Raw genomic sequence first — 113,274 nt, 5'->3', positions numbered from 1 at the left:
CGCAGCTGCGCCGTGTCGTCGAGGCGGCGGGGCTCACGCGCCACGTCGACTTCGACCTGCAGACCTCCATCACGACGGATGCCGGAGCCGGCCGGCCCGACATGGTGATCCGCCTTCCCGGCGACAAGGCGATCGCCGTCGACGCCAAGGTCCCGCTCGACGCGTTCCTCGAGGCGAGCGCCATCCCCGTGACCGCGCAGGGGGCGGAAGCCGCGCGCCGTCAGAGCCTGCTCGACAAGCACGTCAAGGCGGTGCGCGCCCACGTCGACGCGCTCGCGCGCAAGACCTACTGGGCCGGGCTCTCGTCGAGCCCCGAGTTCGTGGTGTGCTTCGTGCCGAGCGAGTCGCTGCTGGCCGCCGCTCTCGGAGAGGACCCCGCCCTGCTCGACTACGCCTTCGGCAGGCGCGTCGCGCTCGCGTCGCCGGTCAACCTGTGGGCGGTGCTCAAGACCGTCGCTTACACGTGGACGCAGCAGGACGTGTCGCAAGAGGCGCGGGCCCTGTTCGACCTCGGCAATCAGCTCTACGAGCGCCTGGGTTCGCTCGCCTCGCACGCCGACGATCTGCGCCGCGCGATCGAGCGCACCGTCGACAGCTACAACCGCTTCGCGGGCTCGCTCGAGACCCGCGTGCTCGTGAGTGCGCGGAAGTTCCCCGGCATCGACGCGACCAAGCTCGACGCCGTGGCCGAACCCGCGACGATCGAGAAGAGTCCCCGACGGCTCACCGCACCCGAGATGCTCGACGAGACGCTGCCAGGGCTCGAGTCGCCGACGACCGCTCCGGATGCGGAGCCGCGGGCCGCGGAGGCCGAACTCGGCGACGTGCGCACGCGCATCGCGTCCTCCCGAGATTGAGCCCCGGGGCGACGACGAGGCTCAGGCGCCGCCGGGAACGAAGCTCAGCAGCAGGATGACGGCCGCCGAGACGCCGACGAACGCGCCGATCATCCACCACGCGCTGATCTCGTGGCCCTCGTCCCGTCGCACGCGTAGCAGGACGTCCGGTCGACGAGCGGGATCGATCGCGTTCGCGACCACGGCATGCGCGCCCGTCTGGGGCTGCGACGAGTCACCGGACTGCGCAGACATCGTCAACTCCTTGCGTCAGGAACACCTTCGTGTCCCCCTCGACACCAGGTCGATTCTGCCAGAGTTCTCTGCCGCTCAGGTCACGAAACAGTCACAGGAGCATCACCGGTCACTTGAGTCACAACGGTCACGCAAGCCGCGTCACAGCCATTTGGAGACGAGGTGCTCCGACGAGATGCGGCGCAGCGTGCCCGAAGCGCCGCGCAGCACGACGCTCTCGGTATAGACGTAGCCGCCTTCGCGACGCACCCCCGCGACGAGCGCGCCGTCCGTCACGCCCGTCGCGACGAAGATCGTGTTGTTGCCCTTGACGAGCTCATCCGCCTCGTACACGTAGCCGTCGAGCTTGAGGCCGGCGTCCCGTCCGCGCTGCTTCTCGTCGTCGTCGCGCGCCCACAGCCGGCCCTGGATGTGTCCGCCGAGCGCCTTGATGGCACATGCGGTCACGATGCCCTCGGGGCTTCCGCCGATGCCGACGCACATGTCGGTGCGGGCGTTGTGCCGAGCGGCGTTGATGCCGCCGGCGACATCGCCGTCGCTCATGAGCCGCGTACCGGCGCCGGCGGCGCGGATCTCGTCGATGAGCTGCTCGTGGCGCGGACGGTGCAGCACCGACACCACGATCTCGTCGACCGGCTTGCCGAGCGCCTTGGCCAGCAGGCGGATGTTCTCTCCGATCGGCAGGCGGATGTCGACGACGCCGACGCCGGCGGGGCCGGTGACCAGCTTGTCCATGTAGAACACGCTCGACGCGTCGAGCATCGTGCCGTGGTCGGAGACGGCGATCACCGACAGCGCGTTGTTGCGCCCGGCCGCAGTCAGCGAGGTGCCGTCGATCGGGTCGACGGCGACGTCTGCCCGGGGCCCGCGGCCGTTGCCGACGCGCTCCCCGTTGTAGAGCATCGGAGCCTCGTCCTTCTCGCCCTCGCCGATGACGATGGTGCCGTCGAAGTTGACGGTCGTGAAGAACGCCCGCATCGCGTCGACGGCGGCGCCGTCCGCCGCCTCCTTGGCACCGCGTCCGATGAACGGCACCGCGCGGATCGCCGCGGCTTCGGTCGCACGCACCAGTTCCAGCGCGAGGTTACGGTCGGGGTGCAGAGGACTCATATCCGCGGTCAGGCTCACCATGCGGTCAGCCTAGCCAGGCTCCCGTGCCTTCTCCTGGACTTTCGGCCGGCTGGACACGAAGGAATCGCTTTTCTTTCACGAGCGTCAGGGACGCGGTTTTCCCGGACGAGCCCGGGCCGCCGGCATCCGACTCACGAAATCCGCCTTCGGTAGGATTCTTCGTGACCCGCATCTACTAAAGGGAGCACTCATGCCCGTCGCCACCCCCGAGCAGTACGCCGACATGCTGGACCGCGCGAAGGCCGGTGGCTTCGCGTATCCCGCCATCAACGCCGCCAGCTCGCAGTCGGTCAACGCCGTCCTGCAGGGCCTCACCGAAGCCGGCTCCGACGGCATCATCCAGGTCACGACGGGCGGCGCCGACTACTTCGCCGGGCACTCCGTCAAGGGCCGTGCGACCGGAGCGCTCGCGTTCGCGGCCTTCGTCCACGAGGTCGCCAAGAACTACCCCATCACGGTCGCGCTGCACACCGACCACTGCCCGAAGCCCGCACTCGAGGACTTCGTGCTGCCGCTCATCAAGGCGTCCGAGCAGGTCGTTGCCGAAGGCGGCAACCCCATCTTCCAGTCCCACATGTGGGACGGCTCGGCGGTGCCGCTCGCTGAGAACATCGAGATCGCCAAGGAGCTGCTCCCCCGCATGAAGGCGATCAACGCGATCCTCGAGGTCGAGATCGGCGTCGTCGGCGGCGAGGAGGACGGCGTCAAGCACGAGGGCACCAACGACGCGCTCTACACCACCACCGGCGACGTCGCGCAGTTCGTCGAGGCGCTGGGCCTGGGCGACCAGGGCCGCTACATCGCCGCCCTCACCTTCGGGAACGTCCACGGCGTCTACAAGCCGGGCAACGTCAAGCTCAAGCCCGAGCTCCTCGGCGAGATCCAGGAGGGCATCGCGTCGCGCTTCGGCACCGGCCCGAAGCCGCTGGACCTCGTGTTCCACGGCGGCAGCGGCTCGACCGACGAAGAGATCGCCCTCGCGGTCGCCAACGGCGTCGTCAAGATGAACATCGACACCGACACGCAGTACGCCTTCACGCGCTCGGTCGCGGGCTTCATGTTCCAGAACTACGACGGCGTGCTGAAGGTCGACGGCGAGGTGGGCAACAAGAAGGCGTACGACCCGCGCGCGTGGGGCAAGCTCGCCGAGTCCGCCATGGCCGCCCGTGTGGTCGAGGCCACGCAGCAGCTCGGTTCCGCGGGCAAGAGCCTCGCCGCGTAACCCGCAAGCGATCGGATGCCCCGGTCCCAGGTCCCTCGTGGGCCCGGGCCGGGGCATCCGTCGTCTCGCCCGGTGCGCCCCTGCGCGGCCGCGGCCCTACTCGGGATCCACGTAGCGATCGAGCAGCCCCGGTGCGTCCGCGGGCCGGTGCACGACGACGATCTCGTCGCCGGCCTGCACCCGCCCGCTCTGCACCACGCGGAGGTAGGGACCGAGCCTGCGCTCGTTCGAGAACCGCTTGACCCACCCTCGAGCATCGTCTCCGCCCACCCAGCGGGCGAAGGTCTGGCACGGCGTGCGCGGCATCGTCACCTCGACCTCGACGCGTTGGCCGATCCGCCACCGCTCCCCGATCCGCGCGGTGTTCACATCCAGCCCCTCGACGCGCAGATTCTCGCCGAACCATCCGGGCGGCAGCTCGCGGCCGAGTTCAGACTCCCAGAAGGCTGCGTCCTCCTCCGCGTACGCGTACAGCGCCTTGTCGAGCCCACCGTGATGCTTGCGATCGGCCTGCACGTCGGCGTACACGCCGTAGGCGCCGACGCGCACAGGTCCGTCGAGCGGACCCTTGTCGATGGCGGTGACGCCGACGGCGCCGGGGTCGGGACGGAGCTGTCTGACGGCGCAGACGGCGACGAGGCGAGGCATCCGCTCAGCCTAGGGCGTGCCTCGCAGCAGCACCTTCCCGTCCGCCATCGCGCGGACCTCGATCGATGCGATCTCGTCCGAGTCCCACGCCGTGCCCGCCTGGAGCCGTGCCGTCGATCCCGGGCCGGCGCGCCACGACGACAGCTCGCTGGTCGTCCCATCCGTCGATGTGACCACCAGCACGTACGGCCACTCCTGCTCGGGCGCGTACGGGTCGCCGCTCGTCCCGTACTCGCACCTCATGTCGATGCGCGTACCCCACGCGACGTCGGTGAGCTGCACCGTCGCGGTGAGCGGGACGTCGGTGACAGGCTGCAGCGCGACGGTCTCGGCCGGACGCACCGCCGGGGCCACGGCGGTCGCGATCCCGAACGCCGCCACGACCGCGACCGCCGCCGCTGCGGCCAGCACGCCCGCCCAGACGGCGACACGCCGACGGCGGCTCACACGTCCCCCGACGGAGACCAGCCGTGCCCGTGCCGCTGGATCCGGTCCGGGCTGTCCGCCGGCGTCCAGCAGCGCCTCCGCCCGGTCGGGCGACACGCGGGCGAGGAGGCCGAGCGTCGGCGCCAGGTCGGCGAGCGCGTCACGGCACAGCCGGCATCCGTCCAGATGCTCCTCATAGAGGCGGCGCTCGGCCGCGCTCAGCGCCCCCATCACATAGGCGGCGTCCCAGTCCGCGAATCGCGAGTGGTCCGGGTTCATCGGGTCACCCCCTTCTCCTGCAGGGCGAGCCGCAGCGCGCGCAGTCCGTAGTGCAGCCGCGACTTGACGGTGCCGGGCGGGATCTCCAGTTCGCCCGCCATCTCGGCCACCGAGAGCCCGCGATAATAGGCACGCACCACGACGGCCCGATGCTCGGCCGACAGGGCTGCCAGCGCCTCCTCGACGATGATCGCCTCGAACAGCGCGTCGGTGCCGTCGCCCGCGACCCGCTCGGGCACCTCGGCCACATCGACCTCGCGCCGCCGGTGCGCGCTGCGGGCCTCGTCGATGACGAGGTGGCGCGCCACCGTGAACATCCACGACCGCGTCGTCGACGGGTCCTCCTCCAGGATCCTCGGCGTGCGCCAGGCACGAAGCAGTGTCTCCTGCACGATGTCGTCCGCGCCGGCCCGGTCGCCGGTCAGGTGCACGACGTAGCGCCACAGCGGCGCCGCATGGGCGTCGTACAGCGCCTCCAGCCGCGCGGCGTCACGTCGCGTCGCCCGGCCGCCGGGGCCTGACCCGTCATCGAGCCTGGTTCGCGGCATCCGTCACCTCCGCTGGGGACACGAGACGCATGCGCCCGAGGTTCAACCGCCGGTCGTGCCGAGCAGCGCCTTCACGACGGCGGGGTCGCTCATCAGCGGAATCGCCATCAGCACTCCCGTCACGAGCGTGAACAGGATGCCCGCGGCCAGCGGGATCCACCACGTGAGCCGCCCGCGGCGCAGGCTCCACAGTGACACGAGCGCCGTGGCGATCCATCCGAGCGCCAGCACCACGGCCGCCGCGATACCCCACGGACGCCCCGCTGCGGGATCCGACAGGGTCACGTCCAGCCCCATCACCGCGAACATCGTCTCGGCGTATGCGCCGTAGTCCAGGAACGACGGGAACGACGTCACGACGTTGAACAGTCCGTACACCAGCAGCGCGATCGTGACGACGCGGTCCACCAGGCGCGGTCGCACGGGAGCGCCCGCCGACAGGGCGTCAGCATCCTGCTGCGCCTGAGGGATGCCGGCGCCCGGAGCCTCGGTCACGACCGGCACGGCCGGCGTCACGGGCTGCTGCCACGCCGGGGCGGGCTGCTGGATGCGGGCGCGCTGCTCCTCGGGGCTGGCGTACTCGCCGTACTGAGGGCGCGGGCGTGCCTCGCCGTCGCTCACGAGCGGCTCCGTCCACCCAGGGCACGGTCGTCGCGCTTGCCGGCGGCATCCTGACGCAGCTCCTTCGGGAGCGAGAACATGAGGTCCTCCTCGGCCGTGCGCACCTGCTCCACATCGCGGTAGCCGGCGGCGGCGAGGTCGTCGAGCACCTCCTGCACGAGCACCTCGGGGACCGAGGCGCCGCTGGTGACGCCGACGGTCTCGACGCCCTCGAGCCACGCCTGCTCGACCTCGTCGGCGTAGTCGACGCGGTACGCCGCCTTCGCTCCGTGCTCGAGCGCGACCTCGACGAGGCGCACGCTGTTGGACGAGTTGGCGGAGCCGACGACGATCACGAGGTCGGCGTCCTTGGCGACCTTCTTGATCGCGACCTGACGGTTCTGGGTGGCGTAGCAGATGTCGTCCGACGGCGGGTCCTGCAGCTGCGGGAACCGCGCCCGCAGGCGGCGCACGGTCTCCATGGTCTCGTCGACCGACAGCGTCGTCTGCGACAGCCACACCACCTTGGACGGGTCGCGCACCTCGATGGTGTCGGCCTCGTCGGGCGAGTTGACGACGGTGACGTGCTCGGGTGCCTCGCCCGCCGTGCCCTCGACCTCTTCGTGACCCTCGTGGCCGATGAGCAGGATCTCGAAGTCGTCGCGCGCGAACCGCACAGCCTCGCGGTGCACCTTGGTCACGAGCGGGCAGGTCGCGTCGATGGCGCGAAGACCCCGATCGGATGCCGCGTTCACGACCGCGGGCGACACCCCGTGCGCGCTGAACACGACGTGGGCACCCTCGGGCACCTCGTCGACCTCGTCGACGAAGATCGCGCCCTGCTTCTCGAGCTCGGTCACGACGTGGATGTTGTGGACGATCTGCTTGCGCACGTACACCGGTGCGCCGAAGCGCTCCAGCGCCTTCTCGACGGCGATCACGGCGCGGTCGACGCCGGCGCAGTAGCCGCGCGGCGACGCCAGCAGCACCCGCTTGCGTCCGGTGCCGGCGATGTCCTGGAGCGGCTCGCGCCGCCGCGGGACGCGCGGGACGGGCATGCTCACGGTGCTGCTGCTCACCCCTCGATTCTAGGGGCGGCTCCTGGACGCGAGCCCGGCGTGCGGCCCTCCCCGCTGTCGACACCGTGGACTATCGTGACCGGGTGGCATCCCCCACCTCCTTCCAGCCCACCGCGGTCCCCGGCGAACCACCCCCGGCTGACTCGGTCCGCCCTCGTGACTCGCGCCCTGACGCCCCGACGTCCGTCGCGCGCCTCAACGAGACGATCCGCGGATTCGTGCAGAACTGGGGCTCGGTCTGGGTCGAGGGCGAGATCACGGCGTTCAACCTCCGCGGCGGCAACGTCTTCGGACGCCTGAAGGACCTCGTCACCGACGCCACCGTCTCATTCCGGATCTGGTCGTCGACGCGGGACCGCCTGCCTGGCGACCTCAAGGTCGGCGACCATGTCGTCGCGTGCGTCAAGGCCGACTACTACGTCAAGAGCGGCGACTTCGGCTTCTCGGTCTCGGCGATGCGGCACATGGGCCTGGGCGATCAGCTCGAGCGCCTCGAACGCCTGCGCGCCCAGTTGCGCGCGGAGGGCCTGTTCGACGCCGCACGCAAGAAGCCGATCCCGTTCCTCCCCCACGTCATCGGCCTCATCACGGGCGAGAACTCGGATGCCGAGAAGGACGTCCACCGCAACGCCGAGCTGCGCTGGCCGCAGGTGCGCTTCCGCACGAAGTACGCCGCCGTGCAGGGCGATCGCTGCGTGCCCGAGACGATCGCCGCGCTGAAGGCGCTCGATGCCGATCCTGACGTCGACGTCATCGTCATCGCCCGCGGCGGCGGAGACCCCCAGACCCTGCTCGGCTTCAGCGACGAGCGGATGCTGCGCGCCGTGGCCGCGGCATCCACTCCTGTCGTGAGCGCGATCGGCCATGAGAACGACCACCCCCTGCTGGACGATGTCGCCGATCTGCGCGCGTCGACGCCGACGGATGCCGCCAAGCGCGTGGTCCCGGACGTCGCCGAGCAGCGCGCCCTGGTCGGGCAGCTGCGCGCGCGCCTGACGATGCGGCTCACGCAACGGGTCGGGCACGACATCGCGCAGCTCGAGCAGCTGCGGTCGCGCCCCGCCCTGCGCACGCCGGAGGCGATGCTCACGACACGCGCCCACGAGGTGGAGCTGCTGGCCGCGCGCGGCCGCGACCGCGTCGACCGCGCCCTGCAGCAGCACGAGCGGCGCACCGCGGAGCTGCGGGCGACGCTCCGCGCGCTCTCGCCCGCATCGACCCTCGCCCGCGGCTACGCCATCGCCCACCTCGGTGACGGGGTCATCGTGCGCGATGCCGCGCAGGCTCCGGCATCCACCCCGTTCGTCGTGACCGTCGGACGGGGGTCGTTCTCCGCCCACTCGGACGGGGAGGTCGCCGAGGCCGTGACACCGGCGAGGACGGAACCGCCCGCCACGTAGGATAGAGAGCATGACCGCGTCGACCGAGGCCCCTTCCGACGTGGCGTCGCTCTCTTTCGAGCAGGCGCGCGACGAGCTCGTCCGCGTCGTCGCCGAGCTCGAACAGGGTGCCCCGACGCTGGAGCACTCGCTGGCGCTGTGGGAGCGCGGCGAGGCACTCGCCGCGCGGTGCGAGGAATGGCTGCTGGGCGCGAAGCGCCGGCTCGACGCCGCACGCGCGAACGCGGACGGCGCCGCACGTGGCGAGGGGAACGGTGCCGGCTGATGGCCCGCGAGCCCCGCATCGTCGCTGAGCTCGGCCGTCCCGAGACACCCGACGAGACCGCCGCACGCAAGGCGGAGTCCTCCCGCGTCTACCGGTCGAGCCAGAACGTCCGCAACCTCGTGGCGGCGCTCCTGGCCACGCTCGCGGTCGTCGTCGTGATCATGTTCGCGGTCCCCCGCGGGTCCGCGCCCGAGCGCGAGCCGATCGATGTCGCGGCCGCCGCGGAACGGGTCGCCACCGCCGAGGGGCGCACGGTGATCGTCCCCGAGATGTCGGACGAGTGGGTCGTGAACCTCGCCGCCGTCGAGGGCGAAGGACGCGTGAAGGCGTTCAACGTCGTCTACGCGCCGGCCGACGAGGACGAGCGCGGGTTCGTCAACGTCTCGCAGGGCTTCGACGCCGACGAGTCGTGGGTCACGCGCGTGCTGTCAGGCTCCGCTCCCGACGGCACCGTGACGATCGACGGCATCACGTGGGACCGCTACGAGCTGGATCCCGAGCGCACCGGCAACATCTCCGTCGCGCTGTCGACCGACGCCGGCCCCGACACCGTGCTCATCTACGGCACGACCGCGGCGCGCCAGCTCGAAGAGACCGCACGGACCGTGACCGACCAGATCACCGCACTTCGCCAGGAGGCCCCGTGACCGACGCCCCGACGCCCGCCGACGTCTGGAACGAGATGCTGCGCGGCAACGCGCGCTTCGTCGCCGGAGAGCCGCAGCATCCGCACCAGGACGTCGATCGACGTCATGAGCTCGCGGACGGCCAGCGACCGCAGGCCGTGCTGTTCGGTTGCTCGGACTCGCGCCTGGCGGCCGAGATCATCTTCGACAACGGGCTGGGCGACCTGTTCGTCGTGCGCAACGCCGGCCAGGTGGTGTCGGAGTCGGTGATCGGCAGCCTCGAGTACGCCGTGGCGGTGCTGAAGGTGCCGCTCATCGTCGTCCTCGCGCACGACGCCTGTGGCGCCGTGCGCGCGGCCATCGACAGCACGGACCCCGAGACCCCGGCGCTGCCCGCCCACATCTGGCGGCTCATCGCGCCGATCGTGCCCGCCGTGCGACGCGTCCAGCGAGGCGCCGGCGCAACGGTGGCGACGTCCGAGATCGACGCGGAGGCGGTCGGCCGCGAGCACCTCAGCACGACGGTCGCCGACATCCTGCAGTCGTCCGAGCTGATCAGCGACGCGGTGGCCTCGGGCGCCCTCGGCATCGTGGGCGCCAACTACCGGCTCGCCGAAGGCACCGCCGTGCCCGTCGTGTCGGTCGGCATCGACGACGCCGCCGCCTGAACCACTCCCCCGAACCCAACACTGCACACACGTGAGGAACGACGACGTGACCGACACCGAGTACCGCATCGAGCACGACACCATGGGCGAGGTGCGCGTGCCCAAGAACGCCCTCTACGCCGCGCAGACCCAGCGCGCCGTCGAGAACTTCCCGATCTCAGGCGATCGCCTCGAGCCCGCCCAGATCGTGGCGCTGGCACGCATCAAGAAGGCCGCGGCGCTGGCCAACAAGGAGCTCGGCACCCTCGACGGAGCCATCGCGGACGCGATCGCAGGCGCCGCCGACCGCATCATCGCCGGCGAGTACGCCGACCAGTTCCCCATCGACGTCTACCAGACCGGCAGCGGGACGTCGTCGAACATGAACATGAACGAGGTGCTCGCCACCCTCGCGACGCAGGCGCTCGGCACGACGGTGCACCCGAACGACCACGTCAACGCCTCGCAGTCCTCGAACGACGTCTTCCCGACGTCGGTCCACATCGCGGCCACTCAGGAGCTCATCGACGACCTCATCCCCGCGCTCGACCACCTGGCGGTGGCGCTCGAGACGAAGGCGGAGGAGTGGAAAGAGGTCGTCAAGTCCGGACGCACGCACCTGATGGATGCGACGCCGGTGACCCTCGGCCAGGAGTTCGGCGGCTACGCCCGCCAGATCCGTCTCGGCATCGAGCGCGTCCAGGCGGTCATCCCCCGCGTCGCGGAGGTCCCGCTCGGCGGCACGGCCGTCGGCACCGGCATCAACACGCCGCTCGGCTTCCCGCAGCGCGTGATCCAGCTCATCGTCGACGACACCGAGCTGCCCATCACCGAGGCGAAGGACCACTTCGAGGCGCAGGCCAACCGTGACGCCCTGGTCGAGGCCTCCGGTGCGCTGCGCACCATCGCGGTCTCGCTCACGAAGATCAACAACGACCTGCGCTGGATGGGCTCGGGCCCGAACACGGGTCTCGGCGAGCTGCACATCCCGGATCTGCAGCCGGGGTCGTCGATCATGCCCGGCAAGGTCAACCCGGTCGTCCCCGAGGCCACGCTCATGGTGTGCGCACGCGTCATCGGCAACGACGCGACGGTCGCGTGGGCGGGCGCGTCGGGCTCGTTCGAGCTCAACGTCGCCATCCCGATCATGGGCAGCGCCGTGCTGGAGTCGATCGAACTGCTCGCCAACGTGTCGCGCGTTCTCGCAGACAAGACGATCGCGGGCCTGGAGGCCAACGTGGAGCGCGCGGCAGCGTACGCCGGCATGTCCCCGTCGATCGTAACGCCCCTCAACAAGCTCATCGGGTACGAGGCAGCCGCCAAGATCGCCAAGCACTCGGTGGCGAAGGGCATCACTGTGCGCGAGGCGGTCATCGACCTCGGCTACGTCGAGCGCGGCGAGCTCACGCTCGAGCAGCTCGACGAGAAGCTCGACCTGCTGTCGATGACGCACCCGGGCTGAAAAGCCCCTGTGCCGCACGTGCCGGGTCGGCGGGATAATCAGGACATGTCCCGCTCGACACGCCCGATCCCCGCGCGCGTCAGGATCCTCTCGGCGATCCTGGCGGTGGCGTGCGTCGGGCTCGCGATCGTCGGCAGCGTGACATTCGTGGTCCAGCGGGAGCAGGCGATCAGCAACGTCAACGAACGGCTCAAGACCCAGGTGGAGTCCCTGCAGGCGGTGGCTCAGGATCCGACTGCGCCCGCGGGGAGCGACGGCGCCTCCGAGGCGACGGACGACCTCGACATCAATCAGTACTCGTCGATCGACGAGTACCTGAAGGCGGTCGTGGCCCGCCTCGTGCCCGCGCGCAACGAGGCGTCGCTCGCACTCGTCGACGGGGTGCCGCGCTGGGTGCCGTCGACGCTGTCGGGATTCAGCATCGCCGACGACCAGCAGCTCATCGACCGTGCCATCGCCGATACCGAGAACGGCGCGACGAAGATGGGCACCGTTGCCACCGACAGCGGCTCGCTGCGGTACATCGCCATCCCGGTGTCGATGCCCGGAGACTCTCACCAGGGTCTCTACATCCGTGCGATCGATCTCGGGGCCGAGCTGCAGCCGGTGACGTTCGCCATGACGACCTACATCATCGCCGCGCTGGCGGTGCTGGCGGCCGTCGGCGTCGTCGGGTGGTTCGTGACCGGCCGGCTGCTGTCGCCGATCCGGCACCTGCGCGAGACGGCGGACTCGATCTCGATCAGCGACCTGTCGGCGCGTCTGGAGCCGCACGGCAACGACGACATCGCCGACCTGTCGCGCACGGTCAACTCGATGCTGGACCGGCTCGAAGGGTCCGTCGACGTGCAGCGTCAGCTCCTCGACGATGTGCGCCACGAACTCAAGACCCCCATCACGATCGTGCGCGGGCACCTCGAGCTCATGAACCCGCGGGACGCCGTCGACGTCGCCTCGGCCCGCGACATCGGGATCTCGGAGCTCGACCGGCTCGCGCGCCTGGTCGAAGACATCGATCTGCTCGCCGCCGCGGAGGCCGACTCGTACACGATGTCGCCGGTCGACCTCGCGGCGCTGACGGCCCGCGTGGGCGAGCTCGTCGCGGTGATCCCCGATCACACGTGGACGGTCGAGGCGCATGCCGACGGCACGGTGGCCGGCGACAGCGACCGCCTGCTGCAGGCATGGCTCCAGCTGGCCGACAACGCCGCCAAGTACACGCCGGCCGGCAGCCCGATCGAGATCGGAAGCTCGACGCAGGTCGACGGCGCGCGACTGTGGGTGCGCGACCACGGTGCCGGCATCCCGCCGGCGGCGCGCGTGCGCATCTTCCGCCGGTTCGACCGCGCCCACGTGCACCGCACGGTCGGCGGCTCAGGACTGGGTCTCGCGATCGTCGACGCGATCGCGAAGGGACATGGCGGGCACTGCGCGGTGACCGACACGCCGGGCGGGGGCGCGACCTTCACCATTCACCTGCCTCTGGTCGAGGCTGAACTGCCGGCTCCCGTGCGCGCGGGCGATGTCGTGCTGCAACGGGAGGCGTCGGGATGACGAGGATCCTCATCGTCGAGGACGAGCCGCGGATCGCCGCGTTCGTCAGCCGCGGGCTCGAATCCGCCGGATACGACACCATGATCGTCGACGACGGTCCCGAGGCGCTGGAGGCGGCGCTGCGCGGCGACGCCGACCTCGTGCTGCTCGACGTGGGCCTGCCCACCATGGACGGGTTCGAGGTGCTGCGCGAGCTGCGCTCCCGGGGTTCGGCGGTGCCGGTGATCATGCTGACGGCGCGTTCCAGCACGCGCGACACCGTCGCCGGATTGGATGCCGGAGCCAACGACTACGTCCCCAAACCGTTCACCTTCGAAGAGCTGCTCGCGCGCGTGCGCTCGCGGCTGCGGGAGAGCGTGCCGCAGCAGGGCGTGTCGGTCTCGCACGGCGACGTGGTGCTCGACATCCTGGCCCGGCGCGCGACCGTCGGCGGCCGCGAGGTCGACCTGTCGGCCCGCGAGTTCGCACTGGCCGAGCAGTTCCTGCGCAACCCTGGACGCGTGCTCAGCCGGGAACAGCTGCTCAGCCGCGTGTGGGGCCTCGACTTCGACCCCGGTTCGAACGTGGTGGACGTCTATGTCCGCTATCTGCGTGGCAAGCTCGGGACGGACCACATCGTGACGGTGCGGGGAGCCGGATACCGCTGGGAGTGACGGTGGCCTTCCCGCAGGATCGCAAGGACGAAGAAGCCCCCGGCGCTGGGGGACGCCGGGGGCTGTGAAGGGCCGGACTGGGGGATCCGACCGCCGTCAGTCGCGCTTGTCTGGGGAATTGCGCGACTGGTCTTTCTTCGCGTGGGGTCCGGCTCCGTTGCCGTTCCCGTTCGAACCCGCGTTCGCGGGGTGCTCTGGATGGGGCTTCTTCGGGCTGACCTCGGACGTCGACGGTCCGAACTGCGTCTGCAGGGAACCGCTGCGGTCAGCCGTGCCCGCTTGCTTGTCGGAGGTGCCACCGGCGCCCGGGCCCACAAGGTCGGCGCTGCCGGTCTGACGATCGTCCGCGGCCGCGCGGCTCAGGCGCTCGATGAGGGCATCGATGCGGCCCGTCGACCACCCGTGATCCTGCGCCCACACGCGAAGCGAGTCCCACGTCCCGGTGGCCCGCGCCGCTTCGATCGCCGCATCGACGTCGGCGGCCGCCTCGCTCGCGTCGGAGGCCGAGGGCGCCGCCGCTGTCCGCGGAGCGGACGCGGTGGGGGCCGTCGGCTCGACGGCGGTCGGATCGGGCGCCTCGACGACCTCGGCCTCGTTCGGCGCCACGACCGGCGTCGTGGCCACAGGAGCCGGCGACGGCGTCGCGGAGGGCGACGACGCGGCCGGGACGAGGACCCTCGACGCGGCGACCGTCGTCGCCGGCGAGTCCTTGAGGGCGGCGGTGTTCGTCATCGCCACGATGCAGACGACGGCGACGCTCGCCGCGACAGCGGTCATGCCGCCCATCACGAGCCCTGTGCGTGCGTCCACAGTCCGTTCCCCACTCCCCTTGCTGTGCGCAGTTCCTCCCTTCAATGGTGACAGACGCCGAGGGGCGGACGCACCCGATGGCGATGAGACTCTTCTCATCCGGTGGGACGACGGCGCGGGCCGGGACCAGTCGTCCCGACCCGCGCCGTCCCGGTCCGCCCGGACGGTTCTCAAGCGAGTTCGCCGGCCTCCAGCAGGTCGGTGACCAGGGCCGCGATCGCCGAGCGCTCGGAGCGCACGAGCGTGACATGGCCGAAGAGACCATGGCCCTTGAGCGTCTCGATGACCGAGGCGACGCCGTCGTGGCGCCCGACGCGCAGGTTGTCGCGCTGGCCCACGTCGTGCGTCAGCACGACGCGCGAATTCTGGCCGATGCGGCTCAGCACCGTCAGCAGCACGTTGCGCTCCAGCGACTGGGCCTCGTCGACGATCACGAAGGCGTCATGCAGCGATCGACCGCGGATGTGGGTGAGCGGCAGGACTTCGAGCATGCCCCGCTCGACGACCTCGTCGAGGACGTTGCCCGACACGACGGACCCGAGGGTGTCGTAGACCGCCTGCCCCCACGGGTTCATCTTCTCCTGCTGGTCGCCGGGCAGGTAGCCGAGCTCCTGGCCGCCGACGGCGAACAGCGGACGGAACACGATGATCTTGCGCTGCTGCTGCCGCTCGAGCACGGCTTCGAGGCCCGCACACAGCGCGAGGGCCGACTTGCCGGTGCCCGCCCGGCCTCCGAGCGAGACGATGCCGACCTCGGGGTCGAGCAGCAGGTCGATCGCGATCCGCTGCTCGGCCGAGCGGCCGTGGAGCCCGAACACCTCCCGGTCGCCGCGCACGAGCCGGTACTCGCCGTCGCCGACGACCCGACCGAGCGCCGAGCCGCGCTCGGAGTGGATGATCAGCCCGGTGTTGACGGGCAGTCCCTTGACGTCGTCGCTGGCGGCGACCTCGCTCTCGTACAGGTCGCTGATGTCGTCGCCCGACACGTCGATCTCAGAGATGCCGGTCCAGCCGGAGTCGACCGCCTGCTCGGCGAGGTACTCCTCCGCGCTCACGCCCAGCGACGCGGCCTTCACGCGCATGGGCAGGTCCTTCGAGACGACCGTGACCTCCTGTCCGTCCTGCGCGAGGTGCATCGCGACCGCCAGGATGCGGCTGTCATTGTCGCCCAGGCGCATGCCCGAGGGCAGGACACCGGCGTCCGTGTTGTTCAGCTCGACCCGCAGCGTGCCGCCGCGACCCACCGGGACGGGGAAGTCCAGCCGCCCGTGCTCGACGCGCAGCTCGTCGAGGTGGCGCAGCGCCTGCCGGGCGAAGTAGCCGATCTCGGGGTCATGCCGCTTGCCTTCGAGCTCGGTGATCACCACGACCGGGATCACGACGTTGTGCTCGGCGAAGCGGAAGAACGCCCGCGGATCGCTCAGCAGCACCGACGTGTCGAGGACGTAGGTGCGCAGGTCCTGATCGGGCAGCTCCCGATCCGACACCGCGACCTGCTCGAGATCCTGACTGCGCTGCTCGTGTGGTGCTCGTGTGGTCACAACCCACTCCCGCCCCGGGTGGTTCACCCGGCAGTCACGAGTCGACCGGTGAGTCACGAGTCGCGATCCTGAGGCCGACTCGACCGGGCTCCTTGCCCGATGCGATCAACGTACGACTCCCCTGCGACATCGGGCGCGCCCGACACGCAGATTGCCGGTGAACTTTTCGTGACGTCGGCGGCCGGCCGCCGGCATCCCTCACCACACGCGGGTCGAGGCGAACGCGGCCAGCGCATCGCCGAACAGCCGCAGCGTGTCGGCGCCGGTGCCGACATGCGGGGCGACGCGGATGCGGCCGGTCCGCGTCGTGACCGTGAGGCCGTGGTTCGCGAGGGATGCCGCCAGCGGGGCCGCGTCCTGCGCGGCAGGCTCGAGCGTCACGATGCCGGCGCGTCGCTCGGGCTCGCGCGGCGTGACGACGGGGATCTCGTAGCGGTCGGCGAAGAACATGACGTCCGAGGCGCGCGCCGCGAGCTCGGCCTCGATGGTCGGCACGCCCACGTCCGCCACCTCGCGCAGCGCCGTCGCGAGCCGGGCCGCGGCCAAGGTGTCGTCGCCGGCCACCGAGAACGCCTGCGCCGAGGCCGCGGGGCCCGGCACGTCGTCGACCGGGAGGTCGCCCTCGACGCCGCGGAACCCCGACAGGACGGGGGCGATGCGCTCGAGCGCCCGGTCGCCGAACCACGCGAAGCCGGTGCCGCGGCCGGCCCGCAGCCACTTGTAGCCGTGACCGCACACGACGTCGGCGGCGAGGTAGTCGGCGTCGACCACGCCGAAGCCCTGCGTCGCGTCGACGATCAGGAGGCGATCGCCGATGACCTCGCGCAGCGCCGGGAGGTCGGCGCGGTAGCCCGTGCGGAAGTCGACGAGGCTGACGGCGACCGCCCGCGTCTCGTCGGTGAGCGCGTCGCGCACGACGTCGGGCGTGATCATGCCGTCGTGGGGCTCGAGCCACTGCGGCTGCAGCGTGCCGAGCGCCTCGGACGCGCGCGTGGCGGCGACCGTGAGGCTCGGGAATTCGCCGCGCCCCAGCATCAGCCCGCCGGCCAGGCCGTAGATCGCGTGCATCAGGCCGTACGTCGTCGAGGGCTGCAGCACGACCTGTTCGGCATCCGCTCCGATCAGCTCGGCGACGAGGTCGCGGGCCTCGCGCACGTGGTCGGCGACGAGCTGGATGCTCGTGCGGCGGCCTGAGCCGAGAAGCTCGGTGTCGCCCTGCGCCTCGCTGCGCACCGCGGGAGAGAGGGGGCCGAACGCGGCCCAGTCGAGGTAGCCCGGCTCGCCGTCGAACGAGGCCAGATACGCGTCCAGATCGGTCACGCCGATCATTCTGGCAGAGCGCGGCACCCCGTGCTGTCCGGGCGGCGGCGGGCGGCGATCCGCGGCCTCAGCCGCCGTAGCGGCGGTCGCGCGACGTGAAGTCCCGGATGGCGCGGAGGAAGTCGACCTCGCGCAGATCGGGTCCGAGCGCCTCCACGAAGTAGAACTCGCTGTGCGCGGACTGCCACAGCAGGAAGTCGCTGAGCCGCTGCTCGCCCGAGGTACGGATCACCAGGTCGGGATCGGGCTGACCGCCCGTGTACAGGTGCTCGCCGATCTGCTCGGGCGTGAGGCTCGCGGCGAGCTCCTCGAGCGAGCCGCCCTCCTGCTGGTGCTGCGCGATGATGCTGCGCACCGCGTCGACGATCTCGCCACGGCCGCCGTAGCCCACCGCGAGGTTGACGTGCATGCCGGGGTTGCCCTTGGTGCGCTGCTCCACGTCCGAGAGCACGCGCGCCAGGTCCGCCGGCAGCGCATCGGCGCGGCCCACGTGCTTGACCCGCCAGTCGCGCTCGCGCGACAGCTCGTCGGCGAGCTGGGCGATGATCTCGATGAGGTCCGACAGCTCGCGCGAATCGCGCTTGCGCAGGTTGTCGTTCGACAGCAGATACAGCGACACGACGCGGATCCCGACGTCGTCGCACCAGCGCAGGAACTCCTTCATCTTCGCGGCGCCGGCACGATGGCCGTGCGCGGCCGAGTCGTACCCCAGCTGCTTCGCCCAGCGGCGGTTGCCGTCGATCATCATCGCGACATGACGGGGAGCGGATGCCGGATCCAGGCGCCGCCGCAGACGGTTGATGTAGAGCCGGTAGAGGGGGCCCCTGCCCTCGTTCGTCTCGCCGCGCACCACACGCCTACGCTACCCCGCTGAGGCCGGTGCCCCTAGCGTGGCACCGAGTCCCGGCATCCCTGAGACGGAGTATGTTCCGCACGCGGCATGCACCGGGATCTACGCTGGGAGCATGAGCCGCCGTCGCCGCCTGCCCCAGGCACCCGAGGTCCCCGTACTGCCGCTCATGGACGCGGCCGCCGTCGATGCGGCGGCGCCCGACATCAAGCCCAGCTGGCGGGGCTGGATCCACGCGGCCACGTTCCCCGTCGCGATCGCCGCGGGCATCGTGCTCATCGTGCTCGCGCAGGGCGCTCCGGCGAAGTGGGCGTCCGCGGTGTTCATGGCGACGTCCCTGCTGCTGTTCGGCAACTCGGCGCTGTACCACCGGTTCAACTGGAAGCCCCGGACCAAGTCGATCCTCAAGCGGATCGACCACGCCAACATCCTGCTGCTCATCGCGGGGACATACACGCCGATCGCGGTGCTCGCACTGCCTCCGCAGAAGGGGATGCTGCTGCTCGTCCTGGTGTGGACCGGGGCGATCCTCGGCATCCTCTTCCGCGTCTTCTGGATCAACGCGCCGCGCTGGCTGTACGTCGCGCTGTATCTCGTGCTCGGGTGGGCCGCGGTCATGTACATCGTCGACCTGTTCCAGGCGAATGCGGCGATGATGGTGCTCGTCATCGTCGGCGGCCTGCTCTACACCGGCGGCGCCGTCGTGTACGCGCTGAAGCGCCCCAATCCGTGGCCGGGCCACTTCGGCTTCCACGAGATCTTCCACGTGTGCACGGTGCTGGCGTTCCTGTGCCACTGGACGGCGTGCCTGCTCATCGCACTGCGCCCGCTGTCGCCGTCGCTGGGCCTTCCCGGCTGAGACGCCGGAGCGGGGGATGCCGCGGCCCTCAGCCTCGCGGCCGCTGCGGCTCATCGCCCCCGTCGCCGGCCGCGTCGACCTCGTCGTCGTCGGTCTCGGTGGCCTCCATCGCACGGGCGGCCTGCTCCTCGGCATCCAGCTCTTCCCGGATGTCGGCCCGCACGCGACCCCGGCGGATGCGGCGCATCATGTCCCACACCAGCAGGATGACCGCGATGGCGACGAACGCGGTCGCGAGGAATCCGACGACGCCGGGCGTCACGAGATCGGGGTCGACCGCCGGCGTGGGAGTGGGCGTCGGTGTCGGCGATCCGGCGGCACCGACGATCCCGGTGCTGACGAAAGCGGCGATCACGTGAAGCATGGGGGTCCTCGCTCTGCCCGCTCGCACGGGCGCGGTCGTCGGCGATGCCCGGAAGCGCATAGCCTGGAGTTCCAGCCTAATCTTCCGGCCGATCCGCCACGGACGGCCGCAGCCCCGAGAGGAGCGGCGTGACCACGCAGGACATGCTCGACGACCGATACGGCCGTCGCCGCTCCCCCGCGCGGCGCTGGCTCATCGGCGGCGGCATCGTGCTCGCCGTCGCGGTCGTCGCCCTGTTCGGCTGGTTCACCGTGAGCGGCGCCCTCGACGACGTGGATGCCGACACGACGGCGTTCGAGGTCGTGGACGCGCATTCGGTGTCGCTCGGCTTCCAGATCACCGCTCCCCCCGGATCGGCGGTGGCGTGCGCCATCGAGGCGCAGGACCAGGAGCACGGCGTCGTCGGCTGGCGGGTCGTCGAGCTGCCGGCGACGGAGGAGCACGCACGGGCGTTCCGCGAGGTCATCCCCACCACGGCGCTCGCGACGACCGGCTTCGTCAACTCGTGCTGGGTTTTGCCCAACCCGGCGGACTGACGTAGTCTGGCTCAAGATCACCACGAATCGCGCCCTGGCCGAGAGCCGGGGCGTTCGGTTTATCCCCCGGACCCCAAGGAGTCAGCCGTGTCCAACGATGCACCCGTGACGTTCCTCACGCAGGACGCATACGACCGTCTGGCCGCCGAGCTCGAGCACCTCTCGACGACCGGTCGTGAAGAGATCGCCAAGCGCATCGAGGCCGCGCGCGAAGAGGGCGACCTCAAAGAGAACGGCGGCTACCACGCCGCCAAGGACGAGCAGGGCAAGCAGGAGGCGCGCATCCGCACGCTGCAGCAGCTCCTGAAGACCGCCACCGTCAGCGAGGCGCCCGAGAGCAACGGCGTCGTCGAGCCCGGCACCGTCATCACCGCGATCGTGGCCGGCGGCGAAGAGGTCTTCCTCCTCGGCAACCGCGAGATCGCAGTGGGCAGCGAGCTCGACGTCTACAGCGAGGCGTCGCCGCTCGGCACCGCGATCCTCGGCCGCAAGGAGGGCGAGAAGACCTCTTACACGGCCCCCAACGGGCGTGAGATCACCGTCGAGATCGTCAAGGTCGAGACGTACAACGGCCAGTGACCGACCGGGCCGCTAGTCCACGACGACGGTCGGGGCGAAGCCGGCCTCCTCGAGCACCGAGATGACGTGCGCGCGGTGCTCCTCGCCGCGCGTCTCGACACTCAGCTGCAGGATGACCTCGCTGATCTGCAGTCCCTGCCCGTGCCGCGTGTGCAGCACTTCGATGACATTCGCGCCGGCGATCGCGAGAAGGTCCGACACCCGCGCCAGCTGGCCGGGACGGTCGGGCAGCGGGATGCGCAGGGTCATGTACCGACCGGATGCCGCCAGCCCGTGCGCGACGACGCGCTGCAGCAGCAGCGGGTCGATGTTGCCGCCCGAGAGCACCGTCACCGTGGGGCCGGTCGCCGCGACCTTGCCGGCGAGGATGGCGGCGACGCCGACGGCGCCCGCCGGCTCGACGACCTGCTTCGCGCGCTCCAGCAGCACGAGGAGCGCGCGGGCGATGTCGTCCTCCGTCACCGTCACGACCTCGTCGACGAGGTCGCGGATGATCTCGAACGGGAGGTCGCCGGGGCGTGCGACCGCGATGCCGTCGGCGATCGTCGGCAGCGTCGCGACATCGAGCGGGTGGCCGGCCGTCAGCGACGGCGGGTAGGCGGCGGAGTTCTCGGCCTGGACGCCGATGATCCGGATGCTGCGCCCCTCTGCGGCCGCGCGTGCCTTCGCGGCGGCGGCGACGCCGGCGATCAGCCCGCCGCCGCCGATGCCGAGCACGATCGTGTCGAGTCCCGGCACCTCGTCCATGAGCTCCAGGCCGAGGGTCCCCTGGCCCGCGATCACGTCGGGGTGGTCGAACGGGTGGATGAACACCGCTCCTGTGCGCTCGGCGAACTCGGCCGCCAGACGCAGCGGCGTTTCGACGGTGGCTCCCTCGAGCACGACGTCGGCTCCGTAGCCGCGCGTCGCGAGCAGCTTGGGCACCGGCACGCCGAGCGGCATGAAGATCGTCGCCGGGATGCCCAGCGCCTTCGCCGCCAGCGCGACGCCCTGGGCGTGGTTGCCCGCCGAGGCCGCCACGACGCCGCGGTCGCGCTCCTCGGGCGTGAGCCGCGAGAGCCGGTACGTCGCCCCCCGGATCTTGAACGACCCCGTGCGCTGGAGGTTCTCGAGCTTCAGATGAACGGGAACGCCCAGCAGGTCGGACAGATGCTGCGACTCGTCCACGGGCGTGTGCGAGATCACGCCTTCGAGGGTGGCGGCGGCATCCTCGAAGTCCGCCAGGGTCGGGCGATGCAGGGCGGACGAGGGGGTCGTGCTCACGAACGGGTTCTCCTGGTTCGGGGGACGGTGCTCCAGATCAGCTCGCCGGTGGGTCTCGCGCCGGTCTGCCACGACCGTTCGCCGATGTACACCGCGACGACGTTGACGAACGCGGCGAGCGGGACGGCGAACAGCGCGCCCGGGATGCCGGCGACCATCGCTCCTCCGGCCACCACGAGCACGACGGCCAGCGGGTGGACCTTGACGGCCGAGCCCATCAGGAGCGGCTGCAGGACGTGTCCTTCGAGCTGCTGCACGCCGAGCACGACGACGAGCATCCACAGCGCGATCCAGGGGCCGTTGTAGACGAGGGCGAGGAAGACCGCGACCGCACCGGTGACGACGGCGCCGACGATGGGGACGAAGGCGCCGAGGAACACCAGCACGGCGACCGGGATCGCGAGGGGCACGCCCAGGAGCGCCGCACCGAGGCCGATGCCGATGGCGTCGATGGTCGCCACCAGCAGCTGCGTGCGGGCGTAGTTGACGACGGTGATCCAGCCGGCGCGCCCGGCCCCGTCGGCGGCGGGTCGCGCCTTCTTCGGGAAGAGGCGCAGCGTCCAGCGCCAGATCCCGGCGCCGTCGGCCAGGAGGCACAGAAGGATGAAGAACGCCAGCACGCCGCCGGTGGCGACATGGCCGAGCGTCGAGCCGATGGCGAGCGCTCCGCTCCACAGCAGCTCGGCCTGCTCCTGCAGGAAGCCGCCGGCCGTCGCCAGCCAGCCGTCGATGTCGCTTTCGGAGATGTCGAAGGGACTGTTCAGCAGGTACTGCCGGAACTGCTCGATCGCGGCTTCGGTGCTCGCCTGCACCGAGGCCCACTGCTGCATGATCTGCCACACGACGAGCCACAGGAGTCCCGTCACGATGGCGAGCGTGCCGACGACCGAGATGACGATCGCCAGCCATCGGGGGACGCGGTGCCGCAGCATCCATGCGAACGCGGGCCACAGCAGCGCCGTGATGAGGATGGCGATCAGGAGCGGGATGACCAGCAGCTTGAGCTGGATGACGAGCCACACCGCGACGCCGATGGCCGCCGCCACCACCAGGAAGCGCCAGGAGTAGGCCGTCGCGAGCTTGAGTCCGCGCGGGACGGACGCGGAGGTCTCGGTGGAGACGACCCTGCTTCGATCGCGGATCGCGTCGAACAGCGAGCCTCGGGACTTGTCATCGGAGCCGGTCATCGCGCCATCTCCTCGTTCCCCCGTTCCGCACCATTGACACAGTCTAGGCGCGTCGCATTCCGCGGCGGTCATGAACCGTTGCGGGTCGGGTGTCGGAGGCCGCGACTACTGTGGCCCGGGTGAAGTCCACGCTCAGCGCCGCCGAGGCGCGGCGAGTCGCCCTCGCCGCTCAGGGGTTCGCGCGTGCGCGGCCCGAGACCGCCGGGACGCGGCAGCTCAACGCCGCGCTCGCGCGCATGGCGACGCTGCAGATCGACTCCGTGAATGTGTTCGCCCGCTCCCACTACATGCCGCTGTTCGCGCGCGTCGGCGCGTACGACACGGCGGCGCTCGACCGTCTGCTGTTCGCCCGGCGGGCGCCGTACGTGGAGTACTGGGCGCACGTCGCGGCGTTCATCCCCGCCTCCGACTGGGGGCTCTTCCGCTTCCGCATGCACGATCTGCGCGCCAAGTACGGCGGCTGGCTCGACACGAACCGCGACATCGCGAGCTGGGTGCTCAGCGAGCTCGCCGATCGCGGACCCCTGCGTCCCGCGCAGATCGAGCACGACGCGAAGAGGGGCGCGCGCGGCCCCTGGTGGGACTGGGACGTCGTCAAGCGAGCGCTCGAGCACTTGTGGCTGTTCGGCGACGTGGCCATCGCCGGGCGCCGGGGCTTCGAGCGGCGGTACGCGCTGGCCGCGGATGTGCTCCCCCGCGAGGCGCGGGAGGCCGAGGTCCCGCGCCAGGACGCCGTGCGCGAGCTCGTGTCACGCGCGGCGCGAGCGTACGGCGTCGCGACGGCGGCCGACCTCGCCGACTACTGGCGCATCGCCGACCGCAAGGCGGTGCTGGCGGCCGTGGCCGATCTCGTCGACGCGGGCGAGCTACAGCCCGTCACGGTGGAGGGGTGGACGAGTGCGGGGCGGCCCGCCCCGGCCTGGGTCCATCGCGATGCCACGGTGCCGCGGCGCATCGAGGCGGCGGCGATCCTGACCCCGTTCGACCCCGTCGTGTGGTTCCGCGACCGCGCCGAGCGCATGTTCGGCTTCGAGTACCGCATCGAGATCTACACCCCGGCCCCCAAGCGCCGGTACGGGTACTACTCGCTGCCCGTCCTCATCGACGACGATCTCGTCGGTCGTGTCGACCTCAAGGCGGACCGCGCCGCGTCGACCCTGCGCGTGCAGTCGGCGTGGTGGGAGCATGCGAGACCAGTGGATGCCGCACCGCGCCTCGCCGAGCAGCTCCGGCTCGCGGCAGCCTGGCAGGGTCTCGAGCGCATCTCGGTGTCGCGCTGGGGTGACGCCACCGAGGATCTCGCCCACGTCCTGCCGGAGGCGTCCCGCCACGACGCCGGACCTTCGGCGCCGGTCGCTCTGGCCGAGGACGAGCCGGAGGTCGACGAACTCGCCGATGAGGAGCTGGCGGGTTAGCGTGGGACGGTGGAACGCAGGGCGGTCATCGGGCTCGTCGTAGCCGGGGCGGCGCTGCTGGTCGCCGGCGCCGGCATCGCGTGGTGGTTGTCGGCCGGCGCGGGGCCCGCCGACGTCGAGCGCACGCCGTCGGCGTCCGTATCGGCATCCTCGACGCCGCAGCCCGACCCCACCGTCGCGATGCAGGAGCAGCTCGAGGCGTACGCGGATGCGTGCGCCACGCCGGCCGCGACGATACCGGAGCACTGCGGCATCGTCGTGCCGTGGGCGGCCGACCTCGCGACGCTGACCGGCATCGCGTTCCGCATCGAGCGGTATCCCGTGATCGCCGTGTCGCCGGACCGGCAGTCGTTCGACGCGACCGGTGGCATCCTGGTGGCGACCGTCACGGGCACCACGCGCGACGGCGCCCCGGGCACCTTCACCTATCGGACCGACGAGTGGGCGCTGCGAGGCGATGTCGCGGTCGAGGATGACCGGACGGTGCTGTCGGTGCGCTGACGCGTCAGCCGAAGCCGGCGCCGACGGGAGTGAGGCCGAGCCAGCGCGCGAGATCGCGGATCTCGGCGTCGACGGCTGCTCGGATCTCGTCGTCGAACGGTTCGTCCTCGTGCAGGGCGTGGATGCGCAGCGCCCCTGCCTTGCGATCCGCCTTGGCGTCGAGCTTGCCGACGAATCGGTCGCCGTGCAGCACCGGCAGCGCGAAGTACCCCCACCGCCGCTTCGCCGCCGGCTTGTACATCTCCAGCACGTACTCGTAGCCGAAGAGCTCGTCCAGGCGGCGGCGGTCGAACACCGCCCGGTCCAGCGGCGAGAGCAGCGCCGTCCGTGGCGTGAAGGCGTCCGCGGCCGCCAGCACCTCCGGATCGACCCGCCACACGCCGTCGACACCGTCGACGACGGCCTCCTCGCCCAGCTCCCCCACCGCGATCGGCTCGATCGGCTGTGCGAGACCCTTGGCACGCGCGATCCCGAACGACGCCAGGCGCCGCTCCGCCCGCTCTCGGGCGGCATCCTCGTCCGACAGCTCGGGCACGTCCGCGGGGTAGACCCTGTCGGCGACGTCGAACAGCCGACCGCCGGCATCCCGCGACGCCACTGCCACGTCGCCGCAGAGCACCAGCATCTCCAGCAGCTGCTGGCTGTTGCGGTTGTTCGTCCATCCCGACGAACGCCACGACACCTGCGCCGTGTCGGGCACCTCGCTCGCGTGCAGCGGGCCTTCGGCGCGCAGGCGCGCCAGGGTCTCGCGCCGGAATGCCTTGTTGGCCGACAGCCACTCGCGCGCCTGCGCCGACTCGGGTCGGCGCCGCATCTCGGGCAGCAGCAGCGGCAGGTCCGTCATGGCGCGGTAGAACCCGCCCCACTCGAACACCGCGCGGTCCTCTTCGAACAGCCGTACGAGATCGGCCGGCTGATACGGCCAGCCGAGCCGGCTCCACAGGATGAGGTCGACGCTCGGCGCGATGGCCGAGGTCGGATCGATCGGCAGGATGGTCAGCGCGTCGATGGTCTCCACGACCCCCGCCGGGCGTTCGGCCGTGAGCAGCTGGCCGTGCAGGGCGATGCGACGGGCCTGGTCACGCGTCAGCCGGTGGACCATGCCGCGACGTCAGAACTGCACGCGCGGGGGCTCCGAGATGGCGGCGCCGTCGATGACCTCGAAGAACTCGCGCTCGTGGAAGCCCAGGTTGCGGGCGAACATGTTGTTCGGGAACACCTTGATCTTGGTGTTCAGCTCGCGCACGCCGCCGTTGTAGAAACGGCGCGAGGCCTGGATCTTGTCTTCGGTGTCGACGATCGACTGCTGCAGCTGCAGGAAGTTCTGACTCGCCTGCAGCTGCGGGTAGGCCTCGGCGACGGCGAACAGCGACTTGAGTGCCTGCTGCATGTGACCCTCGGCGACTCCCGCGTCCGCGGGGCCCGACGCCGACAGCGTCTCGGCGCGTGCGCGGGTCACGTTCTCGAACACGGCCTTCTCGTGGGCCGCGTAGCCCTTGACGGCCTCGATCAGGTTCGGCAGGAGGTCGGCACGGCGCTTCAGCTGCACGGTGATGTCGCTCCATGCCTCATCGACGCGCACGTTCAGCTGGACGAGGGAGTTGTACGTCGCCCAGAGGTAGATGCCGGCGATGACGATCAGCGCCACCACGATGAGGACTGGAATCAGCCATTCCATTGCCGAGTCTCCGTTCGATAGTGCCCTCATCCTATCGACGCACGCCGATGCCGCATGAGCGCCGGGTGCGGACTCTCAGGCGTTACCCACCGAGCACGCGGTCGAGGTACGCGTTGCGGAACAGCCGCTCGGGGTCGAGCCGGTCGCGCAGCGCGACGAAGTCGTGGAAGCGGGGATACCGCTCACGCAGCGCCTCGGCGCCGAGGGTGTGCATCTTGCCCCAGTGCGGTCGCCCGCCGTAGCCCAGCATGATCTGCTCGACGGCCTCGAAGTACTCGGTCGGGTCGTCGCGCCAGTACCGGTGCACCGCGATGTACCCGGAGGCACGGCCGTGCGCGGTCGACAGCCAGCGGTCGTCGGCCGCGGCGAACCGCACCTCGACCGGGAAGCCGATGCGCCAGCCGCGCTCCGCGATGAGGGCGCGCACGGCCTCGAACGCCGGACGCACGTTCTCGACGGGCAGCGCGTACTCCATCTCGCGGAAGCGCACCGACCTGCTGGTCGCGAAGACGCGGGCCGAGGCATCCGTGAACTCCCGATCGCCCCACACCTTCGCCGACAGGCGGTTGATCGGCGGCACGAGGGCGGGAATCGCCTTGCCCGTCGTGCACGCGACCTGGTGCAGGCCGCTGCCGACCAGGGTGTCGTCGACCCACTTGCCGACACGTGACAGGGGGTGCCGCGGTGCGGACTCGGGCAGCCGCGTGTTGGTCTTCGTCATCGCGCGGTCGGTGTGCGGGAACCAGTAGAACTCGAAGTGATCCGCGGCGGCGACACGGTCGTCGAGACCCTCGAGCACCGCGTCGAGCGCCTCGGGCTGCTCCACGGCGTGCAGCACGAAGGCCGGCACGCACTGCAGCGTCACCTCGACGAGAATGCCCAGAGCACCGAGCCCGAGGGCGACGGCGGGAAGCAGTTCGCTATTCTCGGTCTCGTCGATGCGCAGAAGATCCCCGGATGCCGTGACGAGCGTGGCACCGACGACCTGGGTCGCGAGGCCGCCGAACCGCGAGCCGGTGCCGTGCGTGCCCGTCGAGACGGCGCCCGCGACGGACTGCCGGTCGATGTCGCCGAGGTTCTCCATCGCGAGGCCGTACGGCGCCAGCAGCGGCGGAACCTGATGCAGCCGGGTGCCCGCGAGCAGCGTCACCCGCTTGCGCTCCCGATCGACCGCGACCAGCCCCGTCAGATCGCGCAGCTCCAGCAGCACGCCGGGCGCGACCGCGATGCCGGTGAAGCTGTGGCCCGCCCCCACGGCCTTGATCGGAAGGTTCCGCGACGCCGCCGCGACGACGGCCCGCTGCACCGCCTCGACCGTGCGCGGGAATTCGATCCGCTGCGGCCTGACAGACTCCGAGCGCCCCCAGTTGCGCCACACTCCGCCTGGACGGGTCACAGGAACGCCTTCCCCTCACCGCGATACGTCGGCATCGTCGTGACGACGCTGCCGCCGTCGACGACGTGGTACCGGTCCACGCGTTCGGCGAGCTCACCGCTCTTCGAGTGGCGGAACCACACGCGGTCGCCGACCCGCAACCGTCGTGCGGCATCGCCGCGCAGCGGCGTCTGCACCTCACCCGCGCCCTCGCGCGGCACCGTGCGCAGGCCTTCGGGCCACACGGCGCGCGGCTGCCGCGATTCGAGCGCCGGACCCGACGCGATCCACCCGCCGCCGAGGACCGTGGCGATGTCGGGCGCGGGCTTGCGGACCACCTCCAGGGCGAACGCCGCCGCGGGCGCCGGGTCGAACGCGCGGTAGCCGTCGAACAGGTGCCCGGCCAGCAGCCCGCTGCCGGCCGTGACCTCGGTGACGGCCTGATCGGATCCCGTCAGCTCGAGCGACCCCGTGCCGCCGCCGTTGACGAACTCGAGCGGTGCGATGTCGCGCAGCGCCGCGACGATAGCGGCACGGCGCTCGAGCAGCTCGGACCCGGAGCGCCGCTGCATCCACCGGATGACGGCATCCCCCGATCCGGTCGCGTCGCCCTGCCCCGCGATCTGCGCCTCGTACATCATGAGGCCGACCAGCCGGAAGCCCTCGCGCGCAGCGATCGAGCGGGCGAGCGCGGCGACCTCAGCGGCATCGTGCACCGGCGAGCGGAACACGCCGATGTGGCCGAGCGCCGGCGCCCGCCACGACGCGTCCGCGTCGATGGCCACGCGGATCTCGGGGCGCGTGCCGGGCGCCGCGATCGCATCGACGAGATCGAGCTGGGCGAGGTCGTCGACCATCAGGGTGATGCGGGATGCCGCCACCTCATCGGCCGCGAGCGCGGCGAGGGCCGCACGATCCACCGTCGGATAGCCCAGCACGATGTCGTCGTGCCCGGGCGCACCGTCGCGGTCCTGCGCCAGCCACAGCGCCTCGGGAAGCGTGAACGCCAGGATGCCCTGGTAGCCCGGCAGGGCGAGGACGGCGTCGATGACCTCACGCACGCGGACGGACTTGCTCGCGACGCGGATCGGCACGCCGCCGGCGCGCACGACCAGATCGAGGGCGTTGTAACGGAGTGCCTCGGCGTTGATCGCGGCGACAGGGCCGCTCACATCGGCGAGAGCATGACTCATGGCGCCCCAGTAGGACGCGGAGTGGCTCCACGGCTTCGTCGCCGTGGGGGTGGACAGCAGATCGAGACTCATACGGCTCGCTTCGGGTGCGCGCGCATCGCTCCAGCCTAGAGCCCCGGCCCGCCTGCCGATGACGGACGCGCCCGATGATCCCGGGCGCTCCGCGTGCGATTCCGGTTCAGCCGGCGCGGCGGTCGGCGCGCTCCTGCTCGACCTCTTCTTCGGCCCCGTACACGGCGATCGGCGGCGCCCCCGAGATCAGGGCGACGAACTTCCACAGCCAGCCGCTCCTGGGAGCCTCCTGCGGAGCGCTCTTCTGCTCGTCCATCCCCGCCTCCTCGCGCTTTCCCCCAGGTTAGCGCGGGTAATCGGTGAGCGCGAGTGGTCTCGACGGTACCCCCGGTGGGACTCGAACCCACACTGAAGCGATTTTAAGTCGCCTGCCTCTGCCATTGGGCTACGGGGGCGCACTGTCCGCGGATGCGCGAATGCCGCAGGCTCATCTTCTCAGACGAGACTGCGGCATTCGCGGACGCTCAGTTGGCGGCGACCTTCTCGGCGTCGGCGGCCTTCTTCGCGGGAGCCTTGCGCACGGGAGCCTTCTTGGCCGGCGCGGCCGGCTCGGCGGGCGCCTCGACCGGCTGCGGCGGACGCGGCCGGGCGGCGAACTCTTCGAAGACGTAGCGCGGGTTCTGCACCGTCGACAGGTTGACGAGGTCGCGACCGAGCCAGAAGTTGTTCCACCAGCCCCACAGCACGCGCCACTTGCGCTCCCACGACGGCATCGCCAGGCCGTGGTAGCCGCGGTGCGCGAGCCACGCGATCCAGCCCTTCAGGGCGAGGTTGCCCGACTGGAACACGCCGACCCACAGACCCAGGCCCGCCACCGCGCCGAGGTTCTTGTGGAAGTACTGACGGGGAAGCTCGCCGCGCAGCACGGCGACCAGGTTCTTCGCGAGGAGCTTCGCCTGGCGCACCGCGTGCTGCGCGTTGGGCACGCAGTAGCCGCCCACGCCGCCGCCCGACAGGTCGGGGACAGCAGACACGTCACCAGCGGCCCAGGCGCCCTCGACGAACTCATCCTCGGTGCCCACGCGCAGGTCGGCGCGCGTGCGGATGCGGCCGCGCTCCTCGACGGGGAGGTCGCCGCCGCGGACGACAGTGGGGTTCGCCATGACGCCGGCCGTCCATATGATCAGGTCGGTCGGGATGACCTCGCCGGTCGACAGCTGGACGTTGCCGTCCACCGCACCCTGCACCTGCGTGTCGAGGTGCACGGACGCGCCGCGCTTGGCGAGGTTCTTCAGCACCCACTCGCTCGTCTTGAGCGACACCTCGGGCATGATGCGCCCCATCGCCTCGATGAGGTGGAAGTGCGTGTCGTCGAACGTCAGCTGCGGGTAGCTCTTGACGAGCGACGACGCCAGCGAGCGGAGCTCGGCGAAGACCTCGATGCCCGCGAACCCGCCGCCCACGACGACGACCGTCAGCAGGCGGTCGCGCTCGGGTCCGGGGGGAAGCGTCGACGCCTTGTCGAAGTTCGACATCAGCCGGTCGCGGATCGCGACGGCCTCTTCGATCGTCTTGAGGCCGATCGCGTTGTCGGCGATGCCGGGGATCGGGAACGTACGCGAGACGGCACCGGCCGTCACGACGATCTGGTCGTACTCGAACTCGTAGGGCTCGCCGGCGATGGGCGTGATGGTCGCCGTCTTGTGCGCGTGATCGATGCCGGTCACCTTGGCGGCCACGACGTTCGTGCGCTTGAGGTGGCGACGCAGCGCCACGACCGCGTGGCGCGCCTCGATCGAACCGGCGGCCACCTCGGGGAGGAACGGCTGGTAGGTCATGTAGGGCAGGGGGTCGACGATCGTGACCTCTGCCTCACCCTTGCGAAGATGCTTCTCGAGCTTCCACGCAGTGTAGAAGCCTGCGTATCCGCCGCCGACGATAAGGATCTTTGGCACGGTGTTGCTCACGGTGGGGACTACTCCTGGATGTCAGCGGCTCGGCGTGGGGGACGCCAATCGGATGCGTCGGACAGCAGCGGTGACGCCGAGCGCCACCAGTATAGCGGCCGCTGTGAGCAACGTGAGCGGCAGGGTCCCGTACAGGACGGTGTCGCGGTCGGGCAGCAGCGGCGAGGACGCGCGCGTCACCGTGTCGGCCTTGGGCAGCGGCGGCACTTCGGCGACGGGCTCAGGCTCCGTCGGAAGAGGCTCCGACTGCGCCCGCCGGTACAGCCGGACCCAGTCCTTGAGGCTGCCCATGGGGTTGGCGTCGACGCTCGGGACCTCCGCCGACACGGCGGCCGCGGCATCCACGAGTCCATAGCCGTACAGCAGCTTGTCGGCGGGGTCGGCGCCCACCGCGTGGGCGGTCTTGACGATGCGGTTGATGACGTTGTCGGCGTCGAGCTCGGGATGCGCGGCCCGCACCAGCGCGGCGATGCCCGCCACGATCGGCGCCGCGCCGCTCGTGCCGTCCCACGAGACCACGGTCCCGTCGGCCGAGACGCCGACGAGCTCTTCGCTGGGCGCCGAGACGCCGATCGTGATGCCCTGTGTCGACGCGTCGACGCTCGCCTTGCCGGAGCGGTCCACACCGCCGACGGTGAGCACGCCGGGGATCGTGGCCGGGGCGCCCACCTTCGTGGTGCCGCTCCCCCGGTTGCCGGCCGCCACGACGATCACGACGTCGTTGTCGAACGCGTACTGGAACGCCTCGTCCCAGCTCTCGGGCCAGTCGGGCACGTTCGTGGTCAGCGACATGTTGATGACGTCGGCGCCGTTGTCGACAGACCAGTGGATCGCGTCGACGATCTGGTCGGCGAACGACCGCGTCGCCGACGACCCGAATCCGACCGAGACCGACAGCAGCTGCGCCTCGGGCGCGACGCCGATCACCCCGGTGTCGGGGCCCGTGCCGCGACCCGCGGCCAGCGACGCGACCCAGCTGCCGTGGTCGGCGTCGACCGCCCCGACCGGGGTGCGGCCGTCGGACGAGCCGGCGCCCGACACGTCGGTGCCGGCGCTCACCGCGCCGTCGAACTCGGTCGACCCCCGGCCGATGCCGGTGTCGACGATCGCGATCTTGACGCCGGCGCCGCGCGTGGTCTGCCACGCCTCGGCGATGCCGTAGTCGTTCAGCCAGTACTGCGCCGCGCGCACCGGGTCCTCACCCGCAGCTGCCGGCGGGGAGCCTCCGGGCGTCGCCGCCTGCGCCGTCGCCGGCGCGCCCGCGACGAGCGTCACGGCGATGGCAGCGGCGGCGAGACCGCCCCGGAGGCGACGGATCATCCGGCCGCGCCCGGCTCGGCGCACACGCAGCGATCGGGCGACCACGACGACAGCTGCAGCGCGCGGTCCCCGATCGGATTCACGCCCGGCCCCGCGGCGAGCGCGTGACCGGCGAGGGCGTGCAGGCACTTGACGCGCGTGGGCATGCCGCCCGCCGAGATCCCGGCGATCTCTTCGGGCTCGCCGAACGCGGCGCGGTCGCGCAGGTACGCCTCGTGCGCCCGCCGGTACGCCTGGGCCACCTCGTCGTCGGCGAGCTCCTCCGACAGCTCGCGCATGACGTGGTCGGCTTCGAGGGTCGACATCGCCGCGGTCGCGGCGGGGTGCGTCAGGTAGTAGAACGTCGGGAACGGCGAGCCGTCGGGCAGCCGGGGCGAGGTGGCCACGACGGTCGGGTTGCCGCACACGCAGCGCGCAGCGATGGCGACGACCCCACGAGCGGGACGCCCCAGCTGCTCGCGAAGCACGGCGAGGTCGGCGTCGCTGACAGGGGGGAACGGCGGAGTCGTCACGATTCCAGGCTACCGAAGGCGCCTGGGACGCGGCTGGACCGTGACCGCCTGCGACGACTCACGGGGTGGGCGTGCCACCCGTGGGTGCGGGGTCGGTGGAGGTGTCGTCGGGCACGCCGAACGTGATCGGCGCGACCGTCTGGGCGAGCCCTGCCTCGGTGACCGAGCGCACGAGCTGCGACATCCAGTCGGTCTCGGCGGCCTCGACCTGGTCGCTCACGGGCGCCTGTTCCTGCGGCGCCAGCTCGGGCGGCAGGTCGTTGTCGACGAGGTAGACCACCTCGCCCGGCTTGACGTAGTACAGCCGCTCGCGCGCCTGCGTCGTGATGTAGGCGGGATCCTGCCACCGCTCGCGCTGCGCCTTCAGGTCGGCGACCTCTTCGCGGCTGAGCTTCACCGCGGCCTCGAGCGCGGCGATCTGCTGGCGCTGGTCGACGTACGTGCCGATCGTCGGCACCAGGACGAACGCGGCGAGGACCACGAGTCCCAGCATGATCGCCATGAAGCCCGACAGGCGGATGCCGCCGAGCCAGCCCCGGACGTCGACGGGGCGCCGGCCCGGCACCGGGCGCCGGCGGATGGGACGGGAAGGGGGAGCCGTCGTCCTGGCCACGGCTCCCCCTCTCGTCAGCAGACTCTGTGCGCGTCAGCCCTTGAACCGGGGGAACGCTCCGCGACCCGCGAAGACCGCGGCGTCGCCGAGCTCTTCCTCGATGCGCAGAAGCTGATTGTATTTCGCGACGCGCTCACTGCGAGCGGGCGCGCCGGTCTTGATCTGACCGCAGTTCACGGCGACCGCGAGGTCGGCGATCGTGGTGTCCTCGGTCTCGCCCGAACGGTGCGACAGCATCGAGCGGTACCCGTTCTGGGTGGCCAGGGCCACCGCGTCGAGCGTCTCGGTCAGCGTTCCGATCTGGTTGACCTTGACGAGCAGCGCGTTCGCGACGCCCAGGTCGATGCCGCGCTGCAGGCGCTCGGGGTTCGTGACGAACAGGTCGTCGCCGACGAGCTGCACCTTGGTGCCGAGCTCGTCGGTGAGGGCCTTCCACGCGTCCCAGTCGTCCTCGGCGAGGGCGTCCTCGATCGTGACGATCGGGTAGTTCTCGACCAGGTCGGCGAAGTAGCCGGTGAGCTTCTCGGCCGACCACGCCTGGCCCTCGACGGTGTACACGCCGTCCTTGAAGAACTCGGTGGCGGCGACGTCGAGACCGACGGCGACGTCCTTGCCGGGCGTGAAGCCCGCCTTCTCGATCGCCTTGATGAGGAAGTCGAGGCCCTCGCGGTTGCTGGGCAGGTCGGGGGCGAAGCCGCCCTCGTCGCCGAGGCCGGTGGCGTAGCCCGCGGCCTTCAGCTCGCCCTTGAGGACGTGGTAGACCTCGGTGCCCCAGCGCAGCGACTCGCGGTAGGTCTCGGCGCCGATCGGAGCCAGGAAGAACTCCTGGAAGTCGATGCCGTTGTCGGCGTGCTCGCCGCCGTTGATGACATTGAACAGCGGCACGGGCAGGACGTGCGCGTTCGGGCCGCCGAGGTAGCGGAACAGCGGCAGGTCGGCCGAGTCGGCAGCGGCCTTGGCGACCGCGAGCGAGATGCCGAGGATCGCGTTGGCGCCGGTGCGCTCCTTGTTGGAGGTGCCGTCGGTCTCGTTGAGGATCTCGTCGATGACGCGCTGCTCGCTCGCCTCGACGCCCTCGATGGCCGGTCCGAGCTCGTCGATGACGGCGTCGATGGCCTTCAGGACGCCCTTGCCGCCGTAGCGGCCCTTGTCGCCGTCGCGCAGCTCGTACGCCTCGAAAGCGCCGGTCGACGCGCCGGAGGGGACGGCCGCACGCTGGACGATCCCGTCGTCGAGCAGCACCTCCACCTCGACGGTCGGGTTTCCGCGCGAGTCGAGGATCTCGCGCGCGCCTACAGCCTCGATCTGTGCCACAGGGGTTCTCCTAATTCGTGGAGGTGGGTGGTTCTCGGAGCGTCGTCGGTCCGTGATGAGTCTAGTGAACCGGCTCGTCGCGTGACGGGGATGCCGGCGGCCGCGGCATCCCCGTCACGTGAGGCGTCAGACGACCAGGGCCAGGGCGATCCCGTCGTAGCCCTTCGCGTCGAGGGTCTGCAGCGCCGTGGCGTCGAAGCGCGGGTCGCGGCCGAGCATCTCGAGTCCCCGCTGCACGCCGATGATCTGGGGGTTCTCGGTGGCGGGGTTGGCGACCTCGCCACCGCGCACCGCGTTGTCGACCATGACGATGGTGCCGGGGTGCCCGAGCCGGGCCGCCCAGTCGAGGTAGATCGTGTTGGACTCCTTGTCGGCGTCGATGAAGACGAGGTCGAAGCTCTCGCCGCCCTCCAGCGTCGGCAGCACGTCGGCGCCGCGCCCGAGCAGGATGTCGACGCGGTCGCCGACGCCCGCGCGGTCGAGGTTGGCACGCGCGATGTCGGCGTTGCGGGGCTCGGCCTCGATCGTCACGACGCGGCCGTCCTCGGGCAGCGCGCGTGCGAGCCAGATCGTGGAGTACGCGCCCAGCGTGCCGATCTCGAGCACGCGTCGTGCACCCGACATGCGCGCGACGAGGTGCAGCAGCTTGCCGTTGACGGGTGCGACCTCGATCGCCGGCAGCCCGGCCTGGTTCTGGTCTTCGACGGCCTGGTCGAGCGCCGGATCGTGACCGACCAGCAGCTCGGTCAGGTAGGCGTCGACGCGGCGCCAGGTGTCGGGGGTGGGGTCAGCCATGCCCCCAGCAAATCCGGCGCCGCGCCGGCCGTCAAGGCCTCGCCGCCGCCCGCTGCGCGAGGGCCTCCAGCAGCGCAGCGCCCGTCTCGGCGTCGTCCACCGTCACCACGAAGCGGCGCCCGCTGCGGCGGGTGACCTCGAGCGCTTCGCCGGTGCGCAGCACGATCCCGAAGCGGCGGCCGTGGGGCGCGATGCGCAGCCCCCATCCGCCGAACTCCCCCATCGGCGTCACGCGCACGCGGGCGGCGGACTGGACGTCGGCGAGCGCCACGCGGAAGCGAGGGATGCCGAGCACCGAGTCGACCGCGAGCCCGCCGTCGTCCACGCGGACGTGGAACGCCAGCGTGGTGGCGGCGAAGAACAGCAGGACGAGCGCGACGCCGGTGAGCAGCCACGCGGTCACGGGCTCGGCCCCGCCGACCCACGCAGCGACGGCACCGGCCGCGACGAGCAGCACCGCCGCGACCACGGCCACGGCGGCGCCGGTCGTCATCGAGGTCGTCCGCATCCACAGTGCCCGCTCGTTCGGGCCGAGCGCGAGCGGCGTCGCGGGCCGGGTCGCGGCATCCGGAGCCGCAGTGCCCGGCTGGAGGAACCAGGCGCCGACGCCGACGATCGCGGCCGCGACGAGCGAGACGACGAGCGGGATCCACACCGTCGGCGCCTGCGAGGCCGCATCGAGGCCGATCTGCATCGCGAGGGTCGCGGTCAGGGCGACGGTGACGAGCGCAGAGACGGCGGCGGCGCTCGCCCCCATCAGGCGGTAGGTCGGTCCACGATCGCCGCGGCGCAGTCCGCCGAGCGAGGTGAGAGCCATCAACAGGGGCAGGCCGAGGCCCAGCAGCACCGTCACGAGCGGCTGCGTCCAGGCGGGCGCGAAGCCATCCGCCTGGCCCGACGCGTTCCAGTGCACGGCGATGGTCGGCGGCAGGTGCGGCAGGGCGATCATCTGGACGGCGACGCCCACGACGACGATCGCGAGGGGCAGCCAGATCGCGACGAGCACGAAGCGGCGCACGGCGGGGTCGGGGCGGGTCATCGGGTCTCTCCTTCGGCGATCGTGGCGGCAGGCTCGGGTGCGAGGGTCGCCCTCGGCGCCGCCAGGGTGCCGGGGCGGAACTGCCGCAGGAGCACGATCACGCCGATCACGACGGCCAGCACACCCCACGACACGACGCCGAGGGGCCCGACCAGGCCGAGGTCGGGGGTCTCGCCGGCCGCGGCGAGCACGAGGACGATCCCGGCGAGCGCGTTGAGCGAGCCGTGCGCGAGCACCGCGGGCCACAGCGACGCGCTGCGCAGGCGCAGCCATCCGAAGAGCACACCCCACGCGACGCAGCCGCCGACCATCAGCAGCACGCCGGCGATGTCTGGACGCGCGAAGTTGTAGCCCCGCAGGATCACCGGCGCGTGCCACAGTCCCCACACGGCGCCGGTGATGAGCAGCGCCGGCCATGTGCCCAGCGGCAGCAGCGCCGTCTGCAGCCAGCCGCGCCAGCCGAGCTCCTCACCGAAGGCGAGGAGGCTGTTCACGAGAGCCCCGAACGGCAGAGCCGCGAACTGCAGCGCTACGAGCACCGCCACCGGCGGGAGCGGGGTGCCCGCCGGCGCGTTCGCGGACACCTGCGCGGCGAAGGCCGAGAAGCCGACCAGGTCGAGACGGACCAGTCCGAGCGCGCCCGCCACCAGCGCCGTCGCGACCACGACGACGACCGGCAGCACGAGCGCGAGCGCGAGGAACAGCACGAGACGCCCCGCGGGCCGCAGCGGCCACAGTCCGAGGAATCGCGCGCGCCCGCCCCGCGGGACCCGGAAGGCGAAGACCACGACGACCGTCGCGATCGCGGGCGTCAGCATCATGAGCGGCAGCAGCAGGCCGGCCAGCGGCGACGCCAGCCCCTCGCCGAGCCACAGCGGGGCGGCCACGCCCCACGCGAGCCCGCAGGCCAGCGCCGCGTATGCGGCGACCGCGCCCCACGGCACGCGGGCCGGCCTCTCGGAGTCGGGGTGGCGGACCGGGTGACGGGAGTCGTCGTGGCGGGTCATCGCTGCTCCTTCGGTTCGGCACGGGCCGCCTCTCTCACGAGGGCGGCGAGTGCGTCGGACGGAAGACCCGCCGCGCGCGCCCGCGCGACGAGGTCCTGGATGTCGTGGTGGAGGGATTGCAGCGCCTCGGCCTGGCCGGTCACGACGGCGCCGCGACCGCGGCGGAGCTCGACCAGTCCCTCGTCGCGGAGGTCCTGGTAGGCGTGCAGCACGGTGTGCACGTTCACCCCCAGCGCCGAGGCGATGTCGCGGGCGGCGGGAAGACGGTCGCCCGCCCGCAGGCGGCCGGCCGCGGCATCCGCGCGCACGGACGCGGCGATCTGCGCGAACAGCGGCGCATCGCTCTCGGGGTCGATCCTCACCAACACACGTTTATTCTATGACAACTAGAACAATTGTCGATACGTGCCAACCGAATGGGTCCGTCGTGGGCGGCTCGGCCATGCTGGGCGCATGCGCGTGACCCCTCGCCGCCTCGCTGTCGGCATGAGCCTGTGGATCCCCAACCTCTTCAGCGGAATCCGCGTCCGCCGCTTCTCGGACGACTGGACGAGCGCCGTCGTCGAGCTGCACGTCAACGTCTTCACCCGCAATTACGTCAAGACGGCGTTCGGCGGGTCGATGTCGGCCATGACGGACCCGTACTACTTCATGCTCGTGATGCACCAGCTCGGACGCGACTATGTGGTGTGGGACACGCGCGGCGAGATCGAGTTCCTGAAGCCCGGCCGCGGCGTGCTCACCGCGCGCTTCGAGGTTCCGCGCGAGAAGGCGGAGGAGCTGCGCGAGCGCGCCCGCGGCGGTGCGAAGGTGCTCGAGTGGTTCGAGACCGACATCACCGATGCGGCGGGCGACGTCGTGGCGCGCGTGCGCCGTGAGGTGTACGTGCGCGAGAAGCGGCGCGTGACGCAGGCCGCCGCCGGCTGAAGCGTCAGCCGGCGCCGCGATAGTCCGACGCGGTGAACCCCAGCACCGTGCGGAAGTCGTTCGCGAGATGCGCCTGATCGGCGTAACCGAGCTCTGCGGCGATGTCGGCGAGCGATGTGCGGGGCTCGTCCCGAACGCGCTGCGCCGCCTCCTGCAGGCGTCGGCGGCGGATCATCGCTGCAGGCGGCAGGCCGACCGTGCGATGCGCGAGGCGCTGCAGCGTGCGCGCCGACACCCGCAGGCGCTCGGCCGCGTCGTCCAGGCGCAGGATCGCCGGATCGGTCATCAGCAGCTCTGTCATCGCGTTCGCCAGTCGCGCCTCGGGGGTGAGGGCGCGCACGCGCCCCACGAGCCACGACTCGACGACCTCGGCGGCCGCTCGCGCGTCGGGCATCGCCGCCACCACCGCAGCGTGGAGAGCCGGCTCATCGAGCACGACATGCGCGTCGGCCAGACCGGCCGGCGCGGCGGACAGCTGCGCCAGAGCGGCTGGTCGCAGCAGGACGCCCACCGCCCATCCGCGCCCGCGCAGCACGCGCTCCCCCGCCCGGGTCGTGACGCCCCACAGCGTCACGCCGTCGGGTTCGACCGCGAGATTGGCTGCCGGGTACGGCAGCAGCGCCTGGCGCGACTCCACACCGTCGGGCAGGTCCCACTGCGGGATCCAGTACCACTCGACGAGCTCGGATGCCGCCTCCCCCGGTGGCAGCCGCGTGAAGCGCGGCAGTCGCTCGGGGAACAGCACGCCGCGGTTCGGGTCGGTCACCCCGCCACGGTAGCGGCGACGGCCGACACCGACGCCGGAGGGCCGGCGCACGTTGTCGCGAATCTTCAAGCCGCGGCATCCGCTTCTGCGCGACCGTCGGGGCATGACCACAGAGAACACCATCGGCGTGACCGGCGCGCACACCACCGCCGGACGCCCGAACTCGGCGACGAGCCTCACCCCCTTCCTCGCGATCCGCGGCGCGAAGGAGGCGATCGAGTTCTACCGCGACGTGTTCGGCGCGCGCGTGACCGACGTCACCGAGTTCGGCGGGCTCGTCGTGCACGCCGGCCTGGACTTCGGGCTCGGCCTGCTGCAGCTCGGCGAGCCGTCGCCCGAATACGGGCTCGTGCCCGCTCCGGAGGGCGACGCGGACTGCTACTCCCTGGGCATCTACGTGCCGGACATCGACGCCGTGACCGCTCGGGCGGTCGCCGCCGGCGCGACCGTGCGCGAGGAGCCGTCGACGTTCGTGTCGGGCGACCGCTTCTCGAGCGTGAGAGACCCGTTCGGCGTGCGCTGGTCGATCATGACCCGCGTCGAGGACCTGTCAGAGGAAGAGAGCGCCGCGCGCGTGGCGGAGTGGGCCGCGTCATACAGCGGGTGACGCCCGGCGACGGCGGCGCATCAGCCGTCGCCGTCGCCGAGCGCTGCGATCAGGGCGGGCAGCAGCGCCTCCGCTGTACGCCGGTAGCCCAGTGCGCTGGGGTGGAAGCGGTCCAGGCTGAACATCTCGTCGGGCTGCGTCACGAAGAACGGCCCGACGGCGCGGCGCAGCGACACCGCCCGCGCGTCGTGGCGCGCCGCCGCCTCGGCCTGGGCGTCCGCGAGCTGCCGCGACAGCCGCGATCCCAGTGCGCGCAACGGCTGCGGCACCGGCCGCAGCGCACCGAGGTCGGGACACGTCCCCACGACCACCGCTGCGCCGCGCGCCTGCAGCCGAACGATCGCCTCCTCGAGCTGTGCGACCGACGCCGAGACGGGGACCCGGTGCGTGACGTCGTTGCCGCCGACGACGATCACCGCGGCGTCGGGCCGGTAGTCGGCGGGCAGCGCGTCGATCTGCGACGCGAGCATCGAGGTCTCAGCACCCACGACCGCGGCCGTCCGCAGACGCACCGGCCGCCTCTCGGCGCGGGCCAGCCCCTTCGCCAGGCGCGCGCCGAGCGTCTCCTTGCGACGCTCGGCGCCGAGTCCCGCGGCGATCGAGTCACCCAGCACCACGAGCTCGTGCGGCGGCCCGTCGAAGCGCCGCCCCCACACGCGGTCGGCGTCGAGCGCGTCCTCCCCGAGCGGCTTGCCGATGCGCCGCCGCGCGAGGGCGGCCTGGCGCGTCAGCACCGCGCGCCCGCCGAGCGCCACGAGCCCCGCGCCCACCGCGATCCCGGCGACGCCGAGCACGACCGGCCAGGGAACGGCGTCACGCGAACCGGTCATGACGCCATGCCACCTCACGCGGATGAACGGATGCCGTCACGCCGGTGACGGTCCGATGGCCGGGGCGACGGCATCCCCTTCCGCCGCGTCAGGCGGAGGTGACCTCCTCGACCACCGCGGCGACGCGGCGCTCGCGGGTATCGGGGCGCTTGGCCTCGGCGACGCCGCGCGCCAGCTCCTTGCGGCGGGAGTGCGACAGCGCGTCGAACGCGGCCCGCACGCCGGCGGCGGCGAGCGCCGTCGCGAGATCATCGGGCACCTCGACCTCGCGCTCTGCGGTGTCGAGCGCGATCGTCGCGTCGACCTCGTCGCCGATCTCGACGCCGAGCTGCGCCCGCACGGCCTTCGACAGGCCGATGACGTTCTTGCCGTCCATGACCGCCAGTCGCACGCGCGCGCTCCTGCCTCCGATGCCGACGACCACGGCCGCCCGCTTGCCACCCCCGAGCGCGTCGACCTGGGCGTCTGTCAGCTCGATGGCGGTCGCCGGTCCGAACGGCACGAGCACGGTGTGCAGCTGCAGCGTCATGAACCCATCCTGGCGAAGCCCGGGCCGCAAGGCGAGAGGCGTTATCCCGTGACCGCTAGAGTTCCGCCCGTGACAACCCCCTCGCTCCAGCGCCGTCTCGGCCTCGGCGACGCCGTGTTCATCGGCCTCGGGTCGATGGTCGGCGCCGGGGTGTTCGCCGTATGGGCGCCGGCGGCGGATGCCGCGGGCGCGGGCCTGCTCGTCGGACTGGCGATCGCCGCCGTCGTCGCGTTCGGCAATGCGACCTCGTCGGCGCAGCTGGCCGCGGCCCACCCGACCTCCGGCGGGACGTACGCCTACGGTCGCGCGGAACTGGGGCCCTGGTGGGGCTTCGTCGCGGGCTGGGGGTTCGTCGTGGGCAAGACGGCCAGCTGCGCCGCGATGGCCCTCACCTTCGCCGCGTACGCGGCGCCCGCGGGGTGGGAGCGGCCGGTCGCGATCGCCGCCGTCGTCGCGCTGACGGCCGTGAACTGGTTCGGAGTGACCCGTACGGCGGGGGCCGCCCGCGTGATCGTCGTGATCACGCTCGGGGCGCTGGCCGCGGCCGTGACCGCCGCGTTCTCGGGCGGCGCGTCGCCGGGGTGGCTCACCTCCGACACGCTGTGGAGCGCCGGCCCCTACGGCATCCTGCAATCCGCGGGCCTGCTCTTCTTCGCGTTCGCCGGGTACGCCCGCATCGCCACGATGGGCGAGGAGGTGCGGGATCCCCGCCGGATCATCCCCCGGGCGATCGTCGTCGCCTTCGTGATCGCGCTCGCCGTCTACGGCGTCGTCGCGGTCGCGGTGCTCGGGGCGCTCGGTCCGGCCGGGGTGGCGGCATCCACCGAACCGGTCGCCGAGGCGGCCGCCCGCTCGGGGTGGGCATGGATCGGCGTCGTCGTACGCGTCGGCGCCGCCGCGGGGTCGCTCGGCGCGCTGCTGGCCCTCATCGCCGGCGTGAGCCGCACCGCGTTCGCGATGTCTCGCGAGCGCGACCTGCCCGGCGTCCTCGACCGGGTGCACCCCCGCTGGCACGTGCCGCATCGCGCCGAGCTCACCGTGGGCGCCCTCGTGGTCGTGCTCGTCGCGCTCGTCGACCTGCGCGGCGCGATCGGCTTCTCGTCGTTCGGCGTGCTGCTGTACTACTTCGTCGCGAACGTCGCGGCGCTGCGGCAGCGCGGCCCGGCGCGCCGGTACCCGCAGGCGCTGCAGATCGTCGGGGCGATCGGATGCCTCGTCCTGGCCGTCACCCTGCCCTGGCCGTCGGTCGTGGCAGGCGTCGTCGTGGTCGCGGTCGGCGTCGCCTACCGCGCGATCAGGGTCAGGCGAGCGGCTTGACCTCGAGCGTGTCCGCCGACGCCCCCGGCGCCACGGTCGCGAAGGCCGTGTAGCCGTCGGCTGACGCCCGCTCCAGCAGCGCCTTGAGGTTCTTGGTGCGGTGCTCCAGGCGCACGCGCGACCCCTGACGCACCAGCGACGCCTTGAGCGCAAGCAGCTCGGACTCGGGCACGTCGCGATCGTGGACCAGCACGACCGCGTCGGCCGCGGCATCCGCCCGGTCCGCGACGAGGTCGACGATGCGCTCGAAGCCGATCGAGAATCCCACGGCCGGGACGTCCTGGCCGAGGAAGCGCCCGATCATGCCGTCGTACCGGCCGCCGCCGCCCAGCGAATAGTCGACCGACGGGTGCGCGAGCTCGAAGATGGTGCCGGTGTAGTAGCCCATGCCCCGCACCAGGAAGGGATCGAACACGAGGGGGATGTCGCCGAGCGGGCCGTCGGTGCCGCGCGCCGCGGCGACCGCGGCGCCGATGCCGATGAGGTGCGCGACGACGTCGTCGGGCGCGCCCGCGGGCAGGGCCTTGCGGATCTGGCGCTCGCCGTACGGGTTGTACTCCATCGTCACCGCGCGGCGCAGGAAGGCGTCGAACGCGTCGACGGCAGCGCTCGTCGCGCCGCGCTCGCGCAGCTCGGCGATGATGCCGTCCGGGCCGATCTTGTCGAGCTTGTCGATCGTGATGAGCACACCGGGACGCTCGTCGGCGCCGAACCCGAAGCTGTCGAGCATCCACTCCAGCACACGGCGGTCGTTGATGCGGATGCGTCCGCCCTCGAGCCCGAGGGCGTCGAGCGTGTCGAGCGTGGCGACGGCGAGCTCGGCCTCGGCGCGCGCCGAGGCGTCGCCGATGATGTCGATGTCGCACTGCACGAACTGGCGGTAGCGCCCCTTCTGCGGCCGCTCGGCCCGCCACACCGGCGCGATCTGGATCGAGCGGAACACCGACGGCAGCTGGCCGCGATTCGTGGCGTAGAAGCGTGCCAGCGGCACCGTGAGGTCGTAGCGCAGTCCCAGGTCGGTGAGCTGCGCCTGGTCGTCGGCGGCGGCCCGGATCGCGTCGGCGTCGAGGCCCCGTTTGAGCACGTTGTACGCGAGCTTCTCGTTGTCGCCGCCGATGCCGGCGTGCAGCCGCGAGTACTCCTCCATGACAGGGGTCTCGATCTCGTCGAAGCCGTGCGCGCGGTAGCGCTCGCGGATGACGGCGAGGACGCCCTCGCGGCGGGCCTTGTCAGCGGGGAGGAAGTCGCGCATGCCGCGCGGCGGGTTCACGGATGCCACAGCACTATCTTTCCAGAGCGTCCGGTGTCCCCTCGGCCGCACGGATCTCGCCCTCCAGGCGCCGCAACCTCTCTCGCAGCGCACGCTCGGCATCCCAGCCGTTCGCACGGGCGGTGGCCACCAGCGCGAGCAGCGCGTCGCCGAGCTCGGACTCGCTCGTCGCATCGGGGCGTTTCGTCTCGCTCGTTCCTCGCTCGCTCAACGGCCGCGGTTCAGTGAGCCCCACGCTGGACGCCTTCGACAGGAGCTTCTGGGCGAGCGCCAGGCTCGGCATCCGCTCGCTCACGCCGTCGAGCACGCTGGTGCGCGCGCTCTTCTCTGCGGCCTTGGCGGCGTTCCAGTGCACGAGCACCTCTTCGGGCGTCGTCGCGACGGCGTCGCCGAAGACGTGCGGATGCCGCCGCACCATCTTGTCGGTCAGCCCGCGTGCGACGTCGTCGATGTCGAAGGGGGCGTCCGGGTCGCGCGAGGCGATCTCGGCGTGGAACAGCACCTGCCACAGCAGGTCGCCGAGCTCTTCGCGCAGCTCGTCGCGCGAACCCTCCTCGACGGCGTCGATGAGCTCGGCGCTCTCTTCCACGAGGTACGGGACGAGGGCGCGGTGGTCGATCTGCTGCGTCCACACGCACCGGTCGCGCACCGCGTGCATGACGAGCGCCGCCTCGCGCAGCGCGTCGGGATCGGTCGGGACTACGCGGTCTTCGGGGCGCTCGCCGTCAGGCGTCGATGGTGCCATGCCCGCCACGATACGAGCACCGCGGCCAGGATGAGCGACACGACCGACCCGGCGAGCACGCCGAGCGTCGCCTGATCGCGCAGCGCAGGCGCGTCGTCGAACGCCAGCTCCGACAGCAGCAGCGACACCGTGAACCCGATGCCGCCGAGCGCTCCGGCCGCAAGGAGGTCGGCGAAGGCGAGCGGCGGCGGTCCCCCGCGGTGCGCGACGCGCAGCGACACCCAGCCGAAGACCGTGATGCCGACGATCTTGCCGACGGGCAGCGCCACGAGCACTCCCCAGAAGGCGGGCGACAGCTGCGACGCCGGGACGGCGGGGATCGCCACCAGCGCCGCCGAGAACGCGAACAGCGGCAGCACGATGACGTTCACCCACGGCTCCAGCTCGTGCCGCACGCGCAGCGCCGGGCGCTGCGCCATCGCGAGCCCGAGCACGACGCCCGCGATCGTCGCGTGCACGCCCGACAGCAGCACGAGCACCCACGTCGCGATCGCCAGCAGCACGAGCACGACGGCGACCGGCACGCGGGCGCGGGTGTCGAGCTGCCGGCTCAGGATCGCGAACGTCACGACGGCGACGGCGGCACCGGCGAGCGCGCCGACGTTCACGTCCGAGGTGAACAGCACCGCGATGAAGACGATGCCGACGATGTCGTCGAGGATCGCCAGTGCCAGCAGGAACACGCGCAGCCCCGACGGCAGGCCCTTGCCGAAGACCGCGAGCACCCCGAGTGCGAAGGCGATGTCGGTGGCCGTCGGAATGGGCCAGCCCGCTGCGGCGTCCGAGCCCCACGCGATGGCGGCGTAGAGGACGATCGGCAGCACGACGCCGCCCGCGGCGGCGATGGCCGGCTGCAGCGCCTTACGGGCGGAGTTGAGCTGTCCGGCGGTCAGCTCGTACTGCAGCTCGACGGCGACCACGAAGAAGAAGACCGCGAGCAGCCCGTCCTTGATCCAGTGCGAGATGCTGAGCTCCAACAGCCCGGGGATGCCGAGCTCGGCGTGCATGACGGCATCCACCGGTCCAGCGGCCGGCGAATTGGCCACGACCAGCCCGAGGGCGGCGGCGGCCAGCAGCACGATGGCGGGGAAGCGGGCGGAGCGAAGAAGCGACATCGGGCCTCCGGAAGGCGTTCGCAGGGTCGGCAAGGACGTGCCGACCAGGCTTCCCGGCTCACCGTCGGCCAGTCTAGCGACGACCGTCCGACGGCCGCCGTCACACAGCGCCTCGCGTGACATCCGCGAATCCGGACGCGGTTAGCCTGGAGGAATGCGCGAACTCACCAACACCGAAGCGATCGACCTCGTCGGGCGATTCGAGGCGGAACAGGGCATTCCCGAGACGATGCGCGGCGACGTGCGGCTGCTCGGCACGCTCCTCGGCCAGGTGCTGCGCGAGAGCGGCTCGGCGGGACTCTACGAGGACGTCGAGCGCCTGCGCACCGCGACGATCCAGGCCTACACCGACGAGACGCCCGAGGCGTTCGCGCGCGCCGCGGCCATCGCGGACTCGTTCACCATCGCCCGGGCAGATGAGGTCGCGCGCGCCTTCACCGCCTACTTCCACCTCGTGAACCTCGCCGAAGAGCACCAGCGCGTTCGGGTGCTGCGCGAGCGCAACGGACGCCCCGAGTCCGGCGGTCAGGCCGACACCGTGGCGTCGGCGTACGCGAGCCTCGCCGCAGAGGTCGGCGAAGAGACCGCGCTGCAGCGTCTGCAGAGCATGAGGTTCCACCCGGTCTTCACCGCGCACCCCACCGAGGCGCGCCGCCGCGCCGTCTCGACCAGCATCCGTCGGCTCGCCGCGCTCCTCGGCGAGCACGACCTCGCGCAGGCCGGCGGCGCCGACGAGCGCCGCGCCCGCCGGCGCATGCTCGAAGAGATCGACACGCTGTGGCGCACCGCGCCGCTGCGTCCCGAGAAGCCGTCGCCCACCGACGAGGTGCGCGCGGTCATGGCCGTCTTCGACGACACGCTCTACACCGCCGTCCCGCACGTCTACCGCCGCATCGACGACGCGCTGCAGGGGCTGGATGCCGGCGGCAAGGCGCCCGTCGTGCGCCCGTTCGTGCGCGTCGGATCGTGGGTCGGCGGCGACCGCGACGGCAACCCGTTCGTGACGGCATCCGTCACCCGCAAGGCATCCGCGATCGCGAGCGAGCACGTCCTGCTGGGCCTGGAGCACACGGCCAGCCGGATCGGCCGCACGCTCACGCTCGACGCGGCGACGACGCCGCCCAGCGACGCCGTGATCGCACTGTGGCAGCGCCTGCGCGCGGCCGACGAAGACGCGGCGAAAGACATCGCCAAGCGCTCGCCCGACGAGCCGCACCGCCGCATCATGCTGCTCATCGCGCGAAAGATCGACGCCACCCGCCGCCGCAACGCCGACCTCGCGTACCGCGACCCCGAGCATCTGCTCGCCGACCTGCGCACGGTGCAGGACTCCCTCGTGCAGGCCGGCGCCCCGCGTCAGGCCTACGGACACCTGCAGCAGCTGCTGTGGCAGGTCGAGACCTACGGGTTCCACCTCACCGAGCTGGAGGTGCGTCAGCACTCCGCCGTGCACGCGAAGGTGCTGGCCGAGCTCGAGTCCGGCGCGCCGCGCAGCGAGCTCGCCGAAGAGGTGCTCGACGTCATCCGCACCATCGCCTTCCTGCAGGAGCGGTACGGCCCGCGCGCCGCAGGGCGCTACATCGTGTCGTTCACGCAGTCGGCGGACGACCTGGCGAACGTCCACAAGCTCGCCCGCTACGCCGTGGGCCCGGACGGCACTCCCCCGGTGCTCGACGTCATCCCGCTCTTCGAGACCTTCGCCGACCTGCAGGCGGCGCCGCGGATCCTCGCCGAGATCGTCGACCACCCCGAGTTCGCCGCGCGCCTGGAGGCCACCGGGCGCCGGCTGGAGGTCATGCTCGGCTACTCCGACTCGTCGAAGGACGTCGGGCCGGTGGCCGCGAACCTCGCCCTCTACCAGGCGCAGGCCGAGATCGCCGCGTGGGCCGACGAGAACCACATCGAGCTGACGCTGTTCCACGGTCGCGGCGGCGCCCTCGGGCGCGGCGGCGGCCCCGCCAACTCGGCGATCCTCGCGCAGCCGCCGCACTCGGTGGACGGCCGTTTCAAGCTCACCGAGCAGGGCGAGGTCATCTTCGCGCGCTACGGCGACCCCGCCATCGCGATCCGCCACATCGACCAGGTCGCCGCCGCGATCCTGCTCGCGTCGGCGCCCTCGAACGAGGAGCGCAACCGCACCGCCGCCGAGCGGTACGCCGACGTGGCCGCGACGATGGACGCCGCATCCCGCGAGCGCTTCTTCTCGCTCGTCAAGGCGCCCGGCTTCGCGCCGTGGTTCGCCCGCGTCACGCCCATGGAAGAGATCGGCCTGCTCGCGCTCGGCTCGCGCCCGGCCCGCCGCGGGCTGTCGGTGGAGTCCCTGGAAGACCTGCGGGCCATCCCGTGGGTGTTCGCGTGGACGCAGGCGCGCATCAACCTCGCCGGCTGGTTCGGCCTCGGAACGGCTCTGCAGACCGTCGGCGACGAGGCGCTGCTGCAGCGGGCGTATCAGGAGTGGCCGCTCTTCCGGACGCTGATCGACAACGTGGCGATGAGCCTCGCCAAGACCGACGACCGCATCGCCCGCCACTACCTAGAGCTCGGCGACCGCGACGACCTCGCGGCGCTCGTGCGCGACGAGATGCACCTCACCCGCGACTGGGTCATCCGCGTCACCGGCGGCACCGAGCTGCTCGGCAACAAGCCGGTGCTGCAGCGTGCGGTCAAGATGCGCAGCCCCTACGTCGACGCGCTGTCGCTGCTGCAGCTGCGGGCGCTGCGCGCACTGCGCGAGGCGCCGCAGGATGCGCCGGTCGATCCCGAGCTGCAGCGCCTGCTGCTGCTGTCGGTCTCGGGCGTCGCGGCCGGGCTGCAGAACACGGGGTGAGCTCAGTCCACGCGGCGGTCGTCGGCGTGGCGGGCGAGGCTGCGGCCGTAGCGCTCGGTGAGCTGCACCATGAGGTCGGGCGTCTCGCGGTCGAGCCCGAACACGTAGCCCGGGAAGTCGAGCTCCCGCTGCGCCGCCCAGATCTCCTCGTGGCGGTCGGGCGGCAGCACCTGCAACGGGTCGCCGACGGCGACCCAGCCGATCGGGACCGTCGTCTCGGCGGGGAGCGTCGTGCGCAGGTGCACGACCGCGTTGATGCGCACCTCGCTGCGCGCGCCGATGCGGGCGCCGTTGAACACGCGCGTTCCCGTGGCGAGGAACACCTCCTCCTCGATCACCGCGCCCGACACGCTCGCCATCGGGCCGACGAGCACGTGGTCGGCCAGGTGCACCGGGTTGGTCGAGGTCGCCCGCACCAGGGCGTTCTCCATCACGATCACGTTCGAGGCAAGGGTGATCGGGCCGCCCTCGGCCGTGATCACGGCGCCGTGGAGGATCTGGCAGTCGGGCCCGATCTCGACGTCGCCGCTGATGACGGCGGTCGCCGCCACCACCGCGGTCGGATGGATGCGGGGCTGTGCCCCGAGGTGCTCGAAACGCATCGTCGCCGTCTCCCGCTCTCTGGATCGGATGCCGCCCAGCGTAGCCGTCGCGCAGATCGTCACACGGTCAACCGCGTCCCGCACGGTATGTAGGGTGAAAAGGCGCCGACGACGTCGCCCTTTCTGCTGGCCTTCCGAAAGCACCACCCCCATGTCCTCAGCGACCACTCTGACCTCCAACGACACCGTCCGGCTCGTCCTGGACACGGTCGAAGCCCGCAACCCTCACGAGCCGGAATTCCTCCAGGCCGTCCACGAGGTGCTCGAGTCGATCGCGCCGGTCCTCGACACGCACCCCGAGTTCGTCGACGGCGGCATCCTCGAGCGCATCGTCGAGCCCGAGCGTCAGATCATGTTCCGCGTGCCGTGGGTCGACGACGCCGGCCGGCTGCAGGTCAACCGCGGCTACCGCATCCAGTTCTCGTCCGTCCTCGGTCCGTACAAGGGCGGCCTGCGCTTCCACCCGTCGGTGAACCTGTCGATCATCAAGTTCCTCGGCTTCGAGCAGATCTTCAAGAACGCGCTCACCGGCCAGGGCATCGGCGGCGCCAAGGGCGGCAGCGACTTCGACCCGCACGGCCGCTCGGACGCCGAGATCATGCGCTTCTGCCAGTCGTTCATGAGCGAGCTCTACCGCCACCTCGGCGAGCACACCGACGTGCCCGCGGGCGACATCGGCGTCGGCGCACGCGAGATCGGCTACCTGTTCGGCCAGTACCGCAAGATCACCAACCGCCACGAGTCGGGCATGTTCACCGGCAAGGGCGTGCAGTGGGGCGGCGCGGAGGTGCGCACCGAGGCCACCGGCTACGGTGCGGTGTTCTTCGTCGAAGAGATGCTCGCGGTGCACGGTGAGACGCTGCACGGCAAGCGCGTCGGCGTGTCGGGCTCGGGCAACGTCGCGATCTACGCGATCGAGAAGGCCCACCAGCTCGGCGCCACCGCCGTCACCGCGTCGGACTCGTCCGGCTACGTCCTGGACGAGGCCGGGATCGACGTCGACCTGCTGCGCCAGATCAAAGAGGTGGAGCGCGGCCGCATCTCGGACTACGCGGCCCGTCGCCCCGGCGCCGTCTACGTCGAGGGCGAGCGTCCGTGGCGCGTGCCGGTCGACGTCGCGATCCCCTCGGCCACGCAGAACGAGCTCGACGGCGACGACGCACGCGCCCTCGTCGCCAACGGCGTCCGCGCGGTCGCCGAGGGCGCCAACATGCCCTCGACCCCCGAGGCCGTCGAGGTGCTGCAGGCCGCCGGGGTCCTGTTCGCGCCCGGCAAGGCGGCCAACGCCGGCGGCGTCGCGACCTCGGCGCTCGAGATGAGCCAGAACGCCGCCCGCCAGCGCTGGAACTTCGACGACAGCGAGGCGAAGCTGCGCGCCATCATGGGCAACGTGCACCACGCCGCGTTCACGGCGGCCGAGAAGTACGGGCGCCCGGGCGACTACGTCGCGGGCGCCAACTGCGCAGGCTTCGAGCGCGTCGCGCACGCGATGCTCGCTCAGGGCGTCATCTGACGCCCTGAGCTGCTGTCAGACGGAGAACCGGATGCCGCGGCATCCGGTTCTCCGTCTTCTCGCGGTCCGTCAGGCCTCGGCCGCCGGCGCCGTCTCGGGCTTGTTCTCGGGCCACAGCTGGTCGAGCAGCTGTGCCACCCACGCGATCAGCTCGGCATCGCCGAGCGGCTCGCCCCCGGCGCTGGGCAGCGGCACGACCATCGCCTCGCCGTTCGCGACGAGCTTCGCCTTCGGGTGCAGGCGCTGCAGGCGCACGCGCATCGAGTCGGGGAGGTTCGCGGGCGCGATGCGCAGGTTCGGCCCCATCGCGACGACGTCGGCGAGGCCGGCCTGCGCCGCTCGGCGTCGCAGGCGCGCGATCGCGAGCAGTCCTTCGACCTCGGCCGGCGGCTCGCCGTAGCGGTCGGTGAGCTCTTCGACCACGAGGTCGATGGCGTCGGCGCCGTCGGTGGTGGGGGCGGTGGCGGATGCCGCCGCAGAGAGCTTCTGGTACGCCTCCAGCCGCAGCCGTTCGCTGTCGATGTACGACTCGGGGATGCGGGCCTGCACCGGCAGCTCGAGGCGCAGCTCGGTCGGGCCCTCGGTCTCTTCGCCGCGGAAGGTGGCGACGGCCTCGCCGATCATGCGCAGGTACAGGTCGAAGCCGACCCCCGCGATGTGACCGGCCTGCTCCGCCCCGAGGAGGTTGCCGGCACCGCGGATCTCGAGGTCCTTGAGGGCCACCTGCATGCCCGAGCCGAGGTCGTTGTTGACGGCGATCGTCTCCAGGCGGTCGGCCGCGGTCTCGCTGAGCGGCTTCAGGTCGTCGTACAGGAAGTACGCGTACGCCCGCTCGCGCGCGCGCCCGACGCGCCCGCGCAGCTGGTGCAACTGGCTGAGGCCGTACTTGTCGGCACGGTCGATGATGATCGTGTTCGCGTTGGAGATGTCGAGGCCGGTCTCGATGATGGTCGTCGAGACGAGCACGTCGGCCTTGCGCTCCCAGAAGTCGTCGACGACCTGCTCGAGCTGGTGCTCGCCCATCTGTCCGTGGGCGACGGCGATGCGCGCCTCGGGCACGAGCTCCGCCAGCTCCGAGGCGACGCGCTGGATGGACTGCACGCGGTTGTGGACGTAGAACACCTGTCCCTCGCGCAGCAGCTCGCGGCGGATCGCAGCGGCGATCTGCTTGTCGTTGCGGGGACCCACGTACGACAGGATCGGATGCCGGTCCTCGGGCGGGGTCTGCAGCGTCGACATCTCGCGGATGCCGGTGACCGCCATCTCGAGCGTGCGCGGGATCGGGGTCGCGCTCATCGCGAGGATGTCGACGTTGGTCTTGAGCTTCTTGAGCTGGTCCTTGTGCTCGACGCCGAAGCGCTGCTCCTCGTCGATGATCATGAGGCCCAGATCCTTGAAGGCGACCTTCTCGGTGAGGATGCGGTGCGTGCCGATCACCATGTCGACCGTGCCGTCGGCAAGGCCGGCGAGCGTCTCGCGCGCCTCTTTGTCGGTCTGGAAGCGCGAGAGCGGCCGTACCTTGACGGGGAACCCGGCGAATCGCTCGGCGAACGTCTCGAGGTGCTGCTTGACGAGCAGCGTCGTCGGCACGAGCATCGCCACCTGCTTGCCGTCCTGGATGGCCTTGAACGCGGCGCGCACCGCGACCTCGGTCTTGCCGAACCCGACATCGCCCGACAGCAGCCGGTCCATCGGGATCGGCTTCTCCATGTCGGCCTTGATCTCGTCGATGGTCTGTAGCTGATCGGGCGTCTCGGCGAACGGGAACGCCTCTTCGAGCTCGCGCTGCCAGGGCGTGTCGGGCCCGAACGCGTGCCCCTTCGAGGCCATGCGCGCCGAGTAGAGCTTCACGAGCTCGACGGCGATGTCGCGCACCGCCTTGCGCGCCTTGCTCTTGGCCTGCGCCCAGTCGCTGCCGCCCATCTTCGACAGCGTCGGCGCCTCGCCGCCCACGTATCTCGACAGCAGGTCGAGCTGGTCGGTCGGGACGAACAGCTTGTCGCCCGGGTACCCGCGCTTGGAGGGCGCGTACTCGAGCACGAGGTACTCGCGCACGCTCTTGACGGCGTTGCGGCCGCCGCTGGAGACCTCGCGCTGCGTCAGCTCGACGAACTTGCCGATGCCGTGCGTGGCGTGCACGACGAAGTCGCCGGCCTTCAGCTGCAGCGGGTCGACGACGGCCTTGCGGCGCGACGCGAGCTTCTTGACCACCCGCGTGTCGCCGCCGATCGTGCGGCCGTAGAACTCGGACTCCGTGATGACGGCGAGCTTCGCGTCGGGCGCCTCGAATCCGCGCTCGAGGGTGCTCACCACGACATGGGCCACTCCGGGCTCCGGCGCGTGCAGCACCTCGTCGACCTTGCGCGCGGCGATCCCGCGCTCGGCGAGCACGTCCCGCGCGCGCTCGACCAGCCCGGTGCCGGATGCGGCGATCACGACCCGCCAGCCGTCCGACAGCAGGGCGCCGACGTGGTCGGTGGCGCCCTCGACGTTGCCCTGGAACGACGGCACCGCCGTGCCCGGCACGCGGATGGCGGCCGCCTGCTCCAGCGCCACGTCGATGTCGCTGTCGATGAGCCCCTCGGCCGCGGCGTCCGCCGCACCGGAGTCGAAGGCGCTGAGGGTCCACCACACGCCGCCGCGTGCGTGGGCCGCCTCGCGCAGCTCGGGCAGCGACAGGAAGTCGCCGGCTCCGAGGTCGACGGGAGTGGAGGCGCCGGCGGTGGCCGCGCTCCACGCGGCGTCGAGGAACTCGCGGTTCGTCTCTCCCAGCGTGATCGCGCGCGTGACGGCCCGCTCGGGGTCGACGAGCGCGATCGACGCCCCCTCGGGCACGTAGTCCACGAGGGTCACGAGCTGATCCACCACCGCGGGCAGCAGCGACTCCATCCCCTCGACGGGGATGCCCTCGGCCATCTTCTCGAGCATGGCGACGAGCCCGGGGAACTCGTCCTTCAGCTGCCGTGCGCGGCCGCGCACGGCTTCGGTCAGCAGCAGCTCGCGGCTGGGCATGAGCGTGACCTCGCGCACCTCGCCCGGCAGCGAGCGCTGGTCGGCCACCGAGAAGGCGCGCATCTCGTCGACCTCGTCGCCGAAGAACTCGACGCGGTACGGGTGTGGCGCTGTCGGCGGGAACACGTCGAGGATGCCGCCGCGGACGGCGAACTCGCCGCGGCGCGACACCATGTCGACGCGGTGGTAGGCGAGCTCGACGAGCCGCGCCACGATGTCGCCGAGCTCCTGCCCGCGGCCGCCCCGGACGAGTTCGACGGGAGCGACGTCGGCGAGCCCGGCTGCGAGCGGCTGCAGCGCGCCGCGCACCGACGCGGTGACCACGAGCGGCGTCGCAGCGTCCCAGCGGGCGATGCGCGCGATGATGTCGAGGCGCGCCCCCACCGTCTCGGTGCTGGGGCTCAGGCGCTCGTGGGGCAGCGTCTCCCACGCGGGGAAGTGCAGCACCTCCGCGCCCGGGAGCAGCGCGCCGAGCGCGGGACCGAGGGACTCGGCGCGCCGGCCGGTCGGTGCGATGAGCAGGACGATGGGCGGCTTGCCCGCGGCGCGGCGCTTCTCGAGCAGCGCCGCCAGCAGCGGGGCGTCGAGTCCTTCGACGAGCGAGAAGTCGGCATCGACGGATGCCGCGGCCACCGCGTCCCGGAAGGCCTCCGCCTGTTCGAGGGCGCGCACGATCCCGGGAACTGTCACCGCACGAGTCTACGGCGCCGCGCCGACATCGCGGCCCGCCGGGGCGGTGCACGGTGTCACGCGGCGGGCCCGCTCCTAGGATGAGGGGCGTGACGACGCCTGACGCCCCGCAGAACCCGCCCGCTGCTCCGGGCGGGTGGGCTCCCCCCGCCGCACCGCCGTTCGGCGTGCCGCAGAGCACGCCTCCCGTGCCCCCGGCGACAGGCGCCTACGCGCCGCCCCAGGGCTATGCGCCGCCGCAGGGGTACGCGCCGCCTCAGGGATACGGGATGCCGGCGGCTCCGGCATCCACACCGCCCAGCGGTCGTGCGACGCAGGTGGGCCGCAGCGGCACGCTCGGCGTCGTCGCTCTCGCGCTGTCCCTCGTGGCCACCGTCGGCGCCGGCCTGCTCGGCGCGATCGCAAGCTTCAACATCGGTCTCGGGGCGGGCAAGGGCCTCGCGGATCTTCCCGTCGACGGCACGTGGGACTGGTCGATCCTCACGCCGGTGCGCGACTGGGTGCTGCTGGGCGAGGTGTCGTTCTGGATCGGAACCGTCGTCGGCGTCGCGGCGCTCGTGCAGGGCATCGTCGCCACCGTGACGAGGCGCGGACGCGGCCCCGGCATCGCCGCGATCGTGGTCGCGGCCCTGGGTCCGATCGTGTTCGGCGGCCTCGTGCAGGGGTTCGTCACCGCCGGACTCGCCGCAGGCACCGGCATCGGCGGCTGACGCGCCGCGGGCGGACGGGCCGCGCGTCAGGCCCGCGGAGCGTGGTGCTTCTGCTGCGCGGCGAGGAGTCCCTCGTCGACGAGCTGCTCGACGGCGTCGGCCGCGTCGCCGACGAGGATCGGCAGGTTCTTGCGCTCGGTCGCGCCGAACGGGTCCAGCACCCAGTCTGCCGGGTCCTGGCGTCCTGACGGGCGACCGATGCCCACGCGCACGCGCGGGAACTCCGGGGTGTCGAGGGCCTTGGCGATGTCGCGGACGCCGTTGTGCCCGCCGTGACCGCCGCCGACCTTCAGCTTGATGGTGTCGAACGGGATGTCGAGCTCGTCGTGCACGACGACGACGTGCGAGGGGTCGATGCCGTAGAACTTGGCGAGCCCCGCCACGGGACCGCCCGAGACGTTCATGAAGGTGTTGGCCTTCGCGAGGATGAGCTTCGGGCCGCCGGGCCGCAGCCACGTCTCGACCACGCGGGCGTTCGCCTTGTGCGCCTTGAACTGCTCGCCGCGCCGGCCGGCGAGTTCGTCGACGACGAGCTGCCCGACGTTGTGACGCGTCAGCTCGTAGCGGGGTCCCGGGTTGCCGAGCCCGACGACGAGCCAGGTGTTCTCGGCCATCCCGACGTCCTCTCCGGCGCGCGCCGGAGTGGCCGCGAGCCCCCACGAGCGTACCCGCTCAGAACGTGGCCTGATGCGAGTCGTCGTATGCGATGCCGTCGGCGAGCATGCCGCGCAGCGGCAGCGTCAGGCGGGTCAGGCCCGCGAGGTCTTCGGCGGTGGGCGTGGTCAGCGTGTCGATGAGGCGCTCCGTGCCGTCCGCGAGGATGCCGCGGATGGACGGCGTGTACACGACCACGTGTCCCTCGACCGTGAGGGTGGTCGCCGTGTTGCGCAGGCCGCCCTCGCCCGAGGGCACGTCGAGGCGGAAGCCCTGCACCACGATGCGATCGGCGCTCAGGCGGATCGCCCGCTCCATCGTCCCGTCCGCCAGCCGGACGCTCACGATCGCGATGCCGCTCAGCCCCTCGATCGACAGCCCGTCGCCCGAGAGGGTTGCGGGATCGCCCGTGAACACCGGCGCGCCCTCGTCGAGCGGCGCGAGCGGCAGCCCCTCCGCCTGGTCGGGCGTCCCCTCGTCCTGCGGAGGGGTGGATGCCTCTCCCCCGGGTTCTTCGCCGGGCGGTGTCGTGGCACCGGGCGTCGGGGTCGCCGTCGGGGTGGGCGTGGGAGCCACGCCGGGGTCCGCATCGGATGCCTCAAGGGCGCAGTCGCTCAGCCCGAACAGGGGTCCGAGCGGGTTCGGGATGAGGCATCCCTCCGACGCCGCAGCGCCGGTGATCGGGAGCGCCGACGCCGCCTGGCCCGTTCCCGTGACGAGCAGCAGTGCGAGGACCGCGGCGGCCGCGGAGCGGACTGGGCTGACGCGCCTCATGCGTGCCCCTCCGCGGCGCCGGGTGCGGCATCCGCGTCTTCCACCGGCGCGACGCGACGCGGTGCCCACGAGACGACCATGACACCGCCCACGCATCCGAGCAGGAAGCCGACGAAGAAGCCGCCGAGGTTGACCGCGACGAGCGAGTAGACGGAGCCGACCAGGACGATCACGCCGTAGAAGATGCGATGGGCGGGCATCGCCACGGCGAGGATGCCGGCCAGCGCGATGATGATCGGCAGGATGGTTGCCTGCATGCCCTCGATCCCGACGTGCACGCGGATGTTGCCGAGGTCGAGCTGGGTCGACAGCAGCATCGCGACAGCGCCGAGCACGGCGACGGCACCGCCGATGACAGGTCGAGAGCGGAACCAGGCCGGCGCGCGGCCCGGGGCCGGTTCGTCGCCGTCGAGGCTGTCGGGGGTGTGCGGATCCGTGGGGTGCATCCGAGACTCCTTCGTCGTCGTGCGGGGTGCGGGGCGGGCCGGTGCCCGCCCCGCGGGGTCAGCTCCCGAGGGGGCGCCGGCTCAGAAGCACTCCTGGCCGTTGGTGAGCTGCAGGTGCAGGCCGTTGAGCGTGAAGACACCCGCCTGCGTGCTCCAGGCCGTCTGCTTGAGGCCCGTGATCTTGATCGTGTCGGCGTCCTGGGCGAAGCCGCCGGCCTCGCCCTTGGCCGGCGTGTTGACGGTGGAGGCGTCCACGCCGATGCGGATCTTGCCGAAGGTGGCGTCGCCCTGCAGGTCGGTGAGACCGATCTGCAGGTCGGTGGCCGTGGCCGGGTTGCCGCCGCCGCCCGCCGAGATGAGCAGGCCCACCTTTCCGAGCGGGGTGTCGGTGACGACCGACTGGCAGAGGTCCGACAGCGAAGCGGTGCCGATGTTCGAGATGGCGACGGGATGCGGCGTGCCGTTCTTCTCGGCCGCGACGCCGGCGTACTGCGAGAACGCGGTGCCGTCGAGCGACGCCGCCGCGATCTTGAACTGGCTGCCCGAGACGGCGAACGAGACCGGCACCGCGCCGTTGGCGACACCGGTCATGACCAGACTCGCGGCGATGCCGACCGGTACCGCCGCGATGACGACCCGGCCGAGGCGGGTGCCCTTGAGCGCAGGGAACTTCATAGATCCTCCTTGATGCAGTGAAGTCGGCGGCGATGCGCCGCCACGGAGACGATACGGACCTTGTTGACTGTCCGTCAATAGTTGTTCACTCGGAGTCAATAACGATCGCGTCTCCGCGTGGACCGGCGTCCGCGGCGGCGGCGCCGATAGTCTCGGACCATGGCCGCGAGCGTCGACGAGTCCCCGGCCGTGCGACGCGCGCGGCTCTCGCCCGACGAGCGCCGCGCGCAGCTCATCGCGCTCGGCGTCGCCGCGCTCGCCGAGCACCCCCTCGGCGAGCTGAACATCGAGGCCCTCGCGGCGCAGGCCGGCGTGTCGCGTGCACTGCTGTTCCACTACTTCGGCTCGCGCCAGGGCTTCCAGCGCGATATCGTCCGCACCGCCGGCGACAGCATGCTGCAGGCGACCGAGCCCGACCCGGCTCTCGCCCCTCTCCCCCGGCTGACCGACACGCTGCGCCGCACGGTCGGGTTCGTGCGTGCCCACGTGGGCACGTTCTCGTCGCTCGTGCGCGGCCCCGCCAGCGGCGACCCGCAGATCCGCGCGGTCGTCGAGCACGCGCGTGTGCTGCAGACCGAGCGCGTCGTCGCGCTGTTCCGCGAGCTCGGCGCCGAGCCGTCGCAGCGCCTGCTCATCGGCCTTCGCGGATGGCTGGCGTTCACCGAACAAGCGCTCGTCGACACCGCGGTCGGCGAGCAGCTCACCGACGACGAGCTCGTCCAGCTGCTCCAGGAGTCGCTGCACGGCATCGCCGAGCGACTGGAGCCCGCGGCGTCCCGCGTCCTGTTCGGCGCGTAGTCCCCGCTCCCCCGGATACGACGAAGGCCCGCCACACCTGAAGGTGGTGGCGGGCCTTCGTGAAGGGGATTACTCCGCGGCGGGCTCCTCGGCCGCCTCGGACTGCTCGGCAGCAGCCTCGGCGTCGGCCTCGGCGATCTCGTCCTCGGCGGCGATGGTCGCAGCGGGGACCGAGATCGCGACGATCAGCAGCTCGGGGTCGGCCACCAGGACGGCGCCCTTCGGCAGCTTCAGGTCGCCGGCGGTGATGTGCGCGCCCTCCTCGAGGCCCTCCACGTCGACCTCGATGTGCTCGGGGATGTGGGTGGCCTCGGCCTGGATCGTGACGGTGGCGCTGTCGAGGTTCGCGATGGTGCCGGCGAACGGCTCGCCGACGACGACGATCGGAACCTCGATCTCGACCTTCTCACCCTTCTTCACGACGAGGAGGTCGATGTGCTCGACGATCTGGTGCACCGGGTCCTTCTGGACGTCCTTGACCAGCGTGAGCTGCGAGGTGCCGTCGAGGTCGAGCTCGAGCACCGCGTTGGCACGACGGATGAGCAGCGACACCTGGTGGCCGGGAAGGGCGACGTGCACCGGGTCGGTGCCGTGGCCGTAGATGACCGCGGGGATCTTGCCCGCGGCGCGAAGGCGGCGGGCGAAGCCCTTGCCGAAGTTCTCGCGGAACTCGGCCGCGACCTTGTTGTCGGTCTCAGTCGACATGTCTTCTCCTTGCGGGGCGCATGGCCCCTTTCTGCTGGCCTGCGCGGAGCGGGCCCGGGTATGAGGGCGGCAGTTCTGCCTTTTCGACTCGAACGCGCGCGCGTGAGGAAAGCCCCAGGGGCCGGCTCCACCGCGTCGATCACGGATGCCGCATCCCGCCGCGAACGGCAGGCGCGAGGCACCCCTCGCCGAAGTTCGACACGAGTCTACCAGCGCCCCCGCTACGATGAGGAACGCACCATCCGCGCCGCTCTCACGGAGGACCCATGGATTACGGCTTCTGGTCTCACGCCCTGCTCTGGCTGATCGGCGCGATCACCCTGGTCGGCGGCGTCGGGATGGTCCTCGCGTTCTGGGGCCTCGGCCGCGACGCCTACCGCAAGGACTGAGGTCCGACGAGGGCCGCACGGATCCTCTCGACCACGACTGCCGGCTCGCCGTCGTTGACGACGGCGGCACCCGCCTCGTCCGCTCCCAGATGCTCCAGCGCGTCGAGCTGCGAATCCAGCAGCGTCGACGGCATGAAATGGTCGCGCGTCGTCATGCGGCGCGCGAGCTCTCCCCGGTCGACCCGGAGCTCCACGAACCAGGCGTCCGGCGCGATCGCGCGGATGCGATCCCGGTAACGGCGCGCGAGCGCGGAGCACGCGACGACCGCACCGTCGGCATGGTCGCGCAGCACGGCGCCGACGACATCGAGCCACGGCATCCGATCGTCGTCGTCCAGCGGCGTGCCGGCGGCCATCTTGGCGACGTTCGCGGCGGGATGCAGGTCGTCGGCGTCGACGAAGGGCAGACCGAGCCGCGCCGCCAGCTCGGCGCCGATGAGCGATTTGCCGGAGCCCGCGGGGCCCATCACCACGATTCGGGATGCCGTCGTCACGCGCCCACGCTATCCGACGGCCGGCTCACGACGAGGCCCGTCGCGGTGTGACCAGCCGGCCACACGGTGTAACACGCATCGGCAAGACTCTAGGCTGGATGAAGTCCCACGATCTCAGGAGCAAGCGTGTCCTCGAACGACTCCTCGCCCGCCGGCGAGCAGGCCCAGACGAACATCTCGACCGACCAGGACCAGGCGCCGGACGAGGCGACGACGGCGCACGAGGGGGCGCCGGCACCGGAGGACGTCCCCCGTCCCGCGCCGGCGGCCGAGGGTCCCGACGGCGAGGCCGCGGCGGCCGCCGCGAACATCGGCGTGGTGGGTCTCGCGGTGATGGGATCCAACCTCGCCCGCAACCTCGCCTCCCGTGAGGGCAACACGGTCGCGGTCTACAACCGCAGCCGCGCCAAGACGGACGAGCTGGTCGCCGAGCACCCGGAGGCCGGCTTCGTCCCGGCGTTCTCGTACGAGGAGTTCGCCGCGTCGCTGCAGAAGCCGCGCACCGCGATCATCATGGTCAAGGCCGGCGGCCCGACGGACGCGGTCATCGACTCGCTGCTGGAGGTCTTCGAGCCGGGCGACATCATCGTCGACGGCGGCAACGCGCTGTTCACCGACACGATCCGTCGTGAGAAGGCCGTCCGCGAGACCGGCGTCAACTTCGTCGGCATGGGCGTCTCGGGCGGTGAGGAGGGTGCGCTGCTCGGCCCGTCGCTCATGCCCGGCGGCTCGGACGAGTCGTGGGTGACGCTCGGCCCGATCCTGCGCTCCATCGCCGCGATCGCCGAGGGCGAGCCGTGCGTCACGCACGTCGGCCACGACGGCGCCGGCCACTTCGTCAAGATGGTGCACAACGGCATCGAGTACGCCGACATGCAGCTCATCGCCGAGGCCTACGACCTCATCCGCCGCGGCACGGGCAAGTCGCCCGCCGAGATCGCCGAGGTCTTCGCCGAGTGGAACCGCGGCGAACTGGAGTCGTACCTCATCGAGATCACGGCCGAGGTGCTGCGCCAGGTCGACGCCGAGACGGGCAAGCCGCTCGTCGACGTGATCCTCGACCAGGCCGGCGCCAAGGGCACGGGCGCCTGGACCGTGCAGACCGCGCTGTCGCTCGGTGTGCCGGTGTCGGGCATCGCCGAGGCGACCTTCGCCCGCTCGCTGTCGTCGCACCCAGAGCAGCGCGAGATCTCGCGCGATCTGCCGGGCCCCGACGAAGGCTTCACGGCCGAGGATGCCGACGCTTTCATCGAGCAGGTGCGCCTCGCGCTCTACGCGTCGAAGATCGTCGCCTACTCGCAGGGCTTCGACGAGATCCGCGCCGGAGCCGCCGAGTACGGCTGGAACATCGACCTGGGCAAGATCGCGTCGATCTGGCGCGGCGGCTGCATCATCCGCGCCCGCTTCCTCAACCGCATCACCGACGCCTACGCCGAGACCCCCGACCTGCCGGTCCTGCTCACGGCGCCGTTCTTCGTCGACGTGTTCGCCCGCGCGCAGGACGCCTGGCGTGAGGTCGTCGCGACCTCGGCGAAGGTCGGCATCCCGTCGCCCGCGTTCTCGTCGTCGCTCGCCTACTACGACGGCCTGCGCGCCGAGCGCCTGCCCGCCGCCCTCATCCAGGGCCAGCGCGACTTCTTCGGTGCGCACACCTACAAGCGCATCGACAAGGAAGGCACCTTCCACACGCTGTGGTCGGCCGACCGCACCGAGGTCGAGGCCGAAGACACGCACTGACGCGCGCCGAGCCGCAACCACCACGTGCAGCCCTGTTCAGGGCTGCACGTTGTGGTTGCGGCAGAAGATGTTGCCCGGGTCCCACTCCCGCTTGACAGCGGCCAGTCGCGCCATCGTCGCGGGCGGGTACATGCGTGCGGCGACGCTGGGATCGGCCGAAGCGATGAAGTTGCCGTAGACGCCGGCGCCCTTCGCCTCGATGGCGGCCCACGCCTGCACCGCGGCCTCGCGCGCGTCGTCGTCGAGCATGCCCGGCACGTCGAAGGCTCCCGCCATCGCGAACCACGTCGCGTCGCGGGCCGGGAACGGCGTCGCGTCTTGAGCCACATCGCCGAACGCGCCGCCGAGCGAACGCAGCAGCACGACCGACGCGGGGTTCTGCGCGCGGAAGCCGACGAGCCGCTCGATCGCTTCGTCGTCGAGCACGTGCAGCAGCGTGTTGCCGCCCACGAAGCCCGGCATCGGTCGTTCCGGGTCGAACTCCGGCGCCTCCATCAGCACGTCCGGGTAGTCCTGAGGCCCGAACTCGCGCTCGGTCACCCCGGGAGCGCCGGCCAGCGGCGCGAGCGCCGCACGAGCGGCGTCCTCGTCGGTGCCGGCCCAGACCGCCGTGATCGATGCGCCGGCAGGCGCGTTGGGGTCCATCGGCGGCACGTCCATGTAGGTCACCGTCAGCTCGCGGGGCGCGTCGGCGAGCACGTCGCGCAAGACCCCGAGGATCGGCCGTGCATCCCCCTCGATGCCGTATACGCCGACCACGACGCCCGCCAGCGGGTGCGCCTCGAAGTCGAAGCGCGTCACCACGCCGAAGTTGCCGCCGCCGCCGCGCAGCGCCCACATCAACTCGGGATGCGACGCGTCGGTGACCTCGACGACGTCGCCGGTCGCGGTCACGAGCTGGGCGCCCACGAGCTGGTCGGCCGCCAGACCCCACGCGCGCACCATCCAGCCGATGCCGCCGCCCAGGGTGAGGCCGCCGACACCGACCGACGCGGTGTCTCCCGAGCTCAGCCCGAGACCGTGTGCGGCGAGTTCGTGGGCCACGGCGCCCCACTGCGCGCCGCCGCCGACGCGGACGCGGGTGCCGTCGACCGAGATGTCGTCGAGGGCGGAGAGGTCGAGCGTGAGACCGCCGGGCACGCCTCCCCAGGCGCTGTGACCGCCGCCGCGGATCATGACCTCGAGCCGCTCGGCGGCGGCGTAGCGCAGGGCGCCGCGCACGTCGTCGACGGTGGCGGCGCGGATGACGGCGGCGGGCTCCCCGATGCCGGAGTGGAATCTGCGGGCGGACTCCCAGTCGGGATCGCCCGGACGGATGACGGCAGTGCTGACGTTCGACTCGTCGATGCTCATGGGGGCCACAGTAGGACCGGGCGCCGACATCGCTCCACCGTGTTCGCTCACCGCGAGCCGCGGAAGGCCCGGATCGCCCCGGCGCCGCCCGCGACGGCTAGGCTCGCCAGCGTGACGAGCATCCTCTACATCGGCGGCACCGGCACCATCAGCGCAGCCTGCGTGCGCCGCTCCGTCGCCCTCGGGCACGACGTGACCGTCCTCAATCGCGGCAGCGCGGGGCGGCCGCTGCCGCCCGAGGTGCGGGTCGTGCAGGCCGACATCCGCGACGCCTCGGCGGTGCGGGCGGCCCTGGGCGACGCCCGCTTCGACGTCGTGGCCGAGTTCCTGGCGTTCACGCCCGAGCACATCGCGACCGACCTCGAGCTGTTCGAGGGCCGCACCGGGCAATACGTGTTCATCAGCTCCGCCTCGGCCTACGAGAAGCCGCCGCGACGCCTGCCCGTGACCGAGTCGACGCCGCTGCGCAACCCGTTCTGGCAGTACTCGCGCGACAAGATCGCGTGCGAGGACGTCCTCGTGGCTGCTCACCGCGAACGCGGTCTGCCCGTGACGATCATCCGGCCGTCCCACACGTACGACGAGCGGCTGCTGCCGACGATGGGCCACTGGACCGACATCGCCCGCATGCGCGAGGGCCGCCCGGTCATCGTCCACGGCGACGGCACGAGCCTGTGGACGATCACGCACTGCGACGACTTCGCCGTCGCCTTCACGGGCCTGCTCGGCAACCCGGCGGCGATCGGCGAGGCGTTCACGATCACCGGCACGCACGCCCCGACCTGGAATCAGATCTACGGGTGGCTGGCCGACGCGGCGGGTGTGGCATCCCCCGATCTCGTCCACGTCGCCTCCGACACGATCGCCGCATTCGCACCCGACCTCGGTCCGACGCTCATCGGCGACAAGGCCCACTCGATGGTGTTCGACGTGTCGAAGGTGCAGCAGCTGGTGCCGGAGTTCCGCACCACCATCACGTTCGACGAGGGCGCGCGCCGCATCCTCGCGTACTACGACTCACATCCCGAGGCGCAGCAGATCGACGAAGACCGCGATGCGCTGTTCGATCGCATCGCGGCCTTCGCGCGGTCGGCCGGCTGACCGGCGGCCCGGACTCCGGCTCAGCGCGTGATGTCGCGCACCGTGCCCTTGTCGAGCCGCAGGCGACGACGGGCGCGGCGGGCGACCGCCGAGTCGTGCGTCACGACGATGAGCGTGAGCCCCTCGTCGTTGAGCTTCTGTAGCACCGCGAGGATCTCGTCGCGCATGCTCTCGTCGAGGTTGCCGGTCGGCTCGTCGGCCAGCAGCACGCGGGGCCGCTTCACGATCGCCCGCGCGATCGCGACGCGCTGCTGCTGACCGCCCGACAGCTCGCCGGGTCGGTGGTCACCGCGCTCGGCGAGTCCGACGTGCGCGAGCGCCTCGGTCACGCGGGTCGTCCGCTCGGCCTTCGCGAGACCGAGCGGCTCGAGCGCCATGTCGACGTTCTCGTGCGCGGTCAGGGTGGGGATGAGGTTGAACCCCTGGAACACGAAGCCGATCTCGTGCGCGCGGATGCGGCCGAGCTTCCGGTTGTTCGCCGTCGCGATGTCGAGGTCACCGAGGTGCACGGCACCGGTCGTGGGCCGGTCGAGCGCGCCGAGCAGCTGGAGCAGTGTCGACTTGCCGCCGCCGGTGGGCCCTTGGATCGTGACGAAGTCGCCCGCCTCGATCTCGAGATCGACCCCGGCGAGCGCCTTCACGATGCGGCCCTTCTGGGTGTACGTGCGGGTGACGCCTTCGAGGCGGTACAGCGCGCCGGGCGCGGCTTCGGGAGCCGGAACCGGCTCGATGTCGGTCATGGTCATGGCGTTCTCTCCCGGTTCTGGAGTGGGTGAAGTGGATGCCGCATCGCGGCGCGTCAGGTCGGTCATCGCTGCTCAGCCGACCGATCGGAGCGCTTCGGCGGGGCTGAGCCGCGCGGCGCGCCAGCCGCCGAAGGCGCCGGCGACGAGTCCGCCGAGGACCGCGATGCCGACAGCGGCGACGACGACCCACACCGTCACCGGCGCGTTCAGCACGATGTCGGTCGTGGTCTGCTGGACGGCGCCCATGAAGCCGCCTCCCCCGCCGGGGCCGCCCATCTGCGGACCGCCGTCGCCGAACGACTCGGACGAGGGCGCCGCCGAGATCGTCGGCGAGATGAGGTTGATCGCGAGGATGCCGGCGAAGCCGATCACGAGGCCGAAGACGCCGCCGATGAGACCCTGTACGACGGACTCTCCCGCGACCTGCCCGACGACGCGGCCGTTGGACCATCCGATCGCCTTGAGCGTGCCGAACTCCCGGGTGCGTCGCGACACGCCCGAGATCGTGAAGAGCACCGCCAGCACGAGGGCGACCGCCAGCACGATGAGCGACAGCCATGTCCCGAGGTTCGTGATGAGCGAGGTCGCACTGGAGAGCGAGCCCGACACGGTCGACGCGAGGTCGGACTGCGAGCTGACGGTGGCGTCGGGCAGCTCGGACTCGAGCGCGGCCTGCACCGACGAGATCGCGTCGGCGGAGTCCGCCTGCACATACACGGTCGAGATCACCTCGCCCGCGCCCGAGAGGTCCTGGGCGACATCGAGCGGGATGTACGCGTTCGACGCGGTGTCGGCCTCATCCGAGGTCGACCCGACGAGTCCGACGACGGTGAAGGCCTGCCCGCCGATGTCGATGCTGTCACCCACGGCGAGCTCCGCCGTGGTCGCGTACGTGGCGTCGAGCACGGCGTTGTACGTGCCGGCGTCGTCGGCGTCGAGGCCGCGTCCATCGGTGACCTCGACGGCCGACAGCGGACCGACGGCGTCCGCGGACGGGTCGATGCCGAGCACCGTGAAGGAGTCGACGCCGAACGAGCCGCCGCCGAACGTCGCGCCGCCCCCGTCCTGGTCCTGGGTGGGCGGCTGCACGTTGTCGGTCGCCCCGCTTCCTCCGTCGGTCGGGCGCTGCGGCAGCTCGCCCGAGAACGTCATGTTGGTCAGGCTGAGAGCCGCGGATGCCGCGTCCACGCCGTCCACCCCGGTCACGGTGTCGAGCACCGACGCGTCGAGGGTCGAGCGCATCGGCTCGGTCACCAGACGGGACTGGCTGAGCTCGGTGGTGCCGTCGTCGGAGGTCTCGCCGCCGTCCTGGCCGAACTCGAAGCGCGGTCCTCCGCCCTGGCCGGGCTCGGCCTGCGCGCCCGACACCGTCAGATCGGTGCCGACGCCGTAGACGGATTCGAGCGCCTTGGCCTGGGCGTCACTCACGCCCGCGGCGAGGGAGTTCACGATCATGACGAGCGCGATCGCGATCGCGAGTCCCGCGGCCACGATGATCGTCTGCTTCTTGCGGCCGGCAAGCTCCCGCCGCAGGTAGGTCATATACATTGCTGTCTTCGGGTCTCCTCCCGGCAGGCAGGATGCCGGCCGTCGTCAGGACGCTACGAAGACGACTCATGTGTGCCGCCAGCGCGAGCTATGAGGAACGTATGAACGCCGGCATCCCTCGTTCTCGCGCCGTCCGTCTTTCACAGCGGGCCCATAGCCGGCTCCATAGCAACCGCATAGGAAGCCGTTCACAATGGACGCATGACGAACCCCGCCCCCGCCCTCCTGCGTCCCGACGGCTCCAACCTCCGCGTGCTCGTGGTGGACGACGAGCAGATGCTCACCGACCTGCTGTCGATGGCGCTGCGCATGGAGGGCTGGGACGTGAAGACGGCCGGCTCGGGATTCGAGGCGCTGCAGACCGCCCGCGAGTTCGCACCCGACGCCATGGTGCTGGACATCATGATGCCCGACCTCGACGGGATGGCCGTGCTGCAGCGGCTGCGTCAGTCGGGCGACGACGTGCCGGTGCTGTTCCTCACCGCGAAGGATGCCGTGACCGACCGCGTCGCGGGGCTCACCGCGGGCGGCGACGACTACGTGACGAAGCCGTTCAGCCTCGAAGAGGTCGTGGCGCGGCTGCGCGGCCTCATGCGCCGGGCGGGAACCGCGCACGCCGCGGGCGCCGAGCCGATCCTGCGCGTCGCCGACCTCAGCCTCAACGAGGACAGCCATGAGGTGGAGCGCGCCGGAACCGAGATCGAGCTGACCGCCACCGAGTTCGAGCTGCTGCGCTACCTCATGCGCAACCAGCGCCGCGTCGTCTCGAAGGCGCAGATCCTCGATCGCGTGTGGAACTACGACTTCGGCGGTCGCTCCAGCGTGGTCGAGCTGTACATCTCGTACCTGCGCAAGAAGATCGACGCCGGCCACGAGCCGCTCATCCACACCGTCCGCGGCGTCGGATACATGATCAAGGCGCCGCAGTGACGGAGGATGCGACGAAGGTCGCGACGAAGCCGCGGCGGGCGGCGCGGCGACCGTGGACGCTGCAGCGCAAGCTGATCGCGACGGTCGTTTCCATCACGTCGTTCATCCTCGTGCTCGTCGCGGTGGCGACCAGCGCGATCCTCGCCGGCGTTCTCGAGCAGCAGCTGAACGAGAATGTCCAGTCCGCCGCGCGTCGCGCCGCCGTGATGCTCTCGGCGCCCGGGGTCAGCGGCATGACCGCCGAGCAGGTGCTGACAGAGCAGCCCCAGCTTCCGGGGTTCTTCCTCGCGATCGACGTGGCGCCGAACGACGCCAACGCGGCGGTCATGACCTCCGACGGTGTCGTCGCGCTGGACGACGCGCAGATGGAGCAGATCAGCAGCAGCCTGCGCGGACAGCACGGGCAGCTCGTCGTCACGATCGACGGCCTCGGCACGTACCGCGTCGAACCGCTGTCGTCGGGCGGGTCGGTGGTGGCTCTCGTCGGCCTCTCGCGCGACGACGTCGCCGCGACCATGACCCGCATGCTCACCACGATCGTGCTGCTCACGGTCGGCGGACTGATCCTCCTCTCCGTCGCGACCGCGTGGACAATCCGTGCCGGGCTCGCACCGCTGCGCGCCGTCGCCGACACTGCCGCCCGCGTGTCGAACCTCAAGCTCGACCAGGGCGACGTGACGATCGCGGAGCGCGTCCCCGGTACCGAAGCCGATCCGCGCACCGAGGTCGGCCGCGTCGGCGCCGCCCTCAACAGCCTGCTCGACCACGTCGACGAATCCCTCGCCGCCCGGCAGCGCAACGAGGAGCGCATGCGGGCCTTCGTGGCCGATGCGAGTCACGAGCTGCGCACGCCGCTCGCCTCGATCCGCGGGTACTCCGAGCTGTCGCTCAAGGCGCTCGGCCGCGACCACGCCTCTGCGACGATCGACACCACCGAGGCGTCGCTGGAGCGCATCCAGGCCCAGTCGCTGAGGATGACCTCGCTCGTGGAGGATCTGCTGCTGCTCGCACGCCTCGACGAGGGCCAGGAGCTCGTGTACGGCAGCGTCGACCTCACCCGCCTCGCGATCGACGCCGTCGGCGACGTGCGCACGACCGGCCCCGACCACGAGTGGGTGCTCGACCTCGGCGACGAGCCGGTGACGATCGCCGGCGATGCCGGGCGCATGCAGCAGGTCATCACGAACCTGCTCGCGAACGCGCGCACGCACACGCCGGCCGGCACGGTCGTGACCGTGCGCGTCGGACGTGACGGCGACGACGCGGTGCTCACCGTCCACGACGACGGGCCCGGGGTGGATCCGGCCATCAAGGACGAGCTGTTCGAGCGCTTCGCCCGCGGCGACCGGTCGCGTGCGCGTCAGACCGGAGGCACCGGCCTCGGGCTCTCGATCGCACGGGCCATCGTCGACGCGCACGGCGGCAGCATCCAGGTCCGCAGCACGCCCGGCGACACGACGTTCGAAGTCCGTCTGCCCGCGAAGCCGGCCGACCCGAGGGCCGACGAGGTCAGTAGCCGCTGAAGGCGTCGGTCGTGATCGACCGTGCACGCTCCAGGGCGGGTGCGAGGTCGGCGATCAGCGCCGCGGGGCCTGAGATGTAGGCGTGCCGCGATCCGATGTCGGGCACGACGCGCAGCAGACCGTCGGCGTCGAGCCGTACGCCCTGCGCCCACTCCCAGTGCGGCGGCAGGTCGGCCGGCCGATCGCGCGTGAACACGACGACCCGAGCCCCCGAGGCCTCGATCTCGTCGCGATAGGCCAGCTCCGAGGCATCCGACGCGACGTACACCAGCACGATGTCGCGATCGGCGGCCGACGCGGTCGCCTGGCGCAGCTGCGACACGAAGGGTGTCACGCCGATGCCCGCCGCGACCATGAGGATCGGCGCCGCGTCGCGCTTGGGCAGCAGGAAGTCGCCCCACACGCCGGTGATCGCGAGCGCATCGCCGGGCTGCACCTGTGCGAGCGCCTGCTTGTAGGAGCTGAGCGCCTTCGCGCTCTTGCCCTCTTTGAACGCGACCTTGAGGAGCGGAAGATCAGCGGGCGCAGAGGCGATGCTGAACTCCCGGCGCGTGCCGCGCGCGTCGGGGTGGCGGTGCGGCACCTCCAGCTCGAGGTACTGGCCGGGCAGGAAGACGAGCCGGTCGTGCACGCGGAACGTGAGCTCTTGCACCGTCGGAGTCGGCTGGGCACGCGACACGAGGGTGAGGCGCACGGCGGTGCGCACGGCGAACGCGAAGGCGACGAGGTTGCCGATAAGGAGCGCGCGCTCCTGGCCGAGCGTGACCTCTCCGAGCGGGATGGGCCAGCCGACCAGCACGCCGACGACCGCGGCCACGGTGAACTGCTGCCACCGGCGCGGCGGCAGCGTCAGCGGCTCCGACAGCATGAAGGCGCCGAGGAACAGGAACGGCGAGCTGAACAGGGCGATCGACAGCAGCTGCCACGCGTCGACCGTCGCGCCTGCCGCCGAGAGCAGCGCGGCCGTGCGCAGCACGAACACGGCGACGGCGATCACGAGGAACACCGCGATCACGCGTACCTTCTCGGTGCGCACGAGCACGGCGAGCCCGAGGAGGATCACCGGCGCCGCGAGCGCGGGCGTGCCGACCCACCACGACGACGCTCCCAGCTCAGGCCACGCCAGGCTCAGCAGCGTCAGCGCGGTGGCGCCCACGGCGGCGGGGTTGAAGATGTGCCGCCCGCGCCACGCCAGCACGTACTTCGAGAGCGACGCGACGGCCGCGGCGATCGCGATGCCGGCAAGGCCCGCGAGCTCGAGCGTGGGACCCAGCACGAACAGCAGGATGTGCGCCGTGATGAGCGAGGACTCCAGGCGCCAGGGGAGGCTCAGCACACGCTGGGCGGCGGCATCCACTCCCACGCACACGGCCGCCAGCACCGCGAGCGTCACGACGAGCTGCAGGGGGTCGGGGGCGACGAGGTCGAAGAACGACAGCAGCAGCGCCACGACGGCGAGCGCCGCGAGCGCGAAGTACACGAGGCGGTACATCGACAGGCGGCCGAGCACCGCGTAGACGCGGTTCCAGACGGCGGTGAGGTTTCCCATGGGCGTCACACCGGCTGCAGGGGCTGGTGGTCGCCGGCCGGCGGGATGACGCGGATGCCGTCGCCTGCGCGCACCGTGCCGCCGGCGAGGACCACCGACATGACGCCCGCGAGGCGCACGGTCTGGCCGGTGTCGTCCACGAACACGAGTTCCTTCATGAGCCCCTCCGAAACCCCGTTGATCTGTGCGCACGGGTTGCGCAGGCCGGTGATCTCGATGACCGCATCGCCGCCGATCTCCAGCCGCGTGCCGCGGGCGAGGCCCAGCAGGTCGACACCGGCGGTCGTGATGTTCTCGCCGAGCGCGCCGGGCGTGACGACGTGGCCGCGTTCGGCCATCTGGTCGAAGAGCTCGGCGTGGATCAGGTGCACCTGGCGCAGGTTCGGCGCCTCGGGGTCGCGCTTCACACGCGACAGGTGCTGGACGGTGACGCCGGCGTGGGCATCGCCTTCGACGCCGATCCCGGCGATGAGGGTGATGCTGTCGCGCGTGGGCTTGGTGAAGCGATGCGCGTCGTCGCTCGAGACCGCGACGACGTGTCCGGGGAGAGACTCGGTCACGGTTCCACGCTATCTGCTCGGAGGAACAGGTCGGCGCGGCATCCCGGCGACCACTCCACGGTGCCGTCTGTCGTCATGCGCACCCACTCGACGCCCCACTCGTGCGCGAGACGGGGTCCGCCGTCGAAGAACAGCGCCGTGGCGACCGCGTCCGCGGTCATCGCGTCGGCGGCGACCGCCCATGTCGCCGCGACCGTGCGCACCGGCTCCCCGGTCCGGGCGTCGAGCACGTGGTGCAGCGCGGTGCCGGTCGCCGACGGCCACGCACGCCGGTTGACCGCGGACGCGCACAGTGCGGCATCCCCCACCTCCCACACGCCGATCGCGCGACGCGGGTCGAACGGATGCTCCAGCCCGATGCGCTGGGGTCGCCCGCGCGCCGCCAGGTCGCCGCTCGCGTCGACGACGACGTCACCCGGCATCGCCGCCGTCACGACCGCCAGAACGAGGTCGACCAGGCGCCCCTTGCCGAGCGCCCCGACATCGATCGTCGCGGGCTCGGCGAGCGAGAGGACGCCGTCCTGCCATGTCAGCAGCTCGCGCCAGTGGGCCGGCGCCGGCTGCGCCCCGCGATCACGGAGCGAGTACGCCGCGTCGTAGCCGAGGGAATCGAGGGATGCCCCGACCAGCGGGTTCACGGCTCCCCCGGTCGCCGCCGCCAGCGCAGACAGCGCATCGAGCATCGCGGCCGCATCGGGCGGCGCGGGCATCGAGCCGCCGTCGCGGCCGAGCACGCTGACGGCCGAGTCGGGCCGGAACCGCGACCAGGTGCGGTCGAACGCGTCGACGGTCGCGCACACCGCCTCGCGGGCGTCGGGTGGGAGCGGCGCGTCGGTGACGATCTCCCACGTCGTGCCGATGGCCTCGAAGCGCCACGACACGGACGCCGCGGTCATCGTCAGGCCGCCGCCTCGGACTTGATCTTCTCGATGGCGTCGTTGAAGCCGCCGCTCGTGAGCGACGATCCGGCGACGCGGCTCACCTGGATCTCGTCGATGTCCTGCCCCACGACCACCGCGGCGATGCCGCCGATGAACTTGCCCTGGTACTCCTCGGACTCCCGCTTCTGCGGGTCGCCGGTGACCTCGACGTCGGTGATCACGTCGTCCTCCAGCGTGACGGTGACCGAGATCGTCTCGACCGACTCGGGCGTCGTGTACGTGCCGTCGGCGGTGTACGTGCCGTCGGCGTACGAGCCGGTGCTCGTCGTGCCGTCGGTCGGCGGGCTGTCGGTCGACGTGGAGCCGGTCGAGGGCTCCTCCGCCTCGGACGCGGCCGGCGCGCAGCCTGCCAGCAGGGCGATGCCGGCCGCGGCGGTGAGCGCGGCGCCGGCGCGGACGGGACGTGGAGCGAGTGCGGTGCGGATCATGACGGTCCTCCTGGCTCGTGAGCTGAGGGCGGGATGTATGCGCCCGCAAGCATCCTCGCAACCGGTCCTATGAACGGCCTTTGAGAGTCGCCGGGTTACGCGATGAGCGCGCACGCACCGCCTTCAGGGCCTCGACCGCGAGGAAGATCGCGATCGAGACGGCGATGGGGAGGATCCAGGATGCCGCCGGCAGAGGTCGCGAGTCGAACAGAAGGTTCATGAACGGCACGTACGTGTAGATCACCTGCAGGACGATCAGCGCGAGCGCCGACCACCACACCGCCCGATTGCCGCGCAGCACGTCGAGCGTGAGGCTGGACCGCGAGAGGAACCGGCAGTTGAACAGGTACGCGAGCTGCCCGAACGCGAGCATCAGCACCGCCTCGGTGCGCGCGACCGCCACGTCCGCGCCGGTCGCCGCGACGCCGTAGAAGACGCCCATCGTCGCGCCGCCGATGAGAAGCGACACGACGATCACGAACCCCAGCTCGCCCCGGTCGATGATCGGGCCGCCGCTCGCGCGCGGCGGGCGCCGCATGATGCCGCGCTCGGCGGGTTCGTAGGCGAGCGCGAGCGACAGCGTCACCGCCGTCACCATGTTCACCCACAGCACCTGCACGCTCGTCACCGGAAGGGCGAGACCGAACACGACCGCCACCAGGATCACGAGCGACTGCGCCCCGTTGGTCGGCAGCAGGAACACGATCGACTTGCGCAGGTTGTCGTAAATGCGGCGCCCCTCGGCGATCGCGCTGCGGATCGTCGCGAAGTTGTCGTCGGCCAGCACGAACTCGGCGGCCTCCTTGGTCGCCTCGGTGCCCTTGATGCCCATCGCGATGCCGACGTCCGCACGGGTGAGCGCGGGGGCGTCGTTGACGCCGTCGCCGGTCATGGCGACGACCTCGCCGTGCGACTGCAGCGCGCGCACGATGCGGATCTTGTGCTCGGGGCTCGTGCGCGCGTACACGTCGACCTCGCGCACCACCTCGCGCAGCTGCTCCTGGCTGAGCGCCTCGAGCTCGACGCCGGTCAGCACGTCGGCGTCAGGACCGGCGAGGCCCATCTCGTGCGCGATCGCGAGCGCCGTGCCGGCGTGATCGCCCGTGATCATCTTGACGCTGATGCCGGCCGCATGGCAGTCGGCGATGGCCTCGATCGCCTCGGGGCGCGGCGGGTCGACGATGCCCCACAGTCCCAGGAACTCCAGGTCCACGAGGTCGTCGAGCGCGAACTCGTCGATCGTCGCGCGCACCGGCTTGCGGGCGGCGGCCAGCACGCGCAGGCCCTGCGAGCTTAGCTCGTCGAGCGCGCGCTCCCAGAACACGAGGTCGAGAGTCTCGGAGCCGTGCGCGCCGCGCTGCGTGAGAGAGCGCTCCAGCAGCCGATCAGGTGCCCCCTTCACGAGGATCGCGCGCGACACCTCGCCCTCGCCGCCCCCGGTCCTGGCCGCCTCGTTGAGCGTGGCCATGAGCTTGTGCGCCGAGTCGAAGGGGATCACCGCGACGCGCCGCCCGCCGGCGGATCCCACGCCGCCCTTCATCGCGGCGACCTTGAGCGCGCCCTCGGTCGGCTCACCGACGAGCGACCACCTGCCGTCGTCGCCCTGCACGATGTGCGCGTCGTTGCACAGCGTGGCCACCGACAGGATCGCGGCGAGGTCCCCGGATCCGGCAGCCTCGTCCGCGGCGCCGGCGGGGCTGATGGAGCCCTCGGGCGAGTAGCCGAGGCCCGACACCTCGTACTCGCGGAGGGGCGTGACGATCCGCCGCACCGTCATCTCGTTCTTGGTCAGGGTGCCCGTCTTGTCGGAGCACACCGTCGTCACCGACCCGAGCGCTTCGACCGCCGGCAGCTTGCGGGTGATGGCGTTGTGGCGGGCCATCTGCTGAACGCCGATCGCCAGCGTGATGGTCACGAGTGCCGGCAGGCCCTCGGGGATCGCCGCCACGGCGAAGCCGATGGTCGCCGAGATCAGCTCGTCGAACGGCATCCCATGCAGGAAGCGCCCGATCATGAGCATGACTGCGGCCATGCCGAGGATGACGACCGTCAGGACACGCCCGAAGCCGTCGAGCTGACGCGTCAGCGGCGTCGCGAGCGACCCGGCCTCATCAGAGAGCGCCTGGATGCGGCCGATCTCGGTCGCGACGCCGGTCGCGGTGACGACACCCTGCCCCTGCCCCGCACTCACGATGGTGCCCGAGAACGCCATGGAGCCGCGGTCGCCCACGCCCGCGTCAGGCGGGACGGGCTCGGTGGTCTTCGACGACGGCACCGACTCCCCCGTCAGCGCCGCCTCGTCGATGCGCAGCCGGAACGCCTGCAGCAGCCGCAGGTCGGCGGGCACCTTGTCGCCCGGCATGAGACGCACGACGTCACCGGGCACGAGTTCGGCCGCCGCGACCGTGACCCACCGGCCGTCCCGCCGGGCCGCGGCGTCCGACGACAGCATCCCGCGGATCCCGGCGAGGGCCTTCTCAGCGCGTCCCTCCTGGATGAACCCGATCACGGCGTTGATGACGGCGACCGCCATGATGACCCAGAAGTCGAGCCAGTCGCCCATGACCGCCTTGATGACGGCGGCGCCGAGCAGGATGTAGATCAGCGTGTCGTTGAAGTGCGCGAGGAACCGCACGACGGCGGGCTTGCGCGGGGGCTCCGGCAGCCGGTTCGGCCCCGAGATCTGCAGACGTTGTGCGGCCGCGCCGGCCTCGAGGCCCCCGCCGCCCGTCTGCAGGTGGGTCAGGACGTCGTCCGTGGACAGCGCCCACGGACGCGGCACGGTCAGGCGCGCCTCGGTGAGCGGTGCGGGGGTCTGCGGCTGCGACATCGATGCTCCGTCCGTCTGTCGCCGCGCCGTGCGCTCGATCCCGCTCGGTGCGTCAGGCGGCCCCGTCGAACATACTGGTGACGGAGCCGTCCTCGAACACCTCGTGGATCGCACGTGCGAGCAAGGGGGCGATAGGCAGAATCGTAAGCGTCGAGAAGCGCTTCTCGTCGGGGATCGGGACCGTGTCGGTCACCACGACCTCGTCGATCGCCGGGCTCTGCAGGCGGGTCGCCGCCGGGTCGCTGAAGATCGCGTGCGTGGCGGCGACGATGACCTTGACCGCGCCGTTCGCCTTGAGCGCCTCGGCGGCTTTCACGATCGTTCCGCCGGTGTCGATCATGTCGTCGACGAGCAGGCAGACGCGGCCGTCCACCGCACCGACGATCTCGTTGACGGTGACCTGGTTCGCGACGTTCGGGTCGCGGCGCTTGTGGATGATCGCCAGCGGGGCTCCGAGGCTGTCGGACCACTGGTCGGCGACGCGCACGCGGCCGGTGTCGGGCGACACGACGGTGAGGCGCTCGCGGTCTTCGGCGCTGAGGGTGTTCTCGAAGTACTCCAGCAGCACGGGCTTGGCGAACAGGTGGTCGACCGGTCCGTCGAAGAAGCCCTGGATCTGCGCGGCGTGCAGGTCGACGCTCATGACGCGGTCGGCGCCCGCGGTCTTGAAGAGGTCGGCGACGAGGCGGGCACTGATCGGCTCGCGGCCCCGGCCCTTCTTGTCCTGGCGGGAGTACGGGAAGTACGGGGCGACGACGGTGATGCGCTTGGCCGACGCGCGCTTGGCGGCGTCGAGCATGATGAGCGTCTCCATCATCCACTCGTTGACGGGGGGCCCGAAGCTCTGGATGAGGAACAGGTCGCAGCCTCGGATCGAGACCTCGAAGCGGGTCAGGATCTCGCCCGAGGCGAAGGTGCGGTACTCGGTGGGGACGAGCTCGGTGCTCAGCTGCTCGGCGACCTGCGCCGCGAGCTCGGGGTGGGAGCTGCCGCGTGCGACGACGAGGCGCTTCTTGGTCTTGGCGACCAACCCGGGGGCGATGTCATTCGCCCGGTCGAGCTCAACGGTCTTCTTCTTGCGCGCCATCGTCCGCCTTCTGTGCGCTGCGGGCCTGGGCTGCGACATCCGCCGCCCCGGTACCCGGTCTGTTCTTCTCGACCCACCCCTCGACGTTGCGCTGAGGGGCGACGCTCAGAGCGAGGGCACCGGCGGGCACATCCTTGCGGATGACCGCCCCGGCCCCGGTCTTCGCGCCGTCTCCGATCCTAACGGGCGCCACGAAGACGTTGTGCGAGCCGGAGTGCACCTCGTCGCCGATCTCGGTGCGGTGCTTGGTCAGGTCGTCGTAGTTGGCGGTGATCGCGCCGGCGCCGAGGTTCACGTGACGGCCGATCGTGGTGTCGCCGATGTACGAAAGGTGGGGCACCTTGCTGCCCTCGCCGATCGTCGAGTTCTTGACCTCGACGAAGGTGCCGATCTTGCCCTTGTCGCCGAGCTCGGTGCCCGGTCGCACGTACGCGAACGGGCCGACCGTCGCCTTCGCACCGAACACCGCGAAGGTCGCGTCGCTGCGCGTGATGGTCGCGCCCTCGCCGACCTCGCAGCCGACGAGGCTCGTGTCGGGACCGATGATCGCGCCGCCGGCGACCTTCGTCGCCCGCAGGAGGTGGGTGTTCGGCAGCACCGTGACATCGGGGGCGAGCGTCACGTCGACGTCGATCCACGTCGTGGCCGGGTCGATGACCGTGACGCCCTCGAGCTGCCAGCGGCGCACCGTACGTGCATTGAGCAGGCGACCCACCTCCGACAGCTGCACGCGGTCGTTGACGCCGAAGGTGACGGTGACGTCGTCGACGACGGATGCCGCCACCCGGCCGCCCTCCTGCCGCACGAGTCCCGCGACATCGGTGAGGTACTTCTCGGCCTGGGCGTTGTCGGTGCCGATCGCGGGCAGGTGGGTGCGCAGCGTCTCGGCACGGAACACGTACATGCCGGCGTTGATCTCGCGGATGGCGCGCTCGTCGTCGTCGGCGTCCTTCTGCTCGACGATGCGGGCGACGTCGCCGCCGGCATCCCGGACGATGCGGCCGTACCCGTTCGCGTCGTCGACGACCGCCGTCATGAGCGTGACGGCGGCATCCGCGGCGCGGTGGGCGGCGACGAACGACGCCAGCGTGTCGGCATCCACGAGGGGGCAGTCGCCCGACAGCACCAGGACGTCGCCGTCGAATCCGGCGAGCTGGTCGAGGGCGAGCTCGACGGCGCGGCCGGTGCCGGGGATCTCGTCCTGGTCGACGACGGACGCCTCGGGCGCGAGGTCGGCGATCGCGGCCGCCACGACGTCGCGCTCGTGGCGGACCACGACGAGCGTGCGCTCGGGGCTCAGCACCGCGGCCGCGCTCAGCACGTGCCCGACCAGCGGCTGCCCGCCGATGCGGTGCAGCACCTTCGGCAGCGACGACTTCATGCGCGTGCCCTGGCCGGCGGCGAGGACGATGACGGCGAGTGCGTTGTCGGTCATGCTCCGCCGCCAGGATTCGAACCTGAACCTCACAGCTCCAAAGGCTGTCGTGCTGCCGTTACACCACGGCGGAACGCGGCACGTCCGGTCGCCCGGAGCCCGCCCGTCAAGTCTGCCAGACGCGGCACGGGGCCCTCCCTCGCGATAATGGACGGATGACGGCGCAGAGTGACGAGGTCGATCGCATCGTCGAGGCGTGGATCACCCAGCGCCCCGACCTCGACTTCTCGCCGCTCGGCGTGCTGTCGCGCGTCGACCGACTGTCGCGTCACCTCGATCGGGCACGACGCGACGCCTTCCGCCGCAGTGACCTCGAGCCGTGGGAGTGGGATGTGCTCTCGGCTCTGCGGCGCGCCGGCGACCCCTTCCAGCTCAGCCCCAAGCAGCTGCTGCAGCAGACGCTCGTCTCCAGCGGCACGATGACGAACCGCATCGACCGTCTCGTCGGACGCCGGCTGGTGCGGCGCGAGGCGGACCCGGCCGACGGTCGCAGCGTGCTCGTGACGCTCACCGACGAGGGCCGGATCCGGGTGGATGCCGCGATCACTCGTCTCGTGGACGCCGAGGCCCTGCTGCTCGAGTCGCTCTCGCGCGCCGATCGCGACCGGCTCGCCGCGCTGCTGCGCAAACTGAGCCTGGGATTCGACGCCGTCGGCGCCTGACGCGCGCTCTGGCGTCGTCAGGAGGGCGGGGCGGGTTCTCGTGCTGTCGCGGTGAAGACCGGGACGCGGCGTTCGGGCTTCACGAGGTACCGGCGCCCGGTGGGTGAGGTCCACTCGATCACGCCACCCGAGTAGGGCACCTGCCTGACCTGCCAGGCGGTGTTGTCTTTGACCAGGTGGTGGCCCTTGCAGAACGGGGCGTGGTTCTCCAGGCTCGTGTGCCCGCCGTCGGTCCACCTGATCTGGTGGTCGATCTCGCACCGGGATGCGGGCATCACACACCCCGGCGCCATGCACCGGTCGGCCCGCCACTTCACCAGCCGCCGCAGCGCCGCGGGCGGTTCATACCGGTCTCTTCCGACGGAGAGGACCATTCCGGTCTCGGGATGGGTGAGCACCCGCATCCACTTGCCGTCCCCACCGCACAACTCCCGCGCCCGCGACACCGGAACCGGGCCCACACCCTCCACCACCGGCAGTTCCGCGGCGGAACCACCCTCCCCCAGCAGGCTCAGCGCCGGGACGGTGACCACGACCTGCGCCCGGATCCCCGAGGCCGCCGCCGGAACATGCTGCGTGGTCCCGTCGATGAGCAGATCGCACACCACATCGGCGCGGATCTGATCCAACGTGCGCTCATCACCGGCCGCCTTGATGGCCTTGGCCATCGCGGTCGCGCGCGTGAAGATCGCCTGCAGCTCCACCTCGGGCGCGTACGCGAGCAGCACGCCGAGCCCATCGGCCACCGGCTCCACGACCACCCGCCGCGTCTGCATCGCCGCTCGGTACCGGTCCTCCAGACTCTCCACCCGCGCGCGGGCGATTCGGTCCCGCAACTTGCGCCGGAACGTGCCCACCGGCTCCGCCTCCGCCAGCAACACGACATCGCCCACCAGCCCCGCCTGCTCCTCCGGAGCCAGCTCCCCCAGCAGGTCGACCAGCACCTCAGCGTGCTTCTCGGTGATCCGGCCACCAGCCAACGACTCCCACGCCACCCGACACGAACCCCGCAACGCCTCCGCCACCACGATCAACCGGCCCGCAGCGTACTCCGTCACCCGCATCGCCGCCGCCAGCTCCAATCGGATCGACCGCTCCACGAGCTCCACCTCACCAGCCCCGAACCGGCGAGCCGCAGCCAACGCCTCCTGCCGCATCGCGTCGATCCGCGCATACCGCTCGGCCGCGAACACCGACATCATCGTCGCCGTCTCCACCACCAGATCCACCGCATCCGGCACCGGCCCGAACCACTCTTCATCACGCTCGGACGGGGGCGGAAGCAAGGTTTCGGTCATGCACCGAGTTTAGAACATATGTTCGCCGCACGCAAGAGCCAAAAGAGCTCTCTACCAGCTGTTTTCGCCCTCTCGCACCCGTATCACCCACCACCGACACTCGAGTGATCGTGCCCACCGAAGGCGCGCTGCCGGTAGACCCCGTCAGACCCCGCGGACCAACGGGAACCAGTGCCTCTCGGCCAGCGGTGACCCATCACACAACGGCAGCCACACGCCGTCCACGACCGGAACCCCCTCGACCCGCCACACACCGAAGTACGCCAGCGGGGTCGGCCACGGATAGTCGGGCGCTGCGCTCACCACGGTGTTCCGGACTGCACCGACGAACCGCGCCCGGCCATCGGGGCCGATGACTTCCGCCATCAGCTCTCCGATCGCGCGATGCCCGAAGGGATCGTCGGCGTCGACAAGCCGCGTCAGGAGGTCCAGCTTTCCCACGCCGTCCCGCCGCACGCAGAACGCGTGCCCGCCGCTCACGATGAGGACGCGGACCAGGCACATCGGCGTCGGCGGCGTCGTCCCACGGATGACGTCCGCCCGGCCGCCGCGCGGAAGCCACGGCGCCTCCGGGTAGGTGTGGAGCACCACCTCCCCGTCGGCCGACCTAGTCATCCAGAACCCGCTCCAGCTCCCCCAGCGCGCGGATGCTCACGACGTCCCCCTCGCCGGAGAGCACCTGATGCCCTCCCTCGAAGTGCACGAACCGCGTCCCGAGCTCGTGAGCGATCTCGAGATCATGGTTGGTGTCGCCGATGAGCAGCACGTCGGCCGGCTCGAAGCCCGTTGCCCACAGCCATGCCTCGATCACATCCTGCTTCGAAGCGCGATGGGCGTCGGTGATGCTGAGGATCTCGTCGAACGAGCCGGTGAGTCGGTGCGGACCGAGCTGTGCATCCAGCAGCGGCGCCAGGGTCGCCGATGCCAGGACCTGCGCGATCCCTCGCGCATGCACCCGCTCGAGCGCCTCCCGTGCGCCCGCGTGCAGCGCCACCTCGGTCCTGTCTGCCGCCAGGAGCGCCAGGTACCGGTCGACGGCGGCCCGGTAGTCCGCGGACTCGATGCCGACATCCGCATGGAACCGGTCCAGCGGAAAGCGGAACACCGCGCGATATGCGACGGCATCCGCGATCTCGGGCCTGCCGAACTCGGCGAGCACCAGATTCATCACTCGCAGGCATCGCGCCACATCATCGAGCAGGGTGCCGTTCCAGTCCCAGCACACCGCCTTCACCCTCATCGCGCCAGCGTACCGAGGGTCACCGACGCGCCTCCCGCCGGAGGAAGTTGCCCAGTGCGTGGTCACGCAGCGAACCGTCCGCGGCGAGTTCCGCGGCGGCTGCGACCTGCAGAGGAAGCACGCGCTTGATCTCCGCTGCGCGGCGCATCCGCGCAGCCGAGAAGTCGCGCGCGATGTCATCCTGCGCGTAGAAGCCCAGAAGAGGTGCGAGATCGGTCTCGGGCTCTCCGACACCGGCATTGTCGGGATCGATGAGCGCGGTTCCCGCCGGACCGAGCAGGACGTTGTGTGGGCCGAAGTCACCGTGCACGGCGACCGCCACCTCGGGCGCTTCCTGCAGCACGACCTCCATCGCCGCGAGAGCAGCGCGTCTCGACGACCTGGTCCACGCCGCGGTGATCTCGTCGACGATCGTTGGCCACCTCTCCCCGCCGCACCACGCCCGCAACCCGTCCGACGCCGGCAGCGGCGGCGGGACGACCGATGCGAGATCCTCCAGCAGGGGCAGCAGCACACCCCGGTCGTCCTGCCAGTCGGCGGGTCGCATGGGTTCGCCCGGCATCAGATCGCACGAGAACGCCGACCATCCGCCGCCGTCGACCGGACCGCGCTGGACGCCCGGCGTGCGAGCCGCCAGCGGGAGCCGCGAGAACCATCGCATAGCGTCGACCTCTCGAGTCACCGCGGCATGGTGATCGCCGCCCACTCGCACCCGCACCACGACCGATGCATCGCACAGCGCGACGAAATGGAAGGCGCCGTTCTGCCAGCGCGCCCGTCGGAGATCGGCGTCAGGAAAGGCCGTCGACAGCTCCTCGAACACCGCGCCGGGCAGTCCGGCGAGCGTGCGGCCCACGTCAGCCGATCTGCTCGGTGAGCTCGAACCAGCGTTCCTCGACGCCGTCGCGCTCCTTCTCCAGGTCGGCGATGCGCGCCATCTCCACCCCGAGGCCGACGTAGTCGGACTGGTCGTGGTCGGCCAGCGCGGTGCGCGCGGCGTCGATCTGCGACTCGAGCTTCTCCAGGCGCCGCTCCAGCGCGGCCACCTCTTTCTGTGCGGCGCGCAGCTCTGCTCCCGACAGCGAGGGGGACGTGGATGCGGGGGCCGCGGCATCCACCTTCGCCTCGGCCTGCTCGCTCAACGAACGGGCCCGCAGTCGCAGGTACTCGTCGACGCCACCGGGGAGGTGACGGAGGTGTCCGTCGAGGATCGCGTACTGCTGGTCGGTCACCCGCTCGATGAAGTAGCGGTCGTGCGAGACGACGAGGAGCGTGCCGGGCCACGAGTCCAGCAGGTCTTCGATGGCCGCGAGCATGTCGGTGTCGAGGTCGTTCGTCGGCTCGTCGAGGATCAGCACGTTCGGCTGCTCGAGGAGGATCAGCAGCAGCTGCAGGCGACGCTTCTGGCCGCCCGAGAGATCCTTGACGGGGGTCGAGAGCTGCGCGCTCTGGAACCCCATGCTCTCCAGGAGCTGTCCGGGCGTGAGCTCCTGCGCCTTCGAGCCGCTGCCGAAGGTGTACGTCGTGCGCAGCCGCGAGATGACGACGCGCACGGGATCGTCCAGGTGCTCCTCGAGCTCATCGAGGCGCTGCGTGAGCGTCGCGACCTTGACGGTCTTGCCGCGCTTGACCCGCCCGGAGGTGGGCTCGACGTCGCCCGCTACGAGTCCGAGCAGCGTCGACTTGCCGGCGCCGTTGACGCCGAGGATGCCGGTGCGCTCCCCCGGCGCGATGCGCCACTCGACGGGATGCAGCACTTCGCGGCCGCCGTAGGACACTGCCGCGTCGAGCAGGTCGACCACGTCCTTGCCGAGCCGCGACACCGCGAGCGAGCGCAGTTCGGTCGCATTCCGGATTTCGGGCACGTCGGCGATCAGCACGTTCGCGGCGTCGATGCGGAACTTGGGCTTCGACGTCCGCGCGGGCGCGCCGCGTCGCAGCCACGCGAGCTCCTTGCGGGCGAGGTTCTGCCGGCGCTGCTCGATGACCGCGGCCTGGCGATCGCGCTCGACGCGCTGAAGGATGTACGCCGCATAGCCGCCCTCGAACGGCTCGACGATGCGGTCGTGCACCTCCCACGTCGTGTTGCACACCTCGTCGAGGAACCACCGGTCGTGCGTCACCACGAGCAGGCCGCCCTGGTTCGCGGGCCACCGGCGCTTGATGTGATCGGCCAGCCACGCGATCGCCTCGACGTCGAGATGGTTCGTCGGCTCGTCGAGGAACAGCACATCGTGATCGCCGACCAGCAGCGCGGCCAGCGCCACGCGGCGTCGCTGGCCGCCGGAGAGGCCCGCCACCGGGCCGTCCCAGTCGAGGTCCCCGAGCAGACCGGCGATGACGTCGCGCGCACGGGCATCGCCCGCCCACTCGTGGTCGGGGCGGTCCCCCACGACGGCCTCGCGGATCGTCAGCGCATCGTCGAGCGTGTCGGCCTGGTCGAGCACGCCGACGCGGACGCCGCCGCGCACCGTCACGCGACCGCCGTCCGGCGAGAGCCTGCCCGCCAGCATCGCCAGCAGCGAGCTCTTGCCGTCACCGTTGCGGCCGACGACGCCGATGCGATCGCCTTCGTCGATGCCGAGCGACACGCGGTCGAAGACGACCTTGGTCGGGAACTCCAGGTGCAGGGCCTCGGCCCCCAGAAGATGTGCCATGTCGCCTTCCAGGCTAGGCGACGCGGCATCCCGTCACGGTCAGTACCAGATGCTGAGGCGCGGCGCCGTGTGCCACCCGAGCACGCGGCTCGCCGTCGCGACGGCCTCGGACGACGTGGATGCCGCACCCCCGGCGGTATCGTGCACGGTGACGCGGCCCGCCGCGGCCAGGGTCGCGACCGACACGCCGCCGAGGTAGGTCGCCGACAGCTCCGCGATGCCGAGCGTCAGGAGGACGGCATCCACCTGCTCGCCGTCGTCGACGCGCCGGACGCGACCGGTCCCGTCCGCGGCGGTCTCGAGAAGGTAGCGACCCGCGGCGATGCCGAGCGGATCCGAGACGTCGAGCACGAGCCGGTCCGAGGCGCCGAAACGGCGCGTCTCTAGCGCAGCGACCACGTCGAGGATCCGGACGTACTGGTGATCGCGCACGGTGATCTTCGCCGCGCGCTGGTCGGCGATCATCCACAGGAGCCGCTCGTCCACCGCCAGGTTCTCGGCGTCGACCTCGGCGACGAGGTCGAGCTCGAGCAGGAAGCGCCACAGCGCCGCGTACGCGTCGTCGGTCTCTGCCACGAGGTAGTGCACGCTCACGGTGCCCTTCGTGAAGTCGGCCTCGTTCTCACGCACGGCGTAGACGGCGGCGCCCCGGACCTCACCGGAAGCGTCGGTGTACTGGATCGCGCGCTTCTCGCCCGTGCGCTCGGCGGCGGGGTTGGTGCCGGCGAAGAGGTCCCAGAAGCTCGCCGCGATGTCGATCTCGCCCGCGGTGCGGTGCCGGATGCGCTCGTGCAGCACCGGCATGAGCTGCCGCACACGATCGCGCGGGATGAAGTCGACGCGGCCGTCCGGCCGGGGGCCGATCCACGCGGCGCGCTTCGTCTCGATCTTCCACGCGGCCGCGGCGGCCGCGGGAGCGAAGCCGTAGCGCCCGTACAGCGGCGACTCGCTGACCGTCAGCATCGCCACGGGCACACCCGCGTCGCGCGTCGCGCGCAGCTCGCCCTCGAGCATCGCCCGGGCGACGCCGCGGCGGCGATGCGTGGGCGCGACCGTGACGGACGAGATCGCGCACGACGGGATCACGGCGCCGCCGGGAACGCTGAGCTCGGCGATCCACGACGCGATCGTCGCGACGGGGGCCTCTGCCATGGGCGCCTGCGGGTCGTACACGCCGGTCACGCGCCGGTAGCCGCTGCGCTCGCGGGAGGCGGCGACCTGCTCGGGCGACCGCTCACCGTCCTGGAACCCTCGCGCCGCGGACTGCAGCCAGGCCGCGTAGTCGTCGCCGTCGACGGCGACGCGGCGGTAGTCGAGACCGCCATCGGCCAGCCGCAGGCGCGACTCCTCGTCGACGGGGCCGGCACGGAACGCCGCGCGGTCGGACTCCGACGCGCCCTGCGAGGCGATCTCGGACGTGCTCATAGGTGTTCCTCTCGAAGACGTGGACAGGGATGCCGGCGGCTCAGGCCGGCACCACACGTGCGCCCGCGACGGGTCCGTGCACGTGAAGCGCCTCGTACCCCGCCGCAGACAGCGTGATCTGCAGCTCCAGCGCCGACTCGGGGTCGACGGTCAGGAACGCCAGTGTAGGGCCCGACCCCGACACCATGCCCGCGAGCGCGCCGGACTCCTCGCCCAGCTCCAGCGCTTCGCGCAGCTCGGGCCGCAGCGACAGCGCCGCGAGCTGCAGGTCGTTGCGCGTGTGCTCGGCGAGCGCGATCGGATCGCCGGCACGCAGCGCGTGCAGCACGCCGGCGGCCACCTCGGGCACCGCGTTCGAGGTGCCGATGTCGGGGCGCCGTCGCAGCTCGTCGAGGTGCGTGTAGACCTCGGGCGTCGACAGCCCGGCGTCCGAGGGCACCACGACCCAGTCGAAGCGCCCCTTCGCCAAGGCAGGGCTCAGCTGATCCCCGCGACCGGTGCCGATCGCCGTGCCGCCCATGAGCGCGAAGGGCACGTCCGCTCCGAGCCGCGCCGCGAGCTTGTGCAGCTCGGCGGTGCCCAGCTCGGCCCCCCACAGGGCATCGCACGCGACGAGGGCGGCGGCGGCATCCGCGGATCCTCCGCCCATGCCGCCCGCCACCGGGACATGCTTGACGATGTCGAGGTGCACTCCGCCGGCGTGACCGATGCGCTGGGCGACCAGCCGGGCGGCGCGCACCGCGAGGTTGCGGTCGTCGGCGGGCACCCCCGAGACGTCGACCGTGCCCGAGATCGACACCGTGAACTCGTCGGACGGCGAGGCCCAGACGTCCTCGAACAGCGACACCGCCTGGTACGCGGACGCGACGTCGTGGTACCCGTCGTCCTGCACGCCGCCGACCTCGAAGAAGAGGTTGAGCTTGCCGGGCGCCCGCACGCGGACGCCCTCGGCGGCGAGAGCCTGACTCACCGGTTCGCCGATTCCGCCCAGAGGTCCACGTCGATGCCGTCCGACAGGGCGTCGATGCGCTCCTGCTCCTCCGTCGTGAAGGCGGGGCCGTCCAGCGCCTTGAGGTTCTCGTCCAGCTGGGCCGGACGCGACGCGCCGATGAGCGCCGAGGCCACCACCGGGTCGCGCAGCACCCACTGGATCGCCATCTGGGCCAGCGACTGCCCTCGCTCCTTCGCGATCACGTCGAGGGCGCGGAGCGTGGCGAGCCCCTTCTCGCTGAGCGGGCCCTTCGGCAGCGATCCGCGCTGCTGCGCGCGCTCGGCGGTCCCGCCGCCGAGGTACTTGTCGGTGAGCAGGCCCTGCGCGAGCGGGGTGAACGCGATGGCCCCCATGCCCTCCTGCTTCAGCACACCCGTGAGGCCGTCCTCGACCCAGCGGTTGAGGATCGAGTACGCCGGCTGGTGGATGACCAGCGGCGTGCCCAGCGAGCGGGCGACGGCGGCGGCTTCGGCGGTGCGCTCCGCGCTGTAGGACGAGATGCCGACGTAGAGCGCCTTGCCCTGGCGGACGAGGGTGTCGAGGGCGCCGACCGTCTCTTCGACGGGGACGTCGGGGTCGACGCGGTGCGAGTAGAAGATGTCGACGTAGTCGATGCTCATGCGCGTGAGCGACTGCTCGGCGCTGGCGATGAGGTACTTGCGCGACCCGCCGTTGCCGTAGGGGCCGTGCCACATGTCGTACCCGGCCTTCGACGAGATGATGAGCTCGTCGCGGTACGGCGCGAAGTCCTCGCGCATCATGCGGCCGAAGTTGGTCTCGGCGGTGCCGTAGGGGGGACCGTAGTTGTTCGCCAGGTCGAAGTGCGTGATGCCGCGGTCGAACGCGTGACGCAGAAGGGCGCGCTGGTTGTCGAAGGGGATGTTGTCGCCGAAGTTCCACCACAGGCCGAGCGACACGGGCGGGAGCGTGAGACCCGAGGTGCCGACGCGGCGGAAGTCGGAGCCGACATAGCGGTCGTCGGCGGCGGTGTAGGGGCGGTGGAGGTCTCCGCCGCGGGACAGGTAGCGGTCGTCTTCGGTCACCGGTCCAGGCTATCGGCGTCGGCCGCCGTTCGCAGTGACACGACCGCGGGCGCCGGATGCACATCGTGAACGTCGTTGTCAATGGGGACCTCCGGAAACGTCGTCGTAACGGAGCCTCTCTATCGTGTCCTCACCGGCGCATCGTCGCCGCCCCGGCCGGACCGCCAGAAGGAGGTACGCATGACGCTCTTGTCTGCGCTGTCGCACACCGCCGCACCCTCGAGCGTGCTCCTCGACCGCGGCGACATCGTGATCGACCGCGGCATCCTGCACCTCGTGCACGACGACATCGCGCCGCATGAGGCGCGCGAGGCCGATCTGCTGCTGGTGGCCGAGACCCTCGAGGCGGCGGGCATCGACCTGCTGCTGATCCGTCACGGCCGGTCGCAGCCCGCACTCGTCGTCGACGCGCGCCGGCGGAAGGCCGCCCTGGCGGCCCTCGCAGCCGTGTGCACGCGCGAGCCGCTCCACCTCAAGGCGAAGGGGCGAGCGCCCGTGCTCGTGTGCGATGCCGAGCCGGTGAGCGCGGGCCCCTCCTTCGTCCGCCTCTACCGCCCGCGCATCACCGCGTCCGGCTCGCTCCGCTACGGGCCCTCGCTCGGCGTCGCGCTGGAGTTCTGGCGCTTCGGGTCCGACATGGTCCGCGCCCCGCGCGACAACGCTCTCATGCGACGGCAGACGCCCGTCGAGGACGTGGAGTTCGCCGATGTCGAGCGGTACGGGAGGACATGGCGAACGATCGCCGGCATGTTCGACCCGCACCCGCTGGAGTTCACCGAGGACGTCGACATCGTCTTCTCGTGGGTCGACGGATCGTCCAGCGAGTTCCAGCGGCAGCGCGCCGCACAGCTGGCGGCCTATCGCGTCGGAGACGGCGACGACGGCCCCGCGCGCTACCGGCAGGTCGACGAGCTGCGCTACGCACTGCGCAGCGTGCACATGCACGCGCCATGGATCCGGCGCATCTTCATCGCCACCGATTCCCCGACGCCGGCGTGGCTGCTCGACCACCCGAAGGTCACGATCGTTCGCAGCGAGGAGTTCTTCGCCGACCCGTCCGTGCTGCCGACGCACAACTCGCACGCCGTCGAGGCGCAGCTGCACCGCATCCCGGGCCTCGCCGAGCACTTCCTGTACTCCAACGACGACATGTTCTTCGGCCGGGCGGTCGAGCCCGAGATGTTCTTCACGCCCGGCGGGGTGACGAAGTTCGTCGAGTGCGAGGTCCGCATCGGCACCGGCGAGCCGGCGCTGCACCGCAGCGGCCACGACAACGGACTGCGCGTGAACCGCGCCCTCCTGCGCGAGCGCTTCGGGCGCACCATCGTGCGAGACCTCGAGCACTGCGCGGCGCCGCTGCGCAAGAGCGTCATGACCGAGCTCGAAGAGACCTTCCCCGACGAGTTCGCGCGGACCGCGGCATCCCGTTTCCGCTCCGCGACCGACATCTCGGTGACCAACAGCCTGTATCACTACTACGCGCTCCTGACGGGACGCGCCGTGGCGACCAGGGCCCCCCGCGTTCGGTACGCGCAGACGACCATGGCGTCGGGGGTGCGACTGATGGAGCGGCTCGCCGAACGTCGTGACGCCGACATGTTCTGCCTCAACGACGGCGGAGAGTCCGAGGTGCCCGAAGAGATCCGGGTGCAGGCGATCCGCGCAGCGCTGGAGCGCATGTTCCCGGTGCGGGCGCCGTGGGAGCGCGACGAGCTCAGCGAAGCACGGGAATCGGCGCGGTCGGCGCATCCCTCCGTCCGGCGATCGGCGCCCCCGCACCCGCCGGCATGACGCCGGCCGCCCGCAGGCGGCGCCGCGACTCGTCGGCGTCGATGTGCTCCAGCGTGCGGGGGACGTCGATGGGCACGACGGAGTGGACCACCGTCCGGTCGTAGACGTGCACGAGGTTGAACGCCCGCGCGCCGTCCTGGGGCCGCGTGCCGCCGACCGGGACGGTGAGATCCTGCGCGTAGCACGTCGAGGACGCGACCGACACGGGGATCCCCGCGAACGTCGCGAACGTCGAGTAGTGCAGGTGCCCCGCGATGATGCCGCGCACGTCGGTGCCGTGCAGCACGTCGGCCAGTCGGGCCTGGTCGCGCAGCTCGACGCTCGCCGCGAGCGGCAGCACGCTCGGCACCGGCGGGTGGTGCATCGCGAGGATCGTGCCGAGCGGCGCCGGCGTGGCGAGCACGTCGGCGAGCCAGGCGAGCTGCTCGTCGCGCAGCTCGCCGTGGTGATGACCGGGGACGGTCGTGTCGAGCGTGACGACGCGCAGCCCGTCCAGTTCGTCGACGCGGTCGACGGGGCGCAGGTCGGCGGCCTCGTGCAGCAGGGCCGGGCGGAAGGCGGCGCGGTCGTCGTGGTTGCCCATGACCCACAGGACGCGCGCGCCGATCCGCTCGGCGAAGGGCTCGACGAGGGCCCGCAGGCGCTCATACGCGAGGGGCTCGCCGAGGTCGACGAGGTCGCCGGTGAAGACGACGGCATGCGGCCGCACGCCGCTGGACTCGATGACGCGCAGGGCCGAGGCCAGGTGCTCCTCGCCGTCGACCGTGCCGAACAGCTGGGGCGTCGACGGGGCGCGCAGATGGGTGTCGCTCAGGTGGAGCAGGACGCGTTCGGGGGCCGGGTACTCGGCGGTGCGCATGGCTGATGACTCCGGTCCGCCGGGTGGCGAGCTGCCTGTGTAACCGGACCGGCGAACGGTGGCAGGTTACCCGACGTACCCGAGCAGAAGCCGACGACGCGGTGGAGATCTGCGGAACGCCGGGTGACGGGTCACTCCGGCGCGTCCGCCTCCGCCGCCCGCGCGATGCGGACGTAGTCGTCGACCGTGAGCTCCTCGCCGCGCGCGGTCGGGGCGACGCCGGCCCGTTCCAGGACGAGGGATGCCTCGGCCGCCGTCCCGCCGAGCACGCCGGCGAGCGCCTGCCGCAGCATCTTGCGACGCTGCTGGAACGCCGCGTCGACGATGCGGAAGGTCTGCACGCGCAGCGCCTCATCGCCGCGCGGCTCGGCATCCCGGTGGAAGCCGACGAGCACGCTGTCGACGTTGGGCACAGGCCAGAACACCTGGCGCGACACGGTGCCGGCCAGGCGCCACGGCCCGTACCACGCGGCCTTGACGCTGGGCGCGCCGTACGTCTTCGACCCGGGCGCGGCGGCCAGCCGCTCGCCGACCTCCGCCTGCACCATGACCACGCCGCGCTGCAGGCTTGGGAAGTGCTCGAGGAAGTGCAGCAGCACGGGCACGCTGACGTTGTAGGGCAGGTTGGCGACGAGGACGGCCGGGTCGCCCGGCAGCTCGGTCACGCGCAGCGCATCCGCGTCCACGACCGTGAGCGCCCCGTCGGCGACGCCGTGCGACGCGGCGGTCGCCGGCAGCCGCTCGGCGAGGCGGTGGTCGATCTCGACGGCGGTGACCGACGCCCCGGCCTCCAGGATCGCAAGGGTCAGCGACCCGAGCCCCGGGCCCACCTCGACCACGCGGTCGCCCGGCTGCACCTCGGCGACGTGCACGATCTTGCGGACCGTGTTGGCGTCCACGACGAAGTTCTGCCCGAGCTTCTTGGTCGGGGTGACGTCGAGGTCGGCGGCGAGCGCGCGGATCTCGGCCGCGCCGAGCAGTGTCACGGGCATGCCTCCACAGTACCGACGGGATGCCGGCGGCCGCGGCATCCCCGCGCCGCTCGCACTGACACATGAGGGCGCGCGCACGCAAGTCGCCCCGACGACTGCGGCAGAGCGCTAGCGTGACCACCATGAACAGGACCGGCACGATCCCCGCGGACGCCTTCTCGCTCCGCAGCCCGTACGGCCGCCGCGCGATCGGACTCTCGGTCGCCGCAGCGGTGGGCGGCTTCCTCTTCGGCTTCGACTCGTCGGTGATCAACGGCGCCGTCGACTCGATCTCGCAGGACTTCGCCCTCAACGAGGTCATCACCGGCTTCGTGGTCGCGATCGCGCTGCTGGGGTGCGCGGTGGGCGCGGTCATCGCGGGCAACCTGTCGGATCGGTGGGGGCGCCTGCGCGTGATGTTCCTCGGCGCGATCATGTTCTTCGTCTCGTCGATCGGCGCCGGCCTCGCCTTCTCGCCGTGGGACCTCGCGCTGTGGCGCGTGATCGGCGGTCTCGGCATCGGCATCGCCTCGGTCGTCGCACCCGCGTACATCGCCGAGATCGCGCCGCGCCAGATCCGCGGCGGTCTCGCGTCGCTGCAGCAGCTGGCGATCACCATCGGCATCTTCGCGGCGCTGCTGTCGGACGCGCTGCTGGCCAACAGCGCGGGCGGCGCCGACAACGTCCTGTGGCTCGGCCTGGAGGCGTGGCGGTGGATGTTCCTCGTCGGCGTCATCCCGTCGGCCGTGTACGGCATCCTCTCGTTCACGCTCCCCGAGTCGCCCCGCTACCTGCTGGCGAAGGGGCGCAGCGACGAGGCGCGCGCGATCTTCGCCCGACTCGTGCCGTCGGCCGACCTCGAGCAGACGATCCGCGAGCTGCAGAACGCCATCGAGGCCGACCGCAAGAACGCCGGCGTCTCGATCCGCGGGCCGGTGCTGGGGCTTCAGCGCATCGTGTGGGTCGGCATCATCCTGTCGGTGTTCCAGCAGTTCGTCGGCATCAACGTGATCTTCTACTACTCGACGAGCCTGTGGCAGTCGGTCGGATTCGACGAGAGCGACTCGTTCACGATCAGCGTCGTCACGTCGATCACGAACGTGCTGGTCACGCTCATCGCGATCTTCCTCGTCGACCGCGTGGGCCGGAAGCCGATCCTCCTCACCGGCTCCGTGATGATGACGCTCTCGCTCGGGCTCATGGCGCTGTGCTTCGTGTTCTCTGAGACCGACGCCGACGGCGCCGTCACGCTGCCCGCGCCGTGGGGCCCGATCGCGCTCGTCGCGGCGAACGTCTTCGTCGTCGGCTTCGGCGCGTCGTGGGGACCGCTCGTGTGGGTGCTCCTGGGCGAGATCTTCCCGAGCCGCATCCGCGGCAAGGCGCTCGGCGTGGCCGCCGGGGCGCAGTGGATCGCCAACTTCCTCATCACGATCTCGTTCCCGGCCATGTCGTCGTGGTCCCTGCCGCTCACCTACGGCATGTACGCGCTGTTCGCGGCGCTGTCGTTCGTGTACGTCGCGTGGCGCGTGCCCGAGACGAAGGGCATGGACATCGAGCAGACCGAGACGCTGTTCGTCCACCGCAAGGACGCGCCCGCCGCGAGCTGACGGAAGGGCCGGGGCGGCGGCATCCGTTCGCTCCCCTAGGATGCTGGGATGCCCTCGCTCGGCGAACTCATCGCACCACGCCGCCTGGGCAGGGACTTCCGGTGGCTGCTGGCGTCGTCGTGGACCAGCAATCTCGGCGACGGCATCGCGCTGTCGGCGGCGCCCCTGCTGATCGCCTCGATGACGTCATCGCCGGTGCTCGTCGCATCGGGCGCCATGATGCAGTTCCTGCCGTGGCTGCTGTTCGGCCTGCTCGCCGGGTCCGTCGCCGACCACCACGACCGGCGCCGGCTCGTGATGCTCGCCAACGGCATCCGCGCCGTCATCGTCGGGGCGCTCGTGGTGTTCCTCGTCACCGGGCACGCCACGGTGTGGATCGTGCTGGCCACGGCGTTCCTCTACGGCATCGCGGAGGTGTTCGCGGATTCGGCGGGCAGCACGCTGCTGCCCATGATGGTGCGCCCCGCCGACCTCGGCATCGGCAACGCCCGCATGCAGGCCGGCTACCTCGTCGCCAACCAGCTCGCGGGCCCGCCCCTGGGCGCGTTCCTGTTCGCGGTCGGCTCGTTCTGGCCCTTCCTGCTGCAGATCCTGTGCGTCGCGCTCGCGGTGCTGCTGATCTCGCGGATCTCGCACACGCCGATTCCCGAGAAGGATGCCGCGGCCCCGGGCGCGGCGCCACTGACGGCCGACGGCGCGCCGGCGAAGCCGCATCCGATCCGCGAGGGACTCCGCTGGCTGCGGCACAACCCGCCGGTGCGCACGCTCGTGCTGATCATCCTGGTGTTCAACGTGACGTGGGCCGCTCCCTGGAGCGTCCTCGTGCTGTACGCGACGGAGCACCTGAACATGGGCGCCATCGGCTACGGGGCACTCACGACGGCGTCTGCCCTCGGCGGCATGGTGGCGGTGTTCTCATTCGGCTGGCTTGAGAAGCACGTCTCGTTCTCGACCCTCATGCGCGTGTGCCTGTCGCTCGAGGTGCTCATGCACCTGTCGTTCGCGCTGACCACGAACGGGGTCGTGGCCCTGATCATCATGTTCGGCTTCGGCCTGTACGCGTTCGTGTGGGGCACGATCTCGACCACGGTCCGCCAGCGCCTCGTGCCGCTGTCGCTGCAGGGCCGCATCGCGTCGGTCAACATGGTCGGCGTGTTCGGCGGCCTCGTGATCGGTCAGCTGCTGGGCGGCCTCATCGCCCAGACGTGGGGACTGACGGCGCCGTGGTGGTTCGCGTTCGCGGGTTCGTTCGTCACACTGCTGCTGGTGTGGCGGCCCATCCGCAACATCGCTGCGGCCAAGCCCGTGCTGGACGAGGCGGCGGCAGACGACGTCGCCGACCGCGACGAGCCCGGGGCGGGCGGGCGCCCGCTCATCGACTGAGCGCAGCACCGTCAGCGGCTGCCGCGCACCGCCGCGACCAGCTCCGCCCACATCGCGTCGAGGCGCGCGACCCACGGCCCCGCGAAGTCCGAGCGGTAGCGCGCCTGCACCTCGTCGAGCGTCACCCACTCCGAGGCGGCGACCTCCTCCGGATCGAGAGCCAGGGTGGCGGGGTCCACGTCGTGGGCCACGTACAGGTCGAAGAGCGCCGACGCTTCGATGACTCTCCCGACGAAGACGAGCGCATCCGGCGCCGCCCGCAGCCCGGTCTCCTCGCGCAGCTCACGCGACGCCGCCTGGCGGCTCGTCTCGCCTGCCAGGGCGCTGCCCGCGGCGAACTCCCAGTCCAGCGCCCAGTCCTTCACGGCCGCGCGCTGCGAGATCAGCACCCGTCCGTCGGCACGCACCGCGCATACCGACGACACGACGTGGAACGCCTCGGCCGGAAGACCCGGGTCGCCGCGGCGATGGGTGATGCCGAGTGGTCGACCGGCGGCATCCACCAGATCCCACAGCTCGTCGTCCACGGACCGAACCTAGTCCTCGAACGCGCCGTACACCTCGAGCGTGTTCGCCGCGACCTGCGCGCACAGCTCGTCGACGTCGACGCCCAGCTCGGCGGCCATGAACCGCACCGTGACCGGAACGAGGTACGGGGCGTTCGGGCGGCCTCGATGCGGCGTCGGAGTGAGGAACGGCGCATCCGTCTCGACGAGGATGCGCTCGCGCGGGATCACCGCGAGCGCGTCGCGCAGGTTCTGCGCGTTCTTGAACGTCACGTTGCCCGCGAACGACAGCCAGTGTCCGCGCTCCGCCGCGATGCGCGCCATGTCGGCGTCGCCCGAGAAGCAGTGGAACACGGTCCGCTCGGGGGCGCCGACGCGCTGAAGGGTCTCGAGCACGGCGTCATGCGCGTCGCGGTCGTGGATCTGCATCGCGATCCCGTGCTTCTTCGCGAGCGCGATGTGCGCCTCGAAGCTCTCGAACTGCGCGGGCCGGCCCTCGTCCTCCGTGCGGAAGAAGTCCAGCCCCGTCTCGCCGATCGCCCGCACGCGCGGCTGCGCAGCGAGCTCGTCTATGACGCCGATCGCCTCGTCGAGGCGCCCGGCGGCGGCGTACGCCGGTGCCTCGTTCGGATGGATCGCGACCGCCGCGAGGACGCGGGGATGGGATGCCGCCGCCCACGCGGACCACCGGCTCGACTCGATGTCGCCACCGGCCTGGACGACGCCGATCACGCCGACCTCGCCCGCACGTGCGAGCTGCTCGTCCAGCGACAGGCCGACGCCGTCCTCGATCTCCAGGTGCGCGTGGTTGTCGTACACGGGCACCGCGAGCGGCTCGGGCGCGTCGGGGTAGCTCACATCGCGCGACCCCTTCTCACGCACGCGGACATACTGCGAGGGGTCGGCCGACTCTGCCGGATACGGCACCGCGGGCTCAGACATGACCGACTCCGTCCGTCGAGCGAGCGCAGCGAGACGAAACGCGCTGAGCCTTGCGGGACGTCCGAGGCGTTTCGTCTCGCTCGTGCCTCGCTCGCTCAACGACCGGCGCGACCGTCACGGTCAGACCGTCTGCTCGACGCGCGGGAACAGCGGCGCCAGCCCGTTGACCGACGTGCCGGGCTTCAGGACGCCCCACGCGCCGGCCTCGCGCAGCGGCTGGTCCTGCAGGCGGCCGAGCGACTCGGCGGCGCCGAGGGCGACCCACAGCTTCTCGGTCGACTCCGGCATCACCGGCGACAGCAGCACGGCGAGCGCGCGCAGCCCCTCGGCGGCCGTGTACAGCACGGTGCCCAGACGCTCCCGCTGCGCCTCGTCCTTCGCGAGAGCCCACGGCTCGTTCTCGGTGATATAGAGGTTCAGCGCGTCGACGATGGTCCAGATCGCCGAGATCGCCTCGTCGATGCGGAAGCGCTCGATGGCCGCATCGGCGGCGGTGGCGGCATCCTGAACCGTCCGCTGGATGGCGAGGTCGCGCTCGTCGTACGACGCCGGCGGCGGAACCACGCCCTCGAAGTACTTCTCGATCATGGCGGTCGTGCGCGAGGCGAGGTTGCCGAAGCCGTTGGCGAGCTCGGCCTGGTAGCGGGCCGACAGGTCCTCCCACGAGAACGAGCCGTCCTGGCCGAACGCGATCGCCGACAGGAAGTAGAACCGGTAGGCGTCCGACCCGAACACATCGGTGATCTCGGTGGGCGCGATGCCGGTGAGCTTCGACTTCGACATCTTCTCGCCCCCGACGAGGAGCCAGCCGTGGGCGAAGACCCCACGCGGCACGTCGAGGCCCGCAGCCATCAGCATCGCGGGCCAGATGACGGCGTGGAAGCGCAGGATGTCCTTGCCGACCACGTGGTACGCGGGCCAGCGGCGCGCGAACTCCTCGGGGTCGGTGCCGTACCCCACCGCGGTGGCGTAGTTCAGCAGCGCGTCGACCCACACGTAGATGACGTGCGACTCGTCCCACGGCAGCGGGATGCCCCAGTCGAACGCGGAGCGCGAGATCGACAGGTCCTTCAGGCCGTTCTTCACGAACGAGACGACCTCGTTGCGAGCGGAGTCGGGGCGCACGAAGTCGGGCACCGTCGAGTAGAGCTCGAGCAGCTTGTCCTGGAACTCCGAGAGCTTGAAGAAGTAGTTCTTCTCCTGCAGCAGCTCCAGCGGCTTGGAGTGGATCGCGCAGACCTTGAGGCCCTCGAACGCGCCGGTGCCGTCGACGATCTCGGACTCGGGCTTGAACTCCTCGCAGCCGACGCAGTAGAGCGCCTCATACTCGCCCGCGTAGATGTAGCCGCGGTCGTAAATGGCCTGCACGAACTGCTGCACGCGCTCCTCGTGGCGGGGCTGCGTCGTGCGGATGAAGTCGTCGTTGGCGACGTCGAGGGTCTTCAGCAGCGGGAACCATGACTCGGTGACGAGCTTGTCGACCCACTCCTGCGGCGTCACGCCGTTGGCCGCCGCCGCGCGCATCATCTTCTGGCCGTGCTCGTCGGTGCCCGTGAGCATCCAGGTGTCGTCGCCGGACTGGCGGTGCCAGCGCGCGAGGGTGTCGACCGCCACGGTCGTGTAGCCGTGGCCGATGTGCGGCACGTCGCTCGGGTAGTAGATCGGCGTCGTGATGTAGAAGGACTGGCGGCCGGAAGTCACCAGGAGAGTCTAGTTCGAGTGGATGCCGCACCCGGCGCTGTGACCGCGACCGTCGATCCGCGGCCGTCCAGGCGGCGGAACGTAACAGTCCGGGCGCACGGCGAGAGCCGTGCGCGTCAGGCGCTGTCCCGCACCACCAGTGTCGTGGGCAGCGTGATCGGCTGCGGCTGCGCGCCGGCGATGACCTCCAGCAGCAGCGACACCATCTCGTCGCTGATGCGCTCCCACGGCTGGCGCATCGTCGTGAGCGGCGGCTCGTGGGTGGCCGCGAGCCCGGAGTCGTCGAAGCCGGCGACCGCGATGTCGTCGGGCACCCGCAGACCGGCCTTGCGCAGCGTGGCGATCGCACCGGCCGCCATGAGGTCGCTCGCCGCGAACACGGCGTCGATGTCGTCGGCGTGCTCGAGCAGCTTCGCCATGGCCACCGCCCCGGACTCCTGGCTGTAGTCGCCCTCTTCGACGAGGGCGGGGTCGAAGTCCTCGCCCATCTCCTCTTCGAAGCCGACGAGCCGGAAGCGCCCGCCAGGGGTGTCGTGGGGTCCCGCGATCATCGCGATGCGACGGTGCCCGCGCGAGCGGAGGTACCGGGTCATCTCGCGCGCCGAGCCGATCTCGTCGACCGACACGGTGGGGACCTTCGCCTGGTGTCCGAGCGGGATCCCGCAGCAGACCGTGGGGACGCCGGCTTCGAGCAGCTGCTCGAGCAGCGGGTCGGCCTCGTGCGACGAGATGAGCAGCACGCCGTCGACGTGCCCCGCACTGACGAACGTCGCGACGCCTGCGCGTTCGGCGGGTGTGCCGGCGACCAGCAGCACGAGCGTCATCGAGCGCTGCGCGAGCGCCTCCGCCGCGCCGCGCAGCAGCAGGGCGAACGTCGGATCCTGGAAGAGCAGGTGCTGCGGCTCGGTGAGCAGGAAGGCGAGGGAGCCCGCCCGGCCGGTCGCGAGGCTGCGTGCCGCGTGGTTGGCGGTGTAGCCGGTGCGGCGGATCGCATCCTCGACGGCCGAGCGCGCGTCCGGCGACACCCAGTGCCCGCCGTTGATGACGCGCGACACCGTGCCGCGCGACACGCCGGCTGCTGCCGCGACGTCGCGGATCGTCGGCTTGCGCCGCACGGTCGTCTCGTCCACGACGAGTGACTCTACCCCCGGATCGGACGGATGCCGCCGCCGACACGACAGAACCTGTGACCGGTCACAGTTGGGTAACGGTTGCCCGCGGGGTCGTGCGGTGCGGCATCCGCTCGAGCAACACTGTGACCGGTCACAGTCGCTGTGACCGCCGCCCCGGCCGCCGGGGCACGAGCCCTGCACCCGACCCGATGGAGCGTCCATATGACCTCGCCCGACCGCTGGCCCGAGATCCGGGGAATCGCCTACGGCGGCGACTACACCCCCGAGCAATGGCCGAAAGAGGTGTGGCGCGAGGACGTCGCCCTCATGCGGGAGGCGGGGGTCAACCTCGTCAGCGTGGGCATCTTCGCGTGGGCCCTCATCGAGACCTCCGAGGGCGTCTTCGACTTCGCGTGGCTCGACGAGCTGCTCGACCTGCTGCACGAGAACGGCATCTCGGTCGACCTCGGCACGCCGACCGCCTCACCGCCGGCATGGTTCTTCGCGCAGCATCCCGATGCCCGCGTCGTCACGCGCGACGGCGTCACACTGGGCTTCGGCGCGCGCGGCATGGCCTCGCACGCCTCGCCCGCGTACCGCGAGGCCATCGTGCGCATCGCGTCCGCGCTCGCCGAGCGCTACGGCGACCACCCGGCCGTCGTGCTGTGGCACGTGCACAACGAGTACGGCGTGCCCGTCGGCGAGGACTACTCCGAGCAGTCGGTGCGGGCGTTCCGCGGCTGGCTGCAGGAGAAGTACGGCACGCTCGACGGGCTCAACGCTGCGTGGGGCACCGCGTTCTGGGGCCAGCACTACACCGCGTGGGACCACGTCGGCGCGCCCGCAGCCGCGCCGTCGGTGGTGAACCCCGCGCAGCGCCTCGACTTCGCGCGCTTCACCGACCACCAGCTCCGTCAGTGCTTCATCGCCGAGCGCGACGCCATCCGCGCACACGCCTCGCAGCCCATCACGACGAACTTCATGGCCAACCAGAGCTGGACGACCGACCTGTGGGCGTGGGCGCGCGAGGTCGACATCGTCTCGGACGACCACTATCTCGTCGCCGCCGACCCCGAGGGCGAGATCGGCCTCGCGATCGCCGCGGACCTGTCGCGCTCGGTCGGCGGGGGCAAGCCGTGGATCCTCATGGAGCACTCGACGTCGGCGGTCAACTGGCAGCCGCGCAACGTGGCGAAGCGCCCCGGCGAGCTCGCCCGCAACTCGCTCACGCACCTCGCACGCGGGGCGGACGCGATCCTCTTCTTCCAGTGGCGCGCCTCGCGCTCGGGCGCCGAGAAGTTCCACTCGGCGATGATCCCGCACGCCGGGACGTCCTCGCGCGTGTGGCGCGAGGTCGTCGAGCTCGGCGACGTCCTCGGGCGGCTCGAAGAGGTGCGCGGCTCGCGCGTCGCCGCCGACGTCGCCGTGCTGTGGGACTTCGAGTCGTTCTGGGCCCAGGATCTCGAGTGGCGTCCGTCGGTGGACGTGTCGCACGCCGAGCGCATCCGATCGTTCTACGAGCGCCTGTGGCGCGACGGCATCACGGTCGACTTCGCCCTGCCCGGTCAGGACCTCTCGGGCTACAAGCTCGTCGTGGCACCCGCGCAGTACATGCTGAGCGCCGCGGATGCCGCCAACCTCACGCGCTACGTCGCGTCGGGCGGCACGCTCGTCGTCTCGTTCTTCTCCGCCGTCGTCGACGAGAACGACGCGGTGCCGGCGGGCGGCTTCGTGGCGCCGCTGCGAGAGGCGCTCGGCGTCGTCGTCGAGGAGTTCCTGCCGCTGCGCGAGGGGGCCCGGCACGCCGTCCAGTGGCGCTGTGCGGCATCCCTCCTCGCCGACGCGTGGCAGGAGGACGTCGTGCTCGAAGGCGCCGAGGCGCGGGGCACGTACCTCGACGGCCCAGGGGCCGGCGGCGCGGCGATCACACGGCACGAGCACGGCGCGGGGGTCGGCTGGTACATCAGCACCCGATTGGATGCCGCGGCCCTGCGCACCGTCATGGCCGAGGTCTACGCCGACTCCGGCATCGCGCCGGCCGCGCACCCCGAAGGCCTCGAAGTCGTGGTGCGCCGCGGCGACGACGCCGACTACGCCGTCGCGGTCAACCACCGCGACGATCCCGCCGCGTTCGCCGCGACGGGCGTGGAGCTCCTCACCGGCACGGCGGTGGACGGCACCTGCACGGTTCCCGGCGGCGGTGTCGCCGTCGTGCGGCTCGACCGCACCCTCTGACCCACACCTCCTGCATCACCAACCGAAAGGAACATCATGCGCAAGCAGATCGCATTGGGAGCGCTGGCGCTCACGGCGGCGGTCGTCCTCGCCGGCTGCGCCGGCGGATCGGCCGACGACGGCGGCGACGGCAACGCCGACGGGACGGGCGCCGAGCTCGTCATCTGGACCGACGAGGAGCGCCAGGCCGCCGTCAAGGACGCCGCGAAGGCCTTCGAAGAAGAGACCGGCGCGAGCGTCAAGATCGTCAAGAAGAACTTCGAGGATCTCCGCAACGACTTCATCGCCCAGGTGCCCACGGGCAAGGGTCCCGACATCACGGTCGGCGCGCACGACTGGCTCGGCGCGCTGGTCGCTGCGGGCGTCGTCGACACGATCGACCTCGGCGACAAGGCGTCGGAGTTCGAGCAGGTCGCGCTCGAGGCGATGACCTACGACGGACAGCTGTACGCCCTCCCCTACTCGCTCGAGACCATCGCGCTCGTGCAGAACGCCGACCTCGTCGGCACCGACGCCCCCGCGACGTGGGACGACATGATCCAGAAAGGTCTCGCGGCCGGCACCGAGCGCCCGTTCGTCATCAACACCAACGGCGAGACCGGTGACGGCTACACGATGTACGGCTTCCAGACGTCGTTCGGCGCTCCGGTGTTCGTGCAGGACGCGTCGGGCTCGTACACGACCGAGGTCGGAATGGGCGGCCCCGCCGGCGAGGCGTTCGCGCAGTGGCTGGGCGCGAACGGCAAGAACGGCACCGGGTACATCTCCACGACCGTCGACTACGACATCAACAACGAGCTGTTCAACTCGGGCAAGGCCCCGTACACGATCCAGGGACCGTGGGCGATCAGCGCGTACCCCGACGTGAAGAACATCGTCGTGAGCCCCATCCCGTCCGCGGGCGGCCAGCCCGCGGCGCCGTTCGTGGGCGTGCAGGGCTTCTACCTGAGCTCGCAGTCCAAGAACAAGCTGCTCGCGCAGTCGTTCCTCGTCGACTACCTCGGCACCGAGGAGGCGCAGCGCGCCCTCTACGAGGCCGACCCGCGCATCCCGGCGTGGTCGACGCTGGCCACCGAGGTCGCGTCCGACCCGATCATCGCGGGCTTCCTCGCCTCGGCGCAGAACGGCGTGCCGATGCCGAGCATCCCCGAGATGGGGTCGGTGTGGGACCTGTGGAACGCCGCCCAGTCGCAGATCATCAACGGCGCCGACCCCGTGTCGACGTGGAACCAGATGGTCACCGACGTCGAGACCGCGGTCAAGGGCTGAGCCCGCTGACCCGCAAGACCGCCGGCTGACCCGAGCAGCCGGCCCCGACTCCGGGAGGCGGGCGAGTGCCTCTCCCCGCCTCCCGGACTCCACCTCTCTTCCCTCGCCAGACTTCCCTCGACAGGAGCACCCCCATGACGGTGGACGCACCTCCGGCACCGCCGGCGACCACGGACGCACCGCCCCGCGAATCGCACGCGCGCCGCTGGCGCGGCCCCGGCTGGGGCTTCCTCGTCAAGCTCGCCCTCATGGCCCTCGTGAACGCCTTCGGCGTCATGACGCTGCTGAGCGCCTTCCGCGCCGAGTCCTGGGTGGTCTTCGGGGGGATGCTGGTGCTGCTGCTCGCCGCCGACATCGTCTACTTCACGCGGCGGGCGCTGCCTCTGAAGTACCTCGTGCCGGGACTGGTGTTCCTCCTGGTCTTCCAGGTGTTCATCTTCGGCTACACCGCATACATCGCGTTCACGAACTACGGCACCGGCCATGCCGGCACGCAGGAGCAGGCCGTCGAGGCGGCGCTCATCCAGGGCGAGCGCCGTGTGGAGGACTCCCCCACGTACCCGCTCTCGGTGCTGCAGCGCGGCGACCAGCTGGGCTTCGCGATCGTCGACGACGGCGATGTGCTCGCCGGCACGGTCGACGAACCCCTCGACGAGGTGCGCGGCGCCGAGATCGGGCAGGCGGGCACACCCACCGAGGTGCCCGGCTGGACGGTCGTGCCGAAGGCGACGGTCATCACCGACGCCGACCTGCAGGCGCAGATCGCGGCGCTGCGCGTGCCGGTCTCGGACGACCCGAACGACGGGTCCATCCGCACACGCGACGGCTCCACCGGAGCCGTCTACGAATCGACGCTGGTGTGGGATGCCGCCGCCCAGACGATCACCGACACCGCCACGGGCACCGTGTACACCGCGAGCGACAGCGGCTCGTTCGTCGCCGAGGACGGATCGACGCTGCCGGCCGGGTGGTACGTCAACGTCGGGTTCGACAACTTCCTGCGCATCTTCACCGACCCGGCGCTCGCGGGCACGCTGCTCTCGGTCACCGTCTGGACCTTCGTGTTCGCGACGCTGTCGGTGCTGCTGCCCTTCGCGCTCGGCCTGCTGCTCGCCCTCATCTACAACGACGCGCGCATCAAGGGCCGGCGGTTCCTGCGGACGCTGTACATCCTCCCGTACGCGTTCCCGGCGTTCATGTCGGCGCTGCTGTTCCGCGGCATGTTCAACGCCGAGTTCGGCGTCATCAACGACCTCTTCTTCTTCGGCGCCAACATCAACTGGCTCGGCGACCCGTGGCTCGCCCGCGCCGCCGTCATCTGGGTGAACCTGTGGCTCACCTACCCGTACTACTTCCTGGTGTGCACGGGCGCGCTGCAGGCGCTGCCGCAGGACACGCTCGAGGCGGCATCCCTCGACGGCGCCGGCCGGGCGCGGCAGCTGCGGTCGATCATCCTGCCGCTCGTGCTGGTGGCGACCGCGCCGCTGCTGATCTCGTCGTTCGCGTTCAGCTTCAACAACTTCACGGTCATCTACATGTTCAACAACGGCGGGCCGTCGATCCCCGGCGCGCCGTACGCCCTCGGCGCGACCGACATCCTGATCTCGGCGATCTACGACATCTCGGGGGTGTCGGGCGGCGCGGCCGACTACGGCCTGGCCAGCGCCCTGTCGATCCTCGTGTTCGCGGTGGTCGGCGGCATCTCGGCGATCGCGTTCCGTCAGACCCGCAAGCTCGAGGAGTTCCAGTGATGTCCCTCACCACCGATGTCGCCGCTCCCCCCGCCGCGACGGGCCGTCCGGACCGTCGTGCGGCCCGCCGCCGCAGGTGGCTGCTGGAGGTCGGCTGGAAGTACCTGCTCGCCGTCGTCGTCATCTTCTACGCGGTGTTCCCGCTGGTGTACGTCCTTTCGGCCTCGCTCAACCCCCACGGCACGCTGGCCGCGAGCAACGCCCTGTTCAGCGTCGTCGACCTGTCGAACTTCTTCGCGCTCGGTCAGACGCAGTTCTGGACGTGGGCCGGCAACACGCTGCTGATCGGCGGCATCTCGTCCGTCGGCGCCGTGCTCATGGGCGCGGCGGCGGCCTACGCGTTCTCGCGCTTCCGCTTCTCGGGACGCCGGGCGGGGCTCACCGGCCTTCTGATCATCCAGATGTTCCCCCAGGCCCTCGCCTTCGTGGCGATCTTCCTGATGCTGCTGACGCTCGGCGAAGTGGTGCCGGCGCTCGGCCTCAACTCGAAGATCGCGCTCATCTGCGTGTACCTGGGCGGCGCGCTGGGCGTCAACACGTTCCTCATGTACGGCTTCTTCAACACCGTGCCGATCGAGATCGACGAGTCCGCCAAGATCGACGGGGCGACGCACGCGCAGATCTTCTGGCGGCTCATCATGCCGCTGGTGACCCCGATCCTCGCCGTCGTCGCCCTGCTCGCCTTCATCGCCGCGTTCGGCGACTACATCATCGCGAAGATCGTCCTCGTCTCGGAGGAGAACTGGACGCTCGCCGTCGGCATGTACCAGTGGGTCTCGAACCAGCTCGCGTCGAACTGGGGTCTGTTCGCCGCCGGCGCGGTGATCGCCGCCATCCCGGTCCTCGTCCTGTTCCTGTCGCTGCAGCGCTACATCGTCGGCGGCCTCACGGCGGGTTCGGTCAAGGGCTGACCCGCAGCCGGTGCGCCCGGCATCCATCCAGTCATTCAGAGAGGAATGCGAACGTGCAGCGTTGGACTTCGAGAACCCGCAAGACGGTGCTGGCCGCTGGCCTGGCCGCGGCACTGGTCGCCGGTGTCGCGGCGCCGGCGGCATCGGCCGACACCGGTACCGGACCCGTGGACGCCGGCATCTTCGTCGACAAGGTCGACGGCCTCGCCGACGACTTCGCGATGGGGGTCGACGTGTCGACGGTCCTGTCGCTGGAAGAGAGCGGGGTGGTGTTCCGGGATGCCGCAGGCCGGCCCGCCGACATCTTCGAGGTGCTCGCGGGCAACGGCGCGAACTCCGTGCGCATCCGGGTCTGGAACGACCCGTACGACGCCTCGGGTCGCGGCTACGGCGGCGGGACCGTCGATGTCGGCCGCGCCGTCGAGATCGGGAAGCGCGCGACCGCCGCCGGACTGGATGTGCTCGTCGACTTCCACTACTCCGACTTCTGGGCCGACCCGGCGCGCCAGCTGGTCCCGAAGGCGTGGGCCGGCCTCGACGACGCGGCCACGGCGACCGCGCTGCACGACTTCACGGCGGATGCGCTGCAGCGCTTCGAGGATGCCGGTGTGGACGTGCGCATGGTGCAGATCGGCAACGAGACCAACAACGCCATCGCCGGGCACACGCGCGCAGGGCGCGCGATCGACGCGCAGTTCGCGGCGCTCGTCTCGGCCGGCAGCTCCGCGGTGCGCGACGTGCTGCCGGACGCCCTCGTCGCCGTGCACTTCACGAACCCCGAGACCCCGGGCCGTTACGCCGAGTACGCGGCGGGACTCGCCCAGTTCGGCGTCGACTACGACGTCTTCGCGAGCTCGTACTACCCGTACTGGCACGGCACGCTCGACAACCTCACGGCCGTCCTGTCGCAGGTCGCGACGACGTACGACAAGAAGGTCATGGTCGCCGAGACCAGCTGGGCCCGCACCCTCGAGGACGGCGACGGCTACCCGAACGTGATCGGTGCGAGCGGCACCACCAGCCAGTACCCCGTCAGCGTGCAGGGACAGGCGTGGGAGCTGCGCGACGTGATCGCGGCGGTCGCCGCCGTCGGCGCCGCGGGCGTCGGCGTGTACTACTGGGAGCCGGCATGGCTGCCGGTCGGCCCGGCCGACCAGGTCGAGGCGAACCGCGTGCTGTGGGAGCAGTTCGGCTCGGGCTGGGCCTCCAGCGCCGCGAGCGCCTACGACCCGCTGCACGTCGGAGACTCGTACGGCGGCTCCGCGTGGGACAACCAGTCGCTCTTCGCGTGGGACGGGACACCGCTCGAGTCGCTGCGCACGTTCGCGTACGTCCGCACCGGTGCTGTCGCGCCGCGCGAAGTGGTGTCGGTCGAGGAGGTCGCCCTCACGGTCGTCGACGGCTCGCCCGTCGAGCTCCCGGCGACCGTCGAGATCACGTACAACGACCGCACGACCGAGCAGCAGAGCGTGACCTGGAGCGCCGCGGTCGACTGGATCCGCGGGCCCGGGCACTACGAGATCCCGGGCCGGACGGCATCCGGTCTCGCCATCGTCGCGGACGTCACGGTCGAGGCGGCCAACCACGTGGTCAACGGCGGATTCGAAGCGGCCGACATGAGCGCGTGGCGGCTCACCGATCCCGCCGCGCGGCAGGAGACCGCCGACGCGGCGGTCGGCGACCACGCCGTGACCTTCTGGAGCGGATGGGCCTACCAGACCTCGGCGGCGCAGACGGTGACGGGCGTGCCGGCGGGCACCTACGTGCTGCAGGCCACGACGCAGGGCACGAACAGCCCCGCCACCGACACGCGCACGCTCACCGCCCGCACGTCGGAGGGCACGTGGAGCGCACCGCTCGAGTTCACGGTGTGGAACGACTTCCACACCGCGACCGTGCCCGGCATCGTCGTCGGCGCCGACGGCGTGGTCGAGATCTCGGCGGACTTCTCGCTCACGGCGGGGGCCTGGGGCGTGCTCGACGAGGTGCGCCTCATCGACGCGGCATCCGCCGGCGGCGGAGAGCCGGTGGACAAGACCGCCCTCGAGCAGGCTCTCACGACCGCGGCCGCCGTCGACCGCACGCGGTACACCGACGCGTCGCTCACGCAGCTGGACGAGGCCACGGCGGTGGGCGAGGTCGTCCTCGCGGCTTCGCGGGCGACGGCTCGCGACGTGAAGGACGCCGCCAAGCTCGTGACCAAGGCGGTCCGCCAGCTGAAGGTCGAGAAGAAGCGGTAGCGCCCGGCCTGCCTGTGCCTAGCCGCGCACGGCGAGCGCGGCCTGGTACAGCTCGCGGCTGGAGTGTCCGGTCTGACCGGACACTTCGGCCGCGGCATCCTTCAGCCGCATGCCGTCGCGCACGAGCTCGAGCACCTGGGTGACCGCGTCGGGGAACGCGACCCCGCGCGCGGGCGCACCCGCCACGACGATGACGAGCTCACCGCGGACGCCGCCTTCGGCCCACTCCGTCAGCTCCGCCAGCGTGCCGCGGGCGACCTCCTCGTGCAGCTTCGTCAGCTCACGGCACACGGCCGCCCGCCGGTCGGCGCCGAACTCGGCGGCCATGTCGGAGAGGGTGGATGCCACCCGCGACGGCGCCTCGAAGAACACCATCGTGCGCGGCTCGGCCGCAAGGGCCCGCAGCGTCGACGTGCGCTCCCCCGCCTTGCGCGGCAGGAAGCCCTCGAAGCTGAAGCGGTCGGTCGGCAGGCCCGACACGGCAAGCGCGGTCACGACGGCGCTCGGGCCGGGGATGGCGGTCACGACGACGCCCGCCTCGGCCGCCGCGGCGACGACGCCGTAACCGGGATCGCTCACGGTCGGCATGCCGGCGTCGCTCAGCACCAGCACGTCCTGATCGCGCGCGAGCTCGACGAGCTCGGGCGCGCGATCCTTCTCGTTGTGGTCGTGCAGCGCGATGAGCCGCGGCCGGTTGGCCACCCCGAGGGCGGCCAGCAGCCGCTGCGTCGTGCGCGTGTCTTCGGCGGCGATCACCGTCGCCTCCTCCAGCGCCTCGACGAGCCGGCGGGACGCGTCCCCGAGGTTGCCGATGGGGGTCGCGGCGAGGATGATCACCCCCTCAGCCTAGACTCGGCTCTCAGGTTGGCCACGGGCCGCCGCCTAGACTTGGCGGCGTGACGGACGCCCCGCTGCCCGCTGTCGATCAGCACAGTGCCGACCAGCACAGTGCCGACCAGCACAGTGCCGACCAGCAGGCCGCGCCCCTGCTGCCCCCATCGCGACCGAGCCTGTACGACCGGTTCGCGGCCCGCGTGACGATGGATCCGCGGGCGCAGCGCCTCTACCGCTGGCTGGGCCTCGCCCTGGTCGTCGTGCTGGCCGGCGTGCTGCGGCTGTGGAACCTCGCCGCCGCGCACGACCTGATGAACCAGTTCGACGAGACGTACTACGTCAAGGACGCCTGGTCGATGCTGCATCTCGGCTACGAGGGGTCGTGGCCCTCGGACGGCAATGCGAGCTTCCTGTCGGGCCATCCCGACGTGTTCACGTCGAACCCGTCCTTCGTGGTGCACCCGCCGCTCGGCAAGTGGATCATCACGCTCGGCATGCTCGTTCTCGGCCCGGAGTCGGGCTGGGGGTGGCGCATCACGACGGCCCTGCTCGGCACGGCGTCGGTGCTCGTGCTGATGCTCATCGCCAAGCGCCTCACGCGCTCGACGACGTTCGCCGTCGTCGCCGGCCTTCTCATGGCCGTCGACGGCCTCGCGATCTCGATGAGCCGCGTCGCCCTGCTCGACACGTCGCTCACGTTCTTCGTGCTGCTGGCGTTCTTGTTCGTGCTGCGCGACCGCGAACGCACCATGACGCGCATCGCCACGACCGTCGCCGCCCGCTACGACGGCGACCAGCCCCCGTCGTGGGGGCCCGTCCTGTGGAACCGGCCGTGGATCATCGCCGCCGGAGCCGCACTGGGCGCCGCGAGCGCCGTCAAGTGGTCCGGCGCCTGGGTGCTGGCGGGCCTCGGGATCTATCTCGTCGTGACGGACGCGCTCGCACGCCGCCGCGCCGGCGTGCAGTTCTGGCCGACGGATGCCGTGCGCCAGGGCCTTGCGACCTTCGTGCTGTTCGTGCCCGTCGCCGTCGTCGTCTATGTGGCCTCCTGGACGGGGTGGCTCGTCACCGACGGCGGGTACGACCGCCACGCGGGCGGCAACGCCCTGCAGAGCCTGTGGCTCTATCACGAGGCGATGTACCGCTCGTCGGCGGGGATCACCGGCGGCCACGCGTATGCGAGCCCGGCGTGGCAGTGGCCGCTGCTGCTGCGCCCGACGGGCGTGTACTGGCACCTCGACGCGCTCGGCGCGAACGGCTGTGCCGCCGACAACGGATGCGCGCAGGTCATCTCGACCATCCCGAACCCGCTCGTCTGGTACGCCGGCGTCGCGGCCGTGCTGTACCTCGCGTACCGGTTCGTCGTCGCGCGGGACTGGCGGTACGCGCTCGTGCTCACCGGCGTCGCCGTGACCTACGTGCCCTGGCTCTTCCTGCCGACGCGCACGGTGTTCCAGTTCTACACGGTGCTGATCCTGCCGTTCATGCTGCTGGCCCTGACCTTCGCACTGCGCGACATCGCCGGCCGGCCGGACGCGCCGTCGTACCGGCGCCTGACCGGCCAGCGGCTCGTGATCGTCTTCCTTGCCGTGGCCCTCGCCCTGGCGGCGTTCTGGTACCCGGTGATCTCGGCGATGGACGTCACGTACGACTTCTGGCACCTGCACGCGTGGATGACGGGCTGGATCTGACGCCCGCCCTCAGGGAACGAGGTCGGCCGGGTCGGTGACCGGCAGCCGGCACGCGAAGTCCCGGCAGTCGTACGCCGTCGGACGTCCTTCGCGCAGGCCCTTGTCGGCGAACAGCCCGAAGCCCGCCGTGACCCACGCGTGGGCCTGCTCCGGCGTCACGACGGCCACGACGTCGGCGGGGATGCCGCGCGCCGCGGTCGCGATGTCGGCTTCGGTGTCGGGCGTCACGACGACGATCTGCCGCGGCGCGACGGCCAGCGCCGCGGCGACGCGCAGCAGCGCGCCGTACGCGATCGGCTGAGCCAGCGCGGCCGGTGCGTGGCGGGCGACGAGCGCCTCCGCCCGTTCGCGGTACGCCCCGTCGGCGCCGTCGTCCGCCCCCAGCAGCCACAGCGCCGCCGCCGCAGCGGCGAGGGCCGCGGGGCCCGACGGCTCGTCACCGTCGGACGCGGCATCCGGTGCGCCGATCCCCTGCTGCGCGAGCACCGGATCGCCGCCGCCCGGCGTCACCGGGTCGGCATCGGCGTCGGCGGCGGCGGCGAAGCAGGCGTCGACGAGCTCGCGGGCGCGCACGGCGTAGGCGACCTCACCGGTCGCGACGGCGAGCGCCGCCAGACCGCCCGCGAGCTGGCCGTAGTCGGCAGGCGTGCCCGGCGAGCGGGAGGCGACCTCGTCGAGCGAGGCGCGCACGAGCCGCCCGTCCGCCGTGACGTTCGCCTGGAGGACCGCGTCGGCGGCCCACCGGGCGGCTTCGATCCACGCGGGCTCGCCGAACCGGGTCCCCGCGCGCGCGAGCGCGCCGATCGCGAGCCCGTTCCATCCCGTGACGACCTTGCCGTCGACAGCCGGGGGTTCAAGACCGGCGCGGCCGCCGGCATCCCTCCCGTAATAGCCGCCCTCGCTGCGGGCGCCGTCGATCCACGACTCCGAGTCCTGCGCGGCGCCGAAGCCGCCCCCGGGCTGCTGCAGGACGTCGATCAGGAATGCGGCGATCCCGCGCACGACATCGGGCCGCGGGGGCGTCGCGTCGAGCGCGACGTCGAGGAGCTGTGCGTTGTCGGTGAGCATGCGCTCGTAGTGCGGCACGGTCCAGTCCGGCCGCGTCGCGTAGCGGAAGAACCCGCCTTCGACCGGATCGCGCAGCGGCGAGTCCGCCATCGCGGTCAGGGCACGGTCGGCGACGGCGGACGCCTCGGGCGCGCCCTCGCGCACCACCGGGGTCTGCAGGAACCGCAGTGCGGTGGCGATGGGGAACTTCGGCGCCGGAGCGGCCGGGTCGCCGAACCCGCCGTGCCGCGGATCCTCGCGCGCAGCCAGCGCCCGCGCGGCGCCCTGGAGCTCGCCGCGATCGGGTGTCCGGCGCGGGCGCTCGCCGACGGCCGAGCGCGCTTGGGCGAGGGCGTCGGCGATCGCGTCGGCCGTCTGGTCGATCTCGCCGCGACGCTCGGTCCACGCTTCGGTCACGGCGGCCAGCACCTGACGGAATGCCGGGATGCCGGCACGCGGCGTCGGCGGGAAGTACGTGCCGGCGTAGAACGGGCGCCCCTCCGGCGTCACGAAGACGGTGAGCGGCCAGCCCAGGTTCGGCGTGAAGGCGGACGCGGCGGCCATGTAGGCGGCGTCGACCTCGGGGTGCTCCTCGCGGTCGACCTTCACCGCCACGAACCCGGCGTCGAGGTCGGCGGCGGTGGCGGTGGCGGCATCCTCGAACGACTCCCGGGCCATCACATGGCACCAGTGGCACGTCGAGTAGCCGATCGACACCATGACGGGCACGTCCCGCCGGCGGGCCTCGGCGAACGCCTCCTCGCCCCACGGGTACCACGCGACCGGATTGCCCGCGTGGGCTCTCAGGTACGGGCTCGTGGCATCCGCGAGGCGAGGGTTCACGGCATCCGCTTCCGCCGAAGGACGGAGGTCAGTTGACCTCGTCCGGGTGGGCGCTCACGCGGCCCGAGCCGTCGCCCGGGTCCATGGCGTCGATCGCCGCGATCTCGTCAGGGGTGAGGTCGAAGTCGAACACGTCGAGGTTCTCTTCCAGGCGCTCGCGGCGCACCGACTTCGGGAAGACGATGAAGCCCTTCTGCAGGTGCCACCGCAGCACCGCCTGCGCGGGCGTCTTGCCGTGGGCGGCGGCGGCAGCGGCCACCGGCTCGGCGTCGAACAGGTCGTACTTGCCCTGGCCGAGCGGACCCCAGGACTCGATCTTCACGTCGTGCGCGGCGGCCCAGTCGGTGATGTCGCGCTGCTGGTAGGCGGGGTGCAGTTCGATCTGGTTCACGGCGGGCGCGACGCCCGTGGCCGAGACGATCTTCTCCAGGTGCGGCACGAGGTGGTTCGACACGCCGATGCTGCGGGTCAGCCCCGCGTCGCGCAGCTCGATGAGCTTCTCCCACGCGTGCAGGTAGTTGTCGTGGGCGGGCGTCGGCCAGTGGACGAGGTACAGGTCGACACGCTCGAGGCGCAGCTTCTCGAGGCTCTCGGCGATGGCCGCGCGCGGCTCGTCGCCGTCGTGGCGGTCGTTCCAGAGCTTCGTCGTGACGAAGAGCTCGTCGCGCGCGATGCCGCTGGCGGCGATCGCCGCGCCCACGCCCTCTTCGTTGCCGTAGATCGCGGCGGTGTCGATGTGACGGTAGCCGACCTCGAGGGCTTCGCTCACGGCCCGTTCGGTGTCGGCCGGCGGCACCCGGAACACGCCGTAGCCGAGCTGCGGGATCTGGTTGCCGTCGTTGAGGGTCACGCTGGGGACTGTCATGCATCCAGCCTAGGAGGGTCAGCGGGCGCTGGGCACGCGGCACCAGGATTGGCGGCTACGCCGAGGCAAGGCTAACCTAAGTACGCCCGATCCGTTCCGAACAGGAGACGCATGTCCTCCCTCCCGCTCCGCCGTCGCCGGCTCGCCGTCGTCGCCGCCGCCGCTGTCCTCGCCTCCGTCGCCGCGCTCACCGCGTGCTCCCCCGCGGCCGACGAACCCGCCGCCGGGCAGAGTGCGGCCGCCGACGGCTTCCCGGTCACCATCACCTCCGCCCTCGGCGACGCGGTGATCACCGAGAAGCCCGAGCGCGTGGCCACGTGGGGATGGTCGACGCAGGACGCCGTGCTGGCGCTCGGGGTCGTGCCCGTCGCCATGCCCGCCTACGCGTACGGCGGCGTCGACGGGGTTCTGCCGTGGGACGCCGACGCGATCGAGTCGCTGGGAGGCGAGACCCCGACGCTGCTCTCGGGCACCGACACCGGCGAGGTCGACGTCGAGGAGTTCGTGGCCGTGCGACCGGACGTGATCCTGGCGCCGTACTCCGGGCTCACCCAGGAGGAGTTCGACGCCCTCAGCAAGATCGCCCCGGTCGTCGCGTACCCCGACCAGCCGTGGGCGACCACGTGGCAGGACCAGACCACGCTGGTGGGCAAGGCCCTGGGACTCAGCGACGAGGCGGAGGCGCTCGTCGAGCAGACCGACGCCGACGTCGCCGCGCTCGCTGCGCAGTACCCCGTCCTCGACGGCAAGACCTTCGCCTACGGTGCGAACAACGAACCCGAGGTCCTCAACCTCTACCTCGACAGCGACCCGCGCGTGCAGCTGCTCACGCAGCTCGGCATGACGCTCGCGCCGTCGGTCACCGAGCTCGACCCGAAAGCGGCAGACGAGACGTATTTCTACGGCCTGGGCTACGAGAACCTGTCGAAGCTCGACTCCGATGTGCTGGTGGCCTACTTCGGCTCGCAGGCCGATGCCGACGCGTTCGTCGCAGACCCGCTCGTCGCAGCGATGCCCCAGGTCGCCGAAGGCCGCTTCGCGCCCATCGTCGGCGAGTCGTTCGTGATGGCATCGAGTGCGCCGACCGTGCTGTCGATCCCGTGGATGCTCGACCAGTACGTCCCGCAGCTCGCCGACGCCGCGGCACGTGTCGGCTGACACCTCCTCCGCGCTGACGCGCCGGTCCTCGCCCCATCGGGGCGGCGGGCCGGCGCGTCGTCGTGCGCTCGGCGGGGCGTTCCTCGTCGCGGCGCTCGTCGCCGTGTGCTTCGCGAGCCTCGCGATCGGCACCGCCGACATTCCGCTGCACACGGTGTGGCACGCGCTCACCACGTTCGACCCCGCCGACCCCGACCACATCGCGATCGTGCTGAAGCGCCTCCCCCGCACGCTCGTGGGCATCGCCGTCGGGGTCGCCCTGGGCCTGGCGGGAACGCTCGCGCAGGGCATCACCCGCAACCCCCTCGCCGACCCCGGGATCCTCGGCATCAGCCAGGGCGCGGCCCTGGCCGTGGTCGCCGGCATCGTCGTCTTCGGGGCGACCCAGCCGGCGCAGT

At 71.5% G+C, this 113,274-nt stretch carries 107 protein-coding genes and 2 tRNA genes (2 of these 109 running past the window's edge); 38 read left to right on the top strand and 71 right to left on the bottom strand.

Features of this window, described 5'->3' with window-relative positions:
* Positions 1-857 carry the 3' portion of a DNA recombination protein RmuC gene (locus JNB62_RS07505; protein WP_220300233.1) on the top strand. Its footprint begins 472 nt before the window's first position, so 857 of the gene's 1,329 nt are visible here — the last part of the coding sequence; its start codon lies beyond the left edge, outside the window; it ends in the stop codon at positions 855-857.
* 21 nt (positions 858-878) lie between these two features.
* Here JNB62_RS07505 and JNB62_RS07500 read toward each other — a convergent pair whose 3' ends face one another.
* Together JNB62_RS07500 and glpX are read right to left on the bottom strand one after the other, a co-directional pair.
* The gene (locus JNB62_RS07500; RefSeq protein WP_191171974.1) at positions 879-1,091 is read right to left on the bottom strand and encodes a UDP-N-acetylmuramyl pentapeptide phosphotransferase; all 213 of its coding nucleotides are present in this window, start codon (positions 1,089-1,091) and stop codon (positions 879-881) included.
* A gap of 141 nt (positions 1,092-1,232) precedes the next feature.
* A complete protein-coding gene (glpX, locus tag JNB62_RS07495; RefSeq protein ID WP_220300232.1) occupies positions 1,233-2,222 on the bottom strand; it encodes a class II fructose-bisphosphatase in 990 nt (329 codons plus the stop codon).
* 190 nt (positions 2,223-2,412) lie between these two features.
* Here glpX and fbaA point away from each other — a divergent pair, with 190 nt between their 5' ends.
* Complete coding sequence (gene fbaA, locus JNB62_RS07490; protein ID WP_220300231.1) at positions 2,413-3,444, top strand: class II fructose-bisphosphate aldolase; 1,032 nt, start codon at positions 2,413-2,415, stop codon at positions 3,442-3,444.
* 96 nt (positions 3,445-3,540) lie between these two features.
* Here the strand turns inward: fbaA and JNB62_RS07485 are convergent, their stop codons facing one another.
* From JNB62_RS07485 to JNB62_RS07465, 5 genes are read right to left on the bottom strand one after another with little or no spacing between them, the layout of a single operon-like run.
* Positions 3,541-4,092, bottom strand: coding sequence for an MOSC domain-containing protein (locus JNB62_RS07485; RefSeq protein ID WP_220300230.1), 552 nt, complete (start codon positions 4,090-4,092; stop codon positions 3,541-3,543).
* Positions 4,093-4,101: 9 nt separating this feature from the next.
* Positions 4,102-4,797: a zf-HC2 domain-containing protein gene (locus JNB62_RS07480; protein ID WP_220300229.1), complete on the bottom strand. Its 696-nt coding sequence runs from the start codon at positions 4,795-4,797 to the stop codon at positions 4,102-4,104.
* Positions 4,794-5,345 (bottom strand): sigma-70 family RNA polymerase sigma factor, encoded by a 552-nt coding sequence (locus JNB62_RS07475; RefSeq protein ID WP_220300228.1) that lies wholly within the window; start codon positions 5,343-5,345, stop codon positions 4,794-4,796. Before JNB62_RS07475 ends, JNB62_RS07480 begins: the two co-directional genes overlap by 4 nt.
* A gap of 42 nt (positions 5,346-5,387) precedes the next feature.
* Positions 5,388-5,966, bottom strand: coding sequence for a DUF6264 family protein (locus tag JNB62_RS07470; protein ID WP_220300227.1), 579 nt, complete (start codon positions 5,964-5,966; stop codon positions 5,388-5,390).
* A complete protein-coding gene (locus JNB62_RS07465) occupies positions 5,963-7,003 on the bottom strand; it encodes a 4-hydroxy-3-methylbut-2-enyl diphosphate reductase (RefSeq protein ID WP_220300302.1) in 1,041 nt (346 codons plus the stop codon). Before JNB62_RS07465 ends, JNB62_RS07470 begins: the two co-directional genes overlap by 4 nt.
* Positions 7,004-7,107: 104 nt before the next feature.
* Between JNB62_RS07465 and xseA the strand changes: the two genes are divergently transcribed.
* The 7 genes from xseA to JNB62_RS07430 are packed head-to-tail and all read left to right on the top strand — an operon-like array spanning position 7,108 to position 13,631.
* Positions 7,108-8,424 (top strand): exodeoxyribonuclease VII large subunit, encoded by a 1,317-nt coding sequence (gene xseA / locus JNB62_RS07460; RefSeq protein ID WP_220300226.1) that lies wholly within the window; start codon positions 7,108-7,110, stop codon positions 8,422-8,424.
* 10 nt (positions 8,425-8,434) lie between these two features.
* Complete coding sequence (locus JNB62_RS07455; RefSeq protein ID WP_220300225.1) at positions 8,435-8,689, top strand: exodeoxyribonuclease VII small subunit; 255 nt, start codon at positions 8,435-8,437, stop codon at positions 8,687-8,689.
* The gene (locus tag JNB62_RS07450) at positions 8,689-9,336 is read left to right on the top strand and encodes a DUF4245 family protein (protein WP_220300224.1); all 648 of its coding nucleotides are present in this window, start codon (positions 8,689-8,691) and stop codon (positions 9,334-9,336) included. The genes JNB62_RS07455 and JNB62_RS07450 overlap by 1 nt, the downstream gene beginning before the upstream one ends.
* Before the next feature lie 35 nt (positions 9,337-9,371).
* Positions 9,372-9,983 carry a carbonic anhydrase gene (locus JNB62_RS07445; protein WP_220300301.1) on the top strand — a complete coding sequence of 204 codons (612 nt, stop codon included), beginning with the start codon at positions 9,372-9,374 and terminating at the stop codon, positions 9,981-9,983.
* Between the two features lie 46 nt (positions 9,984-10,029).
* Positions 10,030-11,424 (top strand): class II fumarate hydratase, encoded by a 1,395-nt coding sequence (locus JNB62_RS07440; RefSeq protein WP_220300223.1) that lies wholly within the window; start codon positions 10,030-10,032, stop codon positions 11,422-11,424.
* A gap of 45 nt (positions 11,425-11,469) precedes the next feature.
* A complete protein-coding gene (locus JNB62_RS07435) occupies positions 11,470-12,978 on the top strand; it encodes a sensor histidine kinase (protein WP_220300222.1) in 1,509 nt (502 codons plus the stop codon).
* Complete coding sequence (locus JNB62_RS07430) at positions 12,975-13,631, top strand: response regulator transcription factor (RefSeq protein ID WP_220300221.1); 657 nt, start codon at positions 12,975-12,977, stop codon at positions 13,629-13,631. The genes JNB62_RS07435 and JNB62_RS07430 overlap by 4 nt, the downstream gene beginning before the upstream one ends.
* 96 nt (positions 13,632-13,727) lie before the next feature.
* Here JNB62_RS07430 and JNB62_RS07425 read toward each other — a convergent pair whose 3' ends face one another.
* From JNB62_RS07425 to JNB62_RS07410, 4 genes are all read right to left on the bottom strand, one after another.
* Positions 13,728-14,441 (bottom strand): hypothetical protein, encoded by a 714-nt coding sequence (locus JNB62_RS07425; protein WP_220300220.1) that lies wholly within the window; start codon positions 14,439-14,441, stop codon positions 13,728-13,730.
* A 170-nt stretch (positions 14,442-14,611) separates the two neighbouring features.
* The gene (locus JNB62_RS07420; RefSeq protein WP_220300300.1) at positions 14,612-15,928 is read right to left on the bottom strand and encodes a PhoH family protein; all 1,317 of its coding nucleotides are present in this window, start codon (positions 15,926-15,928) and stop codon (positions 14,612-14,614) included.
* 252 nt (positions 15,929-16,180) lie between these two features.
* On the bottom strand, positions 16,181-17,311 hold the full coding sequence (locus tag JNB62_RS07415) for an aminotransferase class V-fold PLP-dependent enzyme (RefSeq protein ID WP_222855794.1): 1,131 nt from the start codon (positions 17,309-17,311) through the stop codon (positions 16,181-16,183).
* Between the two features lie 58 nt (positions 17,312-17,369).
* Positions 17,370-18,155, bottom strand: a complete 786-nt coding sequence (locus tag JNB62_RS07410) for an isoprenyl transferase (RefSeq protein WP_220300218.1) — start codon at positions 18,153-18,155, stop codon at positions 17,370-17,372.
* 112 nt (positions 18,156-18,267) lie between these two features.
* Here JNB62_RS07410 and trhA point away from each other — a divergent pair, with 112 nt between their 5' ends.
* Positions 18,268-19,011 (top strand): PAQR family membrane homeostasis protein TrhA, encoded by a 744-nt coding sequence (gene trhA, locus JNB62_RS07405; protein WP_220300217.1) that lies wholly within the window; start codon positions 18,268-18,270, stop codon positions 19,009-19,011.
* 28 nt (positions 19,012-19,039) lie between these two features.
* Here the strand turns inward: trhA and JNB62_RS07400 are convergent, their stop codons facing one another.
* Positions 19,040-19,375, bottom strand: coding sequence for a hypothetical protein (locus JNB62_RS07400; protein WP_223230991.1), 336 nt, complete (start codon positions 19,373-19,375; stop codon positions 19,040-19,042).
* Positions 19,376-19,503: 128 nt separating this feature from the next.
* On the opposite strand from JNB62_RS07400, the gene JNB62_RS07395 reads away from it, so the two are divergent.
* Both JNB62_RS07395 and greA read left to right on the top strand, forming a co-directional pair.
* Positions 19,504-19,911, top strand: a complete 408-nt coding sequence (locus JNB62_RS07395; protein ID WP_220300215.1) for a DUF4307 domain-containing protein — start codon at positions 19,504-19,506, stop codon at positions 19,909-19,911.
* An 87-nt stretch (positions 19,912-19,998) separates the two neighbouring features.
* Positions 19,999-20,490 (top strand): transcription elongation factor GreA, encoded by a 492-nt coding sequence (gene greA, locus JNB62_RS07390; RefSeq protein WP_220300214.1) that lies wholly within the window; start codon positions 19,999-20,001, stop codon positions 20,488-20,490.
* Between the two features lie 12 nt (positions 20,491-20,502).
* Here greA and ilvA read toward each other — a convergent pair whose 3' ends face one another.
* Positions 20,503-21,753 (bottom strand): threonine ammonia-lyase, encoded by a 1,251-nt coding sequence (gene ilvA, locus JNB62_RS07385; RefSeq protein ID WP_308291749.1) that lies wholly within the window; start codon positions 21,751-21,753, stop codon positions 20,503-20,505.
* Positions 21,750-22,940 (bottom strand): AI-2E family transporter, encoded by a 1,191-nt coding sequence (locus JNB62_RS07380; RefSeq protein ID WP_220300213.1) that lies wholly within the window; start codon positions 22,938-22,940, stop codon positions 21,750-21,752. The genes ilvA and JNB62_RS07380 overlap by 4 nt, the downstream gene beginning before the upstream one ends.
* A gap of 119 nt (positions 22,941-23,059) precedes the next feature.
* Between JNB62_RS07380 and JNB62_RS07375 the strand changes: the two genes are divergently transcribed.
* Both JNB62_RS07375 and JNB62_RS07370 read left to right on the top strand, forming a co-directional pair.
* On the top strand, positions 23,060-24,355 hold the full coding sequence (locus JNB62_RS07375; RefSeq protein WP_220300212.1) for a winged helix-turn-helix domain-containing protein: 1,296 nt from the start codon (positions 23,060-23,062) through the stop codon (positions 24,353-24,355).
* Between the two features lie 9 nt (positions 24,356-24,364).
* Positions 24,365-24,856: a hypothetical protein gene (locus JNB62_RS07370; RefSeq protein ID WP_220300211.1), complete on the top strand. Its 492-nt coding sequence runs from the start codon at positions 24,365-24,367 to the stop codon at positions 24,854-24,856.
* Between the two features lie 4 nt (positions 24,857-24,860).
* Here the strand turns inward: JNB62_RS07370 and JNB62_RS07365 are convergent, their stop codons facing one another.
* The 15 genes from JNB62_RS07365 to JNB62_RS07295 form a co-directional block, all read right to left on the bottom strand.
* A complete protein-coding gene (locus tag JNB62_RS07365; protein ID WP_220300210.1) occupies positions 24,861-25,958 on the bottom strand; it encodes a DNA glycosylase AlkZ-like family protein in 1,098 nt (365 codons plus the stop codon).
* Between the two features lie 9 nt (positions 25,959-25,967).
* Entirely contained in the window at positions 25,968-26,534 is a 567-nt protein-coding gene (locus tag JNB62_RS07360) for a LemA family protein (RefSeq protein ID WP_220300209.1), read from the bottom strand.
* Between the two features lie 82 nt (positions 26,535-26,616).
* On the bottom strand, positions 26,617-27,930 hold the full coding sequence (locus JNB62_RS07355; RefSeq protein ID WP_220300208.1) for a D-arabinono-1,4-lactone oxidase: 1,314 nt from the start codon (positions 27,928-27,930) through the stop codon (positions 26,617-26,619).
* Entirely contained in the window at positions 27,927-29,174 is a 1,248-nt protein-coding gene (locus JNB62_RS07350) for an alanine racemase (protein ID WP_220300207.1), read from the bottom strand. The genes JNB62_RS07355 and JNB62_RS07350 overlap by 4 nt, the downstream gene beginning before the upstream one ends.
* A gap of 106 nt (positions 29,175-29,280) precedes the next feature.
* On the bottom strand, positions 29,281-29,430 hold the full coding sequence (locus JNB62_RS07345; protein WP_220300206.1) for a hypothetical protein: 150 nt from the start codon (positions 29,428-29,430) through the stop codon (positions 29,281-29,283).
* A 66-nt stretch (positions 29,431-29,496) separates the two neighbouring features.
* Positions 29,497-29,569: transfer RNA gene (locus JNB62_RS07340), tRNA-Leu, on the bottom strand.
* Between the two features lie 69 nt (positions 29,570-29,638).
* Positions 29,639-31,069: an NAD(P)/FAD-dependent oxidoreductase gene (locus tag JNB62_RS07335; RefSeq protein ID WP_220300205.1), complete on the bottom strand. Its 1,431-nt coding sequence runs from the start codon at positions 31,067-31,069 to the stop codon at positions 29,639-29,641.
* A 33-nt stretch (positions 31,070-31,102) separates the two neighbouring features.
* Positions 31,103-32,401 carry a S8 family serine peptidase gene (locus JNB62_RS07330; protein WP_222855793.1) on the bottom strand — a complete coding sequence of 433 codons (1,299 nt, stop codon included), beginning with the start codon at positions 32,399-32,401 and terminating at the stop codon, positions 31,103-31,105.
* Positions 32,398-32,913, bottom strand: a complete 516-nt coding sequence (locus tag JNB62_RS07325) for a DUF501 domain-containing protein (RefSeq protein ID WP_220300203.1) — start codon at positions 32,911-32,913, stop codon at positions 32,398-32,400. The genes JNB62_RS07330 and JNB62_RS07325 overlap by 4 nt, the downstream gene beginning before the upstream one ends.
* 58 nt (positions 32,914-32,971) lie before the next feature.
* Complete coding sequence (locus JNB62_RS07320) at positions 32,972-33,526, bottom strand: FtsB family cell division protein (RefSeq protein WP_308291748.1); 555 nt, start codon at positions 33,524-33,526, stop codon at positions 32,972-32,974.
* 33 nt (positions 33,527-33,559) lie between these two features.
* Positions 33,560-34,840, bottom strand: a complete 1,281-nt coding sequence (gene eno, locus JNB62_RS07315) for a phosphopyruvate hydratase (protein WP_220300202.1) — start codon at positions 34,838-34,840, stop codon at positions 33,560-33,562.
* Positions 34,841-34,966: 126 nt separating this feature from the next.
* Positions 34,967-35,635, bottom strand: coding sequence for an O-methyltransferase (locus JNB62_RS07310; protein WP_220300201.1), 669 nt, complete (start codon positions 35,633-35,635; stop codon positions 34,967-34,969).
* Between the two features lie 31 nt (positions 35,636-35,666).
* Complete coding sequence (locus JNB62_RS07305) at positions 35,667-36,674, bottom strand: DUF1648 domain-containing protein (RefSeq protein WP_220300200.1); 1,008 nt, start codon at positions 36,672-36,674, stop codon at positions 35,667-35,669.
* Entirely contained in the window at positions 36,671-37,681 is a 1,011-nt protein-coding gene (locus JNB62_RS07300) for a CPBP family intramembrane glutamic endopeptidase (protein WP_220300199.1), read from the bottom strand. Before JNB62_RS07300 ends, JNB62_RS07305 begins: the two co-directional genes overlap by 4 nt.
* Entirely contained in the window at positions 37,678-38,049 is a 372-nt protein-coding gene (locus tag JNB62_RS07295) for a GntR family transcriptional regulator (RefSeq protein WP_220300198.1), read from the bottom strand. Before JNB62_RS07295 ends, JNB62_RS07300 begins: the two co-directional genes overlap by 4 nt.
* 85 nt (positions 38,050-38,134) lie before the next feature.
* Between JNB62_RS07295 and JNB62_RS07290 the strand changes: the two genes are divergently transcribed.
* A complete protein-coding gene (locus tag JNB62_RS07290; RefSeq protein WP_220300197.1) occupies positions 38,135-38,608 on the top strand; it encodes a PaaI family thioesterase in 474 nt (157 codons plus the stop codon).
* A 4-nt stretch (positions 38,609-38,612) separates the two neighbouring features.
* On the opposite strand, the gene JNB62_RS07285 is transcribed toward JNB62_RS07290, so the two are convergent.
* Entirely contained in the window at positions 38,613-39,374 is a 762-nt protein-coding gene (locus tag JNB62_RS07285; RefSeq protein WP_220300196.1) for a helix-turn-helix transcriptional regulator, read from the bottom strand.
* A 103-nt stretch (positions 39,375-39,477) separates the two neighbouring features.
* Here JNB62_RS07285 and JNB62_RS07280 point away from each other — a divergent pair, with 103 nt between their 5' ends.
* Positions 39,478-39,981 (top strand): VOC family protein, encoded by a 504-nt coding sequence (locus JNB62_RS07280; protein WP_220300195.1) that lies wholly within the window; start codon positions 39,478-39,480, stop codon positions 39,979-39,981.
* A 20-nt stretch (positions 39,982-40,001) separates the two neighbouring features.
* Here the strand turns inward: JNB62_RS07280 and JNB62_RS07275 are convergent, their stop codons facing one another.
* Positions 40,002-40,811, bottom strand: coding sequence for an SGNH/GDSL hydrolase family protein (locus tag JNB62_RS07275; RefSeq protein ID WP_220300194.1), 810 nt, complete (start codon positions 40,809-40,811; stop codon positions 40,002-40,004).
* A gap of 88 nt (positions 40,812-40,899) precedes the next feature.
* On the bottom strand, positions 40,900-41,340 hold the full coding sequence (locus tag JNB62_RS07270) for a YdeI/OmpD-associated family protein (protein WP_220300193.1): 441 nt from the start codon (positions 41,338-41,340) through the stop codon (positions 40,900-40,902).
* A 69-nt stretch (positions 41,341-41,409) separates the two neighbouring features.
* Between JNB62_RS07270 and JNB62_RS07265 the strand changes: the two genes are divergently transcribed.
* On the top strand, positions 41,410-42,657 hold the full coding sequence (locus JNB62_RS07265; RefSeq protein ID WP_220300192.1) for an APC family permease: 1,248 nt from the start codon (positions 41,410-41,412) through the stop codon (positions 42,655-42,657).
* Here JNB62_RS07265 and hisS read toward each other — a convergent pair.
* From hisS to nhaA, 3 genes are read right to left on the bottom strand one after another with little or no spacing between them, the layout of a single operon-like run.
* Complete coding sequence (gene hisS, locus JNB62_RS07260) at positions 42,641-43,909, bottom strand: histidine--tRNA ligase (RefSeq protein ID WP_220300297.1); 1,269 nt, start codon at positions 43,907-43,909, stop codon at positions 42,641-42,643. The genes JNB62_RS07265 and hisS overlap by 17 nt on opposite strands.
* 31 nt (positions 43,910-43,940) lie before the next feature.
* On the bottom strand, positions 43,941-44,672 hold the full coding sequence (locus tag JNB62_RS07255; RefSeq protein WP_220300191.1) for a MazG family protein: 732 nt from the start codon (positions 44,670-44,672) through the stop codon (positions 43,941-43,943).
* Complete coding sequence (gene nhaA / locus JNB62_RS07250) at positions 44,627-45,787, bottom strand: Na+/H+ antiporter NhaA (RefSeq protein WP_220300190.1); 1,161 nt, start codon at positions 45,785-45,787, stop codon at positions 44,627-44,629. The genes JNB62_RS07255 and nhaA overlap by 46 nt, the downstream gene beginning before the upstream one ends.
* Before the next feature lie 154 nt (positions 45,788-45,941).
* Between nhaA and JNB62_RS07245 the strand changes: the two genes are divergently transcribed.
* Entirely contained in the window at positions 45,942-48,614 is a 2,673-nt protein-coding gene (locus JNB62_RS07245) for a phosphoenolpyruvate carboxylase (protein ID WP_220300189.1), read from the top strand.
* 2 nt (positions 48,615-48,616) lie between these two features.
* Here the strand turns inward: JNB62_RS07245 and JNB62_RS07240 are convergent, their stop codons facing one another.
* Entirely contained in the window at positions 48,617-49,216 is a 600-nt protein-coding gene (locus JNB62_RS07240; protein ID WP_220300188.1) for a gamma carbonic anhydrase family protein, read from the bottom strand.
* A 151-nt stretch (positions 49,217-49,367) separates the two neighbouring features.
* Here JNB62_RS07240 and gdhA point away from each other — a divergent pair, with 151 nt between their 5' ends.
* The gene (gdhA, locus tag JNB62_RS07235) at positions 49,368-50,729 is read left to right on the top strand and encodes an NADP-specific glutamate dehydrogenase (protein WP_220300187.1); all 1,362 of its coding nucleotides are present in this window, start codon (positions 49,368-49,370) and stop codon (positions 50,727-50,729) included.
* 69 nt (positions 50,730-50,798) lie between these two features.
* Here the strand turns inward: gdhA and mfd are convergent, their stop codons facing one another.
* A complete protein-coding gene (gene mfd / locus JNB62_RS07230) occupies positions 50,799-54,431 on the bottom strand; it encodes a transcription-repair coupling factor (RefSeq protein ID WP_220300186.1) in 3,633 nt (1,210 codons plus the stop codon).
* 89 nt (positions 54,432-54,520) lie between these two features.
* On the opposite strand from mfd, the gene JNB62_RS07225 reads away from it, so the two are divergent.
* Positions 54,521-55,141: a hypothetical protein gene (locus JNB62_RS07225; RefSeq protein ID WP_220300185.1), complete on the top strand. Its 621-nt coding sequence runs from the start codon at positions 54,521-54,523 to the stop codon at positions 55,139-55,141.
* 26 nt (positions 55,142-55,167) lie between these two features.
* Here the strand turns inward: JNB62_RS07225 and pth are convergent, their stop codons facing one another.
* The 4 genes from pth to JNB62_RS07205 all read right to left on the bottom strand — a co-directional run bounded on the left by pth (position 55,168) and on the right by JNB62_RS07205 (position 57,690).
* The gene (gene pth, locus JNB62_RS07220) at positions 55,168-55,755 is read right to left on the bottom strand and encodes an aminoacyl-tRNA hydrolase (RefSeq protein WP_220300184.1); all 588 of its coding nucleotides are present in this window, start codon (positions 55,753-55,755) and stop codon (positions 55,168-55,170) included.
* A gap of 58 nt (positions 55,756-55,813) precedes the next feature.
* Positions 55,814-56,569 carry a hypothetical protein gene (locus JNB62_RS07215; RefSeq protein ID WP_220300183.1) on the bottom strand — a complete coding sequence of 252 codons (756 nt, stop codon included), beginning with the start codon at positions 56,567-56,569 and terminating at the stop codon, positions 55,814-55,816.
* The gene (locus tag JNB62_RS07210; RefSeq protein WP_220300182.1) at positions 56,566-57,015 is read right to left on the bottom strand and encodes a DUF6114 domain-containing protein; all 450 of its coding nucleotides are present in this window, start codon (positions 57,013-57,015) and stop codon (positions 56,566-56,568) included. The genes JNB62_RS07215 and JNB62_RS07210 overlap by 4 nt, the downstream gene beginning before the upstream one ends.
* Before the next feature lie 81 nt (positions 57,016-57,096).
* Complete coding sequence (locus JNB62_RS07205) at positions 57,097-57,690, bottom strand: DUF6230 family protein (RefSeq protein WP_220300181.1); 594 nt, start codon at positions 57,688-57,690, stop codon at positions 57,097-57,099.
* Positions 57,691-57,849: 159 nt separating this feature from the next.
* Here JNB62_RS07205 and JNB62_RS07200 point away from each other — a divergent pair, with 159 nt between their 5' ends.
* Entirely contained in the window at positions 57,850-58,488 is a 639-nt protein-coding gene (locus tag JNB62_RS07200; protein WP_220300180.1) for a TetR/AcrR family transcriptional regulator, read from the top strand.
* Positions 58,489-58,557: 69 nt separating this feature from the next.
* On the opposite strand, the gene JNB62_RS07195 is transcribed toward JNB62_RS07200, so the two are convergent.
* On the bottom strand, positions 58,558-59,193 hold the full coding sequence (locus JNB62_RS07195; protein ID WP_220300179.1) for a 50S ribosomal protein L25/general stress protein Ctc: 636 nt from the start codon (positions 59,191-59,193) through the stop codon (positions 58,558-58,560).
* Positions 59,194-59,459: 266 nt separating this feature from the next.
* On the opposite strand from JNB62_RS07195, the gene JNB62_RS19395 reads away from it, so the two are divergent.
* On the top strand, positions 59,460-59,582 hold the full coding sequence (locus JNB62_RS19395) for a hypothetical protein (RefSeq protein ID WP_262985912.1): 123 nt from the start codon (positions 59,460-59,462) through the stop codon (positions 59,580-59,582).
* Here the strand turns inward: JNB62_RS19395 and JNB62_RS07190 are convergent.
* On the bottom strand, positions 59,567-60,076 hold the full coding sequence (locus JNB62_RS07190) for a gluconokinase (RefSeq protein ID WP_374450538.1): 510 nt from the start codon (positions 60,074-60,076) through the stop codon (positions 59,567-59,569). The two genes, JNB62_RS19395 and JNB62_RS07190, sit on opposite strands and share 16 nt — an antisense overlap.
* 309 nt (positions 60,077-60,385) lie before the next feature.
* On the opposite strand from JNB62_RS07190, the gene gndA reads away from it, so the two are divergent.
* Positions 60,386-61,813 carry an NADP-dependent phosphogluconate dehydrogenase gene (gene gndA / locus JNB62_RS07185; RefSeq protein ID WP_308291751.1) on the top strand — a complete coding sequence of 476 codons (1,428 nt, stop codon included), beginning with the start codon at positions 60,386-60,388 and terminating at the stop codon, positions 61,811-61,813.
* Positions 61,814-61,849: 36 nt separating this feature from the next.
* Here the strand turns inward: gndA and JNB62_RS07180 are convergent, their stop codons facing one another.
* A complete protein-coding gene (locus JNB62_RS07180) occupies positions 61,850-63,166 on the bottom strand; it encodes an FAD-binding oxidoreductase (protein ID WP_220300177.1) in 1,317 nt (438 codons plus the stop codon).
* Positions 63,167-63,277: 111 nt separating this feature from the next.
* Between JNB62_RS07180 and JNB62_RS07175 the strand changes: the two genes are divergently transcribed.
* A complete protein-coding gene (locus JNB62_RS07175) occupies positions 63,278-64,267 on the top strand; it encodes an SDR family oxidoreductase (protein WP_220300176.1) in 990 nt (329 codons plus the stop codon).
* A gap of 20 nt (positions 64,268-64,287) precedes the next feature.
* Here the strand turns inward: JNB62_RS07175 and JNB62_RS07170 are convergent, their stop codons facing one another.
* Together JNB62_RS07170 and JNB62_RS07165 are read right to left on the bottom strand one after the other, a co-directional pair.
* Complete coding sequence (locus JNB62_RS07170; protein ID WP_220300295.1) at positions 64,288-65,013, bottom strand: ABC transporter ATP-binding protein; 726 nt, start codon at positions 65,011-65,013, stop codon at positions 64,288-64,290.
* Positions 65,014-65,085: 72 nt separating this feature from the next.
* Positions 65,086-66,561: an ABC transporter permease gene (locus tag JNB62_RS07165; RefSeq protein ID WP_220300175.1), complete on the bottom strand. Its 1,476-nt coding sequence runs from the start codon at positions 66,559-66,561 to the stop codon at positions 65,086-65,088.
* Positions 66,562-66,762: 201 nt separating this feature from the next.
* Here JNB62_RS07165 and JNB62_RS07160 point away from each other — a divergent pair, with 201 nt between their 5' ends.
* A complete protein-coding gene (locus tag JNB62_RS07160) occupies positions 66,763-67,491 on the top strand; it encodes a response regulator transcription factor (RefSeq protein WP_220300174.1) in 729 nt (242 codons plus the stop codon).
* Entirely contained in the window at positions 67,488-69,014 is a 1,527-nt protein-coding gene (locus JNB62_RS07155) for a sensor histidine kinase (RefSeq protein ID WP_308291747.1), read from the top strand. The genes JNB62_RS07160 and JNB62_RS07155 overlap by 4 nt, the downstream gene beginning before the upstream one ends.
* Here the strand turns inward: JNB62_RS07155 and JNB62_RS07150 are convergent.
* The 8 genes from JNB62_RS07150 to JNB62_RS07115 form a co-directional block, all read right to left on the bottom strand.
* Positions 69,001-70,563: an FAD-dependent oxidoreductase gene (locus tag JNB62_RS07150; RefSeq protein WP_220300173.1), complete on the bottom strand. Its 1,563-nt coding sequence runs from the start codon at positions 70,561-70,563 to the stop codon at positions 69,001-69,003. The genes JNB62_RS07155 and JNB62_RS07150 overlap by 14 nt on opposite strands.
* Positions 70,564-70,568: 5 nt before the next feature.
* Positions 70,569-71,123, bottom strand: a complete 555-nt coding sequence (locus JNB62_RS07145) for an MOSC domain-containing protein (RefSeq protein ID WP_220300172.1) — start codon at positions 71,121-71,123, stop codon at positions 70,569-70,571.
* Complete coding sequence (locus JNB62_RS07140; RefSeq protein ID WP_220300171.1) at positions 71,120-72,019, bottom strand: FAD:protein FMN transferase; 900 nt, start codon at positions 72,017-72,019, stop codon at positions 71,120-71,122. Before JNB62_RS07140 ends, JNB62_RS07145 begins: the two co-directional genes overlap by 4 nt.
* Positions 72,020-72,021: 2 nt before the next feature.
* Positions 72,022-72,492: an FMN-binding protein gene (locus tag JNB62_RS07135; RefSeq protein WP_220300170.1), complete on the bottom strand. Its 471-nt coding sequence runs from the start codon at positions 72,490-72,492 to the stop codon at positions 72,022-72,024.
* Positions 72,493-72,559: 67 nt separating this feature from the next.
* Positions 72,560-75,322, bottom strand: a complete 2,763-nt coding sequence (locus tag JNB62_RS07130) for an HAD-IC family P-type ATPase (protein ID WP_220300169.1) — start codon at positions 75,320-75,322, stop codon at positions 72,560-72,562.
* Between the two features lie 52 nt (positions 75,323-75,374).
* Positions 75,375-76,409 carry a ribose-phosphate diphosphokinase gene (locus JNB62_RS07125; RefSeq protein WP_223230990.1) on the bottom strand — a complete coding sequence of 345 codons (1,035 nt, stop codon included), beginning with the start codon at positions 76,407-76,409 and terminating at the stop codon, positions 75,375-75,377.
* Positions 76,384-77,844, bottom strand: coding sequence for a bifunctional UDP-N-acetylglucosamine diphosphorylase/glucosamine-1-phosphate N-acetyltransferase GlmU (gene glmU, locus JNB62_RS07120; RefSeq protein ID WP_220300168.1), 1,461 nt, complete (start codon positions 77,842-77,844; stop codon positions 76,384-76,386). Before glmU ends, JNB62_RS07125 begins: the two co-directional genes overlap by 26 nt.
* A gap of 1 nt (position 77,845) precedes the next feature.
* Positions 77,846-77,917, bottom strand: a tRNA-Gln gene (locus JNB62_RS07115).
* A gap of 82 nt (positions 77,918-77,999) precedes the next feature.
* Between JNB62_RS07115 and JNB62_RS07110 the strand changes: the two genes are divergently transcribed.
* Positions 78,000-78,506, top strand: coding sequence for a MarR family winged helix-turn-helix transcriptional regulator (locus JNB62_RS07110; protein ID WP_220300167.1), 507 nt, complete (start codon positions 78,000-78,002; stop codon positions 78,504-78,506).
* 17 nt (positions 78,507-78,523) lie between these two features.
* Here the strand turns inward: JNB62_RS07110 and JNB62_RS07105 are convergent, their stop codons facing one another.
* The 8 genes from JNB62_RS07105 to JNB62_RS07070 all read right to left on the bottom strand — a co-directional run bounded on the left by JNB62_RS07105 (position 78,524) and on the right by JNB62_RS07070 (position 87,160).
* On the bottom strand, positions 78,524-79,804 hold the full coding sequence (locus JNB62_RS07105) for an HNH endonuclease signature motif containing protein (protein WP_220300166.1): 1,281 nt from the start codon (positions 79,802-79,804) through the stop codon (positions 78,524-78,526).
* Positions 79,805-79,948: 144 nt separating this feature from the next.
* Complete coding sequence (locus tag JNB62_RS07100) at positions 79,949-80,419, bottom strand: NUDIX hydrolase (RefSeq protein ID WP_220300165.1); 471 nt, start codon at positions 80,417-80,419, stop codon at positions 79,949-79,951.
* Entirely contained in the window at positions 80,412-81,044 is a 633-nt protein-coding gene (locus JNB62_RS07095; RefSeq protein WP_220300164.1) for an HAD family hydrolase, read from the bottom strand. Before JNB62_RS07095 ends, JNB62_RS07100 begins: the two co-directional genes overlap by 8 nt.
* Positions 81,045-81,063: 19 nt before the next feature.
* Positions 81,064-81,900 (bottom strand): phosphotransferase, encoded by an 837-nt coding sequence (locus tag JNB62_RS07090; RefSeq protein WP_220300163.1) that lies wholly within the window; start codon positions 81,898-81,900, stop codon positions 81,064-81,066.
* A 1-nt stretch (position 81,901) separates the two neighbouring features.
* Entirely contained in the window at positions 81,902-83,701 is a 1,800-nt protein-coding gene (locus JNB62_RS07085; protein WP_220300162.1) for an ABC-F family ATP-binding cassette domain-containing protein, read from the bottom strand.
* A gap of 39 nt (positions 83,702-83,740) precedes the next feature.
* A complete protein-coding gene (locus JNB62_RS07080) occupies positions 83,741-85,126 on the bottom strand; it encodes a GNAT family N-acetyltransferase (RefSeq protein WP_220300161.1) in 1,386 nt (461 codons plus the stop codon).
* Between the two features lie 40 nt (positions 85,127-85,166).
* The gene (locus JNB62_RS07075) at positions 85,167-86,096 is read right to left on the bottom strand and encodes a 4-(cytidine 5'-diphospho)-2-C-methyl-D-erythritol kinase (RefSeq protein ID WP_220300160.1); all 930 of its coding nucleotides are present in this window, start codon (positions 86,094-86,096) and stop codon (positions 85,167-85,169) included.
* Positions 86,093-87,160, bottom strand: coding sequence for an aldo/keto reductase (locus JNB62_RS07070; RefSeq protein ID WP_220300159.1), 1,068 nt, complete (start codon positions 87,158-87,160; stop codon positions 86,093-86,095). Before JNB62_RS07070 ends, JNB62_RS07075 begins: the two co-directional genes overlap by 4 nt.
* A 180-nt stretch (positions 87,161-87,340) precedes the next feature.
* Here JNB62_RS07070 and JNB62_RS07065 point away from each other — a divergent pair, with 180 nt between their 5' ends.
* Positions 87,341-88,951 (top strand): stealth conserved region 3 domain-containing protein, encoded by a 1,611-nt coding sequence (locus JNB62_RS07065; protein ID WP_220300158.1) that lies wholly within the window; start codon positions 87,341-87,343, stop codon positions 88,949-88,951.
* Here JNB62_RS07065 and JNB62_RS07060 read toward each other — a convergent pair.
* The gene (locus JNB62_RS07060; protein WP_220300157.1) at positions 88,875-89,810 is read right to left on the bottom strand and encodes a phosphodiesterase; all 936 of its coding nucleotides are present in this window, start codon (positions 89,808-89,810) and stop codon (positions 88,875-88,877) included. The two genes, JNB62_RS07065 and JNB62_RS07060, sit on opposite strands and share 77 nt — an antisense overlap.
* A 131-nt stretch (positions 89,811-89,941) precedes the next feature.
* A complete protein-coding gene (rsmA, locus tag JNB62_RS07055; protein ID WP_220300156.1) occupies positions 89,942-90,802 on the bottom strand; it encodes a 16S rRNA (adenine(1518)-N(6)/adenine(1519)-N(6))-dimethyltransferase RsmA in 861 nt (286 codons plus the stop codon).
* A 122-nt stretch (positions 90,803-90,924) separates the two neighbouring features.
* Here rsmA and JNB62_RS07050 point away from each other — a divergent pair, with 122 nt between their 5' ends.
* Together JNB62_RS07050 and JNB62_RS07045 are read left to right on the top strand one after the other, a co-directional pair.
* Positions 90,925-92,388: a sugar porter family MFS transporter gene (locus JNB62_RS07050; protein ID WP_220300155.1), complete on the top strand. Its 1,464-nt coding sequence runs from the start codon at positions 90,925-90,927 to the stop codon at positions 92,386-92,388.
* 48 nt (positions 92,389-92,436) lie between these two features.
* On the top strand, positions 92,437-93,771 hold the full coding sequence (locus JNB62_RS07045; RefSeq protein WP_220300154.1) for an MFS transporter: 1,335 nt from the start codon (positions 92,437-92,439) through the stop codon (positions 93,769-93,771).
* Positions 93,772-93,782: 11 nt separating this feature from the next.
* On the opposite strand, the gene JNB62_RS07040 is transcribed toward JNB62_RS07045, so the two are convergent.
* The 4 genes from JNB62_RS07040 to JNB62_RS07025 all read right to left on the bottom strand — a co-directional run bounded on the left by JNB62_RS07040 (position 93,783) and on the right by JNB62_RS07025 (position 98,050).
* Complete coding sequence (locus tag JNB62_RS07040; protein ID WP_220300153.1) at positions 93,783-94,298, bottom strand: NUDIX hydrolase; 516 nt, start codon at positions 94,296-94,298, stop codon at positions 93,783-93,785.
* A gap of 9 nt (positions 94,299-94,307) precedes the next feature.
* The gene (locus JNB62_RS07035) at positions 94,308-95,219 is read right to left on the bottom strand and encodes a TatD family hydrolase (protein WP_220300152.1); all 912 of its coding nucleotides are present in this window, start codon (positions 95,217-95,219) and stop codon (positions 94,308-94,310) included.
* 120 nt (positions 95,220-95,339) lie between these two features.
* A complete protein-coding gene (gene metG / locus JNB62_RS07030) occupies positions 95,340-96,920 on the bottom strand; it encodes a methionine--tRNA ligase (RefSeq protein WP_220300151.1) in 1,581 nt (526 codons plus the stop codon).
* Positions 96,921-97,036: 116 nt separating this feature from the next.
* Entirely contained in the window at positions 97,037-98,050 is a 1,014-nt protein-coding gene (locus tag JNB62_RS07025; RefSeq protein WP_220300150.1) for a LacI family DNA-binding transcriptional regulator, read from the bottom strand.
* Positions 98,051-98,254: 204 nt separating this feature from the next.
* Between JNB62_RS07025 and JNB62_RS07020 the strand changes: the two genes are divergently transcribed.
* The 5 genes from JNB62_RS07020 (at position 98,255) to JNB62_RS07000 (ending at position 106,438) form a co-directional block, all read left to right on the top strand.
* Positions 98,255-100,267, top strand: coding sequence for a beta-galactosidase (locus JNB62_RS07020; RefSeq protein ID WP_220300149.1), 2,013 nt, complete (start codon positions 98,255-98,257; stop codon positions 100,265-100,267).
* 36 nt (positions 100,268-100,303) lie between these two features.
* Entirely contained in the window at positions 100,304-101,536 is a 1,233-nt protein-coding gene (locus JNB62_RS07015) for a sugar ABC transporter substrate-binding protein (RefSeq protein ID WP_220300148.1), read from the top strand.
* 134 nt (positions 101,537-101,670) lie between these two features.
* The gene (locus JNB62_RS07010; RefSeq protein WP_220300147.1) at positions 101,671-103,287 is read left to right on the top strand and encodes an ABC transporter permease subunit; all 1,617 of its coding nucleotides are present in this window, start codon (positions 101,671-101,673) and stop codon (positions 103,285-103,287) included.
* Positions 103,287-104,198: a sugar ABC transporter permease gene (locus tag JNB62_RS07005; protein WP_220300146.1), complete on the top strand. Its 912-nt coding sequence runs from the start codon at positions 103,287-103,289 to the stop codon at positions 104,196-104,198. The genes JNB62_RS07010 and JNB62_RS07005 overlap by 1 nt, the downstream gene beginning before the upstream one ends.
* A gap of 53 nt (positions 104,199-104,251) precedes the next feature.
* Positions 104,252-106,438 (top strand): glycosyl hydrolase 53 family protein, encoded by a 2,187-nt coding sequence (locus JNB62_RS07000; protein WP_308291746.1) that lies wholly within the window; start codon positions 104,252-104,254, stop codon positions 106,436-106,438.
* A gap of 18 nt (positions 106,439-106,456) precedes the next feature.
* On the opposite strand, the gene rsmI is transcribed toward JNB62_RS07000, so the two are convergent.
* Positions 106,457-107,275 (bottom strand): 16S rRNA (cytidine(1402)-2'-O)-methyltransferase, encoded by an 819-nt coding sequence (rsmI, locus tag JNB62_RS06995; RefSeq protein ID WP_220300145.1) that lies wholly within the window; start codon positions 107,273-107,275, stop codon positions 106,457-106,459.
* A gap of 203 nt (positions 107,276-107,478) precedes the next feature.
* Here rsmI and JNB62_RS06990 point away from each other — a divergent pair, with 203 nt between their 5' ends.
* The gene (locus tag JNB62_RS06990) at positions 107,479-108,963 is read left to right on the top strand and encodes a dolichyl-phosphate-mannose--protein mannosyltransferase (RefSeq protein WP_223231016.1); all 1,485 of its coding nucleotides are present in this window, start codon (positions 107,479-107,481) and stop codon (positions 108,961-108,963) included.
* A 9-nt stretch (positions 108,964-108,972) separates the two neighbouring features.
* Here JNB62_RS06990 and JNB62_RS06985 read toward each other — a convergent pair whose 3' ends face one another.
* Both JNB62_RS06985 and JNB62_RS06980 read right to left on the bottom strand, forming a co-directional pair.
* Complete coding sequence (locus tag JNB62_RS06985; protein WP_220300144.1) at positions 108,973-110,853, bottom strand: thioredoxin domain-containing protein; 1,881 nt, start codon at positions 110,851-110,853, stop codon at positions 108,973-108,975.
* 28 nt (positions 110,854-110,881) lie between these two features.
* Positions 110,882-111,718: an aldo/keto reductase gene (locus tag JNB62_RS06980; RefSeq protein ID WP_220300143.1), complete on the bottom strand. Its 837-nt coding sequence runs from the start codon at positions 111,716-111,718 to the stop codon at positions 110,882-110,884.
* A gap of 111 nt (positions 111,719-111,829) precedes the next feature.
* Between JNB62_RS06980 and JNB62_RS06975 the strand changes: the two genes are divergently transcribed.
* A complete protein-coding gene (locus JNB62_RS06975) occupies positions 111,830-112,876 on the top strand; it encodes an iron-siderophore ABC transporter substrate-binding protein (protein ID WP_220300142.1) in 1,047 nt (348 codons plus the stop codon).
* Positions 112,866-113,274 carry the beginning of a FecCD family ABC transporter permease gene (locus JNB62_RS06970; protein WP_308291744.1) on the top strand. Its footprint extends 650 nt past the window's final position, so 409 of the gene's 1,059 nt are visible here — the first part of the coding sequence; the start codon lies at positions 112,866-112,868; its stop codon lies off the right edge, out of view. Before JNB62_RS06975 ends, JNB62_RS06970 begins: the two co-directional genes overlap by 11 nt.

The sequence above is a fragment of the Microbacterium jejuense genome (genome assembly GCF_019511665.1).
Taxonomy (GTDB): domain Bacteria; phylum Actinomycetota; class Actinomycetes; order Actinomycetales; family Microbacteriaceae; genus Microbacterium; species Microbacterium jejuense_A.
This window is presented reverse-complemented; position numbering and strand designations above follow the sequence as displayed.

What these genes read in the sequence shown, in the direction of transcription:
- JNB62_RS07500 (WP_191171974.1), bottom strand. Translation starts at nt 1,091, where the DNA reads ATGTCTGCGCAGTCCGGTGACTCGTCGCAGCCCCAGACGGGCGCGCAT.
- glpX (WP_220300232.1), bottom strand. Translation starts at nt 2,222, where the DNA reads ATGGTGAGCCTGACCGCGGATATGAGTCCTCTGCACCCCGACCGTAAC.
- fbaA (WP_220300231.1), top strand. Translation starts at nt 2,413, where the DNA reads ATGCCCGTCGCCACCCCCGAGCAGTACGCCGACATGCTGGACCGCGCG.
- JNB62_RS07485 (WP_220300230.1), bottom strand. Translation starts at nt 4,092, where the DNA reads ATGCCTCGCCTCGTCGCCGTCTGCGCCGTCAGACAGCTCCGTCCCGAC.
- JNB62_RS07480 (WP_220300229.1), bottom strand. Translation starts at nt 4,797, where the DNA reads ATGAACCCGGACCACTCGCGATTCGCGGACTGGGACGCCGCCTATGTG.
- JNB62_RS07475 (WP_220300228.1), bottom strand. Translation starts at nt 5,345, where the DNA reads ATGCCGCGAACCAGGCTCGATGACGGGTCAGGCCCCGGCGGCCGGGCG.
- JNB62_RS07465 (WP_220300302.1), bottom strand. Translation starts at nt 7,003, where the DNA reads ATGCCCGTCCCGCGCGTCCCGCGGCGGCGCGAGCCGCTCCAGGACATC.
- JNB62_RS07455 (WP_220300225.1), top strand. Translation starts at nt 8,435, where the DNA reads ATGACCGCGTCGACCGAGGCCCCTTCCGACGTGGCGTCGCTCTCTTTC.
- JNB62_RS07450 (WP_220300224.1), top strand. Translation starts at nt 8,689, where the DNA reads ATGGCCCGCGAGCCCCGCATCGTCGCTGAGCTCGGCCGTCCCGAGACA.
- JNB62_RS07445 (WP_220300301.1), top strand. Translation starts at nt 9,372, where the DNA reads ATGCTGCGCGGCAACGCGCGCTTCGTCGCCGGAGAGCCGCAGCATCCG.
- JNB62_RS07435 (WP_220300222.1), top strand. Translation starts at nt 11,470, where the DNA reads ATGTCCCGCTCGACACGCCCGATCCCCGCGCGCGTCAGGATCCTCTCG.
- JNB62_RS07430 (WP_220300221.1), top strand. Translation starts at nt 12,975, where the DNA reads ATGACGAGGATCCTCATCGTCGAGGACGAGCCGCGGATCGCCGCGTTC.
- JNB62_RS07415 (WP_222855794.1), bottom strand. Translation starts at nt 17,311, where the DNA reads ATGATCGGCGTGACCGATCTGGACGCGTATCTGGCCTCGTTCGACGGC.
- trhA (WP_220300217.1), top strand. Translation starts at nt 18,268, where the DNA reads ATGAGCCGCCGTCGCCGCCTGCCCCAGGCACCCGAGGTCCCCGTACTG.
- JNB62_RS07400 (WP_223230991.1), bottom strand. Translation starts at nt 19,375, where the DNA reads ATGCTTCACGTGATCGCCGCTTTCGTCAGCACCGGGATCGTCGGTGCC.
- JNB62_RS07380 (WP_220300213.1), bottom strand. Translation starts at nt 22,940, where the DNA reads ATGACCGGCTCCGATGACAAGTCCCGAGGCTCGCTGTTCGACGCGATC.
- JNB62_RS07365 (WP_220300210.1), bottom strand. Translation starts at nt 25,958, where the DNA reads ATGGTCCACCGGCTGACGCGTGACCAGGCCCGTCGCATCGCCCTGCAC.
- JNB62_RS07360 (WP_220300209.1), bottom strand. Translation starts at nt 26,534, where the DNA reads ATGGAATGGCTGATTCCAGTCCTCATCGTGGTGGCGCTGATCGTCATC.
- JNB62_RS07350 (WP_220300207.1), bottom strand. Translation starts at nt 29,174, where the DNA reads ATGAGTCTCGATCTGCTGTCCACCCCCACGGCGACGAAGCCGTGGAGC.
- JNB62_RS07345 (WP_220300206.1), bottom strand. Translation starts at nt 29,430, where the DNA reads ATGGACGAGCAGAAGAGCGCTCCGCAGGAGGCTCCCAGGAGCGGCTGG.
- JNB62_RS07330 (WP_222855793.1), bottom strand. Translation starts at nt 32,401, where the DNA reads ATGATCCGTCGCCTCCGGGGCGGTCTCGCCGCCGCTGCCATCGCCGTG.
- JNB62_RS07310 (WP_220300201.1), bottom strand. Translation starts at nt 35,635, where the DNA reads ATGGCTGACCCCACCCCCGACACCTGGCGCCGCGTCGACGCCTACCTG.
- JNB62_RS07305 (WP_220300200.1), bottom strand. Translation starts at nt 36,674, where the DNA reads ATGACCCGCCCCGACCCCGCCGTGCGCCGCTTCGTGCTCGTCGCGATC.
- JNB62_RS07300 (WP_220300199.1), bottom strand. Translation starts at nt 37,681, where the DNA reads ATGACCCGCCACGACGACTCCCGTCACCCGGTCCGCCACCCCGACTCC.
- JNB62_RS07290 (WP_220300197.1), top strand. Translation starts at nt 38,135, where the DNA reads ATGCGCGTGACCCCTCGCCGCCTCGCTGTCGGCATGAGCCTGTGGATC.
- JNB62_RS07280 (WP_220300195.1), top strand. Translation starts at nt 39,478, where the DNA reads ATGACCACAGAGAACACCATCGGCGTGACCGGCGCGCACACCACCGCC.
- JNB62_RS07275 (WP_220300194.1), bottom strand. Translation starts at nt 40,811, where the DNA reads ATGACCGGTTCGCGTGACGCCGTTCCCTGGCCGGTCGTGCTCGGCGTC.
- JNB62_RS07270 (WP_220300193.1), bottom strand. Translation starts at nt 41,340, where the DNA reads ATGACGCTGCAGCTGCACACCGTGCTCGTGCCGTTCGGACCGGCGACC.
- hisS (WP_220300297.1), bottom strand. Translation starts at nt 43,909, where the DNA reads ATGCGCGACTTCCTCCCCGCTGACAAGGCCCGCCGCGAGGGCGTCCTC.
- JNB62_RS07255 (WP_220300191.1), bottom strand. Translation starts at nt 44,672, where the DNA reads ATGGCACCATCGACGCCTGACGGCGAGCGCCCCGAAGACCGCGTAGTC.
- nhaA (WP_220300190.1), bottom strand. Translation starts at nt 45,787, where the DNA reads ATGTCGCTTCTTCGCTCCGCCCGCTTCCCCGCCATCGTGCTGCTGGCC.
- JNB62_RS07245 (WP_220300189.1), top strand. Translation starts at nt 45,942, where the DNA reads ATGCGCGAACTCACCAACACCGAAGCGATCGACCTCGTCGGGCGATTC.
- JNB62_RS07240 (WP_220300188.1), bottom strand. Translation starts at nt 49,216, where the DNA reads ATGCGTTTCGAGCACCTCGGGGCACAGCCCCGCATCCATCCGACCGCG.
- gdhA (WP_220300187.1), top strand. Translation starts at nt 49,368, where the DNA reads ATGTCCTCAGCGACCACTCTGACCTCCAACGACACCGTCCGGCTCGTC.
- pth (WP_220300184.1), bottom strand. Translation starts at nt 55,755, where the DNA reads ATGGCCGAGAACACCTGGCTCGTCGTCGGGCTCGGCAACCCGGGACCC.
- JNB62_RS07215 (WP_220300183.1), bottom strand. Translation starts at nt 56,569, where the DNA reads ATGAGGCGCGTCAGCCCAGTCCGCTCCGCGGCCGCCGCGGTCCTCGCA.
- JNB62_RS07210 (WP_220300182.1), bottom strand. Translation starts at nt 57,015, where the DNA reads ATGCACCCCACGGATCCGCACACCCCCGACAGCCTCGACGGCGACGAA.
- JNB62_RS07205 (WP_220300181.1), bottom strand. Translation starts at nt 57,690, where the DNA reads ATGAAGTTCCCTGCGCTCAAGGGCACCCGCCTCGGCCGGGTCGTCATC.
- JNB62_RS07200 (WP_220300180.1), top strand. Translation starts at nt 57,850, where the DNA reads ATGGCCGCGAGCGTCGACGAGTCCCCGGCCGTGCGACGCGCGCGGCTC.
- JNB62_RS07195 (WP_220300179.1), bottom strand. Translation starts at nt 59,193, where the DNA reads ATGTCGACTGAGACCGACAACAAGGTCGCGGCCGAGTTCCGCGAGAAC.
- JNB62_RS19395 (WP_262985912.1), top strand. Translation starts at nt 59,460, where the DNA reads ATGGATTACGGCTTCTGGTCTCACGCCCTGCTCTGGCTGATCGGCGCG.
- JNB62_RS07180 (WP_220300177.1), bottom strand. Translation starts at nt 63,166, where the DNA reads ATGAGCATCGACGAGTCGAACGTCAGCACTGCCGTCATCCGTCCGGGC.
- JNB62_RS07170 (WP_220300295.1), bottom strand. Translation starts at nt 65,013, where the DNA reads ATGACCATGACCGACATCGAGCCGGTTCCGGCTCCCGAAGCCGCGCCC.
- JNB62_RS07165 (WP_220300175.1), bottom strand. Translation starts at nt 66,561, where the DNA reads ATGTATATGACCTACCTGCGGCGGGAGCTTGCCGGCCGCAAGAAGCAG.
- JNB62_RS07160 (WP_220300174.1), top strand. Translation starts at nt 66,763, where the DNA reads ATGACGAACCCCGCCCCCGCCCTCCTGCGTCCCGACGGCTCCAACCTC.
- JNB62_RS07150 (WP_220300173.1), bottom strand. Translation starts at nt 70,563, where the DNA reads ATGGGAAACCTCACCGCCGTCTGGAACCGCGTCTACGCGGTGCTCGGC.
- JNB62_RS07140 (WP_220300171.1), bottom strand. Translation starts at nt 72,019, where the DNA reads ATGACCGCGGCGTCCGTGTCGTGGCGCTTCGAGGCCATCGGCACGACG.
- JNB62_RS07135 (WP_220300170.1), bottom strand. Translation starts at nt 72,492, where the DNA reads ATGATCCGCACCGCACTCGCTCCACGTCCCGTCCGCGCCGGCGCCGCG.
- JNB62_RS07130 (WP_220300169.1), bottom strand. Translation starts at nt 75,322, where the DNA reads ATGTCGCAGCCGCAGACCCCCGCACCGCTCACCGAGGCGCGCCTGACC.
- JNB62_RS07125 (WP_223230990.1), bottom strand. Translation starts at nt 76,409, where the DNA reads ATGGCGCGCAAGAAGAAGACCGTTGAGCTCGACCGGGCGAATGACATC.
- glmU (WP_220300168.1), bottom strand. Translation starts at nt 77,844, where the DNA reads ATGACCGACAACGCACTCGCCGTCATCGTCCTCGCCGCCGGCCAGGGC.
- JNB62_RS07110 (WP_220300167.1), top strand. Translation starts at nt 78,000, where the DNA reads ATGACGGCGCAGAGTGACGAGGTCGATCGCATCGTCGAGGCGTGGATC.
- JNB62_RS07105 (WP_220300166.1), bottom strand. Translation starts at nt 79,804, where the DNA reads ATGACCGAAACCTTGCTTCCGCCCCCGTCCGAGCGTGATGAAGAGTGG.
- JNB62_RS07100 (WP_220300165.1), bottom strand. Translation starts at nt 80,419, where the DNA reads ATGACTAGGTCGGCCGACGGGGAGGTGGTGCTCCACACCTACCCGGAG.
- JNB62_RS07095 (WP_220300164.1), bottom strand. Translation starts at nt 81,044, where the DNA reads ATGAGGGTGAAGGCGGTGTGCTGGGACTGGAACGGCACCCTGCTCGAT.
- JNB62_RS07085 (WP_220300162.1), bottom strand. Translation starts at nt 83,701, where the DNA reads ATGGCACATCTTCTGGGGGCCGAGGCCCTGCACCTGGAGTTCCCGACC.
- JNB62_RS07080 (WP_220300161.1), bottom strand. Translation starts at nt 85,126, where the DNA reads ATGAGCACGTCCGAGATCGCCTCGCAGGGCGCGTCGGAGTCCGACCGC.
- JNB62_RS07065 (WP_220300158.1), top strand. Translation starts at nt 87,341, where the DNA reads ATGACGCTCTTGTCTGCGCTGTCGCACACCGCCGCACCCTCGAGCGTG.
- JNB62_RS07060 (WP_220300157.1), bottom strand. Translation starts at nt 89,810, where the DNA reads ATGCGCACCGCCGAGTACCCGGCCCCCGAACGCGTCCTGCTCCACCTG.
- rsmA (WP_220300156.1), bottom strand. Translation starts at nt 90,802, where the DNA reads ATGCCCGTGACACTGCTCGGCGCGGCCGAGATCCGCGCGCTCGCCGCC.
- JNB62_RS07050 (WP_220300155.1), top strand. Translation starts at nt 90,925, where the DNA reads ATGAACAGGACCGGCACGATCCCCGCGGACGCCTTCTCGCTCCGCAGC.
- JNB62_RS07045 (WP_220300154.1), top strand. Translation starts at nt 92,437, where the DNA reads ATGCCCTCGCTCGGCGAACTCATCGCACCACGCCGCCTGGGCAGGGAC.
- JNB62_RS07035 (WP_220300152.1), bottom strand. Translation starts at nt 95,219, where the DNA reads ATGTCTGAGCCCGCGGTGCCGTATCCGGCAGAGTCGGCCGACCCCTCG.
- JNB62_RS07020 (WP_220300149.1), top strand. Translation starts at nt 98,255, where the DNA reads ATGACCTCGCCCGACCGCTGGCCCGAGATCCGGGGAATCGCCTACGGC.
- JNB62_RS07015 (WP_220300148.1), top strand. Translation starts at nt 100,304, where the DNA reads ATGCGCAAGCAGATCGCATTGGGAGCGCTGGCGCTCACGGCGGCGGTC.
- JNB62_RS07010 (WP_220300147.1), top strand. Translation starts at nt 101,671, where the DNA reads ATGACGGTGGACGCACCTCCGGCACCGCCGGCGACCACGGACGCACCG.
- JNB62_RS07005 (WP_220300146.1), top strand. Translation starts at nt 103,287, where the DNA reads ATGTCCCTCACCACCGATGTCGCCGCTCCCCCCGCCGCGACGGGCCGT.
- JNB62_RS06990 (WP_223231016.1), top strand. Translation starts at nt 107,479, where the DNA reads ATGGATCCGCGGGCGCAGCGCCTCTACCGCTGGCTGGGCCTCGCCCTG.
- JNB62_RS06980 (WP_220300143.1), bottom strand. Translation starts at nt 111,718, where the DNA reads ATGACAGTCCCCAGCGTGACCCTCAACGACGGCAACCAGATCCCGCAG.
- JNB62_RS06975 (WP_220300142.1), top strand. Translation starts at nt 111,830, where the DNA reads ATGTCCTCCCTCCCGCTCCGCCGTCGCCGGCTCGCCGTCGTCGCCGCC.